General features: G+C 62.7%; 97 protein-coding genes and 2 pseudogenes (2 of these 99 running past the window's edge). 69 read left to right on the top strand and 30 right to left on the bottom strand.

The window, feature by feature from the left end:
• The 3 genes in view from AWB78_RS03730 to AWB78_RS03720 are tightly spaced (at most 25 nt apart) and all read left to right on the top strand, a layout consistent with a single transcriptional unit that may run on beyond the window.
• Positions 1 to 282 carry the 3' end of a hypothetical protein gene (locus AWB78_RS03730; RefSeq protein WP_063958929.1) on the top strand. It extends 1245 nt beyond the left edge of the window, so only the last 282 of its 1527 coding nucleotides appear in the window; its start codon lies beyond the left edge, outside the window; it ends in the stop codon at positions 280 to 282.
• Positions 245 to 1429 (top strand): glycosyltransferase family 4 protein, encoded by a 1185-nt coding sequence (locus AWB78_RS03725; protein ID WP_062602345.1) that lies wholly within the window; start codon positions 245 to 247, stop codon positions 1427 to 1429. The genes AWB78_RS03730 and AWB78_RS03725 overlap by 38 nt, the downstream gene beginning before the upstream one ends.
• Before the next feature lie 25 nt (positions 1430 to 1454).
• Positions 1455 to 2621 (top strand): glycosyltransferase family 4 protein, encoded by a 1167-nt coding sequence (locus AWB78_RS03720; RefSeq protein ID WP_062602343.1) that lies wholly within the window; start codon positions 1455 to 1457, stop codon positions 2619 to 2621.
• A 45-nt stretch (positions 2622 to 2666) separates the two neighbouring features.
• Here the strand turns inward: AWB78_RS03720 and AWB78_RS03715 are convergent, their stop codons facing one another.
• On the bottom strand, positions 2667 to 3584 hold the full coding sequence (locus AWB78_RS03715) for a GDP-mannose 4,6-dehydratase (RefSeq protein ID WP_062602342.1): 918 nt from the start codon (positions 3582 to 3584) through the stop codon (positions 2667 to 2669).
• A 7-nt stretch (positions 3585 to 3591) separates the two neighbouring features.
• On the bottom strand, positions 3592 to 4635 hold the full coding sequence (gmd, locus tag AWB78_RS03710; RefSeq protein WP_062602340.1) for a GDP-mannose 4,6-dehydratase: 1044 nt from the start codon (positions 4633 to 4635) through the stop codon (positions 3592 to 3594).
• Between the two features lie 209 nt (positions 4636 to 4844).
• Here gmd and AWB78_RS03705 point away from each other — a divergent pair, with 209 nt between their 5' ends.
• From AWB78_RS03705 to AWB78_RS03695, 3 genes are read left to right on the top strand one after another with little or no spacing between them, the layout of a single operon-like run.
• Positions 4845 to 7061 carry an NHL repeat-containing protein gene (locus tag AWB78_RS03705; RefSeq protein WP_374729444.1) on the top strand — a complete coding sequence of 739 codons (2217 nt, stop codon included), beginning with the start codon at positions 4845 to 4847 and terminating at the stop codon, positions 7059 to 7061.
• A gap of 28 nt (positions 7062 to 7089) precedes the next feature.
• A complete protein-coding gene (locus AWB78_RS03700; protein WP_374729443.1) occupies positions 7090 to 8577 on the top strand; it encodes an oligosaccharide flippase family protein in 1488 nt (495 codons plus the stop codon).
• Positions 8574 to 11045, top strand: coding sequence for a glycosyltransferase family 4 protein (locus tag AWB78_RS03695; protein WP_062602336.1), 2472 nt, complete (start codon positions 8574 to 8576; stop codon positions 11043 to 11045). Before AWB78_RS03700 ends, AWB78_RS03695 begins: the two co-directional genes overlap by 4 nt.
• Positions 11046 to 11057: 12 nt before the next feature.
• On the opposite strand, the gene AWB78_RS03690 is transcribed toward AWB78_RS03695, so the two are convergent.
• A complete protein-coding gene (locus AWB78_RS03690; protein WP_062602334.1) occupies positions 11058 to 12191 on the bottom strand; it encodes an acyltransferase family protein in 1134 nt (377 codons plus the stop codon).
• Between the two features lie 153 nt (positions 12192 to 12344).
• On the opposite strand from AWB78_RS03690, the gene AWB78_RS47500 reads away from it, so the two are divergent.
• The 4 genes from AWB78_RS47500 to AWB78_RS03675 all read left to right on the top strand — a co-directional run bounded on the left by AWB78_RS47500 (position 12345) and on the right by AWB78_RS03675 (position 15488).
• Complete coding sequence (locus tag AWB78_RS47500; protein ID WP_198399199.1) at positions 12345 to 12497, top strand: hypothetical protein; 153 nt, start codon at positions 12345 to 12347, stop codon at positions 12495 to 12497.
• A 93-nt stretch (positions 12498 to 12590) separates the two neighbouring features.
• Positions 12591 to 13523 carry a UTP--glucose-1-phosphate uridylyltransferase GalU gene (gene galU, locus AWB78_RS03685; RefSeq protein ID WP_062602332.1) on the top strand — a complete coding sequence of 311 codons (933 nt, stop codon included), beginning with the start codon at positions 12591 to 12593 and terminating at the stop codon, positions 13521 to 13523.
• A gap of 159 nt (positions 13524 to 13682) precedes the next feature.
• Positions 13683 to 14336: a septal ring lytic transglycosylase RlpA family protein gene (locus AWB78_RS03680; RefSeq protein ID WP_063958928.1), complete on the top strand. Its 654-nt coding sequence runs from the start codon at positions 13683 to 13685 to the stop codon at positions 14334 to 14336.
• 90 nt (positions 14337 to 14426) lie between these two features.
• Positions 14427 to 15488 carry a phytoene/squalene synthase family protein gene (locus AWB78_RS03675; protein ID WP_062602434.1) on the top strand — a complete coding sequence of 354 codons (1062 nt, stop codon included), beginning with the start codon at positions 14427 to 14429 and terminating at the stop codon, positions 15486 to 15488.
• Here AWB78_RS03675 and AWB78_RS03670 read toward each other — a convergent pair.
• Positions 15466 to 16314, bottom strand: coding sequence for a LysR substrate-binding domain-containing protein (locus tag AWB78_RS03670; protein WP_062602331.1), 849 nt, complete (start codon positions 16312 to 16314; stop codon positions 15466 to 15468). The genes AWB78_RS03675 and AWB78_RS03670 overlap by 23 nt on opposite strands.
• A 105-nt stretch (positions 16315 to 16419) precedes the next feature.
• Between AWB78_RS03670 and AWB78_RS03665 the strand changes: the two genes are divergently transcribed.
• The gene (locus AWB78_RS03665) at positions 16420 to 17289 is read left to right on the top strand and encodes an alpha/beta fold hydrolase (RefSeq protein WP_062602329.1); all 870 of its coding nucleotides are present in this window, start codon (positions 16420 to 16422) and stop codon (positions 17287 to 17289) included.
• Between the two features lie 21 nt (positions 17290 to 17310).
• Here AWB78_RS03665 and AWB78_RS03660 read toward each other — a convergent pair whose 3' ends face one another.
• A complete protein-coding gene (locus AWB78_RS03660; RefSeq protein WP_082883222.1) occupies positions 17311 to 18975 on the bottom strand; it encodes a D-alanyl-D-alanine carboxypeptidase/D-alanyl-D-alanine-endopeptidase in 1665 nt (554 codons plus the stop codon).
• A 304-nt stretch (positions 18976 to 19279) separates the two neighbouring features.
• On the opposite strand from AWB78_RS03660, the gene AWB78_RS03655 reads away from it, so the two are divergent.
• Both AWB78_RS03655 and AWB78_RS03650 read left to right on the top strand, forming a co-directional pair.
• Positions 19280 to 19669, top strand: coding sequence for a hypothetical protein (locus AWB78_RS03655; RefSeq protein WP_062602327.1), 390 nt, complete (start codon positions 19280 to 19282; stop codon positions 19667 to 19669).
• 174 nt (positions 19670 to 19843) lie between these two features.
• Positions 19844 to 20740 (top strand): fructose bisphosphate aldolase, encoded by an 897-nt coding sequence (locus AWB78_RS03650; protein WP_062602431.1) that lies wholly within the window; start codon positions 19844 to 19846, stop codon positions 20738 to 20740.
• 4 nt (positions 20741 to 20744) lie between these two features.
• Here the strand turns inward: AWB78_RS03650 and AWB78_RS03645 are convergent, their stop codons facing one another.
• Complete coding sequence (locus AWB78_RS03645; RefSeq protein ID WP_198399198.1) at positions 20745 to 21983, bottom strand: NAD(P)/FAD-dependent oxidoreductase; 1239 nt, start codon at positions 21981 to 21983, stop codon at positions 20745 to 20747.
• 260 nt (positions 21984 to 22243) lie between these two features.
• Between AWB78_RS03645 and AWB78_RS03640 the strand changes: the two genes are divergently transcribed.
• Positions 22244 to 22555, top strand: a complete 312-nt coding sequence (locus AWB78_RS03640; protein ID WP_062602324.1) for a DUF4148 domain-containing protein — start codon at positions 22244 to 22246, stop codon at positions 22553 to 22555.
• Positions 22556 to 22627: 72 nt separating this feature from the next.
• Here AWB78_RS03640 and AWB78_RS03635 read toward each other — a convergent pair whose 3' ends face one another.
• Positions 22628 to 23569: a LysR family transcriptional regulator gene (locus AWB78_RS03635; RefSeq protein ID WP_062602322.1), complete on the bottom strand. Its 942-nt coding sequence runs from the start codon at positions 23567 to 23569 to the stop codon at positions 22628 to 22630.
• A gap of 111 nt (positions 23570 to 23680) precedes the next feature.
• Here AWB78_RS03635 and AWB78_RS03630 point away from each other — a divergent pair, with 111 nt between their 5' ends.
• The 8 genes from AWB78_RS03630 to AWB78_RS03595 all read left to right on the top strand — a co-directional run bounded on the left by AWB78_RS03630 (position 23681) and on the right by AWB78_RS03595 (position 32031).
• A complete protein-coding gene (locus AWB78_RS03630) occupies positions 23681 to 25192 on the top strand; it encodes a CoA-acylating methylmalonate-semialdehyde dehydrogenase (RefSeq protein WP_062602320.1) in 1512 nt (503 codons plus the stop codon).
• A 194-nt stretch (positions 25193 to 25386) separates the two neighbouring features.
• A complete protein-coding gene (locus tag AWB78_RS03625; protein ID WP_062602318.1) occupies positions 25387 to 26301 on the top strand; it encodes a LysR family transcriptional regulator in 915 nt (304 codons plus the stop codon).
• A 29-nt stretch (positions 26302 to 26330) separates the two neighbouring features.
• Positions 26331 to 27422, top strand: coding sequence for an NAD(P)H-dependent flavin oxidoreductase (locus AWB78_RS03620; RefSeq protein ID WP_062602317.1), 1092 nt, complete (start codon positions 26331 to 26333; stop codon positions 27420 to 27422).
• Positions 27423 to 27538: 116 nt separating this feature from the next.
• Positions 27539 to 28477 (top strand): TauD/TfdA dioxygenase family protein, encoded by a 939-nt coding sequence (locus tag AWB78_RS03615; protein ID WP_062602315.1) that lies wholly within the window; start codon positions 27539 to 27541, stop codon positions 28475 to 28477.
• 68 nt (positions 28478 to 28545) lie between these two features.
• Positions 28546 to 29631 carry an ABC transporter substrate-binding protein gene (locus AWB78_RS03610; protein ID WP_062602313.1) on the top strand — a complete coding sequence of 362 codons (1086 nt, stop codon included), beginning with the start codon at positions 28546 to 28548 and terminating at the stop codon, positions 29629 to 29631.
• A complete protein-coding gene (locus AWB78_RS03605) occupies positions 29632 to 30456 on the top strand; it encodes an ABC transporter permease (protein WP_062602311.1) in 825 nt (274 codons plus the stop codon). It abuts the gene before it with no gap.
• Between the two features lie 10 nt (positions 30457 to 30466).
• Complete coding sequence (locus AWB78_RS03600; RefSeq protein ID WP_062602309.1) at positions 30467 to 31249, top strand: ABC transporter permease; 783 nt, start codon at positions 30467 to 30469, stop codon at positions 31247 to 31249.
• An 11-nt stretch (positions 31250 to 31260) separates the two neighbouring features.
• Positions 31261 to 32031, top strand: a complete 771-nt coding sequence (locus tag AWB78_RS03595) for an ABC transporter ATP-binding protein (protein ID WP_062602307.1) — start codon at positions 31261 to 31263, stop codon at positions 32029 to 32031.
• Here the strand turns inward: AWB78_RS03595 and AWB78_RS03590 are convergent.
• The gene (locus AWB78_RS03590; RefSeq protein WP_062602306.1) at positions 32028 to 32414 is read right to left on the bottom strand and encodes an ester cyclase; all 387 of its coding nucleotides are present in this window, start codon (positions 32412 to 32414) and stop codon (positions 32028 to 32030) included. The two genes, AWB78_RS03595 and AWB78_RS03590, sit on opposite strands and share 4 nt — an antisense overlap.
• A 297-nt stretch (positions 32415 to 32711) precedes the next feature.
• Between AWB78_RS03590 and AWB78_RS03585 the strand changes: the two genes are divergently transcribed.
• From AWB78_RS03585 to AWB78_RS03565, 5 genes are read left to right on the top strand one after another with little or no spacing between them, the layout of a single operon-like run.
• The gene (locus AWB78_RS03585; RefSeq protein WP_062602304.1) at positions 32712 to 34013 is read left to right on the top strand and encodes a gallate dioxygenase; all 1302 of its coding nucleotides are present in this window, start codon (positions 32712 to 32714) and stop codon (positions 34011 to 34013) included.
• Positions 34014 to 34040: 27 nt separating this feature from the next.
• Positions 34041 to 35390: an MFS transporter gene (locus AWB78_RS03580; RefSeq protein ID WP_062602302.1), complete on the top strand. Its 1350-nt coding sequence runs from the start codon at positions 34041 to 34043 to the stop codon at positions 35388 to 35390.
• Positions 35391 to 35405: 15 nt separating this feature from the next.
• Positions 35406 to 36431 carry an amidohydrolase family protein gene (locus AWB78_RS03575; RefSeq protein WP_062602300.1) on the top strand — a complete coding sequence of 342 codons (1026 nt, stop codon included), beginning with the start codon at positions 35406 to 35408 and terminating at the stop codon, positions 36429 to 36431.
• Positions 36432 to 36433: 2 nt separating this feature from the next.
• The gene (gene ligK, locus AWB78_RS03570) at positions 36434 to 37117 is read left to right on the top strand and encodes a 4-carboxy-4-hydroxy-2-oxoadipate aldolase/oxaloacetate decarboxylase (protein WP_062602299.1); all 684 of its coding nucleotides are present in this window, start codon (positions 36434 to 36436) and stop codon (positions 37115 to 37117) included.
• Between the two features lie 8 nt (positions 37118 to 37125).
• A complete protein-coding gene (locus AWB78_RS03565; RefSeq protein WP_096031741.1) occupies positions 37126 to 37815 on the top strand; it encodes a substrate-binding domain-containing protein in 690 nt (229 codons plus the stop codon).
• An 86-nt stretch (positions 37816 to 37901) separates the two neighbouring features.
• Here the strand turns inward: AWB78_RS03565 and AWB78_RS03560 are convergent, their stop codons facing one another.
• Positions 37902 to 39002: an NADH:flavin oxidoreductase/NADH oxidase gene (locus AWB78_RS03560; RefSeq protein WP_062602295.1), complete on the bottom strand. Its 1101-nt coding sequence runs from the start codon at positions 39000 to 39002 to the stop codon at positions 37902 to 37904.
• A 114-nt stretch (positions 39003 to 39116) separates the two neighbouring features.
• Here AWB78_RS03560 and AWB78_RS03555 point away from each other — a divergent pair, with 114 nt between their 5' ends.
• On the top strand, positions 39117 to 40040 hold the full coding sequence (locus AWB78_RS03555) for a LysR family transcriptional regulator (protein ID WP_062602430.1): 924 nt from the start codon (positions 39117 to 39119) through the stop codon (positions 40038 to 40040).
• Here the strand turns inward: AWB78_RS03555 and AWB78_RS03550 are convergent, their stop codons facing one another.
• Positions 40041 to 40961 (bottom strand): dihydrodipicolinate synthase family protein, encoded by a 921-nt coding sequence (locus tag AWB78_RS03550; protein ID WP_062602294.1) that lies wholly within the window; start codon positions 40959 to 40961, stop codon positions 40041 to 40043.
• Positions 40962 to 41193: 232 nt separating this feature from the next.
• On the opposite strand from AWB78_RS03550, the gene AWB78_RS03545 reads away from it, so the two are divergent.
• Positions 41194 to 42195 (top strand): FUSC family protein, encoded by a 1002-nt coding sequence (locus AWB78_RS03545; RefSeq protein WP_062602292.1) that lies wholly within the window; start codon positions 41194 to 41196, stop codon positions 42193 to 42195.
• A gap of 27 nt (positions 42196 to 42222) precedes the next feature.
• Here AWB78_RS03545 and AWB78_RS03540 read toward each other — a convergent pair whose 3' ends face one another.
• Positions 42223 to 43020: a DUF2182 domain-containing protein gene (locus AWB78_RS03540; RefSeq protein WP_063958927.1), complete on the bottom strand. Its 798-nt coding sequence runs from the start codon at positions 43018 to 43020 to the stop codon at positions 42223 to 42225.
• Between the two features lie 99 nt (positions 43021 to 43119).
• Here AWB78_RS03540 and AWB78_RS03535 point away from each other — a divergent pair, with 99 nt between their 5' ends.
• The 6 genes from AWB78_RS03535 (at position 43120) to AWB78_RS03510 (ending at position 51661) form a co-directional block, all read left to right on the top strand.
• Positions 43120 to 44340 carry a hypothetical protein gene (locus AWB78_RS03535; protein ID WP_062602288.1) on the top strand — a complete coding sequence of 407 codons (1221 nt, stop codon included), beginning with the start codon at positions 43120 to 43122 and terminating at the stop codon, positions 44338 to 44340.
• Between the two features lie 34 nt (positions 44341 to 44374).
• A complete protein-coding gene (locus tag AWB78_RS03530; RefSeq protein ID WP_062602428.1) occupies positions 44375 to 45013 on the top strand; it encodes a Vgb family protein in 639 nt (212 codons plus the stop codon).
• A gap of 126 nt (positions 45014 to 45139) precedes the next feature.
• Complete coding sequence (locus AWB78_RS03525) at positions 45140 to 47260, top strand: hybrid sensor histidine kinase/response regulator (protein WP_198399197.1); 2121 nt, start codon at positions 45140 to 45142, stop codon at positions 47258 to 47260.
• A gap of 92 nt (positions 47261 to 47352) precedes the next feature.
• Complete coding sequence (locus AWB78_RS03520) at positions 47353 to 49632, top strand: putative bifunctional diguanylate cyclase/phosphodiesterase (protein ID WP_062602286.1); 2280 nt, start codon at positions 47353 to 47355, stop codon at positions 49630 to 49632.
• A gap of 41 nt (positions 49633 to 49673) precedes the next feature.
• The gene (locus tag AWB78_RS03515; protein ID WP_062602284.1) at positions 49674 to 50330 is read left to right on the top strand and encodes a hypothetical protein; all 657 of its coding nucleotides are present in this window, start codon (positions 49674 to 49676) and stop codon (positions 50328 to 50330) included.
• A gap of 110 nt (positions 50331 to 50440) precedes the next feature.
• Complete coding sequence (locus tag AWB78_RS03510) at positions 50441 to 51661, top strand: MFS transporter (RefSeq protein WP_062602282.1); 1221 nt, start codon at positions 50441 to 50443, stop codon at positions 51659 to 51661.
• Here the strand turns inward: AWB78_RS03510 and AWB78_RS03505 are convergent.
• A complete protein-coding gene (locus AWB78_RS03505) occupies positions 51650 to 52600 on the bottom strand; it encodes a LysR family transcriptional regulator (protein WP_062602280.1) in 951 nt (316 codons plus the stop codon). The genes AWB78_RS03510 and AWB78_RS03505 overlap by 12 nt on opposite strands.
• A gap of 137 nt (positions 52601 to 52737) precedes the next feature.
• On the opposite strand from AWB78_RS03505, the gene AWB78_RS03500 reads away from it, so the two are divergent.
• From AWB78_RS03500 to AWB78_RS03490, 3 genes are read left to right on the top strand one after another with little or no spacing between them, the layout of a single operon-like run.
• On the top strand, positions 52738 to 54051 hold the full coding sequence (locus AWB78_RS03500; protein WP_062602425.1) for an MFS transporter: 1314 nt from the start codon (positions 52738 to 52740) through the stop codon (positions 54049 to 54051).
• Positions 54052 to 54082: 31 nt separating this feature from the next.
• Positions 54083 to 55588, top strand: a complete 1506-nt coding sequence (locus tag AWB78_RS03495; RefSeq protein WP_062602278.1) for a M81 family metallopeptidase — start codon at positions 54083 to 54085, stop codon at positions 55586 to 55588.
• A gap of 54 nt (positions 55589 to 55642) precedes the next feature.
• A complete protein-coding gene (locus AWB78_RS03490) occupies positions 55643 to 56671 on the top strand; it encodes an alpha/beta fold hydrolase (RefSeq protein WP_062602277.1) in 1029 nt (342 codons plus the stop codon).
• A gap of 12 nt (positions 56672 to 56683) precedes the next feature.
• Here AWB78_RS03490 and AWB78_RS03485 read toward each other — a convergent pair whose 3' ends face one another.
• Positions 56684 to 57697 (bottom strand): LacI family DNA-binding transcriptional regulator, encoded by a 1014-nt coding sequence (locus AWB78_RS03485; RefSeq protein WP_062602275.1) that lies wholly within the window; start codon positions 57695 to 57697, stop codon positions 56684 to 56686.
• Between the two features lie 221 nt (positions 57698 to 57918).
• Between AWB78_RS03485 and AWB78_RS03480 the strand changes: the two genes are divergently transcribed.
• The 3 genes from AWB78_RS03480 to AWB78_RS03470 all read left to right on the top strand — a co-directional run bounded on the left by AWB78_RS03480 (position 57919) and on the right by AWB78_RS03470 (position 62196).
• A complete protein-coding gene (locus AWB78_RS03480; RefSeq protein WP_062602272.1) occupies positions 57919 to 59178 on the top strand; it encodes an NAD(P)/FAD-dependent oxidoreductase in 1260 nt (419 codons plus the stop codon).
• The gene (locus AWB78_RS03475) at positions 59175 to 60011 is read left to right on the top strand and encodes a sugar phosphate isomerase/epimerase family protein (RefSeq protein WP_062602271.1); all 837 of its coding nucleotides are present in this window, start codon (positions 59175 to 59177) and stop codon (positions 60009 to 60011) included. The genes AWB78_RS03480 and AWB78_RS03475 overlap by 4 nt, the downstream gene beginning before the upstream one ends.
• Before the next feature lie 214 nt (positions 60012 to 60225).
• Positions 60226 to 62196, top strand: coding sequence for a PhoX family protein (locus AWB78_RS03470; RefSeq protein WP_062602269.1), 1971 nt, complete (start codon positions 60226 to 60228; stop codon positions 62194 to 62196).
• A 53-nt stretch (positions 62197 to 62249) separates the two neighbouring features.
• Here the strand turns inward: AWB78_RS03470 and AWB78_RS03465 are convergent, their stop codons facing one another.
• The 3 genes from AWB78_RS03465 to AWB78_RS03455 all read right to left on the bottom strand — a co-directional run bounded on the left by AWB78_RS03465 (position 62250) and on the right by AWB78_RS03455 (position 65613).
• Positions 62250 to 63731, bottom strand: coding sequence for a SulP family inorganic anion transporter (locus AWB78_RS03465; RefSeq protein ID WP_062602267.1), 1482 nt, complete (start codon positions 63729 to 63731; stop codon positions 62250 to 62252).
• A 305-nt stretch (positions 63732 to 64036) separates the two neighbouring features.
• Positions 64037 to 64240, bottom strand: coding sequence for a hypothetical protein (locus AWB78_RS03460; protein WP_062602265.1), 204 nt, complete (start codon positions 64238 to 64240; stop codon positions 64037 to 64039).
• A gap of 122 nt (positions 64241 to 64362) precedes the next feature.
• Positions 64363 to 65613 carry an MFS transporter gene (locus tag AWB78_RS03455; RefSeq protein ID WP_096031740.1) on the bottom strand — a complete coding sequence of 417 codons (1251 nt, stop codon included), beginning with the start codon at positions 65611 to 65613 and terminating at the stop codon, positions 64363 to 64365.
• 462 nt (positions 65614 to 66075) lie between these two features.
• On the opposite strand from AWB78_RS03455, the gene AWB78_RS03450 reads away from it, so the two are divergent.
• Positions 66076 to 66330, top strand: a complete 255-nt coding sequence (locus AWB78_RS03450; RefSeq protein ID WP_062602261.1) for a hypothetical protein — start codon at positions 66076 to 66078, stop codon at positions 66328 to 66330.
• A 275-nt stretch (positions 66331 to 66605) separates the two neighbouring features.
• Here the strand turns inward: AWB78_RS03450 and AWB78_RS03445 are convergent, their stop codons facing one another.
• From AWB78_RS03445 to AWB78_RS03435, 3 genes are all read right to left on the bottom strand, one after another.
• Positions 66606 to 67190: a hypothetical protein gene (locus AWB78_RS03445; RefSeq protein WP_062602260.1), complete on the bottom strand. Its 585-nt coding sequence runs from the start codon at positions 67188 to 67190 to the stop codon at positions 66606 to 66608.
• Between the two features lie 561 nt (positions 67191 to 67751).
• Positions 67752 to 68066, bottom strand: coding sequence for a cytochrome c (locus AWB78_RS03440; RefSeq protein ID WP_062602258.1), 315 nt, complete (start codon positions 68064 to 68066; stop codon positions 67752 to 67754).
• Positions 68063 to 69316 carry a molybdopterin-dependent oxidoreductase gene (locus tag AWB78_RS03435; RefSeq protein ID WP_062602255.1) on the bottom strand — a complete coding sequence of 418 codons (1254 nt, stop codon included), beginning with the start codon at positions 69314 to 69316 and terminating at the stop codon, positions 68063 to 68065. The genes AWB78_RS03440 and AWB78_RS03435 overlap by 4 nt, the downstream gene beginning before the upstream one ends.
• Positions 69317 to 69801: 485 nt before the next feature.
• Here AWB78_RS03435 and AWB78_RS03430 point away from each other — a divergent pair, with 485 nt between their 5' ends.
• From AWB78_RS03430 to AWB78_RS03385, 10 genes are all read left to right on the top strand, one after another.
• Positions 69802 to 70929 (top strand): YbdK family carboxylate-amine ligase, encoded by a 1128-nt coding sequence (locus tag AWB78_RS03430; protein ID WP_062602253.1) that lies wholly within the window; start codon positions 69802 to 69804, stop codon positions 70927 to 70929.
• A 236-nt stretch (positions 70930 to 71165) separates the two neighbouring features.
• On the top strand, positions 71166 to 71870 hold the full coding sequence (locus tag AWB78_RS03425) for an SDR family oxidoreductase (protein WP_062602251.1): 705 nt from the start codon (positions 71166 to 71168) through the stop codon (positions 71868 to 71870).
• 73 nt (positions 71871 to 71943) lie between these two features.
• Positions 71944 to 72087: a hypothetical protein gene (locus AWB78_RS46255; protein WP_157697402.1), complete on the top strand. Its 144-nt coding sequence runs from the start codon at positions 71944 to 71946 to the stop codon at positions 72085 to 72087.
• Complete coding sequence (locus tag AWB78_RS03415; RefSeq protein ID WP_062602247.1) at positions 72087 to 73556, top strand: PucR family transcriptional regulator; 1470 nt, start codon at positions 72087 to 72089, stop codon at positions 73554 to 73556. The genes AWB78_RS46255 and AWB78_RS03415 overlap by 1 nt, the downstream gene beginning before the upstream one ends.
• 116 nt (positions 73557 to 73672) lie before the next feature.
• Entirely contained in the window at positions 73673 to 75073 is a 1401-nt protein-coding gene (locus AWB78_RS03410) for an amino acid permease (RefSeq protein ID WP_062602245.1), read from the top strand.
• Between the two features lie 107 nt (positions 75074 to 75180).
• Positions 75181 to 76545, top strand: a complete 1365-nt coding sequence (locus AWB78_RS03405; RefSeq protein WP_232477596.1) for an NAD(P)/FAD-dependent oxidoreductase — start codon at positions 75181 to 75183, stop codon at positions 76543 to 76545.
• A gap of 14 nt (positions 76546 to 76559) precedes the next feature.
• Positions 76560 to 76910: a cupin domain-containing protein gene (locus AWB78_RS03400; RefSeq protein WP_062602241.1), complete on the top strand. Its 351-nt coding sequence runs from the start codon at positions 76560 to 76562 to the stop codon at positions 76908 to 76910.
• 67 nt (positions 76911 to 76977) lie between these two features.
• Entirely contained in the window at positions 76978 to 78102 is a 1125-nt protein-coding gene (locus tag AWB78_RS03395; protein ID WP_062602239.1) for a branched-chain amino acid ABC transporter substrate-binding protein, read from the top strand.
• Positions 78103 to 78756: 654 nt separating this feature from the next.
• Positions 78757 to 79911 carry a PLL family lectin gene (locus tag AWB78_RS03390; RefSeq protein WP_062602237.1) on the top strand — a complete coding sequence of 385 codons (1155 nt, stop codon included), beginning with the start codon at positions 78757 to 78759 and terminating at the stop codon, positions 79909 to 79911.
• Positions 79912 to 80156: 245 nt separating this feature from the next.
• Positions 80157 to 82526: a two-partner secretion domain-containing protein gene (locus AWB78_RS03385; RefSeq protein ID WP_082883221.1), complete on the top strand. Its 2370-nt coding sequence runs from the start codon at positions 80157 to 80159 to the stop codon at positions 82524 to 82526.
• Positions 82527 to 82573: 47 nt separating this feature from the next.
• On the opposite strand, the gene AWB78_RS03380 is transcribed toward AWB78_RS03385, so the two are convergent.
• The 3 genes from AWB78_RS03380 to AWB78_RS03370 form a co-directional block, all read right to left on the bottom strand.
• The gene (locus tag AWB78_RS03380; protein WP_096031739.1) at positions 82574 to 83314 is read right to left on the bottom strand and encodes an SDR family oxidoreductase; all 741 of its coding nucleotides are present in this window, start codon (positions 83312 to 83314) and stop codon (positions 82574 to 82576) included.
• A gap of 72 nt (positions 83315 to 83386) precedes the next feature.
• Positions 83387 to 84184 carry an isocitrate lyase/PEP mutase family protein gene (locus tag AWB78_RS03375; protein WP_062602233.1) on the bottom strand — a complete coding sequence of 266 codons (798 nt, stop codon included), beginning with the start codon at positions 84182 to 84184 and terminating at the stop codon, positions 83387 to 83389.
• A gap of 54 nt (positions 84185 to 84238) precedes the next feature.
• On the bottom strand, positions 84239 to 85411 hold the full coding sequence (locus AWB78_RS03370) for an MFS transporter (RefSeq protein WP_062602231.1): 1173 nt from the start codon (positions 85409 to 85411) through the stop codon (positions 84239 to 84241).
• 154 nt (positions 85412 to 85565) lie between these two features.
• Here AWB78_RS03370 and AWB78_RS03365 point away from each other — a divergent pair, with 154 nt between their 5' ends.
• Positions 85566 to 86084, top strand: a complete 519-nt coding sequence (locus AWB78_RS03365; protein WP_062602229.1) for a winged helix-turn-helix transcriptional regulator — start codon at positions 85566 to 85568, stop codon at positions 86082 to 86084.
• 16 nt (positions 86085 to 86100) lie between these two features.
• On the opposite strand, the gene AWB78_RS03360 is transcribed toward AWB78_RS03365, so the two are convergent.
• Positions 86101 to 87003, bottom strand: a complete 903-nt coding sequence (locus AWB78_RS03360) for a LysR family transcriptional regulator (protein WP_332460074.1) — start codon at positions 87001 to 87003, stop codon at positions 86101 to 86103.
• 145 nt (positions 87004 to 87148) lie between these two features.
• Here AWB78_RS03360 and AWB78_RS48150 point away from each other — a divergent pair.
• The 10 genes and pseudogenes from AWB78_RS48150 to AWB78_RS46250 all read left to right on the top strand — a co-directional run bounded on the left by AWB78_RS48150 (position 87149) and on the right by AWB78_RS46250 (position 103519).
• A pseudogene (locus AWB78_RS48150) lies at positions 87149 to 87652 on the top strand (DUF1993 family protein).
• A gap of 492 nt (positions 87653 to 88144) precedes the next feature.
• The gene (zorA, locus tag AWB78_RS03350; protein ID WP_062602225.1) at positions 88145 to 90319 is read left to right on the top strand and encodes an anti-phage ZorAB system protein ZorA; all 2175 of its coding nucleotides are present in this window, start codon (positions 88145 to 88147) and stop codon (positions 90317 to 90319) included.
• Positions 90320 to 90337: 18 nt separating this feature from the next.
• Positions 90338 to 91096 carry a flagellar motor protein MotB gene (locus AWB78_RS03345; RefSeq protein ID WP_062602223.1) on the top strand — a complete coding sequence of 253 codons (759 nt, stop codon included), beginning with the start codon at positions 90338 to 90340 and terminating at the stop codon, positions 91094 to 91096.
• A 77-nt stretch (positions 91097 to 91173) separates the two neighbouring features.
• The gene (locus tag AWB78_RS03340) at positions 91174 to 92766 is read left to right on the top strand and encodes an EH signature domain-containing protein (protein ID WP_157697401.1); all 1593 of its coding nucleotides are present in this window, start codon (positions 91174 to 91176) and stop codon (positions 92764 to 92766) included.
• Positions 92767 to 92776: 10 nt separating this feature from the next.
• Positions 92777 to 96061, top strand: a complete 3285-nt coding sequence (locus AWB78_RS03335; RefSeq protein ID WP_062602220.1) for a DEAD/DEAH box helicase — start codon at positions 92777 to 92779, stop codon at positions 96059 to 96061.
• A gap of 127 nt (positions 96062 to 96188) precedes the next feature.
• On the top strand, positions 96189 to 96521 hold the full coding sequence (locus AWB78_RS03330) for a hypothetical protein (RefSeq protein ID WP_157697400.1): 333 nt from the start codon (positions 96189 to 96191) through the stop codon (positions 96519 to 96521).
• A gap of 124 nt (positions 96522 to 96645) precedes the next feature.
• The gene (locus tag AWB78_RS03325) at positions 96646 to 97926 is read left to right on the top strand and encodes a hypothetical protein (RefSeq protein WP_157697399.1); all 1281 of its coding nucleotides are present in this window, start codon (positions 96646 to 96648) and stop codon (positions 97924 to 97926) included.
• Positions 97923 to 99956: a phospholipase D-like domain-containing protein gene (locus AWB78_RS03320; RefSeq protein ID WP_062602213.1), complete on the top strand. Its 2034-nt coding sequence runs from the start codon at positions 97923 to 97925 to the stop codon at positions 99954 to 99956. The genes AWB78_RS03325 and AWB78_RS03320 overlap by 4 nt, the downstream gene beginning before the upstream one ends.
• Positions 99949 to 103077 (top strand): helicase-related protein, encoded by a 3129-nt coding sequence (locus tag AWB78_RS03315; protein ID WP_062602211.1) that lies wholly within the window; start codon positions 99949 to 99951, stop codon positions 103075 to 103077. The genes AWB78_RS03320 and AWB78_RS03315 overlap by 8 nt, the downstream gene beginning before the upstream one ends.
• 289 nt (positions 103078 to 103366) lie before the next feature.
• Entirely contained in the window at positions 103367 to 103519 is a 153-nt protein-coding gene (locus AWB78_RS46250) for a hypothetical protein (protein ID WP_157697398.1), read from the top strand.
• A gap of 577 nt (positions 103520 to 104096) precedes the next feature.
• Here AWB78_RS46250 and AWB78_RS03310 read toward each other — a convergent pair.
• The 5 genes from AWB78_RS03310 to AWB78_RS03290 form a co-directional block, all read right to left on the bottom strand.
• Positions 104097 to 104993, bottom strand: a complete 897-nt coding sequence (locus AWB78_RS03310) for a DMT family transporter (protein ID WP_062602210.1) — start codon at positions 104991 to 104993, stop codon at positions 104097 to 104099.
• Positions 104994 to 105070: 77 nt separating this feature from the next.
• A complete protein-coding gene (locus AWB78_RS03305; RefSeq protein ID WP_062602208.1) occupies positions 105071 to 105643 on the bottom strand; it encodes a PAS and helix-turn-helix domain-containing protein in 573 nt (190 codons plus the stop codon).
• Positions 105644 to 105710: 67 nt separating this feature from the next.
• Positions 105711 to 106235, bottom strand: coding sequence for a DUF5943 domain-containing protein (locus tag AWB78_RS03300; protein WP_062602206.1), 525 nt, complete (start codon positions 106233 to 106235; stop codon positions 105711 to 105713).
• 25 nt (positions 106236 to 106260) lie between these two features.
• The gene (locus AWB78_RS03295) at positions 106261 to 107232 is read right to left on the bottom strand and encodes a dipeptidase (RefSeq protein ID WP_062602204.1); all 972 of its coding nucleotides are present in this window, start codon (positions 107230 to 107232) and stop codon (positions 106261 to 106263) included.
• A 46-nt stretch (positions 107233 to 107278) separates the two neighbouring features.
• The gene (locus tag AWB78_RS03290; protein WP_062602202.1) at positions 107279 to 108634 is read right to left on the bottom strand and encodes an MFS transporter; all 1356 of its coding nucleotides are present in this window, start codon (positions 108632 to 108634) and stop codon (positions 107279 to 107281) included.
• Positions 108635 to 108736: 102 nt separating this feature from the next.
• On the opposite strand from AWB78_RS03290, the pseudogene AWB78_RS03285 reads away from it, so the two are divergent.
• Positions 108737 to 109096: pseudogene (locus AWB78_RS03285) on the top strand (altronate dehydratase); the annotation flags it as partial.
• Positions 109097 to 109208: 112 nt separating this feature from the next.
• Positions 109209 to 109664: a nuclear transport factor 2 family protein gene (locus tag AWB78_RS03280; RefSeq protein ID WP_232477593.1), complete on the top strand. Its 456-nt coding sequence runs from the start codon at positions 109209 to 109211 to the stop codon at positions 109662 to 109664.
• Between the two features lie 47 nt (positions 109665 to 109711).
• On the opposite strand, the gene AWB78_RS47485 is transcribed toward AWB78_RS03280, so the two are convergent.
• Positions 109712 to 110299, bottom strand: a complete 588-nt coding sequence (locus AWB78_RS47485; RefSeq protein WP_062602422.1) for a cysteine hydrolase family protein — start codon at positions 110297 to 110299, stop codon at positions 109712 to 109714.
• 579 nt (positions 110300 to 110878) lie between these two features.
• Between AWB78_RS47485 and AWB78_RS03270 the strand changes: the two genes are divergently transcribed.
• On the top strand, positions 110879 to 111421 hold the full coding sequence (locus tag AWB78_RS03270; protein WP_062602196.1) for a MarR family winged helix-turn-helix transcriptional regulator: 543 nt from the start codon (positions 110879 to 110881) through the stop codon (positions 111419 to 111421).
• 20 nt (positions 111422 to 111441) lie between these two features.
• On the opposite strand, the gene AWB78_RS03265 is transcribed toward AWB78_RS03270, so the two are convergent.
• The gene (locus tag AWB78_RS03265; protein ID WP_062602194.1) at positions 111442 to 112653 is read right to left on the bottom strand and encodes an IscS subfamily cysteine desulfurase; all 1212 of its coding nucleotides are present in this window, start codon (positions 112651 to 112653) and stop codon (positions 111442 to 111444) included.
• Positions 112654 to 112906: 253 nt separating this feature from the next.
• Here AWB78_RS03265 and AWB78_RS03260 point away from each other — a divergent pair, with 253 nt between their 5' ends.
• The 3 genes in view from AWB78_RS03260 to AWB78_RS03250 are tightly spaced (at most 31 nt apart) and all read left to right on the top strand, a layout consistent with a single transcriptional unit that may run on beyond the window.
• Positions 112907 to 113437, top strand: coding sequence for a flavin reductase family protein (locus tag AWB78_RS03260; RefSeq protein WP_062602192.1), 531 nt, complete (start codon positions 112907 to 112909; stop codon positions 113435 to 113437).
• A gap of 31 nt (positions 113438 to 113468) precedes the next feature.
• Positions 113469 to 114950, top strand: coding sequence for a 4-hydroxyphenylacetate 3-hydroxylase family protein (locus AWB78_RS03255; protein WP_062602190.1), 1482 nt, complete (start codon positions 113469 to 113471; stop codon positions 114948 to 114950).
• A gap of 29 nt (positions 114951 to 114979) precedes the next feature.
• Positions 114980 to 115343 carry the 5' portion of a cupin domain-containing protein gene (locus AWB78_RS03250; RefSeq protein ID WP_062602187.1) on the top strand. 23 nt of this gene lie beyond the right edge of the window, so only the first 364 of its 387 coding nucleotides appear in the window; its start codon is at positions 114980 to 114982; its stop codon lies beyond the right edge, outside the window.

Raw genomic sequence — 115343 nt, 5'->3', positions numbered from 1 at the left:
GGCGTCGCGCTGTTGCTCGTGCGTGCATTGCGCGCCTCGTTCTCGCTACGCGACGACAAATTCGCGCAGGCCGCCCTGAGCCTTGCCTTTTCGATGATCGGCATTCTGCTCTTCGCCAACACGTTCGTGAGCACGGGCGGCTCGCTGCTCTTCACGTCCCTGTTCTCGATCATCGCCGCGCGCCATCACGCGAAGCTCACGCGTCGCCGCAATGCTTTCTTCCTTCACCTTCAAGGGCCAGCCAATGAGAATCGCGATCGTCACGCACGTCGTGCGACATAACGACGGACAAGGGCGCGTCAATTACGAAATCGCGCGCGCGGCGCTCGCCGAAGGGCACGAGGTCACGCTCGTTGCATCGCACGTCGCGCCCGAGTTGCTGGAGCATGCGCGCTTGCGCTGGGTGCGCGTGCTTCCGGGCCGCGCATGGCCGACGCGCCTCGTCAAGCAGCAGGTATTTGCGATCAAGAGCGCGATTTGGCTGCGCACGCATCGCGGCGAATACGACGTGCTGCATGTCAACGGCTTCATCACCTGGTCGCGCGCCGATGTGAACACCGCGCATTTCGTGCATGGCGGCTGGATGAAGAGCCCTTACTATCCGTTCCGCTTGAGCGGCGGCGCGTGGTCCGCCTATCAGGTGGTCTATAGCCGTCTGAACGCATGGCTCGAAGCGTGGGCGTATCGACGCTCGCGCGTGGTCGCGGCGGTGTCGGAGAAAGTGGCGCAGGAGATTCGCGCGGGCGGCATCGATAAGGAGCGTGTCGAAGTCGTTTATAACGGCGTCGATACGAAAGCCTTCAGTCTGGCCAAACCTGATCGTGATGCGTTCAAGCTGAAGAGCGATGCGTTCCTTCTGCTCTTCGTCGGCGATCTACGCACGCCGCGCAAGAATCTGCAGACCGTGCTTCATGCGCTCGTTTCGCTTCCGGCGCATGTGCAACTCGTCGTGGCGGGTTCTCTACCGGGCAGTCCTTATCCGGATAAGGCGCGCGCGTTGGGCATTGCCGATCGCGTGCATTTTCTCGGGCTCGTGAAAGATATGCCGACGCTCATGCGCTCCGTCGATGCGTTCGTCTTTCCGTCGCGCTATGAAGCGATGAGTCTCGCACTGCTCGAAGCGCTCGCGGCCGGCCTGCCCGTGATCACGGCGATTACGGCGGGCGGCGCGGAGATCATCGGTGAAGACTGCGGCATCGTGCTCGACGATCCCGACGACGCGACCGCGCTCGCGCAAGCGATCGGCGAGCTGGTTTCGTCGCCGGAGCGGCGCGCGCGCATGGGAAAGGCGGCGCGCGAACTTGCAGCAGGCTTCAACTGGGCGCGCATGGCGCGGCGCTATCTCGATCTTTATCGCAACTTCTCGCAGCGCGAGCGCAACAACGCGGCTGCGCCTTCGAACGCAGCGTCGGCGCAATCGCGCGCTTGATCACTTTCGAACAGGACGAACGTCTATGAGCACGCAATGCATCAAGTCGCTGCAAATCGGAATGCACTGGTTTCCCGAGCGCGCGGGCGGACTCGACCGCATGTATTACACGCTGGTCGGCGCATTGCCGGCGGTGGGTGTCGAAGTGCGTGGCGTGGTCGCGGGGTCGCCGCGTGTCGCTGCCGATACGGGCGGCGCGATTCGCGGCTTCGGGCCGGCGGCGCAGTCGTTGCCGCGTCGCCTGATGAATGCGCGCAGTGCGTTGCGCGAGACCTTGCGCGACGAGCGGCCCGACGTCGTGTCCTCGCATTTCGCGCTTTATACGTTTCCGGGTCTCGACGTGACGCGCGGCATCGCGCAGGTTTCGCATTTTCAGGGGCCTTGGGCGGATGAGAGTCATGTCGAAGGGTCCGACTCGCTGGGTCAGCGCGCGAAGTTCATGCTGGAGCGGCGCGTGTATGCGCGTTCGTCGCGTTTGATCGTGTTGTCGGAAGCCTTCGGGCAGATATTGAACGCGCGCTACGGCGTGCCGGAGGAGCGCATCCGCGTCGTGCCAGGTTGCGTGGATGTCGCGCAGTTCGATCTGAAGATGACGCGATCCGAAGCGCGCCGACGCCTGCAATTGCCGCTCGGGCGGCCGATCGTGCTCGCGGTGCGCAGGCTCGTCAGGCGCATGGGGCTGGAATCGCTCATCGATGCAATCGAGCGCGTCAAGCAGAAGGTGCCGGACGTGTTGCTGCTCATCGCGGGAAAGGGGCGCCTCGCCGATGAGTTGCAGGCACGCATCGATGCGGCCGGACTCGATGACAATGTGCGTCTGCTCGGCTTCGTGCCCGATGAACAGCTTGCGTCGCTTTATCGCGCGGCGGATGTGAGTATCGTGCCGACTGTGGCCTTGGAGGGGTTCGGCTTGATTACGGTGGAATCGCTTGCTTCGGGAACGCCCGTGCTCGTGACGCCCGTGGGCGGATTGCCCGAGGCGGTGAGAGGATTGTCGCAAAATCTCGTGCTGGAATCGACGGGCGCTGATGCGATCGCGGATGGTCTCATCGCCGCGTTCGACGGCCGGCTCGATTTGCCGGATGAAGCGGCATGCAAGCGCTATGCGTGGGAGAACTTCGATCGTTCCGTGATTGCCAGAAGAGTGGCTGCGGTTTATGAGGAAGCGATTGCGGTGGGGCCGGCGCATTGAACTGAATCCATGGTGCGTTCGGCTGTTGACCGCACCATGAAGTCTTCATTCCGTCACACGAGCACGCATAGCCTCATACATCCACGCGAGCGTTTCCTCGATCGGCGTGCACGGCGCCAGTCCGATCACGTTCCGCAACTTGTGATTCGATCCGACCAGCCGCGCGATCTCATTGCGCCGCATGAATTTCGCATCGGCGATAACATCGATCTGATATCCCGCTATGCGCGCGAGCATCTGCAGCATTTGCCCGAGCGAATGGCCATGTCCCGAGCAGATATTGAATGTCTCGCCTACTGGCGCGGCCTCCAGCAGCCTCGCGTAGACCGCGACGACATCGCGCACATCCGAAAAGTCGCGGCTCATATGGAGATTGCCGAGCGATATGCGCGCTTCACGCCGCGCATGATGCCCGACGATCTTCGGCAAAACATAGTCCTCGCTCTGCCCGACGCCCGTGTAGTTGAAGGGCCGCGCGAAGACGAGCGGCAAGCGATCGAGCCAGAGCCGCGCCGCGTGCTCCATCGCAAGCTTGCTCACAGCATAGTCGTTGGCGGGATGAACGGGCACGTTTTCGTCGATGATCTCGACCGACGCATTCCCATACACGTTCGCCGTGCTGGCAAGCAGAACCGCACGCGGCGTATTGTCGAGTGCCGCGAGTGCTGAAAGCAGATTGCGCGTCCCGACGATATTCACCATATATGTCCTGCCCGGCGCATTGCCGGTGACGTGCGCGGCGCCCGCGAGATGCACGACGACATCCGGGCGCGCATCCGCGACGAAGGACTCGAGCGCGTCGGCGTCGAGCAGATCGACCCGAATGCCGACGGCCTCCGCCACCTCGTCATCGGGCGATGACGTCATAGTGCCCCACACGTCATAGCCCGCTTTCGTCAATTCCGCCGCCATGTGGCGGCCCGTGAAGCCCGAAAGGCCCGTGATGAGTGCGCGTCGTGCCATCGCGCGCTCAGAAGGTCGGCTGAAGTTCGTTGCGCATCAGGTCGGCGTCGACCATCATCCTGCACAGCGTTTCGAGAGTCGTCGTCGGCGCCCAGCCGAGTTTCTCGCGCGCTTTTTCCGCGCTGCCGATAAGAAGTTCGACTTCCGCCGGCCGATAGAACTTCGGGTTCACGCGCACCAGCGTACGGCCCGTCGCGACATCGATGCCGCGCTCGCGCTCGCCTTTGCCCGTCCATTCGAGTTGATAGCCCGCCGCGCTGAACGCCATGTGCACGAAATCGCGCACCGTCTCGGTGCGGTTCGTCGCGAGCACATAGGTATCCGGCTCGCTTGCCTGAAGCATGCGCCACATGCCTTCGACATACTCGGCGGCGAACCCCCAGTCGCGCTTCGCATCGAGATTGCCGAGTTCGAGCAGTTCTTCCTTGCCGAGACGAATCTTCGCGACGGTGTCCGTGATCTTGCGCGTGACGAACTCGCGTCCCCGCAACGGCGATTCGTGATTGAACAGAATGCCGCTGCATCCGAAGATGTTGTACGACTCGCGATAGTTGATCGTCGTCCAGTGCGCGAAGAGCTTCGCGACGCCATAAGGACTGCGCGGATAGAAAGGTGTTTCCTCGCATTGCGGAATCGCTTGCACCTTGCCGAACATTTCGGATGTCGATGCCTGGTAGTAGCGGATCGCCGGATCGATTACGCGGATCGCTTCCAGCAGATTGAGCGCGCCCAGGCCAGTGACGCCGGCGGTGGTCGTCGGCTGATCGAACGATACCCCGACGAAGCTTTGCGCCGCGAGGTTATACAGCTCGCTGGCTTCGGCGGTTTCGAGCAGCCGAAGATTCGAGCCGAGGTCCGTCAGATCGTGCTCGACGAGCCTGAGCTTCGGATGACGGTCGATGCCCAGTTCCGCGATGCGCCAGAAGTTCACCGAGCTCGTGCGCCGATAGGTGCCGACCACTTCATAACCTTTGTCGAGCAATAGCTTGGCGAGATACGCGCCGTCCTGTCCCGATACGCCCGTGATGATCGCTTTGCGTTGAGTGGCCATGAGTTATGCCTCGTCGATGATGTCGTGAACCGATTCTAGGGAAAAGAAAACGGAAAAATATCCGCGCCGATGATGGTCACGCGTCACGCATCAACGATGCGAGCGCTTTAAAAAATCGGGAAATTAATTTTGGTTTTTTTGGTTTTATTTGGCCTCTAACCTCGATGGCTTCGGAACGTGGCTGCTTGATCGGCACTCTGGAGGGAAACTTGCGGCGCATCGTCTCGTTGGGATTGGCTTGCACATGTTGGTGCATCGGCTTCGCGCTGGCTGCGACCAATGTCGAAGCGGCGCCGGTGCGCGTGCTCGACGCGAAATCGTCGTGGATCGGCAATACATCCGGTTTCGGCGATGGCACGTGGACGCAGATCAACATCACAGCCATCGCGGTCGCGCCGGACGGACGCGTCTTCACCAATTCGCCGTGGGACGAGAGCGGCGCGGAAGCCAGCGTGTATCGCGACGGAAAGATGCTCGGCTTCGCGGGCGGCACGCATGGCTGGGGCGGATCGGGCGGCAATGCGGTGGCGGTGAATTCGCATCATGTGTTCATCGCGACCGGCGTCGGCAACGAGAAAGGGCACCTCGTGAAGGAGGGCGTCTGGCCACCTTCGGGCCGGCATTGGATAGGCGTTTCGCGACGCGATATCGACGATGTGAAGCGTCCCGCTCCGTTCGATGGCGGCGTCGCGAAACAAGCGCTGGCAGGCGATAAAGATCCGCGCGCGATGCTCGCCCGCAGCTTCCTGACGATCGACGATGCGCCCGGCGACGCGCCTCAGGAAATCGGCGGGCTGGCCGCAAGCGATTCGCTGTTGTACGTGGCGAACACGGCACAGGACCGCATCGAGCGCTACGGCGCGCAATCGATGGAAAAGCAGGCGCAATGGAGCGCGCCGCAGCCGGGACGCATCGCGCTCGCATCGGACGGGTCGTTGTGGGCGATCGTCGAGAGTCACGGCGACAATCCGCGCATCGCGCATTACAGCGCTTCGGGCAGGCTTCTTGACGATGCGCCGCGTCTCCAGGAGAACAGCGTCGCGGCGGATATCGCGCTGGACCAACAAGGACGCTTGTTGATCGCCGATAACGGACCGCGCCAGCAAGTGCTCTTCTTCACCAAGGAAGGCAGCGCATATCGCGAATCGGGCGCGTTGGGCGAGCGCGGCGGCATCTTCTCGGGCATTGCCGGCAAGCCCGGGCCTAAGCGCTTCAACGGACTGACGGGCGTCGGCGTGGATGCGGTCGGCAACGTATATGTGTCGACGAATGGCATTGGCGTTCATGATGGTCCGATCGGCGCGGGACTCGGCGCAACACTCGAAAGCTATTCGCCGGGCGGCGCGTTGCGCTGGCAGATGCAGGGTTTGCTGTTCGTCGATGGCGCGTGGATGGATCCGGGCAGGCCCGACAGCGTTTATACGGGCAACAAGCGCTTCGAACTGGACTTGTCGAAACCCGCGGGGCAGGAGTGGACATACGCCGGGTTTCTGTCGGGGCGCTTCAAGTATCCGGACGATCCTGTCTTCCACGCCGATCAGTGGCCCGGCCTCCCGATAGCACGCAGGCTCGAAGGCCGAACGTTCCTGTACTTGACAGACATGTACGCGGATCACCTGAAGATCTATCGCTTCGACGAAAAGCGCGACGGCGAACTCGCGATTCCATCGGGCGTTATCGCGGGGCGGCCGGTTCCCGTTCAGAACATACCGAATCGGCCCGAAGGCGGCGAATGGATGTGGCGCGATCTGAATGGTGACGGTCGCTTCGATGCCCGCGAGTTCACGCGCAATCCGGGCACGGCGCTCGTTACCGGCGGCTGGGGATGGTGGGTCGATACAAAAGGCGATATCTGGCGCACGAGCGATGTGAAGGGTATTCATCGCTTGCGCTACGGCGGCATCGACAAGCAAGGCAATCCCACTTACGACTACGCGAACCTGCAGACGTATGCGATTCCGGCGCCCTTCACGGAATTGCGGCGTGCCGTGTACGACGCGGAATCGGACACGATGTATGTGACGGGCTACACATCCGATGCGCCTTATGACCGCCGCTACTGGAAGGAAGTCGGGCGTCGATTGGTGCGCTACGACCATTGGTCGAGCGATCCGCGCATACGCTATTCGATCGATCTTCCCTGGGACACGCAGGCAAAGCCTCTTTCGACGGTCATCGGCGTAACGATGGAAGGGCAATACGTATTCGCGGTCGAGCCGGTCGGCGACGTGCACGTCTATGACAAGGATTCGGGCAAGGAAGTCGGCGTGATCGAGCCGGGTCCGGAAGTGGGGCGCGCATCGGGCTGGGTGGATGTGCCCAATGGTGTGAGCGCGCATCGGCGCAGCAATGGCGAATACCTCGTGTTCGTCGAAGAAGACGCGCGCGGCAAGGTGATGATGTACCGCTGGACACCGAAGTCCTGAGTGTGCGAGGAGAGTCGTGGAAAAAGACATGGTCAGAAACGTGGCGATCAACTTCATCGGGTTGATTCTGCCGACATTCGTATCGCTTGCGACCGTGCCGGCGTATATCCGGCTCGTGGGCGTGGAGCGTTATGGCGTGATCAGTCTCGTGTGGACGCTCATCGGCTATTTCAGCATTCTCGATCTCGGCATGAGCATGGCCGCGCAACATCAGATCGCGAAGGCACACGCGGCGGGCGATGCCGATCGACGCGCGCGCGTGTTCTGGAGCGCCGTGTGGCTCAACTTCGCGACCGGCGTGATCGGAGGCCTCTCGATCTACTTCGGCGCGTTTCTCTATACGGCGTATGTCGCGCATTCGGCGCCTGCATTGCAGCATGAGGTTTATCGCGCGTTGCCCTGGCTCGCGCTCGCGATTCCGATTGCAAACGTGTCCTGGGTCTTCGCGGGCGCGATCAACGCGATGGAGCGCTTCGGCGTTTATAACGCGAATCAGACCGTCGGCACGTTTCTCTTTCAGTTGTTGCCGTTGGGCGCGGCATGCTTTATCGCGCCGAATCTGCAGACGGTGATCGCGGCGGCCGTTGTCGCGCGTCTGCTCGCTGCGCTCTTGCTCGCAAGAGCGAGCTTCAGACTGCTCGGCATTCGCCGCGTGGATTGGCCGCAACGCCGCGTAGCGGGCGGACTGTTCCGCTTCGGCGGATGGATGCTCGTATCGTCGATCACGACGATGCTCACCGATTCCCTCGATCGCGTTCTGCTCGGCGCGCATCTCGGCGCACGCTTCGTCACGTATTACACGGTGCCCCAGAATCTCGTCACGCGCCTGAACATGTTCCCCAACGCCATGGTGCGCACACTTTTCCCGCGTCTTTCTGCTATTGAACGCGGCGATGCTCACAGCATGGTCGCGACATCACTCCAGTTCCTGAACGGCGTATTCACGCCGCTTGCGCTCTTTGCCATGCTCGCGCTCGAACCGTTCCTGCATGTATGGATCGGGTCCGATCTCGCGGTTGCGAGCGCACCCGTGGGACGCATTCTCGTCATCGCGGTGTGGCTCGTCGGCCAGGCGAGCGTCACGCGCATCCTGATTCAATCGCAGATCGATCCGGCGACGGCCGCGCGTGCGGGGCTTTGTCAGTTGCCGTTCTTCGTCGCGCTGCTCTGGTACGGCATCGAGAGATTCGGTCCTGTGGGCGCCGCGAGCGTCGTCGCATTGCGCTCGCTGGTCGACTATACGGTGTTGCTATGGATGTCACGCGTTCGCGCAAAGCCGATCGCCCTGGACATGCTCGCGCATCTCGCGTTTCTGATTGCGGGCCTCGTGCTCGCTTATCTGATCGACGCGGTGAATCACCCGGTTCAGACGATCGCGGCAGCGCTGTTGCTTGCGCTCGCCAACGTGGAATGGTCGCTGCTGACGCGTCCCGCAGTGCGCGCGCTGGCGTCGGCTCTCACGCAAAAGTTCATCGAACGCATTCAATCACATCTGAAGGCGAGGAGTGACGCATGACATTGGAATTCGAAGACGCGTTCATCGGACGCGCAAAAAACCGTCACTTTCTGCGCGATGACGCGCCCGCAACGACGCCCGCGACAGACCGCGAGCGCGGCACGTCGGTCGATGACGACATGCCGCGCGTCGCGATCGTGCACGACTGGCTCGTCACCTACGCGGGCGCCGAGCGTGTGCTGGAGCAGATCATCACGTGCTTTCCGGATGCGGATATCTTCAGCGTCGTCGATTTTCTGGAAGATCGCTCGTTCCTGCACGGCAAGCGCGCGGCAACCTCGTTCATCCAGAACCTGCCCTTCGCGAAGAAGCGCTATCGCGCATATCTTCCGCTGATGCCGCTCGCCATCGAGCAACTCGACCTCTCTGGCTATGACCTCGTGATCTCCAGCAGTCATGCGGTGGCCAAGGGCGTGCTCACCGGACCCGATCAGGTTCACGTGAGCTATGTACATTCGCCGATACGCTATGCGTGGGACTTGCAGCATCAATATCTTCAGCAATCGAATCTGACGGCGGGCGCAAAGTCGCTTTTTGCGCGGCTCATTCTGCATTACATGCGCAACTGGGATATCCGAACGTCCAATTCGGTGAATCATTTCATCGCCAATTCGGAGTTCATTGCGCGGCGCATTCACAAGGTGTATCGGCGGTCTTCGAAGGTGATCTTTCCGCCGGTCGATGTGGCTTCGTTCGAGCCATGCGCGGACAAGGAGGATTTCTATCTCACCGCATCGCGCATGGTGCCGTACAAGAAGATCGATCTGATCGTCAAAGCATTCGCGCGCATGCCGGAGCGCAAGCTGGTCGTGATCGGCGATGGTCCCGAGATGGCGAAGATTCGCGCCAGGGCGACGCCTAATGTCGAGATCATGGGTTATCAACCGTTCTCCGTGTTGCATGACCGGATGCGCCGCGCAAAAGCGTTCGTGTTTGCCGCGGAGGAAGACTTCGGCATATCGGTCGTGGAAGCGCAGGCGTGCGGCACACCCGTGATCGCGTTCGGCAAGGGGGGCGCGCTCGAAACGGTGCGCGATGTATCGAGCCTGCAACCCACCGGCATGTTCTTTCCGACGCAGACGCCCGAAGCGATCGTTGATGTCGTCGATGCATTCGAGACCGGCGTGTTCACGTTCACGCCCGCCGATTGCCGCGCGAACGCCGAGCGATTTTCGAATGCGCGCTTTCGCGAGGAATTGCGCGCGCATGTGGCGCGCATCGCGCCGCAGTTCGTCTTGCCGCCCTTGCCTGACGAAGAAAAGCCGCTTGCACCGGTCAAGGACGAACCGCAAAGCGACCTGCGCGTGCTCGCGGTCGATCAGAGCGGCGCACTGGGCGGCGCGGAGTTGTCGATGCTCGAAGTCGTGAAGAACATGCGCGGCGACGTGCAGACCGTGCTCTTCGACGATGGTCCGTTTCGTATCGCGCTCGAAGCGGTCGGCGTGAAAGTCGACGTGCTGGATGGCAAATCGCTCGGCGATCTGCGCAAGGACGGCAAGGCGCGTCCCGGCGCGGGCATGCTTCGCGGCGTGCTCAGGCTCTTGCGCGGCACGCTCGAAAAGTCGCGCAACGCCGACGTCATTTACGTCAATACGCAGCGCGCCATGGTGATCGGCGCGATCGCGGGGCTGATCTCACGCAGGCCTGTCGTATGGCATTTGCGCGATATCGTCAGCGAGGAGCATTTCGGCCGCACGCAGCTTGCCATCATCAAGTGGTGCACGAAACTGATGCTGGAGCATGTGATCGCCAATTCGACGGCATCGGCGGCGGCGGTGACCGCGCTTACGCGTTTGCGCGAAGAGCGGCTCGACGTGGTGTTCAACGGCATATCGGCGGAGCCTTTCGCGAATCTGGAATCGGTCGGGCAACATGAACTGCGCGCGCGCTTCGGCTTGCCGCAAGATGCGTTTCTCGTCGGATGCTTCAGCCGGCTCGCGCGATGGAAGGGCCAGCACGTGCTGCTCGAAGCGCTGCGTGAGTGTCCTGACATGCATGCGGTCCTCGTAGGCGCCGCGTTATTCGGCGAGAACGATTACGAAGCCGAGCTGCGGGCCTTCGTCCTCGAACACGATCTCGCGGATCGCGTGCATTTCCTCGGCTTTCAGGACGATATCGCCGCGTGCATGAAGGCGGTCGATATCGTCACGCATACGTCGATCATGCCGGAGCCGTTCGGCCGCGTGATCATCGAAGGCATGCTGTCGAAGCGGCCAGTGGTCGCGTCGCGCGCGGGCGGCGTGATGGATATTGTCGAGGATGGCGAGAACGGCATTCTTTGCTCGCCGGGCGATGCCGCCGAGCTCGCGCGCGTACTCGAAAGGCTGAAGGGCAATGCGCCGTTGCGGGAGCGGCTCGTCGAGCAGGGTTATGTCAATGCGACGAGCCGCTTCGGGACGCAACGATATGTCGAAAGCGTCGAAAAGATCCTGACCGATGTGGCGCAAAGAGCGCGCAAGCGCGGATGAGGGCCGGCGCGCTCAGCGCCGCGTGCGCTTGAGCGCGGCGGACCACATCATCGCGGGCCGCTCCACGAGGAAGTAGAAAACGAAGGCGACGCCGACCGCAACGGCGGTAAAGGCAATCGAAGCCCATATCTGAGTCTGCAACGCCGAGCGAAAGAACACGGACGCAAGCAGCACGAATACCGGCAGATGCACGACATAGAGCGAGAAGCTGAATTCGCCCAGCCACGACAGGCCACGCACCGCCAATGTATCGCGCCAGGGTTTGTCGAGCGCCGAGAAGAGATACACGGCGAATGCGATGGCCCAAAGCTGAAACGCCGCATATTGCGCGAGACTGAACGCGGCACATCCCGCCAGCGCGATCATTGACGCGGCGATACCCATGCGAGGCCACGCACGCGTGCCGAGCGCTTTTGCTTCGGCGATCCATGCGCCGATCGTCCAGGCAAACCAGTAAGACGTGAACACGATTATCTGATGCCGCTCCAACAGCAGCGCGGACGCGATGTTCACGAGGCCCACGAAGATCAGCACATCACGCATGCCGATCCGCCGCCGCAACGCAATCAGTAACGGATAGACGAGATAGAACTGCATTTCGATGGAGAGCGTCCAGAGCGCGCCGTTGGAACCGAACGTCTTGCCCGCGATGCCTTGCAAGGAAAGCAGGTTGACGGCGAACGCGTGGACATCGAACGGATTGATCTTCCGGCTGACGGGCAGGAAGGTCGTGCTGAGGGAATCGAGCGCCAGCGTCAATAACAACGCGGCCAGCAGCACCGGATAGATGCGTGCAAACCTGCGTAGCAGGAAATTGCCGCTATCGAGCGGCGCCGATGGATTCGCGATCAACTTCCGCGCCATCGCGCGATGAATGCAATAGCCGCTGATGACGAAGAATATCGGCACGCCCGCCGAGCCCCATGCTATCGGGAAGGTCAGATAGCTGATGACGGTATTCGCATCCATCGCGGGCGACATGCGATGAAACTGGTGCATGCCGATCCACGTCACCTGGCGGCAATGAAAATAGGCGACGAGCAGCGCGGCGATACCGCGCCATGCGTTGATTGCCACATCTTTGTCATCGAGCATTGCACTCGATTCACGCGCGGTGGATGCCGCGAATACGGAAGAATCGCTCATCGGAAAGCAAGGCCCGCGAGATAGGATCAGCGCATCTTAGAGCAGGCATTTTTCCGGTGCACAACTAAAAAATTCGCGTTCGCTCCGCAGATTATTTATCGATTTTTTTCTGATACGTTTGATTCTCGTCTAAACGCCGAATGGATGTCGATCATGGATATGCATGCAATCGCCGGCATGGCGGTGTTGCTGGTTCTCGTGGCTGCGTCGGCTTATCGCGACGCATTGCGAAACGACCCGTTGAGTCCGTTTCGCGAGCTCGGTTCGAATCGCATTTCCGCGCCCCAGATGGAAGAAGCGGAATAACACTAAAGCGATCGATCAAACCGGCCGGCAGTGCCGGATTTCATCAAGGCGGGGGCCACTTCAATTACCGGTTTCGATCTGGAGGGAGCAGTCATGCTTAAGGTGACCAAGGCGGTGTTTCCAGTCGCGGGTCTCGGCACACGCTTTTTACCGGCGACCAAAGCCAGCCCGAAGGAAATGCTGCCCGTGGTCGACAAGCCGCTCATTCAATACGCGGTGGAAGAGGCCATTGCGGCCGGCATGACGGAGATGATCTTCGTCACGGGCCGCGGCAAGCGCGCGATCGAGGATCATTTCGACAAGTCGTACGAGCTGGAAGCGGAGCTCGAAGCGCGCAACAAGGCCGTGTTGCTCGATGCGGTGCGCAGCATCAAGCCCGCGAATGTCGATTGCTTTTACGTGCGCCAGCCCGAAGCGCTCGGCCTGGGTCATGCTGTACTGTGCGCGGAGCGTCTCGTCGGCGGCGAGCCATTCGCGGTCATTCTCGCGGATGACTTGCTGCACGGCGCGCAGCCCGTGATGAAGCAGCTCATCGAAGTCTTCGATCATTACCATAGCTCGGTGATCGGCGTGGAGCGCATCGCGCGTGAAGACAGTGCATCGTATGGCGTGATCGAAGGGCGCGAGTGGGAAGAGGACGTCATCAAGATGTCGGGCATCGTCGAGAAGCCGCAGCCCGCGCTCGCGCCCTTGAATCTCGGCGTGGTCGGGCGTTATGTGCTGATGCCGAGCATCTTCGAGCACTTGCGCAACACGAAGCCCAACGTAGGCGGTGAGATTCAACTGACCGATGCAATCGGCTCGCTTCTCGCGGTCGAGCAGATTCTCGGTTATCGCTATTACGGCACGCGTTTCGACTGCGGCAGCAAGCTTGGCTATCTGAAGGCGACGGTGCAGTTCGCGCTGCGTCATCCCGAAGTGCGCGAGGACTTCGAAGAGTATTTGCGCGCGGAAGTATGGGCGCTCATGCCGGAACTGATCGGGGCGAACAATTCCGAGCACGAGGCAATGTCGAATGCGATGTAAGCGAGGACGACCGTAAGGACATGAAGGGCGCGCCGTAAGCTGAGACCTTCTTCTGTAAAGATGGGTCATATCTTCGGCGCATGCGTCAACTTTGAGACGAAGTGAACGTTTTGAGCGAGCCGATCGCGATGCATCGGCACTTCATGGAGAAGCTCGCTCATGCAGGACAACCGAATCATCATGCAGTGGCGCGCGGTCGGGCTGGCGGCCGTCGCCGCTTCCGGTGCGTGCGCGGCATTGAGCGCGTGCGCGGGACACGCGGGCGCGCAGCCGGTACACAAAACCGAAGCGGAGCCGTCAGAGGCAACGGACGCGTCGGCGGTAGTGGCCGAAGGCGCGCGTGTCGCGGATGCGATGAACGGTCGCGAGAACAACTCGCTGGAGAGCGAGCCGCTCGACTATCGCAGCGCCACCACGAACGTCGCGGCGGAAATCGGCCGGGCGTCGTATTACAGCAGCAAGTTCCAGGGGCACCGCACTGCCAGCGGCGAGCGCTACGACATGCGGACGATGACGGCGGCGCATCGCACGTTGCCGTTCGGATCGTACGTGCGCGTCAGCAATCTCGCGAGGACGAGGTCCGTCATCGTGCGCGTCAACGATCGCGGTCCGTTCGTGAAGGGCCGTGTGATCGACCTGTCGTTCGCCGCGGCGACGGAGCTCGGTCTGCAACACGCGGGCAGCGCGGACGTGATTCTCGAACCGCTCGGCCGCGCCTTCGCGCAAGCCGAGAAGCCGAAAACACCCGAGCGCATGATGCTGCGCATCGCGCCTCATCCACGGCACCACAAGAAGCACGCGCATCATCGGTAAGCGCGCGGCGAAAGCCGCGATTTCACGCGGACGGATACAATGCGGCGGCGCGCGATCATCGCGCTTCTCGCCGAAGCTATCCGATCCAACATGAACAATTCGCCCCGGGCCTTTCTTCTTGGTCCGCTTCTCAAGAGCGTGTCGCGGTCGTTCTATCTCACGCTGCGCATTCTGCCGACGGCGATGCGCGATCCCATCGGGCTCGCTTATCTGCTCGCGCGCGCGGCGGATACCATCGCGGATACCTCGCTGATCTCGCCGCAACGCCGTCTCGAACTGCTGCTTTCGCTGCGCGCGCAAGTCAATGGCGCACCCGATGAAGGCGCGCTCGCGCGCATCGCGGATGAAGTCGCGGGTCAGCAGGCGCAGCCCGACGAACGCGTGTTGCTCGAACGCCTGGGCGCGGCGCTCGCGATCCTGCCGCAACTCGGCGCGCAGGATCAGGCCGCGGTTCGCGACATCGTCACGACGCTCAGCACCGGCATGGAGTTCGACTTACGCACGTTCCCCGATGAAACGTCGGGCCACGTCGTCGCGTTGCGGGAATTCAGCGAGCTGGACCGTTATACGTATCTCGTCGCGGGCTGCGTCGGCGAGTTCTGGACGAAGATGACTTACGCGCATATGCCCGGCACATTGAAGGCCGCGCCCGCAACGATGCTCGCGCTCGGCGTGCGCTTCGGCAAGGCGCTGCAGATGACGAACGTGCTGCGCGATTGCGCGCGCGATCTGCGCATCGGCCGATGCTATCTGCCTGAAACGATGCTCGCGCGTCATGGCCTCACACCGCAGGATCTCTTGCAGCCGGCGGAGTCGGCGCGCGCGCGTCCCGTGCTCTTCGAACTGCTGCGCACCTCGCTTGCGCTGTTTCAGGACGCGGTCGATTACACGCTCGCGATTCCATCGACGGCAATCCGTCTGCGCCTCGCATGCCTGTGGCCGATCATGATCGGCCTCGATACGCTCGTGCTGCTCGCGCGTAACGACGCATGGCTCGATCCGGGCAAGATATCGAAGATCCGGCGCAACGACGTGTATCGCATCATGGCGGCATCGTTGCCGATGGTCGCCTCGAACACCATGCTGCGAGCGTGGACGTCGCGTCGCATGCGCGCGATCGAGGCGCAACTCAGCGCCGCAACTCCGCGATGATGCGCTCGGCGAGAAAGTCGCAAGGCGGGCGTTTCGACGCCGCGCTGCGCGCCAGCACGACTTCGAGCGTGCCGATGTCGGGCAAGCCTTGCGCCGGCCCGAGCAGCGTGAAATGCGCGGGCACCGCGCACTTCGCGAGCGGCGTGACCGCGAGACCCGCTTCGGCCATGGTCAAGAGACCGAGCAGGCTCGGGCTTTCATACGAGGTCCGATAGCCGATGCGCGCGCGCTCGAGGCTGCGGATCGCGTTCTCGCGCGCGACGCTGCCGGGCAGAAACACGGCGATCGGCAAGGGCCGCTCCTTCCATATTTCCGTGCCGGGCGCGGCGGCCCAGACCATCGGCTCGTGGCGCAGGAACTCGCCGGAGAGGCCTTTCACGCGCGTCGCGCAGACGAGATCGACGGTGCCGTCCTTCACCATCGGCGCGAGCGCGAGGCTCGGCAGGCCGACCACCTGAATCTCGACCTTCGGATACGTCGCCGAGAATTTCTTGAGGATCGGCGGAAAGAGCGACGACGCGTAATCGTCCGGCACGCCGATCACCACGCGCCCGGTCACGTCCGGCCGCACGACGGCGGCCCACGCCTCGTCGCGCAGCGCGATCATGCGGCGCGCGTAGGTCAGCAGCACCTCGCCGTCCTGCGTGGGCACCACGTTGCGCGGCTTGCGCACGAACAGTTCCTTGCCCAGCGCGGTTTCCAGCGTCTTGATCTGCATGCTCACGGCCGATTGCGAACGATGCACGAGCTCTGCCGCGCGGCTGATATTGCCGGTATCCGCGACGGCGATGATCATCGACAGGACATCAAGATCGAGTGCTTTCATGGTCGAACGACCGTTTGCTATCAGAAATTCTGAACGATTCTATCAAAATTATGCGTTTTTCTTTTGCTTCGACGCGGCGCATAGTCGCATCAAAGGAGCGAATCCATGAACGCGCGAACCGATCTTTCCGTCCTCACCGCTGTGCAAGGCTTGCCTGAACCGTCGTTCGCAACGACGGCGTCGGGAATTTCCGTGCCGTATATCGAGTGCGGCGAGGGCGAGCCGCTCGTCTTCGTGCATGGGTCGCTGTGCGATTACCGCTACTGGAACGCGCAGATTCTGCCGCTCGCGAAGCAGTTCCGCTGCATCGCGCCGAGCCTCTCGCACTACTGGCCCGCCGTCGATGCCTTCGTGCGCGGCGAGTTCGGCTGGGAAGCGCATGTCGCGGAAATGGCCGAGTTCATCGAATCGCTGGATCTCGCGCCGGTGCATCTCGTCGGGCATTCGCGCGGCGGCTGCATCGCGTTTCATCTGGCGCGCGAGTATCCGCGGCTCGTGAAGACGCTCACGCTCGCCGATCCGGGCGGCCCGCTGCAAACCACGCCGCAGGCCGTGCCCGCGACGCTGCCGCCCGCGACCAACGCGCTGCGCACGCGCGTCGCGGAACTGATCGAGCAGGGCGAGTTCGACAAGGGTCTGGAAATGTTCGTCGATTCGGTGAGCATGCCGGGTTTCTGGAAGAAGAGCACGGACAGCTTCCGCCGCATGGCGCTCGACAACGCGCTCACGCTGCCGAAGCAGTTCCGCGATCCGTTACCCGCGTACACGCGCGAAGCGGCGCGCGACATCAAGTGCCGCACGCTGCTCATCGACGGGCAAAAGAGCCCGCGCATGTTCCGCAACAACGTCGAGAAGCTCGAAGAGTGGATCGAGTTCGCGGAGCGGCAGACGATCGCCGGCGCATCGCACGGGATGAATGCGGCGAGCCCCGGCGCGTTCAATCGCGCCGTGCAGGCGTTTGCCGGGGCGTGGTGAGCGCGGGCCGACGAAAGCGGCTTACTGCAGCTTCCAGATGATCGCGGAGATCGTGCCCTGGTCGTTGAACACGTCGACGATCTGCGGCACATTGGTGATCGGCACATTGTTCACGACGAGCGCGAACGCGAGCCGCCGGCCGCTCTTCGCATCGACATAGCCCGCTAGCGCCTGTCCCTTCAGCGTGAGCTGCGGCTGACCGTTCGGGCCATTCGTGCCCGCCGCATAGGTGCCCGTCTTCGCGTAGACCTTGCCTTTCGCGCCCGCGAGCGTCGGATCGCTTTCGAAGGCGGTCGTGCTCGCGAGCGAGCCGTCGATACCCAGGAATGGCAGCGAATCCCGATACGCCGGGAAGGTCGGGCGGCTGTTCATCGCGCGCAGCATCGCGATGACCGCCACCGGCGTCGCCGTGGTCTCGCCGCCGCCGCTGCCGTCGATGAAATGTGTCTGGCTCATCGGCACGTTGAAGGGCGAGTTCGACAGCGTGGCATTTTCCGCCGCCAGCGCCCCGTTCATCGTGGTCGAGCCGTTGCTCGCGAGGCCGAACAGCACCAGGCTCGTGTCCGCCCCGATGTTGTAGCTGACCTTCAGGATCCACTTCGAATACTCGCTGAACACCTGCGACGTGAGCTGCGCGACGCGCGTATCGGCGGAATAGGTGTTCTTCGCGGGCAGCAGTTGCACCGGATTGTTTGCGACGGCGGGCGCGGTGACCGTCACGCCCGCGCGCGCCAACGCCTCGATGAACACCGTGCGCGCATAGTTCGACGGCTGCGTGATGCGGAACGTCTGGACCAGCGGGAAGCTGGGCACGATCGGCGGCACGAAATCCGCGGGAATGTTTCCGCTCAGCAGCCCAGTGCAATTGAGCGCGCCGAAGCACGTGGGGAATTCCGGGGTGAGCTTGATGGTGTCGGCGGTGCCGGCGGCGCCGGTCGTCAGCGTGGACCGCACGGTGAACGCGGAGGACATCGGCCGGTAGCTCACCGGCGTCGACGAACCCGCGCCGCCTTGTCCGATGAGCACATCGACCACATCGTCGTTCACGAAGACCGGCCGCACGAAGAACTCGTCGCGGAAGTTGAAGGGCTCGAAAAGGCGGTCGTCGATCACGACGTCGCCGCTTATCTTCTTTATGCCCTTCGACGCCACCTCGGCCGCGAGCCCGTTGTAGCCCGCGAGCGGATCGGGCGCGGTGATCTGCGCGTTGCCGAGATTGTTCGCTTCGTTGTGGTCGAAGTTCGTCCAGGCGAGCGTGCCGTCGGAGTTGGTGCGTCCGCCCATCGAGAGATCGCCGTTCGCGACGAGCACGAGATTGCCGTTGAGCGTGCCGCTCGCATCGACCGCGCCCGTGCGATACACCGGCGTCTGGAACTGATGCGTGGCACCGTACTGATCGAGCAGCGCGCCGAGCGAAAAGAGCTTGCGCACCGAGCCGACATAGAGCTGCGCATTCGAATTCATGTCGTAGACGACATCGCCCGAATTCACGTCGACGACGCGCAATGCCCACGTCGAGCCCTGATACATGGGCTTTTGCATCACCTGCGTGATTTCGTCGGGCACGGAAGTATTGTTTGAATCCGACGAACCGCCGCATGCGGCGATGGATGTCATCAGCGCGACGAGCGCGCACGGAATGACGAGAGCGGCAAGGCGTGCCGGACTTCCTGAAAGCGGGTTCATGACGCGGCTCCGATAAAGGCACATCGCGCTCCGCATGGAGCGAACATCCATACGTCGGGACAGCTTCACAGCGCAGACAGGAAATGTCGGCGGCCGCGTGCTTTTCAAAAGCCGCAGGTGAGTGAATTAAATACCGTGGACGAGCCGTGTCAAGCAAGGACTATCGCGAATCGAGTGCTTTAGGCAAGCGCTTTTTGTACGATTTCTCGCGCGTCTTTCTTGCGCTTGTTGTGGCGGGACAACGCCGATTCGCTGCGGCACGGGCTAACATCATTGGCACCTCAGCGCGAAGAAGAGGGCCTCTGTGAACACAAGCCACGACGATCTCGACGCATGGAAACGCCAGCGCACCCTTGAGCTGGCGTTCGAGCTGGCCGATAGCGGCCGCTATGAGGATTTCACCGATATCGCCTATGCGCTGCTATTCGAGCGCGGCATGGCGACCGCGCAAGCGCTCATCGACGACCCCGAGATGCGCCGCGTGCTCAACCAGCGCTGCGGCGATGCGCATGAGAAGCTCGCGCCTCCTCCACGAGAGACGGAGATCGTCGAAGCCGTGATCGAAACATCGAACGATCATGCGGAAATGCCGCAGGCCGCCGCATTCGAACGCGCGCCATCGTTTATGCGCCGCGCGTTGAACATGGTCTGGCGCTCCGGAAATGCGGGGGATCTCAACTCCGCCGCTTCGTGAGTTTTTCCATGCCGGGCCGTGCGCCAGCGCACGATAACGCCCCATTTGCGCGCAAATGGCGGATTTGCACGACTTGAGCGCCCATCAAAACCATTACACTTGCAGAAGCTGAACCATAAGCCCGGGCCGTGCAGGCACACAGTCCGGTGTTTGAACTTCGAGGAGGAAATGTTCGTGGCTAACGAAAAGATGCTCGCGCAAATGGCTGAGAAGAATGGTTTCATCGCTGCTCTGGATCAGAGCGGCGGATCGACGCCCGGCGCGCTGCGGCAATATGGAATTCCGGACGACGCCTATAACGGCGACGCCGAAATGTTCAAGCTGATGCATGAAATGCGCGTGCGTATCATGACCGCGCCTTCGTTCACGGGCGATAAGGTGATCGGCGCGATTCTGTTCGAGCGCACGATGGACGGCGAAGCAGAAGGCAAGCCGGTTCCCACCTTCCTTTGGGAAGATCGCGGCGTCGTGCCGTTCCTGAAGGTCGACAAGGGTCTCGAAGCCGAAGCGGACGGCGTGCAGATCATGAAGCCGATTCCCGGCCTCGACGATCTTCTCGCGCGCGCCGTGAAGCTCGGCGTGTTCGGCACGAAGATGCGCTCGGTGATCCAGAAGGCCGACGAGAAGGGCATCGCCGCGGTGGCGAAGCAGCAGTTCGAAGTGGGCGCGCAGATCATCAAGCATGGACTCGTGCCGATTCTCGAACCCGAAGTCTCGATCAAGAGCCCGGACAAGAAGGGCGCGGAAAAGATTCTCCGCGACGAACTGCTGAAGGGCCTCGACGCGCTGCCGGAATCGAGCAACGTGATGATCAAGCTGACCATCCCCGACGAGCCGGATTTCTATCGTCCGCTGATCGAGCATCCGCGTGTCGTGCGTGTCGTCGCGCTGTCGGGCGGCTATACGCGCGCCGACGCGTGCAAGAAGCTCGCGCAGAACCACGGCATGATCGCGAGCTTCTCGCGTGCGCTCATCAACGAGCTGAAGAAGCCGATGAGCGAAAGCGAGTTCGACAAGACGCTCGAAGAGTCGATCAACGAAATCTACGACGCGTCCGTCGAAAAGGTCTGATCCTTTATCGCTTGTCCGTGCGTTCTGTAGGCGGCGGTGTCTGCACGACGGGCGCCGCCGCCCGGAAGATGTCCTCGCGCACGCCGGTCTTCGGCGGATAGATTCGGTCCGCGTTGATCGTGCGCTTCGTCGCCTTCGCCGTCTCGCCCTGAGAGACGAGCTTCCTGTCCCATCCCTCCGTGTACACCGCGCCCCACGGCCCGAGATCGCAGATGGTCGTGTACCAGTCGATCGAAAGCGGCAGCATCTCGATGCCGTATAGATCGCAGACGGCGTTGTTGCCCGCGTAACGTCCCATCGGCCGGCCATGCTGGCACGACATCACCGATGGCCGCGTGCCGTCGATCAGAATACGCGCGCAATCGCCCGCCGCGAACACGCCCGGCACGCCTTCCGCACGCAGGAAGGCATCGACCGGCACGCGCCCGAGCGGATCGAGCGTGACCGGCAATTGCCCCGCGAGCGCGTTCGCGTGCATGCCGCCGCACCAGACGACCGTCGCCGCCTCGATGCGCTCGCTCGTGGCGCCATCGGTGAGCGTCACGCTCTGGCCGTCGAGCGATTCGAGCGACACGCCCGGCCGCATCTCGACATCGAGCGTCTTCAATGCGCCTTCGATGACGGGCTGCGCGCCGCCCATCGATTGCGCGATCGTCGCCGAGCGGTCGGCGAGCACGACGCGCACCTTGCCGCGATCGCTGTTCGCGACGATTTCGGCGAGCCGCGCGGGCAGTTCCGCCGCGAGCTCGACGCCCGTCAGCCCTGCGCCGACGACGACCGCCGTGTAGCGGCCCGGCGAGTCGGGCAGCGCGGGCAAGGTGAGCAGATGCGCCTGCAGCTTGCACGCGCCCGCGTAGGTATCGACATCGAACGAAAAGCGGTCTAGGCCGGGAATGGGCGGCCGCACGAGCACGCTGCCCGCAGCGAGGATCAGCCGATCGTAATCGAGCGCTTCGGGCACACCTTCGCGTTCGATCGTCACGCGCCGGTTCGTGCTGTCGATGTCCGTCGCCTTCGCCTGGATCAGCCGCACGCCTGCGGGGCCGAGCACGGTGTCGAGCTGCACGAGTGTCGGATCGAGCGGCTGCTCATAGTTGCGCACCCGCACGCTATGAAAAAGCGCGGGATTGACGACCGCGACCTCGGTCTCATCGCTGCGATGAAGTTCATCCAGCTTGCGCGCCGCCGAAAGCGCGCTCCACAGACCGGCGAAGCCCGCGCCGATCACCAGGATTCGTTTCAAGGTCATTCCCATGAATGAACGATCGTTCGTTTCACCCATGCTGAAAACAAAGGTGCTTGCGCTTTGGTTATAGCCGATACGTTCAATTTCGGGTCTGTCCGTTCGTCATTGGATTAGTCGGGTTTTCGCCAAAAGTGATTTCGTGTTTTAGGTATTTACCCTAAGAAGAGCGCTACTTAAACTCTCTTCAACGGTCGCGAACGAGCAAGAACAGGCAGCGTAAGCGACAACTCGATAACTTCAGTACGGAGGAAATAATCATGAACAAGCTCATTGGTATTGCAGCGGTCGCCCTTGCTTTTGCCGCTCCGGTCGCATCGTTCGCGCAATCGAATCAACCCCTGACGCGCGAGCAAGTACGCGCCGAAATCGTTCAACTGGAAAAGGCCGGTTATAACCCCGGCATGGTGAGCGACTCGAAGTATCCCGCTGACATTCAGGCGGCTGAAGCGCGCATCGCCGCGCAGAACGGCACCGCGCAAAGCGCATACGGCGGCGCGGCGGCAGGTTCATCGCAATCGGGCGCGCGCTCGGTTCAAGCCGATGTGGTCCCGACGTATGCGCATCACTAAGCAGCAAGGGGGTACGAGACGCGCCCGCGTGAAAGCGGGCGCGTTTTGTTTTTATGCCTTCTGCCGTGCAAGCTAGAGCGGAAACCCGCCTGCAAAAGCCTCGCGCAAATATCCGATGAATAGCGCGACCGCACGCGGCACATGCGGCGCATAAGGCCGCACCACGAAAAGCTGATCCGCGAATGCGCCGACGGGACGCCACTCAGGCAAGAGCACGACGAGCTTGCCCGCCTGCACGGCGGCCTGCGCGGTGAAATCCGGCAGCAGCGCGATGCCGATATCGTCGAGCGCGGCATCGCGCAGAACCTCGCTGTTATTCGCTGAAAAAGGCCCGCTCACGGCCAGCGTATGAGGGCCGGTCGAACTCTTGCGGCCGCCTTTTCGCTCGAACGACCAGATGCTCGACGCCTGCGGCCGCGGATAGACGAGGCAATCGTGCGTGGCGAGATCGTTCGGCGTCGCGGGCGTGCCGCGCCGCTTCAGATACGCGCGCGTCGCGACGATCACCGAATGCGTATCGCACAGCTTCCAGGCGACATGCGTGTCCGGCACCTGCGCGCTGTGCCGCACCGCGAGATCGAAACCTTCGGTCGCGATGGAGCTCAATCTGTCCGATGCTTCCAGCTGCACGCGCACGTCCGGATGCGCGTGCAGAAACCCCGACATTCTCGGCACGAGCTGCTGCCGCGAAAAGGCCATCGGCGCGGTCACGCGGATCAGGCCGCGCGCGACGCCCGCCGTCTCCTTCACGCTCAGGAAACTCGATGCGATGCGCTCGTACTGCTCGCGCGTATCGTCGACGAGTCGGCGGCCCGCTTCGGTAAAACGCACGCTGCGCGTCGTGCGCGTGACGAGCGGCACGCCCGCCGCGCGCTCCAGTTCGGCGATGCGCTGGCTCATCGCGGCTTTCGAGACGTTCAGACGCGCCGCCGCCGCCGTGTAGCTGCCCTGTTCCGCGAGCACGGTGAGCCAGTGCAAATGGGTCCAGAGACCTTCGATCTTTTGCTCGTCCATCAGCTGATTGTTTGCCGATATAAACAATGAGTTCAATCATAGCGTCTTTGCACGGGACGCGATGCTTCCTACACTGTGTCCATCGACAAATCATTCAGTGAAGGAGACGAGATGCAAGCGTTCAACGATACGGCCGACGTGGTTCACTACATTCACGGCGAGCGCACGCATGGCTCGGCCACGCGCACGCAGCCGGTGTTCAATCCCGCAACGGGCGAACGTCCGCGCAAGCTCGTGCTGGGTGAAGCCGCCGATGTCGATGCAGCTGTCGCGAGCGCGAAAGCCGCGTTCCCGGCCTGGCGCGACATGCCGCCGATCCGCCGCGCGCGCGTCATGCTGAAGTTCCTCGAACTGATGAACAAGCACCGCGACGAACTCGCCGCGATCATCACCGCCGAGCACGGCAAGGTGTTTTCGGATGCGCAGGGCGAAGTGTCGCGCGGCATCGACGTGATCGAATTCGCGTGCGGCATTCCGCAACTGCTGAAGGGCGATTACACGGAGCAGGTTTCGACGGGCATGGACAACTGGACGACGCGCCAGCCGCTCGGCATCGTCGCGGGCATCACGCCGTTCAACTTCCCGTGCATGGTGCCGTGCTGGATGTTCCCGGTCGCGATCGCGGCGGGCAACGCGTTCATCCTGAAGCCGAGCGAGCGCGATCCGTCGGCGTCGCTGTTCATGGCCGATCTGCTGAAGCAGGCCGGTTTGCCCGATGGCATCTTCAACGTCGTGCAGGGCGACAAAGTCGTCGTCGATGCGCTGCTCACGCATCCGCAAGTGCGGGCGATCAGCTTCGTCGGTTCGACGCCGATCGCGAACTACATCTATGAAACGGGCGCAAAGCACGGCAAGCGCGTGCAGGCCCTCGGCGGCGCAAAGAATCACATGGTCGTGATGCCCGATGCCGATCTCGATCAGGCCGTCGATGCGCTGATCGGCGCGGGCTACGGTTCGGCGGGCGAGCGCTGCATGGCGATCTCGGTCGCGGTGCTGGTGGGCGATGTCGCCGACAAGATCGTGCCGCGTCTCGCCGAGCGCGCGCAGCAGCTCAAGATCAAGAACGGCATGGAAGACGACGCGGAAATGGGCCCGATCGTCACGCGTCAGGCTTTGGAGCGCATCGAAGGCTATATCGCGTTGGGTGTCGAAGAAGGCGCGAAGCTCGTCGTCGATGGACGCGGCTACAAGGTGCCGGGCCACGAAGACGGCTTCTTCACGGGCGGCACGCTGTTCGATCACGTCACGCCGGAAATGCGCATCTACAAGGAAGAAATCTTCGGGCCGGTGCTCGCGTGCGTGCGCGTGAAGGACTTCAGCGAAGCGGTCGATCTGATCAACGAGCACGAGTTCGGCAACGGCGTTGCATGCTATACGCGCGATGGCCACGTCGCGCGCGAATTCGGCCGACGCATCGAAGTGGGCATGGTGGGCATCAACGTGCCGATTCCGGTGCCGATGGCATGGCACGGCTTCGGCGGCTGGAAGCGCAGCCTCTTCGGCGACATGCACGCATACGGCGAGGAAGGCGTGCGTTTCTATACGAAGCAGAAGTCGATCATGCAGCGCTGGCCCGAAAGCACCGAGAAGGGCGCGGAGTTCGCGATGCCGACGGCGAAGTAAGGCTGCGATCGCTGCTTGTGCACTGAGCGTATGAATATCGCCCGCTTTTTCCTGAATGGAAGAAGCGGGCGATTCGTTTTGGGCGGTTCATCGCGATCCGTTCCCGCGCGTCACAACTCAAATGAAATGGTGTCGGTTGACCGCGCCACTGCAAGCGGCGAAGATTCACCGACAATGACGCCAGGTCATCCGACATGCAGCGGCAATTCGACGATCTTCTTCTCGGCAGCATCGAACTATTCTGCCTCGCGGCGGAGCTCGGCAGCTTCACGCTCGCGGCCACCGCGGCGAGCGTGACGCCCGCCGCGGTGAGCCGTTCCGTCGCGCGGCTCGAAAAGCGCCTCGACGTGCGGCTCTTCGTGCGCACGACGCGCCAGATTCGCCTGACCGATGCGGGCCGCCGCTACTTCGAGCAATGCCGCGACGCGCTCAATCGTCTTGCCGAAGCGGAGCGCGAAGCCACCGGCCAGCAGACCAGCCCGAAGGGCGTGCTGCGCATCAGCATGCCGACGCCTTACGGCCACTATCGCGTGCTGCCGCTGCTTGCGGAGTTTCGCACGCGCTATCCCGATGTGACGGTCGAAGCGCATCTGAGCAACCGCAATATCGATTTCGCCGATGAAGGCTTCGACCTCGCGATACGCGGACGCGCGCCGCGCGATTCCGGTCTCATCGCGCGCAAGCTCGAAGATGCGGAACTCGTCGTGGTGGCATCGCCAGCTTATCTGAAGCGCAAGGGTACGCCGAAGACCATCGAAGACATGCTCGCGCACGAATGCATTCAGTTCGATATGCCGAGCACCGGGCGTCCCGTGCCGTGGCTATTCATGCAGAACGGCGAGCCCGTCGACATGACGACGCAAGGCGGCTACGGAACCTCCGGCGATGCGCTCGCGGGCATTCCGCTCGCGCTCAATGGCGCGGGCCTCTTTCAAATCTATCGCTTCACCGTCGAAGACCATTTGCGCGCGGGCACGCTCACCGAAGTGCTGCGCGATTTCGGTGGATGCAGCAGGCCGTTCATCCTGCTGTATCCGCATGCAAGGCATTTGTCGTCGCGCGTGCGGGCTTTCGTCGACTTCATCGTCGAGAAGCTCGTCACGCGTTGAACCATGCAACGTTTAAAGGACTCAACGCCATGAGCAAGAACGCATTGACATCGCTACTGGGCATCGACACGCCCATCATTCAGGCGCCGATGGCAGGCGTGAGCACGCCCGCGCTCGCGGCAGCCGTATCGAATGCGGGCGGGCTCGGCTCGCTCGGCGTCGGCGCGATGAACGCGGAAGGCGCGCGCAAGGTGATCCGCGAAACGCGCGAGCTCACCGACAAGCCGTTCAACATCAACGTGTTCTGTCATGCGCCCGCGACCGCGAATGGCGCCGTGGAGAAGGCATGGACGGACTGGCTCTCGCCCGTGTTCGCGCAGTACGGCGCGACGCCGCCCGAAAAGCTGAGCGAGATCTATACGAGCTTCGTCGTCGATGAAGCGATGCTCGAGGTGTTCGTCGAAGAGAAGCCGGCTATCGTGAGTTTTCATTTCGGCTTGCCGTCGAAGGAATATATCGATGCGTTGCGCGGCGCGGGCATCAAACTGATTGCATCTGCAACGAATGTGCGTGAAGCGGAGCAAGTGGCTACGGCGGGCATGGATGCGATCGTCGCGCAAGGAATCGAAGCGGGCGGGCATCGCGGTATCTTCGACACCGAAGCCGATGACGACAACCTCGGCACCTTCGCGCTCACGCGTCTTCTCGCGAGCAGGTTCGACGTGCCCGTGATCGCGGCGGGCGGCATCATGGATGGCGCGGGCATCGCGGCGGCGCTTGCATTGGGCGCGCAGGCCGCGCAGCTCGGCACCGCGTTCGTGCCGTGCACGGAGACATCGATCGATGCGGGATACCGTCGCGCTATTCTGAGCGATGCCTCCAGCCGCACGACGTTCACATCGGCGATCTCGGGCCGCAAGGCGCGCAGCCTCGTCAACAGGTTCACGGAACTGGGACGCAATGCGCAAGCGCCTGAGATTCCCGCGTATCCCATCACCTACGATGCCGGCAAGTCGCTGCATGCGGCCGCGAAGGCAAAGGGCGAGTTCGGCTACGGCGCGCAATGGGCCGGACAGGCAGCCGCGCTCGTGCGTGAGTTGCCCGCAGCCGAATTGATGGCGCGTCTGCAAGCGGAACTGCGGGAAAGCATCGCCAGCCTGCAGCAATATGCATCGCGCTGATCGCTGTAAAGCATAGTCGAAACGCTTCGTTGGTCGAACGTCCTGTCGATGCTTCAATGTTTCCGTCGCATTGCATGCGGCCTGCATCCGACAAACGCATACCAACGGAGTTTTCGATGTCCGATATCCCCACGCTCGCCGCCGAATCCACGCTTCAGCCTGTCGCATCGAATGAGCCGTTCCAGGTGCGCCCGATAGGCGGGCGCATCGGCGCGGAAGTGCGCGGCGTGACGCTTTCCGCCGATCTCGACGATGCCGCGATCGACGCGATCAACAAGGCGCTGCTCGAACGCAAGGTGCTGTTTTTCCGCGGCCAGTCGCATCTCGACGACGCCGCGCAGGAAGCATTCGCCGCGCGTTTCGGCGAGACCGTCGCGCATCCCACTGTGCCGGCGCTTTCGAGCGGCAGCCGTCTGCTAGAACTCGATTCGAAGCATGGCACGCGCGCGAACTCCTGGCACACGGATGTCACTTTCGTCGATGCGTACCCGAAGATTTCGATCCTGCGCGGCGTCGTGATCCCGCCCGCCGGCGGCGATACCGTGTGGGCCAATACCGCCGCCGCCTATGCGAACCTGCCGCAAGCACTGCGCGATCTCGCCGACACGCTCTGGGCGCTGCATTCGAACGCTTACGACTATGCGGCGACACGCAACGTGCCCGACACCGCAACCGAGCGCGAGTATCGCAAGCAGTTCACCTCCACGCTCTATGAAACGGAGCATCCGGTCGTGCGCGTGCATCCTGAAACCGGCGAGCGCACGCTCGTGCTCGGCCACTTCGTGCAGCGCTTCATCGGCCTTTCGCAGCGCGATTCGGATCGTTTGATCGAGCTCTTCCACGACCATGTGACGCGCCTCGAAAACACCGTGCGCTGGCGCTGGACGCAAGGCGACGTCGCGATCTGGGACAACCGCGCGACGCAGCACTACGCCGTGGCCGATTACGGCGACGCGCATCGCGTGGTGCGCCGCGCGACCGTTCACGGCGATGTGCCCGTGGGCATCGACGGGCGCACGAGCCGCATCGTCAGCCAGGAAACGCGCGCGTCCTGAAGCGCTTTTTATCGCACGCACTGGCGATGAAGCGTCATCGCCAGCGATCCACTCTTCTTCATTGCACGATGACACTACGATTCAAGCTCCTCGTCGGCGCGGCGGCGCTCGTTGCCGCGCTCATCGGTCCGGCGCATGCCGCCGATCCTTCGGTCGTGCGCATCGGCGTCGCGCAACAGGGCAGCGGCGATCCGCCTGTTTTCGGCGGCTCGCCTGCGGCGACCGCGCTATTGCAGCATCGTGTCGAAGATGCGTTGCAGTCTGAGCACGTCAAGGTCGAATGGATTTTCTTCAAGGGCGCGGGGCCTGCGGTGAACGAGGCGCTCGCGAACAAGCAGGTCGACTTCGCGTATCAGGGCGACCTCCCTTCGGTGCTCGGCCGCGCGAATGGCCTGAAGACGCATTTGCTGCTGGCGTCGAATGTGCGCACGGGCGTGTATCTCGCCGTGCCGCCCGATTCCGATATCAAGAGCGTGAAGGATCTGAAGGGCAAGCGCGTCGGCATTTTTCGCGGCACGAATCTGCAGCTCGTCGCCGATAACGTGCTCAAGCAAAACGGCCTCACCGAACGCGATCTGCGCGTGATCAATCTCGATACCGCCGCCGCGCAAGCCGCGCTCGCATCCAAAGGCGTCGATGCGGTGTTTCTCGACTACTCGCTCTTCAAGCTGCAACGCCAGGGACTTGCGAAGATCGTCTATGCATCGCGCGACGATGGCTTGCAGCTCACGCGACAGGCGCATCTGCTCGTGCTCGAAGATTTCGAACGCGCGCATCCGGACACGGTGCAGACGGTCGTAACAGCGGTCGTTCAGGCGGCGCAATGGTCTTCCGACGAAGCCAATCGCAATGCGCTGTTCGCGTTGTGGGCGAAGAGCGGCGTGCCGACTGAATCGTGGGCGTCCGAATATGCGAACCAGCCGTTGAAGGACCGCATGTCGCCGCTCATCGATCCGTTTCTCGTCGCGCGTTATCAATCCGTCGCCGATGATGCGTTGCGCCTGAACCTGATTCGTCAGCCCGTCAGCGTGAACGGCTGGTTCGAGCCGAAGTATTTGAATCAGGCGTTGAAGTCGCTGAAGCTCGAAGCGTACTGGCCGCGCTTCGATGCATCGGGCAAGCCCGTCGCTCAAAGTCTTGCGGAGAATCGGTAAATGGCCAATGCCCTGACTCGTGTTTTCCTGCCTGCGGATCGCACACGCAAGCCCTTATCGAACGATACGCTGCGCATCATCGGCTGGACTGCGTTGCCGTGGATCGTGCCTTGCGTGTGCGCGCTGCTGTGGCTTCCGGGTTCGCGTTATGGCTGGATCTCGGCGCAAGTGCTGCCGCCGCCCGCGCTCGTGTTCGAAACGCTCGGCGCGCTCGTAAAGAACGGCGAGTTGTGGATGAATCTGTCCGCGAGCATGACGCGCGCGGCGGTCGGGTTCGGTGGCGGCGTGGCGCTCGGCATCGTGCTGGGCGGTTTGCTCGGCCTGTCGCGCACGCTGGAGGCTTATGTTCTGCCGAGCTTCAACGCGATCGTGCAGGTGCCCGTGCTCGGCTGGTTGCCGTTCCTGATGATCGTCGTCGGGATCGGCGAGCCGTTGAAGTATCTGCTCATCGGGCATGCCGCGCTCGTTCCCGTCACGCTCTCGACGTTGCAAGGCTTTCGCGGCACGCCGCGCGCATTGCAGGAAGTGGCGTCGGTGTATCGCTATACGCGCTGGCAAGTCATTACGCGCGTGACCTTGCCTTCGGCGATTCCGGTCATCGGTACGGGTGTGCGGCTCGCGTTCACGAAGGCGTGGCTGACGCTCGTCGTCGTCGAACTGGTCGCGTCGTCGGAAGGGCTCGGTTATCTGATCGTGTATGGACGTCAGCTCTTTCAGCTCGATCTCGTGCTGGCTGCGGTGCTGATCGTCGGCGCGATCGGTTATGCCGCGGATCGTCTGCTCAATGCATTCGAGCGCAAGCTGCAGCGCGGCCGGACCCACTGAGGAGCACATCATGTCGACACTGGATTGGGAAGCGGGCACCGTCAAGGGATCGTGGCGCGGCCTCGTGCTGCCGATCGCCGCGCTCGCCGTGTGGTGGTTCGTATCGCGCGGCGCGCAAGTGGGGCACGGCGTGATGGTTTCGCCTGCGCAAGTCTGGGATACAGCCGTGGCGCAGGTTCGAAGCGGGGCGCTCGTGCGCGCGTTGTCGGCTTCGCTTGGGCGTGAGTTGACGGGCTTTGCGATAGGCACGACGCTCGGCCTCGTGCTCGGCGCATTGCTCGGCGTATCGCGGCTTGCGAATCGCGCGATTGCACCGAGCTTCAATACGTTCAAGCAAGTGTCGCTCTTCGCATGGATACCGCTGATATCCGTGTGGTTCGGATTGGGCGATGTCGCGAAGGTCGTGTTCCTGTCGCTCGCCGCGCTGGTGCCTGTCGTGATGCATACGAGCGACGGCATTCGCGCGGTGCCGCCGAACTGGCTCGACGTGGCGCGGGCGTATCGCTATGGCAAGTTGCAGACTTTGGCGCATATCGTGTTGCCCGCCGCGTTGCCTTCGATCTTCACGGGCGTTTATCTCGCGCTCATCTATTCGTGGCTCGCGACGCTGGGTGCGGAATATCTGCTCGTCGCGGGCAGCGGGATAGGCAATACGCTCGTCGATGGCAGCGAGCAATTTCGAATGGATCTCGTCGTGTTCGGCGTGATCGTGGTCGGTTTGACCGGGTGGGCGTTGAATGCGTTTGCGCGAGGCGTGCAGCGGCGCTGGTTCGATGCATCGCGCATAGCTTGAGGAGAATCCAGATGACGACGGTAATCGAGCAAGACAGTGGTTTGACGCTGCGGCATGTTGGCAAGCGGTTCAATGGCGACGATGCGTCGCCGGTTCTCGATCGCATCGATCTTTCGATTGCGACGGGGGAGTTCGTGAGCATCGTCGGGGCGAGCGGTTGCGGGAAGTCGACGTTGCTGCGGCTCATCGCGGGACTCGACGGCGATCATGATGGCGAGATCGAGTTCGGCGGCGAGCGCGTCGTGACGACGGACTTGTCGCGCGGGATCGTGTTTCAGGATCATCGGCTGTTTCCGTGGCTGAATGTGGAGCAGAACGTGGCCGTTGCATTGCGCAATGCACCGCTATCGAAAGCGGAGAAGGCGCGTGCGGTGGCGGAGCATGTCGCGCTCGTCGGGCTGAACGGTTATGAGCGGCATTATCCGCATCAGTTGTCGGGTGGCATGGCGCAGCGTGTCGCGATTGCGCGAGGGCTCGTGAACCGGCCGCGTCTCTTGTTGCTCGACGAACCGCTCGGCGCGCTCGATGCGCTCACGCGCGCGCGTTTGCAGGTCGAATTGCAGCGGATATGGGAGCACGAACGGATCACGATGGTGCTCGTCACGCATGATGTGGAAGAGGCGGTGCTGCTTTCGGACCGGATCGTGGTGATGCAGGCGCGGCCGGGCAGGATCGGGGAGGTGATCGAAGTGGGGCTGCCGAGGCCGCGGAAGCTGGGTGATCGCGGCGTCGGCAAGTTGCGCGACGATATCGTGGGGACGTTCTTTACGGAAGTGAGCTAGATCTGCCCTTCGATCGCCGCCTTATCGATCACCGACCACACATTCTCGATCCGCCCGTCGCGAAACGCATAGAACACGTTCTCGCAAAACACGACACGTTTCCCGTCGACGTGCAAACCCATGAAGTCCGCCTTCGGCGTGCAGTCGAACCGAAGGCGGCACGCCACGTGCGGCGGCTCGGCAATCAGCAGTTGAATATCGAAGACGAGATCGGGGATTTCCCGGAAGTCTTTCCTCAGCATCTCGCGATAATCATCGACGGTCAGCGCCCGGCCGTTATAGCGCAGCGCATCATGAACGAACATGCCGAGACGCGGCCAGTCTTGCGCGTTCAGGCAGGCGATGTAGCCGCGATAGATATCCGTAAGCTCGGCTCCGTTCATATCGATAGCTCCGGTTCTGGACCCTGTATCGCGCATGGTCTCACGGCTCGGACCGGCCATCTTGCGTCCTGCTTCACGCGCCATCAGTTTTATTTATCGGCGTGACCATCACGCGAGCGCGGCGCACCGCTCGCTCCGCCGCGCCCCAGCGGCCTTTCCCCATGCCGGAACCCCATCCAGACAGGCAAACCTCTGGTTAACACGTAGCACCCGCCACGCGCCATTCCTCGCTACCCTTCGGCTTCAGTTTCCCTAAAGCAAGCCCGCTCGGCCACGCATTCTGAAGGAGTAGCGCACATGGCACGGATCATCGGAGGCATTGCCGCCTCGCACACACCGACCATCGGTTTCGCGTTCGACAAGAACAAGCGCGACGATCCCGTCTGGGCGCCGATCTTCGAGAACTTCGCGCCGGTCGCGAACTGGCTCGCGGAGAAGCGGCCCGATGTCATCGTCACGATCTATAACGACCACGTCACGTCGTTCTTTTTCGATCACTATTCGGCGTTCGCGCTCGGCGTGGGCCCGGAATGGCGCGTCGCGGACGAAGGCGGCGGCGCGCGCGATCTGCCGCCGATCAAAGGTCATCCTGCGCTCGCCGCGCATATCGGCACGTCGCTCATGACCGACGAGTTCGATATGTCGTTCTTCCAGAACAAGCCGCTCGATCACGGCTGCTTCTCGCCGCTTTCGATGCTGTGCCCGCACAAGCCCGAATGGCCGGTCAAGCTCGTGCCGCTGCAAATGGGCGTGCTGCAATTGCCCGTGCCGAGCGCTCGGCGCTTCTACAAGCTCGGCCAGGCGCTGCGCCGTGCAATCGAAAGTTATCCGGAAGATATCAAGGTCGCGATTCTCGCAACGGGCGGTCTCTCGCATCAGGTGCATGGCGAGCGCTCGGGCTTCAACAACACGGAATGGGATGCGCGTTTCCTCGATCTCTTCGAGCGCGATCCCGAGCAACTCGCGGATATGACCATCGCGGAATACGCGGCGCTCGGCGGCTATGAAGGCGCCGAAGTGATCATGTGGCTCACGATGCGCGGCGCGTTGTCGTCGAATGTCGTGTGCAAGCATCGCAGCTATTACCTGCCGTCGATGGCCGGCATCGCGACGGCGATCTATGAAGGCGAGGACAGTGTGACGAAGCCCGCGATCGTCGAGCGTCATCGTCAGAAGATGGCCGTGCAACTGACCGATGTCGAGAAGCTCGAAGGCACCTATCCGTTCTCGATCGAAACGGCGGTCCGCGCATATCGCATCAACGATTATCTGCATCGCATGGTCGAGCCGGAGCATCGCGAGGCGTTCAGGCGCGACGAGGAAGCGAGCTTCGAAGCGGCAGGCCTCAGCGAGCAGGAACGCGACCTCATTCGCCGACGCGACTGGCGCGGCCTGCTTCATTACGGCGTGATCTTCTTCATGCTCGAAAAGCTCGGCGCGGTGACGGGCATATCGAACCTGCATATCTATGCCGCGATGCGTGGCGAAACGCTCGAAGAATTCCAGAAGACGCGCAATGCGCCCGGCGCGCTGTACTCGGTCGCGGGCAAGGGCGCGGGCAAGCTCGACTGGGACAAGGCGGAAAAGGGCAAGCAATAAAGGCCAACAAAGGAGACGGAGACAAACATGAACAGCGGTAAAACGATCGACATCAAGGGCTTCATCGACGAACGGCCCATTTCCGCATACCAGTGGCTGCTGGTGGCGCTGTGCTTTCTGATCGTGATGGCGGACGGCATGGACGTCGCGATCATGGGCTTCGTCGCGCCTTCGATCATCGCGGACTGGCATATCTCGCGGCCCGCGTTCGGGCTCGTGATGAGCGCGGCGCCCATCGGTCTCGTGATCGGTGCATTGGCGGCGGGTCCGGCATCGGATCGCATCGGACGCAAGTGGGTGTTGATCACCTCCGTGTTCCTCTTCGGCGTGTTCACGATCGCGACCGCGTTCACGAACTCGCCGTCGAGCATGGCGATTCTGCGCGTATTGACGGGCATCGGCCTCGGCGCCGCGATGCCCAACACGACGACGCTGCTCTCCGAATACGCGCCGCAACGCAAGCGCGCATTGCTCATCACGATCATGTTCACGGGCTTCAATCTCGGCTCGGCGTTGATCGGCTTCCTCGCGGGATGGCTGATTCCCGTGCATGGCTGGCGCTCGGTGCTGATCTTCGGCGGCGCGCTGCCGCTCGCATTGATTCCGCTGCAGATCTGGCTGCTGCCCGAATCGGCGCGTCTGCTCGCCGTGCGGGGCGCGACATCGCAGCGCATCGGCAAGGTGCTCGGCCGCGTGTGCGGCGCGCGCTTCGACGGCAGCGAAACCTTCGTGTCGAACGAACCGCCGCTGCCGACGAAGAAGCCCATCGGCGTGCTGTTTTCGCAGGGCTATGGCCTGATGACCGCCGCGCTGTGGGCCACGTATTTCATGGGCCTGCTCGTGATCTATCTGCTGACCGGCTGGCTGCCGACGTTGATGAAGGACGCGGGCCTCACCGTCTCGGCGGCCGCCAACGTCACGGCGATGTTCCAGATCGGCGGCACGATCGGCGCGATCATCGTCGGATGGATCATGGACAAGGCACGGCCCGCGCCGGTCATCAGCGCGGCGTATCTCGGCGGCGCGGTGTGCGTGCTCGGGCTTGCGTGGATCGGCGCGCTGTCGTCGTCGCTCGCGGTGCTCGTGTTCGCGGCGGGCTTCTGCATGAGCGGCGCGCAAACGGGCCTCAACGCCTTCGCGCCGGGACGTTATCCGACGGTTGCGCGTGCAACCGGTGTGAGCTGGATGCTCGGCATGGGCCGCTTCGGCAGCATCTTCGGCTCCGCATTCGGCGGCGCGCTGCTCGGCCTCGGCTGGGAGTTCGGCGCGATTCTCGCGATGCTCGCCGTGCCCGCGACGCTCGCGGCCATCGCGATTCTCGTCGCGCAACGCACGCATGCCGACGAAGCGCACGCACAAACGACTGCAGCACACTAGTACCTGGAGTAAAGGATGATCATCGACATTCACGGCCACTACACCACCGCGCCGAAAGCGCTGGAAGCGTGGCGCAACCGGCAGATCGCCGGCATCACGAATCCTTCGGAGATGCCGGCGGCATCGGAGCTGCATATCAGCGACGACGAACTGCGCGAATCGATCGAAAGCAATCAGCTTCGTTTGATGCGCGAACGCGGTCTCGATCTCACCGTGTTCAGCCCGCGCGCGAGCTTCATGGCGCATCACATCGGCGACTTCGAAGTGTCGAGCACGTGGGCCGCGATCTGCAACGAGCTGTGCTATCGCGTGAGCCAGTTGTTCCCGGATAGCTTCGTGCCCGTGGCGATGCTGCCGCAAAGTGCGGGCGTCGATGTATCGACGTGCATTCCCGAGCTCGTGAAGTGCGTCGAGCAATACGGCAATGTCGCGATCAACCTGAACCCGGATCCATCCGGCGGGCACTGGACGAGCCCGCCGCTCTCGGACCGCTACTGGTATCCGGTCTACGAGAAGATGGTCGAGTACGACATCCCCGCGATGATTCATGTGAGCACGAGCTGCAACGCGTGTTTTCATACGACGGGCGCGCATTACCTGAATGCGGACACGACCGCGTTCATGCAGTGCCTCACGTCCGATCTGTTCCGCGATTTCCCGACGCTCAAGTTCGTGATTCCGCATGGCGGCGGCGCGGTGCCGTATCACTGGGGACGGTTCCGCGGTCTCGCGCAGGAGCTGAAAAAGCCCTTGCTGAAGGATCATTTGCTCAACAACGTGTTCTTCGATACCTGCGTGTATCACCAGCCGGGCATCGACCTGCTGACGCGCGTGATTCCCGTCGACAACATTTTGTTTGCAAGCGAAATGATCGGCGCGGTGCGTGGCATCGATCCTGAAACGGGACACTATTTCGACGATACGAAGCGCTATGTCGAGGCCGCGCACATCGAGCCCGAAGCGCGCTACAAGATTTACGAAGGCAACGCGCGCCGCGTGTATCCGCGACTGGATGCGGCGCTCAAAGCGAAGGGGCGTTGAACATGTACGAACTTGGCGTGGTGTATCGCAACATCGATCGCGCGAACGCGGATGCCGCCGACAAGCTCGGCGCGCTCGGCTCGGCGACCGTGCACGAAGCAATGGGCCGTGTCGGCCTGATGAAGACCTACATGCGGCCGATCTACGTCGGCGCGCAGGCGAGCGGCACGGCCGTGACGGTGCTTCTGCAACCGGGCGACAACTGGATGCTGCATGTGGCTGCCGAACAGATCAGGCCGGGCGATGTCGTCGTGGCGGCATGCACGACGGAGAACACCGATGGCTTCTTCGGCGATCTGCTCGCGACGAGCTTCAAGGCGCGCGGCGCGCGTGCGCTGATCATCGATGGCGGCGTGCGCGATGTGCGCGTGCTGACGGAGATGAACTTTCCCGTGTGGAGCAAGGCGATCTCCGCGAAAGGCACGGTGAAAGCGACGCTCGGCTCGGTGAACATTCCGGTCGTGTGCGCAGGCGCGATGGTCACGCCCGGCGATGTGATCGTCGCGGATGACGACGGCGTCGTCGTGGTTCCCGGCGCATCGGCGCAGCAAGTGCTCGACAAGGCTATCGCGCGCGAGGCGTTCGAAGAAGAGAAGCGCGCGAAGCTCGCGAGCGGCGTGCTCGGCCTCGACATGTACAAGATGCGGGAGCCGCTGGAAAAAGCGGGTCTGCGCTATATCGACTGATGGCTGACATGACGATGACACTCACCGGCATCTCGTCGATGGCGACGCGCCAGGTGCTCGACGATCTCGCCGCTGCGTTCGAAGCGAAATCGGGGCAGCGTGTCGCGATCGAATCGGTGGGCGGCGTCGCGGCGGCAAAGCGTATCGAGGCAGGCGAGGCGTTCGATATCGTCGTGCTGGCATCCGATGCGGTCGAACGTCTCGCAGCTTCGGGACGTATCGATGCGACGAGCCGCGTGCGCATCGCGCGCTCGGGTATCGCGGTCGCGGTTGCTTCCGGCGCGCCGCATCCTTCCATCGGCGATGAAACTGCCGTGCGCGACGCGGTGCTGGCGGCGCGCAGCATCGGCTATTCGACGGGGCCGAGCGGCGTCTATCTGACGCATCTGTTCGAGCGTTGGGGCATTGCGGAACGCATCGCGTCGCGCATCGTGCAGGCGCAGCCGGGCGTCGCGGTGGGCACGCTCATCGCGCGGGGCGAACTCGAACTGGGCTTTCAGCAGATGAGTGAAATGACCGGCGTGGCGGGCATCGACGTGCTCGGCATGTTGCCGCCGGAGATTCAGACGTTGACGGTGTTCGAGGGCGCGGTATGCGCAAACGCCAACGCGCCGCAACTCGCTCGCGCGTTCCTTGCGTTTCTGGCTTCACGCGATGCCGAGAGCACAAAAGTACAGCATGGCATGGAGCCCTGCTGACCGAGATAGTTGCAAGTGCAATAAACAAGGCGCGCAGCGGCTGAACTAGCCACTGCGCGCCTTTTCACATCACGAGCACCCCACGCTCATTCCGCCACGGCGTAGCGTTCGAGCCAATGCGCATACGGCGCGGGCAAGGCCCACGAAGGCCGCTCGACCTTCAACTGCTTCGCTGCCTGATACGGCCAATGCGGATTCGAAAGATGCGCGCGGCCGATCATCACGAGGTCGAGCTGACCTGATTCGACAGCGTGTTCCGCGTTGGGCGGCGAATCGAAACCCCATGCCGATGCAACGGGAATCTCCGCTTCACGCCGCACGCGTTCCGCTATCGGGCCGAGAAACGCCGGACCCCACGGAATGCGCGCAGCAGGCGTGGAAAAGCCGACGCTCACGCTCATCAGATCGAGGCCTTTGCGGCGCAAGGTCTTCGTCAGTTCGATCGACTCCTTCAGCGTGGCTTCATCGCGGCCATCGTATTCGATGACGCCGAAACGCGCCGTCAACGGCAGGTTCTGCGGCCACACTTCGCGCACCGCATCGAAGGTCTCGACGAGGAAGCGGCTGCGCCCCGCGAGATCGCCGCCGTATTCGTCATCGCGCTGGTTCGCATCGACGGAGAAGAAGCTCTGCGCGAGATAGCCGTGCGCGAAGTGCAGTTCGAGCCATTCGAAGCCCGCTTCACGTGCACGGCGCGCGGCCGCCGCGAAGTCCGCCTTCACGCGCTCGATGTCGTCCAGGCTCATCGCCTTCGGCACTTTCGGCAGGCCCGCGCCGAACGCGACGGCCGAAGGCGCGAGCGTGTCCCAGCCGCGCGCATCGTCGGGGGAGATGTGATCGTCGCCTTCCCACGGACGGTTCGCGCTCGCCTTGCGGCCCGCATGCGCGATCTGGATGCCGGGCACCGCGCCCGCCGCCTTGATCGCCTCGGCAACGCGCTTCATGCCTTCGATGTGCGCGTCGTCCCAGAGGCCCGTGCAGCCCGGCGTGATGCGGCCTTCCGGCGACACGCCCGTCGCCTCGACGATCACGAGGCCCGCGCCGCCGCGCGCCAGGCTCGCATAATGACTGAGGTGCCAGTCGTTGACGAAGCCGTCGATGGCGCTGTACTGGCACATCGGCGGAATGGCGATGCGATTGCGCAGCGTGACGTCCTTCAGTTTGAACGGAGCGAAGAGTGCTGACATCTGAGATTCTCTGGTTCGGATGACCGAAGTCGAATTGAATTGAGGTCTCGAGGATAAACGGTCAGTGTCATAATGAAAACTATCCGCAGATTATCGAATCAATAAATTTTCGTGATACTCAATCCGCAATGGCTGCGCACCTTTCTTGCGCTCGTCGATCTCGGCAACTTCACGCGCGCCGCTGAAAGGCTCGATCTGACGCAGGCCGCCGTGAGCCAGCATCTCCGCCATCTCGAAGACGAGCTGGGGCTGCTCGTGGTTCGCCGCCCGCGTGGCATCGAACTCACGCCGGCGGGCAGGGCGCTCATCGACTACTGCGATGAAATGGAGCTGGCGGGCAAACGTCTCGCATCGCGCCTGTCCGACAGCGAGGACGAAGCGGGCGAGATCGGCCTCATCACGCGGGGCAGCATCGGGCTCGTGCTGTTTCCGCTATTGCTCGATCTGCAGCAGCAGCGCCCCGAATGGACGATGCGCCATCGTTTCGCGCCGGATGCCGAAGTGCTCGAAGCCGTGCTGGAGAGCCGTTACGATCTGGGCATCGTGGCATTGAAGCCCGACGATCCGCGTCTTGCAGCGACCAAGTTCATCGAGGAGCCGCTCGAACTCGTCGTGCCCGCGAACGTGGAGGTGCATGAGTGGAGCGATCTCGAACGGCTCGGCTTCATCGACTATCCGGAAGGGCATGCCACGGCGATTCGCCTGTTGAGCCGGCGCTTTCCGGGCAATCCGGGCGTCGGCAGCCTGCGGCGGCAAGGCTACAGCAACCAGATCAGCCTCATTCTGGAGTTCGTCGCGCGCGGGCTCGGCTTTACCGTGATACCGCGATATGCGCGCATCGCGTTCGGCAAGCCGGAAGCGATCGCCGTCGTGGAGTGCGGCGCGCCGGTGCACGATACGATGTGGCTCATTCGCCGCGCCGAATGGCCGCTGCCCGCGCGATGCGCGCGGGCCGTGCAGTATTTGCGGGAACGCGTGGGCGTTCCCGCGATGAAGGCGGAGCCGAAGAAGAAGCGTTCGACCGCAACGCGCCGTTGATCAGTGTCCCCAGCGCAGCACGAGCGGATCGAGCCTGCGCGCGACTTTCATCAGCCCTTCGCGCACGGCGGGATGCATCGGCGCGAGCGGATGACGCACCGCATCCGAGCGAATCACGCCGCCTTCCTTCATCAGGGTCTTGCACGCGGCGAGACCGCATTGCCGGTTCTCGTAGTTGATGAGCGGAAGCCATTGCTGATACAGCTCCGCGGCCTTTTCCGTATCGCCCGCGAAGTAGGCATCGACGATCTTGCGAATGCCGTCCGGATAGCCGCCGCCCGTCATCGCGCCGGTCGCGCCCGCGTCGAAGTCGGGCATCAATGTGATGGCTTCCTCGCCGTCCCACGGACCGACGATCGCATCGCCGCCGAGCTCGATCAGTTCGCGCAGCTTCGACGCGGCCTGCGCCGTTTCGATCTTGAAGTACGACACGTGCTCGATATCGCGCGAGAGCTTCGCGAGAAACGATGCGGAGAGCGGCGTGCCCGCGACGGGCGCGTCCTGGATCATGATCGGGATGTCGATCGCATTGGACACTTCGCGATAGAACTCGTGAATGCCGCGCTCGCCGACGCGAATGGTCGCGCCGTGATACGGCGGCATGATCATGACCATCGCCGCGCCCGCGTCCTGCGCGGCACGGCTGCGCTCGGCGCAGACACGCGAGCTGAAATGCGTCGTCGTGACGATGACGGGCACGCGGCCCGCCACGTGTTCGAGCACGGTGCGTTGAACGGTATCGCGCTCCGCGTCCGATAGCGCGAACTGCTCGGAGAAGTTCGCGAGTATGCATACGCCGTGCGAGCCGGCATCGATCATGAAGTCGATCGCGCGCTTCTGGCCTTCGAGATCGAGCCGGCCCTGGTCGTCGAAGATGGTCGGCGCGACGGGAAATACGCCGCGATAAGTCGGTGCAGCCATCGAAGTGTGTCTCCTGTGATTGTTCTGGACGCGGAACGAGCCTGCGTGAGTCGTCCCGGCTTGCGCTGCATTGCCACGCAAAGCAGTCTCGCAAACTGTGCGATAGCCGTCTATTGAATTCCGCTGATGGGGTGATTACCAGCGGTTATTACGCTGCAATGAAAACGACGCCCTTTAGAAGACGCCGAAAACCATCCTACACTTCATGCGGACTCACACCGGGAATCCGCGCATGCCCGCCGACGCGCCGCAGCAATTTCGTCTCGCCAGCGAGATCAGGATCTGGCCGCTCGTGCACGCAGCCGCCGCGCTGTTGCCGTTCGTCGCGCTCGCCCTGGCGACGGGCAACGCGCTGTGGATGAAGGCGTCGCTGCTCGCGATCGCGACCGTCATCGCGGAAGACAAGCTCGCGCTCAGACCGTTGGGCGTCGCCGCGCACGGGCTTGCGATCATCGCGGGCACGTATCTGATGCTGCTCGCCGAGCTGGTGCCGGCGTTCTTCGTCATCTCATGCATGATGCTCGCGGCGGGCGTGATCCTGCTTGCAGCGCGCGGCAACAAGTTGCGCGCGCTCGGCAACTGGACCTTCATTCCGGTGCTCATTCTCGCGAACGAGCTTCACGGCGGGCGCACCGTCGATGCGTTGATGCGCGCGGCGCCGGCGTGGCTGCCTTATCTGATCGTCGCGCTCGTGCCCGCCGTGCTGTCGGCCTATATACGATCGCGCGGCAAGCCCGCGACGCGCTGGTCCAATCTCGATGACTTCGGCTCGCGCGAGCCCTTCGGCGAAGATCTCACCGCGATGCTCGCGGGCGTCGGCATTGCGGCGGTGATGGTCGTCTACTGGCGCATGGAGAACGCGCAATGGGTGATCTGGGGCGCGGCCAGCATCGTGACGGGCGCGGTGGATACGGCGCGCGCGAAGCTTACGAACCGTGCGATCGGCGTGATGGCCGGTGTGCCGATCGGCGTCGCGCTCGGGCGCTTCGTGGTGCCGCATTCGAGCATGGCCGTCACGCTCGCGACGCTCGCCGTGTTTCTCACGCTCGTCGCGTTTCAGCGTTATATCGTCGCGTATTTCTTTCGCTGCCTGTTCGTGGCGCTCGCCATCATGCTCGCGAATCAGTCCGCCGCCGATGCCTTCGAACGGCTCACGCATGTGCTCGCGGGCGGCGTCATCGGCATGGTTTGCGTGCTGGGTGTGCATGCCGTGGCGAGCCGTCTGTCGCGATGAAGACGCGGCGGGAGCAGTGCGCGCGCGTTATCGAACCATTGCCGCTGCGACGATCGCCATGCAGCCGAGCAGCACGAGCACGATGCCGATCACCCGCCCCACGTGCATGCCGGAAGGAAGCAGACGTTCGGCGGTGATCGCGAGCGTGACGAGCGCCATCGTGTGCGGCTCCATCACGCCGAAGACGAGCAGCGCGGCGGTCAGGCCCGCGCAGCACGCGATGCAATGCAGTCCGTGACACATGCCGTCGCGCCATGCGGCGATGTGCGGCTCCGCGACGCTGCGACAGCATGCCAGCAGATGCCCATGCCAGTTCGAACGCTGATAAGCGCCCGCCAACAACAGGACACCGCCACTCGCTAACGGAACGCAACGCGCGATCGAAGCCGCGCGCATCGTGACTTCGGTGAATAGCGTACCGAGCGCGAAGACCGCGATGCCGAGCGCCGTCCACACACCGAAGTAGGCCGTCGCCATGATCAGCGAACGACGCGTGACGCGCGTCGATCCCGCGCGTTCGAGCATCGCGCGATATCGCCATAGAAACGGCGCGAACGAAGGCAGCATCATCGCGGTCATCATCGCGATCCACATGCCGATGAACGATGCGGCCGCGCGCAGCCACGTGCGGCCGCACATCGGCGTGAAGGTGGGCGAAAGCATCCAGCCGCCGGGCATCGGGATTTCATTCATCGATGACATCGACCTGTGCAGCGCATAAGTAATGGCCACGCTCGCCATGAAAACGAGAGCGGCGGCGAAGAAGAAGCGGCGGCGCGTAACATGCGCGGCCTCTTTTTCGATGATGGCGGTCAGCGCGTTCATGCTCTCGCTCCTTTGCATTGGTCCGGCGCGCGTCGGGTACGGTGTTAGATTAGTCGCGGACATCCATCGCAAAGGAGTGACAAGTGTGTCGGGATTCGCATGGATTCGCTGATCACGGCGGCGGCGCGCGCGCTCGCGGCGGGTGATCCGCTCGGCGCGCTGAACCGCATCGCGCTGCGCGACGACGCGAGTGCGCTCGCGTTGCGCGGCATCGCGATGGCGCAGCTCGGCGACTTCGCGCGGGCGCGTGCGCTCCTCAAAAGCGCGGCGCGCGCGTTCGGCGCGAAGGAGGCGCTGGCGCGCTCGCGCTGCATCGTCGCGGAAGCGGAGATCGCGCTGGCATCGCGCGATCTCACGTGGCCCGCGAAGGCGCTCGATCACGCGCGCGCGATTCTCGAAGCGCACGGCGACCGCGTGAACGCCGCGCATGCGCGCTATCTGGAAGTGCGTCGCGCGCTTCTCATCGGACGGATCGACGATGCCGCGCGCATGCTCGCCGCGCTGGAACCGGAAGCGCTTCCGGCCGCGTCGCGGACGGCGCATGAGCTGATCGCCGCGGGCATCGCGATGCGGCGTCTTCAGACGAAAGCGGCACGCACCGCGCTCGATCGCGCAACCGATGCCGCGCGGCACGCGGGCATTCCGGCGCTGGCCGCCGAAGTGGACAGCGCGTGGCGCATCCTGCGCGCGCCCGCCGCGCGTGTCATCGCGCAGGGAGAAGAGCGGCTGTTGCTGCTCGACGAAGTGGAGACGCTGTTCGCTTCGAATGCGTTCGTCGTCGATGCGTGCCGTCTGTGCGTGCGCGAAAACGGCACGTCGATGTCGCTCTCGACGCGCCCCGTGCTCTTCACGCTCGCGCGTCTGCTGGCCGAGGCATGGCCCGGCGATGTGCCGCGCGATGCGCTGATCCTGCGCGCGTTTCGCATCCGGGAAGCCGACGAGACGCATCGCGCGCGGCTGCGCGTCGAGATGGGCAGGCTGCGCACGATGCTGCGCGGCCACGCGGACATCGACGCGACGCCGCGCGGCTTCGCGCTGAAGCCGCGTCATGCACGCGACGTGGCCGTGCTCGCGCCGCCCGTCGAGGACGCATACGCGCCGCTGCTCGCGTTTCTCGCCGATGGCGAATCGTGGTCGAGCTCGGCGCTCGCGATCGCGCTCGGCGCGAGCCAGCGCACGGTGCAGCGCTCGCTCGACGCGCTCGCCGCGAGCGGCAAGGTCCAGTCGTTCGGACGCGGCCGTGCGCGCCGCTGGACCACACCGCCGATGCCGGGATTCACGACGGCCTTGTTACTCCCCGTCGAGCTCGCGAGTGACTAGCATGAAAGCACGATCACATCAGGAGGACGGCGACATGAAACGCGCAAAGGCGGAAATCATCCGCGAATACGGACCTTTTGCGGACATCGAAGGCGTGCACGGCGTCACGTGGGACGGCGAGCGCGTATGGTTCGCCGCCGGCGACACGCTCAACGCCTTCGATCCGGAGAGCGGCGAGAAAGAGCGCTCGCTGAATGTCGCCGCGCACGCGGGCACGGCTTTCGACGGCGAGCATCTGTTTCAGATCGCCGAGGACCGCATTCAGAAGATCGATCCGAAGACGGGCCGCGTGCTATCGACGATTCCGGCGCCCGGCGGCGGCGCGGACTCGGGTCTCGCGTGGGCCGAGGGCACGCTGTGGGTCGGGCAATACAACGAGCGCAAGATTCATCAGGTCGATCCGCGCGATGGCGCGATCTTGCGCACCATCGAGTCGAACCGCTTCGTCACGGGCGTGACGTGGACCGACGGCGAGCTGTGGCATGCCACGTGGGAAGGCGACGAGAGCGAGCTGCGGCACATCGATCCGCAATCGGGCGAGGTCATCGAGCGGCTGGAGATGCCGGAAGGCGTGGGCGTGTCGGGGCTCGAATCGGACGGTCGCGAGCGCTTCTTCTGCGGCGGCGGACGCACGGGCAAGGTGCGGGCCGTGCGCAAGCCCAAGCACGTTTGATTCCGGCAGCGTCCAGCTTTCGTCCGCCCGCGCGGCGCACGATGCATCCACGCGACGCCGCATTAGCCTTTATGCTGTCGAATCCGCCAGGCGCGGCACGATTATTTCGACACGTAAAGGCAGGCTTTGACCTCGAATATCTCCGACCATCGTCAACTCGATTCATGGATTGGCGAGACGGCACGCGCCATCCGCGATTTCGACTGGCGCGCCACGCCGCTCGGCGCCATCGACGAATGGCCGCAAGTGCTGCGCTCGGTCGTGCAGGTGATGCTGCGCAACGCGTTGCCGATGGCGGTGCTGTGGGGCGAGGAAGGCACGCTGCTCTATAACGACGCCTACGCGAGCTTTTCCGGCGGGCGTCATCCGCACATTCTCGGCCTGCCGATCGAAGATGCATGGCCGGAAGCGGCCGCGTTCAACCGCAACGTGGTGGATACGGGCTTACGCGGCGAATCCCTGTCGTATCACGACATCAGCTTCGTGCTGCCGCGCGACGGACGCGATGCAGACGTGTGGCTCGATCTGCATTACAGCCCGGTCGCGTCGAATGAAGGCGTGCCGGTCGGCGTGCTCGCGATCGTCGTCGAAACGACCGGGCGCGTGCTGCTCGAACGCACGCGCGCCGAAGCCGAAGCGGCGTTTCGCGAAGCCAACGAACGGCTGCAGCTCGCGCTCAATTCGGGCGCGGTGCTCGGCACGTTCGTGTGGGAGATCGCGGACGATCGCGTGAAGGGCGACGAACGCTTCGCGCGGACGTTTTCGTTTTCGCTCGATCAGGTCGCGGCCGGCGTGCCGATCGCGGCCGCGTTCGCGGTCATTCATCCGGAGGACCGCGAGCGCATCGTGTCGCTCATCGCGCGGACCGTGCGCGACAACGAGCCGTATCGCGCGGAATATCGCATCCGTTCGGCCGATTCCGGCTGGAGATGGATTCTCGCCACCGGACGATGCGAATACGACGAAGCCGCCCGGCCGATGCGCTTCACGGGCGTGATCATCGACATCCATGATCGCAAGATCGCGGAGGAGAGCCTCAAGGAACTGACGCGCGGCCTCGAGGACAAGATCTCGGAAGCGGTGGCCGCGCGCATCGCCGTGGAAGCGCAGTTGCGTCAAAGCCTGAAGATGGAAGCGCTCGGCGCGATGACGGGCGGCGTCGCGCATGATTTCAACAACACGCTGCAGGCGATCAGCGGCAATCTGCAATTGCTGCAGTATCTTCCGCCGAACGACAGCCGCGTGCCCGAGCGCGTGCAGGCCGCGATGGAAGCCGTGCAGCGCGGCGCGAAGCTCGCTTCGCAATTGCTGTCGTTCGCGCGGCGGCAGCCGCAATCGCCGGTCGTGATCAATCCGCGGCGTCTGTTCGATGAAATGCACGAGCTTTTGCAGCACGCGGTCGGGCCATCGGTGCTCATCGGCGCGTTGCTGGCCGAACGCGCGTGGAACTTCTGCGCGGACCGCAATCAGCTGGAGAACGCGCTGCTCAATCTCGCGATCAATGCGCGCGACGCGATGTGCGGCGACGGCAAGCTCACGCTCGCCTGCTCGAACGAAGTGCTGGACGCGGCGGCGTGCGAGGGCAAGGACCTGCCTCCGGGCGAATACGTGAGGCTGTCCGCATCGGATACGGGCGCGGGCATGGGGCCCGAAGTGCTCGAGCGCGCGTTCGAGCCGTTCTACACGACGAAGCCCGAAGGCCACGGCACCGGCCTCGGTTTGTCGATGGTGTTCGGCTTCGTCAAGCAGACGGGCGGGCATATCGCGGTGTCGAGCACGGTCGGCGTGGGCACGACGGTGGAGATGTTCTTCCCGCGCAGCTTCGAAGACGAAACCGCGCAGCCCGCCTGCGATGCGCCGACGGAACATGCGGGCGGCGCGACCGTGCTCGTCGTCGAGGATGACGCGGCGGTGCTGACATCGACCGTTGCGATGCTCGAAGCGATGCATTACACGGTGCTGCGCGCAGCGAACGGCGATGCCGCGATGAGCGTGCTCGAAAGCGGCGTGAACGTGGACGTGATTCTGACGGACGTCGTGATGCCCGGAAGGGTGAAGTGCGCCGATCTCGCGGAATGGGCGTTTTCGCAGCCACGTCCGGTGCCGGTGATTTACGCGTCGGGTTATACGCGCGACATCATTTCGCACGACGGCGTGTTGCGGCCGAACGTGACGTTGCTGGCCAAGCCTTATCGGGCGGAGGCGCTGGCGAAGGAGATCGCGGGGGCGTTGAAAGGCGCGGGGTAGGCGCGCGTTGCAAAATCTACCGCCTTGCTAAAGACTTCCGCCCTCCCGCCGATAAACACCCAACGAACATTTAGCGCAACAGGGTAGCAGCGGTGCAGAGCAGAGCGACCGATTTTCTCGGGACCATCGGCGAGAGTGTCGCCAGAAACTTGCCGTACATCGATTACGCCCGCCGTTTCGATGGACTCGGCCTCGCTCCGCTCGGCGTGCTCATCGCGGCCTGCGGCACCTTCTTCATGCCGCTTCCATGGAACGTGCTGCTTGCGGCGCTCGTGTTCGCCGCGACGCTCGTCATGCATCGGATGCGGGAAGCGAAACGCAAGATCTTCGTGGCGCGTCAGGTCGCGCATGGGCTGCTGTCCATCGCCGAGGATTGCCTCACGCTTCTCTCGCTCGAAGGCCGGATCATGTGCATCTCCGATGTCGGCCTGCGCCTCATCGGATCGGAACGCGCGGACGATGTCGTCGGCATCGACTGGCTCGCCCTGTGGGACGGCCCCGATGGACGCGAGGCTTTCGAGCGCGCGCAACGCGGCGAATCGACGTCGTTCTCCGGCGCGTGCCGCACGATGACCGGCGCGCTGAAATGGTGGACGTCCACGCTCGCGCCCGTCTACGGCGAGCACGGCAAGATCACTGCCGTGCTGTGCAAGTCCCGCGATATCACCGCGGAAGTGAAGCTCATCGACGAATTGCGCGGCAACGCGCGCGTGCAGAAGGATATGGAAGATCATGTCGATGCCGTCTTCTGGACCGCGACGCACGATTTCCGCGAGCTCCTGCACGTAAGCTCGGCCTTCGAGCGCATGTGGGAAATGCCGGTGTCCACGCTCGAAGCCGATCAGACCGCATGGTCGCAACGCGTGCATCCCGACGATCTGCCCGCATTGCGCGACGAGATGCGCACCGCCGTGAACACGGGCGCGGCGACGCAGAGCTATTTCCGCCTGTGCCTGCCGCATGACCGCACGCGCTGGGTGCGCGCGGATATCTATCCGGTGACCGAGGATGGTGCGGTGTCGCGCGTCGTGAGCGTATGCGTCGATGCCACCGACGAACGCCAGCGTCTCCAGGAGCTGCATCGGCTCGCGAACACCGACAGCCTCACGGGCCTGAGCAACCGCAACGCGATGATGGATGCGCTCGTGAAGCGCTGCGAATCGGATGCGCCCTTCGCCTATCTCTTCGTGGATATCGATCGCTTCAAGTCCATCAACGATACGGCGGGCCATATCGCCGGCGACGCGGTGCTGCGCACGATCGCCAAGCGCATTCACGAGACGCTGCCCGATGGCGCCGTGGCCGCGCGGCCGGGCGGCGATGAGTTCACGGTGATCCTGCCCGGCACGTTCGAACAGGAAAGCATCGCGCGTGCATGCCGCAAGCTCTCGCTCGCGTGTCATCGTCCGATCGAGACCGATTGCAAGAGCGTGACGATGACATGCTCGATCGGCGTCGCGCTCTATCCGGAGCATGGGCGCACGCCCGAAGCGCTTTTCATCAGCGCCGACATGGCGATGTACGCCGCCAAGCGCGCGGGGCGCAACACGTTCCGCGTGTTCGGCGATCGCGAGAAGGACGATCTCGCGCGCGCGCATCTCGAAGCGGAACTGCATGGCGCGATCCGCGAAAATCAGTTCGTGCTGCACTATCAGCCGCAATATCGCGTCGATTCGGGCGCGCTCGTCGGCGTCGAGGCGTTGCTGCGCTGGAATCATCCGCAACTCGGCCTGCTCGGTCCCGGCGCGTTCGTGTCGGTGCTGGAAGAGAGCGCGCTGATCGTCGAGGCGGGGCATTGGGTCATCCGCGAGGCCGTGCTGGCGGCGTCGCAACTGGCGCTCGCGCTGCCCGCCGCGTGCTCGGTGGCGCTCAACGTGTCGCCGAAGCAGTTCCGCGATCCGCGCCTCGTGTCCGTGCTGAGACACGCGATCAGGCGTGGCGGCATCGATTCGAACCGCATCACGCTGGAGATCACGGAGTCCGCGCTGATCGATAACGTCGACGATGCGCAGGACGTGCTGTCGAACGTCCGCGCGATGGGCGTGCGCATCGCCATCGACGATTTCGGCACGGGCTATTCGAGTCTCAGCTATCTCGCGCGCTTTCGGCCTGACGTGCTGAAGCTCGACAAATCGTTCGTCGATAACATCGCGACCGATGTGATGGTGCGCACGGTGGTCGAAGGCGTGATCGATCTCGCGCACAAGCTCGGCGTGATGGTGGTCGCGGAAGGCGTCGAGACGCAGGAGCAGCTCGACACGCTGCGCGACGTGCGATGCGACAAGGTGCAGGGCTTTCTGCTGGGCCGTCCGGTGCCGCTCGAAAGTCTGATGGAACAGGCCGAAGCGAACGAAGCCGCGACGGCGCAGTGAGCCACGCGGCGTTATCATCGCGCTCATCACGGAGAGAAGCGATGAAGACATCTTCGGTACGCGTTTCGTTCGCCGCGATCGGCTTCGCGATCTGCACGCTCGCATTCGGCCAGGACGCGCCGCCGTGCGCGGGTGCGGTCACGGGCGCGGGCAAGCCGGTTTATGTGACCGACTTCACGCCCGTGAGCCAGCAGGGCGGTTCCTCGCATTTCCCCGGCTCGCGCCTGCGGGCCGCGCGCAATTCCATGAAGATTCACGAGAACGCATCGGCGCTGGCGGATGGCATCGTCAAGGCGTTGAATGCGAAGGGCATCGCCGCGTGTCATGTGACAGCGCAAGCGGCACAGGCGGCGCGGCCCGCGTCGGGCTGGCTCGTGACCGGCGAGTTCGATGAAACGCTGTCGACAGGATTCGGCTCCGCATTGCCGTCGACGGGTTCATCGGACAAGACACCCAACACGCACGTCACCGTGCAGCTCGCGGATCTCGCGGCGAGCCCCGGCGCGCCGACCACGCAGATCGACACGAGCGGCGAGCTAAAAGGGCAGAAGTCCGCGGCCGCGCCCAAGCCGTACGGCGCGGCGGCGCGCTTCGTCATCAATCAGACCGAATCGATCACGTCGCTCGACGATCTGGCCGCGAAGATCGCCGATCAGATCGCCGCCGAAAAGGCGAAGCTCGACGGCGGCGCGCAGTAGCGCGAGGAAACCGGCGTCATCCCACGCGAATCACAGCGCAAGATCTGGAGTGCGGCCGCACGCCATCCCCGCGACGATGGACCATCCCCATCCGTCACGGAGAAACTCCGATGCGTTTCCCGGCTTCCTTCCAACGTCTCGCCTGGTCGAACCTGCTCGCGCAATCGGCGGAGCAGATCGGCCTCGCCGCCGCGCCGCTCGCCGCCGTGTTCGCGCTCGGCGCGTCCGCCGTCGATATCGGTCTGCTGCAAAGCGCGCAGACGCTGCCGTTCCTGTTGCTGTCGATGCCGCTCGGTGTGATCGCGGACCGCCGCTCGCGCCGCACGCTGATGGCCGTGGCCGAATGCGCCCGCGCGCTCGCGATGCTCGGCGTGCTGCTGCTCGTGCTCTCGCATGCACTGACCTTGCCGCTGCTCGCGCTGCTGGGTTTTCTCGGCGCGACGGGCACGGTCGCCTATAACGTGGCCGCGCCCGCGCTGGTTCCGGCGCTGGTCGGCCGCGCCGCGCTGCCAGCCGCGAACGGGCGCATCGAGCTGGCGCGCAGCGTCGCGTATTCGGCGGGGCCGGCGCTCGGCGGGCTGATCGTCGGATGGATCGGCGCGGGATGGGCGTATGGCTGCGCGGCGGGATTGTCGGCATCGGCGGCGATGCTGCTTGCCGGATTGCGCGAGCCGTCGCGCCCGCCCGCCGCCGCGCGCCACTTTCTGACGGAGCTTCGCGAAGGCGCGCGCTTCGTCGCCCGCGATGCACTCCTGCGCCCGATGCTCGCCACCGCCGTGTTCTTCAACCTCGGCTTCTTCACGCTGCAGTCGGTCTACGTGCCTTATGCCGTTGAGCGGCTGGGCCTGAGCGCGTCGGCGGTCGGCGTGACGCTCGGCGCGTACGGCGTCGGCATGGTGTGCGGCGCGCTGGCGGCGCCCGCCGTCGCGCGGCGCATCGCGTTCGGCCGCATGCTGCTCGTCGGGCCGTTTTGCGGGCTCGCTGCATCGCTCGCAATGGTCGCGACGCTCGCGGCGCCGTCGTTCTGGCTCGCGGCATCGAGCTTCTTCCTGCTGGGCGCGGGACCGATCCTGTGGACCGTCGGCTCGACGACGCTGCGCCAGGCCATCACACCCGCGAACATGATGGGCCGCGTGTCGGCGCTCAACAGCACGGCGACCTACGGCGCGCGTCCGCTGGGCGCGCTGCTCGGCGCGGCGATCAGCGCGCGCTTCGGCATGGGGCCGTGTCTCGTCGCGGCGGCGGCGGGGTTCGTCGTGCAGGCGTGGATCATCGCGGCATCGCCCGCTGCGCGTCTCGCGGATGTGCCGGACAGCGCCTTATCGGCGTGATCGGCGGCGTTTGGTGGCGACGGGCGCGGGCTGCGCGAACATCGGCATCCGATTGAGAATCCAGTCGAGCAATTCCTGCGGTCCCGCCGCGAGCGGCCGTCCGGTTTTCACGAGCAGCTTCGCCTGCGCGCTTTCGAAGAGCGGATGCGCGATCGGGATCGTCGTGAGCTCGCCGCTCGCCAGCTCCCGATACGCCGCGAACTCGCCGATCAGCGTCATGAAATTTTCCGCCGCGACGAAGCGCTTCAACGCGCCGAGCGAATTCGTCGTGAGCGTCGGACGGATGGCGAAGTTGTCGGTCGTCTCCAGCATCTTCACGACATGGCCGATGCCGAACGTCGGCGGCATCAGCGCCAGCGGAAAGGCGAGCAGATCGCGGATATGCGCGACGCCGCCGCGCCGCGCCAGCGGATGATCGCGCCGCGCGAGCAGCACGACCGGCTGCGGCGAGCTCGCGCGAATCTCGATGCGCTCGTGCGGCGGCGGGTTATACGCGAGCCCGATATGCGCGCGGCTTTGCGCGACTTCTTCCAGCAGATCGTCGACGGCGAGCATCTGCACGTCGATTTCGAGGCGCGGAAAGCGCGCGCAGAACGGCGCGAGCACGTCGTCGACGAGCGTATCGACATAGCCCTCGCTCACCGCGAGGCGAATCTGCCCTTGCTGCAGGCCCTTGAGCGCGTGCAACTGGTCTTCGAGCTTCTCCTGCTGCGAGCGATAGCCGCGCCAGAATTCGAGCAGATGAAACGCCGCTTCGGTGGGCCGCACGCCGCGCGGCTCGCGCTCGAAGAGCGTCGTGTCGAGCTCGTCTTCCAGCAGCTTGATCTGCCGCGCGATGACGGACGGCGATGTATTCAGATGATCCGCCGCGCCGCGAATCGTGCCGTGCGACAGCACTTCATGAAAGTAACGCAGGCGTTGCTGGTTGATCTCGCGCATGGTGGTCGTCCGTATCGAAAGGAGGGTGTTGCTCACAGAGCAACGATACGTGAACTTAGTTGCTCTTGCTCGCACGGTCGCACGCGCTCAACATGGCCTCACCCGGAAAGACGGGCGAGACAAACAAGGAGACGCGCATGTCGACGATTCAGACCCTGCGAGGCGGCGATGCCGTTTCGGCGCTCTACAGCAGAATCAACTGGCGGCTGATGCCGCTGCTCATCGTGTGCTACATGTTCGCGTATCTGGACCGCGTGAACGTGGGCTTCGCGAAACTTCAGATGCAAAGCGATCTCGGCTTTTCCGACGCGGCGTACGGCGTCGGCGCCGGGATTTTCTTCATCGGCTATGTGCTGTTCGAATTGCCGAGCAACCTGATGCTGCCGAAGATCGGCGCGCGCATCACGTTCAGCCGCATTCTCGTGCTGTGGGGCATCACGTCGGCGTGCATGCTCTTCGTGCGCAACGTGCCCGCGTTCTACGCGATGCGTTTCCTGCTCGGCGTGTTCGAAGCAGGCTTCGCGCCGGGCATGATCTATTACCTCTCGTGCTGGTACGGGCCGAAGCGCATGGCGCGCGCGATCGCGCTCGTGTTCGTCGCGGGGCCGCTCGGCGGTGTCGTCGGCGGGCCGCTTTCGGCGTGGCTGATTTCGTCGCTCGCGGGTGTCGGCGGTCTGGCGGGATGGCAATGGATGTTCCTCGTCGAAGGCCTGCCGTGCATCGCGCTGGGTGTGCTCGTGTGGCGCGTGCTCGCGAACCGTCCCGCCGATGCGAAGTGGCTCACGCAGGACGAACAACGTCTCGTCGAAGCGGAAGTGGGCGCGCATGGCGGCGCATCGCATCGCATCGAATCGTTCAGGGAGATCGCGAAGAATCCGCGCATCTATCTGCTGGCGCTCGCGTACTTCTGCATCATCTTCCCGATCTATGCGATCAGCTTCTGGCTGCCGACGCTGCTGAAAGAGCAGGGCGTGAACGACACGATCCGCCTCGGCTGGTATGTCGCGATTCCGTATGTCGCCGCCGCGATCGCGATGTACGCCGCGGGCCGCCGCTCCGACAAGGTCGGCGAGCGCCGCTATCACAGCGCGCTGCCGGCGCTCGCAAGCGCGGCGCTGCTGGCGATGACGCCGTATGCATCCGGCAATCTCGTCGCGACGCTCGCGCTGCTCACGCTCGCCACCGCCTGCATGTGGATGGCCTACACGGTTTTCTGGGCGATTCCGTCCGAAACGATATCCGGCCCGGCCGCGGCGGGCGGCATCGCGCTCATCAACACGATCGGCCTGTCGGGCGGCTTCTGGGGCCCGGCGGTGATCGGCTGGGTGAAGTCCGCGACCGGCAGCGCGAACGGCGGGCTGCTCGTGATGGCGTGCATGGCGGCGCTTTCATGCGTGCTGATCCTCACGAACAAACGCACGGTTGCGGCGGCCAAGGCACGCACGGCCTGAACATCAATCGACCATCGAAAGGACAAGGATCATGAAGATCTTGATCGCAGGATTCCAGCACGAAACGAACACGTTCGCGCCGACGAAGGCGAGCTACCAGAGCTTCATTCAGGGCGAAGGCTTCCCGCCGATGGCGCACGGCGATGAGGTCCTCGAGCTGCGCGACGTGAACGTGCCGATCGGCGGCTTCATTCAATGGGCCGAGGCGCAAGGGCATGAATTGATTCCGGTGATCTGGGCGGGAGCGAGCGCATCGGCGCATGTGACGGAAGATGCGTACGAGCGCATCGCGGGCGCGATCGTCGATCATGTGCGCAAAGGCGGCTTCGATGCGATCTATCTCGATCTGCACGGCGCGATGGTCACCGAGCATCTCGACGATGGCGAAGGCGAGCTGCTGGCACGCGTGCGCAACATCGTCGGCAATGACATGCCGCTCGTCGTCTCGCTCGATCTGCACGCGAACGTGACGGCGCGCATGGTCGAACTCGCCGATGCGCTCGTTGCGTATCGTACATATCCGCACGTCGATATGGCCGAGACCGGATTGCGCGCCGCGCATCTGCTTGCGCGGCGTATCGAACATGGCAGGCCGTTCAAACGCGCGATGCGCCGCGTGCCCTTCCTGATTCCGGTGAACGGCATGTGTACGCTCGTCGAGCCCGCGCGCGGCATGTACGGCATGCTCGAATCGCTCGAAAAGGATGGGCTGTCGCTGTCGTTCGCGCCGGGCTTTCCGGCATCGGACTTCGATGAATGCGGGCCGGTCTTCTGGGGCTATGCGCTCGATCAGGAAGCGGCGGACCAAGCCGTCGATGCGCTCTGGTCGGCACTCGTCGATGAAGAAGCGCGCTGGGACGTGCCGTTCCTGTCTCCCGACGAAGCTGCGCGCGAAGCCATCGACGCGAGCCGCGACGCGACGAAGCCCGTGATCATCGCGGACACGCAGGACAATCCGGGCGTCGGCGGCGATTCGAACACGATGGGCATGGTCCGCGCGCTCTTGCGCAACGGCGCACGCGATGCGGCCGTCGGCGTGATCTGGGACGAGCACGCGGCGCGGGCGGCGCATCGCGCGGGCGTCGGCGCGCGCATCAGGCTCGCGCTCGGCGGCGGCTCGAACGTGCCGGGCGATTCGCCGCTTGAAGGCGAGTTCGAAGTCGAGTATCTGTCGGACGGACGTTTTCGCTTCGACGGCCCGATGCTCAACGGCATGACCGGCGAGCTGGGACCGACCGCGTGTTTGCGCATCGACGGCGTGCGTATCGCGGTGAGCAGCATCAAGATGCAGGTGTTCGACCGCAATCTCTTTCGCGTCGCGGGCATCGAACCGGAGCGCATGAAGATTCTGGTGAACAAGAGCTCGGTGCATTTTCGCGCGGACTTCGAGCCGATCGCGGAACGCATACTCGTCGCGAAAGCGCCCGGCCCGATGGCCGCCGATCCGGCCGATCTGCCGTGGCGCAATCTCGATGCGCGCATGCGCGTGCGCCCGATGGGGCCGACGCTTTCGGCGTTGCGCGCATCGGCTGCGTGAGGGTTTCGAGTTCTTTTCCGCTCATTGACAACATCGAAAAAGGAGAATGCCAACATGCCGGATGATCAGATCAGCGCGTGGCGCCGCCGCTTTCTCGGCACGGCGATCGCGAGTGTCGGCGTCATGCAACTCGGCCTGAGCGATATGGTCCGCGCTCAAACCGCCTCGCGGTCGTCTTCGTCCGCGGGCTTCGCCGATATCCGCCAGATCGACGCGGGCGCACTCAATATCGGCTATGCGGAAGCGGGACCGGCGGATGGTCCCGTCGTGATTCTGCTGCACGGCTGGCCCTACGACATCTACAGCTTCGCCGACGTCACGCCTATGCTCACGGCGCAGGGTTATCGCGTGATCGTGCCGTATCTGCGCGGCTACGGCACGACGCGCTTCCTCTCCGCCGACACGCCGCGCAACGGTCAGCAGGCGGTGGTCGCGGTGGATATCGTCGCGCTGATGGACGCGCTCAAGATCCGGCAGGCCACGTTCGGCGCGTTCGACTGGGGTGCGCGCACCGCGAACATCATCGCGGCGCTGTGGCCGGAGCGCGTGAAGTCGATGGTGTCGGTAAGCGGTTATCTGATCGGCAGCCAGCAGGCGAATCGCGCGCCGCTGCCGCCGAAGGCGGAGTTCGCGTGGTGGTATCAGTTCTATTTCGCGACGGAGCGCGGGCAGGCCGGCTACGAAGCGAACCGCCACGATTTCAACAAGCTCATCTGGCAACTGGCATCGCCGAAATGGAACTTCGATGACGCCACATATGAACGTTCCGCGAAATCCTTCGAGAATCCGGATCACGTCGCGGTCGTGATTCACAACTATCGCTGGCGGCTGGGGCTCGTGAAGGGCGAAGCGCAATACGACGCGCTCGAACAACGTCTCGCGACCGCGCCGACCATCGGCGTGCCGACCATCACGATGGAAGGCGATGCCAACGGCGCGCCGCATCCCGATCCCGCCGCGTATGCGAAGAAGTTCACCGGCAAGTACAAGCATCGGAATGTGGCGGGCGGCATCGGGCATAACTTGCCGCAGGAGGCGCCGAAGGCCTTCGCCGATGCGGTGATCGAAGCGGACCGCATGTAGGCGCGAAGCGGGTTAGAGCGAATACTTGCTGTAGGTTCGTATCGGCAGAATGGCCTGCGCCTGAGCGCGGCGCGCTTCGCATGCCGCGCTCAGATGCTCGACCGTCGTATCGATGAGCAGCGTCATGTCCTGCGTCAACAGATAGTCGATGACTTCCGAGCGCAGCAGCGGCTCGGTGATGCGGTTGACTTCGTGCGTGACGTAAAGCGTGCGCCCCACGAGGCCGTGTTCGCGCAGCGCGGCGGCGAGCCCTTCGTTGCCGCCCGCGACGTTGTAGATGCCCGCGAGCTCGCCATGCGTGTCGAGAAAGCGCTTCGTCGCCTCGAAGGTCGCCGCGCCCGAGTCCGCGCCCTTGATCACTTCGACGAGGTTCACGTTCGGAAAGCGTTGCCGCAACAGCGAGCGAAAGCCGATCTCGCGATCCTCGTGGCACGTGTACGAGAAGGTCGCGACCACCACCGCGACGGCGGGCGCGGCCTGCGCCTGAAGGTGCCGCCCGATCAGAAATGCCGCCGACTGTCCCGCCGCGCGATTGTTCACGCCGACGTAGGCATGGCGCGCGTCGGCGTCGACGTCGGTGATCATCGTCACGACGGCTTTTCCCGCGGCCATGCATTCGCGCAGCGCGGATGCCGTCGCATCCGTGTTCACGCATGTAATGCCGATGCCGTGCGCATGCTTCGCTTCCTCGCGGATCGTCGCGGCGACGTCCGCTTCCGACATGCCCACGCAGCGCACGACCTTCACGCGCACGCCTTCACGTTCATAGGCGGATGCGCAGCGCGTGAATTCGTCGGTGTATGCGTCGCCTGCCTGCACGATCAGACTGAACTCGCGCGTTTCGCTCCCGCTTCCCGGTGACGTCGACATAGCGGGCGCGCGGCCGCTCAACTGCTCCAGCGCCGCCGCGACCGCGCTTCTGGTGCGCGGATGCACGCCGGGCCGGTCGTTGAGCGCACGATCGATCGTTGCGCGGCTCAGTTGCGTCGCTTCCATGAGCTGCTTGAGTGTCGGCTTGCCTTTCATCGTGTGTCTCGTCGGCGTGCTTGTTTATGGGGATGATGACTCATTTTGAGGCGATCCAGTTCGTCGATGGCGCCGGATTCACCGGTATAAACCCTCTATTGCTCAAAATGAGGCAAAACAGGCTTTGACGCGTGCTCAATTAGAGACTGAAATACACGTCAGGATGATCCATGCGGCGCATCCGATCATCACGCCAATCCAAACTTCAGCCGAGGGCAACGATGTCCGAACGTCAAACCACCAAAACGTCGATGGTCATCATCGGCGCGGGGCAGTGCGGCGCGCGCACCGCGCATGCGCTGCGCGAGAACGGATGGAGCGGCGGCATCGTGCTGCTCGGCGATGAAGGCATCGCGCCGTACGAACGGCCGCCGCTGTCGAAGGCGGTGTTGCTCGGGCAAAAGAGTGTCGAGGAATGCGGCGTCTTCAAGGACGCTTTCTTCGATGAGCAAGGAATCGACTTGCGTGTCGATGCACCCGTCGCGCGCATCGATCGCGTTGCGAAGGACGTGGTGCTGCGCAACGGCCGCGCGATCGCTTACGAGCGCCTGCTGATCGCGACGGGCGCCGCGCCGCGCAAGCTCGATCTGCCCGGCGCGACATTGCAGGGCATACACATGTTGCGCAACGTGCCGGACGCGCTCTCCATCGCGGGCGAGTTGGGCGCGGGCAAGCGCATCGTCGTGATCGGCGCGGGATTCATCGGGCTCGAAGTCGCGGCGACGGCCATCGCGCGGGGTTGTGCCGTGTGCGTGCTCGAAGCCGCGCCGCGCGCATTGATGCGCGCGGTGCCCGAAGCGGTGGCGCACGCCGTGATCGAACGGCATGCGCGCATGGGCGTCGATGTGCGGTTCGATGTGAGGATCGAGCGCATCGAGGGAACATCGCGCGTGGAAGGCGTGACGCTCGCGGACGGCGCGTTCATCGCATGCGATGCGGTGATCGCGGGCATTGGCGTCGTGCCGCGCACGGGGCTGGCGCAGGCGGCGGGGCTCGCTATCGACAACGGCATCGCCGTCGATGAAACGCTGCGCACGAGCGATCCGCATATCTACGCGGCAGGCGATGTGTGCTCGTTCCCGCATCCGTTGTTCAATCGGCGCATCCGGCTCGAATGCTGGCGCAACGCGGAAGATCAGGCGCGCACGGCGGCGCGCAACATGCTCGGCCATGCGGAAACGTTCGACGCGGTGCCGTGGTTCTGGTCCGATCAGTACGACACGACGATACAGATCGCAGGCATGCCCGCGCAAGGCGCGACGACCGTCGTGCGCGATGTGGGCGATGATGCGTGTGTTTATTTCGCGCTGGATGGCGAGGGCGTGCTCGTCGGCGCAAGCGGCATCGGGCAGGCCGGGCAGATTGCGCGCGACGTGCGGATCGCGCAGGAACTGATCGCCCGGCGCGCGCGTGTTGAAGCTGACGTGCTCGCGGATCGATCCGTCAAGCTGCGCTCGCTCTTGACGGTGGCGATGCAATGAGCCAACGACTGTTGATCTTTCAATCGCTCTGGGCGATGGAGCGCCGTCATACCGATGGCCGCGAGCGCACGCTCGAAGAAAACGTCCGCATGATCGCTGAAGCGGGCTTCGACGGCGTGAGCACGCACTACACGAAACGTGAGGACGTGAAGCGGCTCGCGCAACTGCGCGCGGAATATGGCCTGTCGGCGGAAGGGCAGTGCTTTCCACGCACGGTCGATGATCTCGAGCCCGTGCTCGAGAACGCGGTGGAGTTCGGCGTGCATCACATCGACGTGCAGCCCGATGTGAGACCCCGCACGGTGCGCGAATGCATCGGCTTGCTCGAAGGATGGCAGCGGCTCGCGGAAGAAGCGCGCGTGCCGATGTATATCGAAACGCATCGCGACCGCATGACGACGGATCTGCTGTTCACGCTCGATCTGCTCGATGCGTTTCCGAATCTCAGGCTGCTCGCGGATCTTTCGCATTACCTCGTCGGGCGCGAGTTCGCGTGGCCGGTGTCGGAGGAGAATCACGCGCTGATTCATCGCATTCTCGATCATTCGTGGGCGTTTCATGGGCGCGTCGCGAGCCGCGAGCAGGTGCAGATCGAAATCTCGTTCGAGCCGCATCGCATGTGGGTGGATCTGTTTCTCGACTGGTGGCAATACGGCTTTGCGTCGTGGCGCAAGCGCGCCGGGCCGGACGAGACGCTCGCGTTCACCTGCGAGCTGGGGCCGAAGCCTTACGCGATCATCGGACGCGATGGAAACGACACGACGGACCGATGGGCCGAGTCATTGATGATGCGGGAGTGGATCAGAGACCTGTGGGAGGCAGGTCAGCCGTAACAGTCACGTCTTCCTGTCCAGCGCAGCGCCACCGCGCGCTGCGCGCGCTTCTCCTCTTTCAGGCCATAAACAATCGAATTACACGCGCCTGTCAAACGTATTTCACATTCATTTCCTACAGTAGCGCGTCAACCGGCACGTCAGGCCGCAACGGCCCGAGGCGGGGACTTCGTTCGCCGGTACACAACCCACAATCAAGGACGCGAAACTACACATGGCGCAGCCACTCGACCTCTCCCGCCGCAAGGCCCTCAAGATTCTCGCCGGCGCACCGATGCTGCCGCTCGGCGGCGCGGCCACTGCTTCCTTGCTCACCGCATGCGGCGGCAGCGACAGCAACGCGGCGACGCCCACCGCCACGACGAAGGCTGCCTTCACCACGGCCGCGTTCGGCAGCATGGCCGCGCCCACGCTCGCCGATCCGAACGCGATGGCCAAGACCACCGTCGCCTCGACGATGACCGCGAGCTTCAGCGACGGCAGCAGCCGCACGTACAAGCTCGCGTATCAGCCGTTCTTCATGACGGGCGATACCGTGACGAACACGACGGGCGGCACGATCGTCGCGGGCGGCTACTTCGACATCGATAATCAGCCGATCGTCGACCGCTCGGCATCGGGCAAGGAGCGTCAGTTCTTCTCGGACTGCCCGGACGGCACGTCGCTCATCAAGATCGACAACGCGACCGTGAAGGGCGTGAAAGGCAACGCGGTGTTCGCCGTGGTGCAGTTCGAATACACGTCGCGCGACCAGACCGATGCCGACATGTACGGCCGTCTGCCTTCGCCGATCGCCGTGCTCACGCTCGACCAGGACCCGGCGACGGGCAAGCTCACGCTCGTGAGCTACGCGAACGTCGATACGTCGAAGGCGAACGGCCTCTGGATCACGTGCGGCGCGAGCCTGTCGCCGTGGAATACGCACCTGTCGAGCGAAGAGTACGAACCGGATGCGGCGACGCTCGCGACGAACTCGCAATTCAAGGCCTACAGCAAGAACCTCTATGGCGACGAAACGAAGGCGCGTGCCTATCACTATGGCCATCTGCCGGAAGTGACGGTGCATCCGGACGGCACCGGCACGATCAAGAAGCACTACTGCCTCGGCCGCATCTCGCACGAGCTGATTCAGGTGATGCCCGACAAGCGCACCGTGCTGATGGGCGACGACGCAACCAACGGCGGCCTCTTCATGTTCATCGCGGACAAGGAAGCCGATCTCTCGGCGGGCACGCTCTATGTGGCGAAGTGGACGCAGACGTCATCGGCGGGCGCGGGCTCCGCGACGCTCACGTGGCTCAACCTGGGCCACGCGACGAGCGATGAAATCGAGAATCTCGCCAACACGCTGACGATCGCCGACATCATGGATATCGTCACGGACGAGAAGAATCCGCCGACCGATCCTTCGTACACGCGCATTCACTACAGCGGCAAGTTCAACTGGATTCGCATCAAGCCGGGCATGGAAAAGGCGGCCGCATTCCTCGAGACGCATCGCTATGCCGCACTGAAGGGCGCGAGCATGGGCTTCACGAAGCTCGAAGGCACGACCGTCAACGCGAAGGACAAGGTGCTCTATTCGGCGATGTCGCAGATCGTTTCGTCGATGGTCAAGGGCAACGCGCATTCGACGGACATCGCGCTCGACAAGGCCATCACCTCCGGCGCCGTGTATGCGCTGAACATGAAGGCAGGCCAGCGCGATATCGCGGGCGCCGCGATCGACAGCGAATGGGTGCCCGTGGATATGGCCGCGCCCGCCGCGCTCGTCGGCGAAGATCTCGCCGCGGCGGATGCGCTCGGCAATACCGCGAATCCCGAACGCGTCGCGAATCCGGACAACATCAAGTTCTCGGAGAAGCTGCGCACGCTCTTCATCGGCGAGGACAGCGGCATGCACGTCAACAACTTCCTGTGGGCGTACAACGTCGATACGAAGTCGCTGTCGCGCATTCTGTCGGCACCGTCGGGCGCGGAATCGACGGGCCTGCATGCCGTCGACGAGATCAACGGCTGGACGTACATCATGAGCAACTTCCAGCACGCGGGCGACTGGAGCAGCAGCCTGCACGCGAAAGTGCAGTCGACACTCGATCCGCTCGTGCGCGCGAACTACAAGGATCGCTTCGGCGCGTCGGTCGGTTATCTGACCGCCGATCCGACGTCGATCAAACTGGGCTGATGCACCTCACACGGAGTGCGGGCGAGCGCACTCCGTGTCTTTCAGGACGTGCCTCAATGCGTCGGCTCGAAGTGCGTCGCGGACGTCTTGTCGTGCGTCGCGTACTTCTCGATCATCGTGGCGCTCGCGCGATTCAGGCCGCTCACATCGACCGCGATGCCGTTGCGCCGGAACTTGTGCACGATGCGATCGAGCGCGTCGATCGCCGTGATGTCCCAGAAGTGCGCGTGCGATAGATCGAGCCGCACCGAGCGCACGTCGTCCTTGAAATCGAACTCGGAAACGAGCGCTTCCGATGACGCGAAGAACACCTGCCCGCGTACCACATAGCGGCGCTCGCCCGCGGCTTCATCGAGCGTGGATTCCACCGCGAGCACGCGGCGCACCTTCGACGTAAAGAAGAGCGCCGAGAGCAGCACGCCGACGCCCACGCCGATCGCGAGATTGCCCGTCGCCACGACGACGATCACCGTCGCGAGCATCACGACCGACGAGCTCTTCGGATGCGTGCGCAGATTCGCGATGGATTTCCAGCTGAACGTGCTGATCGACACGAAGATCATCACGGCGACGAGCGCGGCCATCGGAATCTGCTTGACCCACGGCCCGAGGAACACGACGAGCACGAGCAGGAACGCACCGGCCACGAAGGTCGAAAGACGCTGGCGTCCGCCCGACTTCATGTTGATGACCGTCTGGCCGATCATCGCGCAGCCCGGCATGCCGCCGAGAAAGCCCGCGACGATATTCGCGCAGCCCTGGCCGCGGCATTCGCGATTCTTGTCGCTCGGGGTATCGGTGTAATCGTCGACGATGGCGGCGGTCATCAGCGATTCCAGCAAGCCGACGATCGCGATCGCCACCGAATACGGAAAGATGATGCGCAGCGTGTCGAGCGAGAAGGGCACGTGCGGGAATGCGAATTCGGGCAGACGATCGGGGAACGAGCCCATGTCGCCGACGGTGCGCAGCTCGAGATGCAGCGCCATCGAGATGATCGTCAGCACGACGATGCAGACGAGCGGCGACGGCACCGCCTTCGTCACGCGCGGCAGCAGATAGATGATCGCGAGGCCGCCCGCGACCATCGCGAGCACGTACCACGGCTGGGCGTGCAATTGCGGCAACTGCGCGAGAAAGATGAGGATCGCGAGCGCATTCACGAAGCCCGTGATGACCGAGCGCGACACGAAACGCATGAGCGCGCCGAGCCTCGCGTATCCCGCGCCGATCTGCAGCAGGCCCGCGAGCATGCCCGCCGCGAGCACGTACTCGGCGCCGTGCGCTTTCACGAGCGACGACAGCAGCAGCGCGACCGCGCCCGTCGCCGCCGAGATCATGCCGGGACGCCCGCCCGCGATCGCGGATACCACCGCGATGCTGAACGCGGCATAGAGCCCGACTTTCGGATCGACGCCCGCGATGATGGAAAACGCCAGCGCCTCGGGAATGAGCGCGAGCGCGACGACGATGCCGGCGAGCACATCGGCGCGCACGTTCGAGAACCACTCTTCGCGCAGTGTGTGTGTCTTCATGGATAAGGTGCCGTTGATTCGATTGCTGGAAAGACCGGACGCGTGGAATCTCGCGGTTCGCCGAACGAGGCGGCGATTCATGCGCGGGAAAATCGGATGCGGCGTCGCGGCGCATCGCAAGGGCGAAACGCGGGCGACGCGCCATAGGTCCGCGAACCCCTGTCGGTCAGATGTGTGTGACGAAGGAGTGTCGCGGCGCGCTACATAGGTGTCTTTGCGTGGGCTGGAAAAAGAAACGCCGCGAGCACAGGTCGCGGCGTCGGTATTTTACCCGATTGAAAGCGCGCAGGCGCGCTGCGGGCGAATCAGCAGCGCTGCTCGCAATCGATATATTCGAAGCCCGCTGCGATCGCGAAGCGGATCGCCTCTTCCACATCGGCGAACTCGCCCGGCAATCTCACGGAGCGCTCCATCCCGTTCAAATGGTGGATTCGCGCCGTCGCCGCAAACCTGTTGCCCTGCCGGACCGCTGCCGGCGTGACCATCATGTCCCTGTAGCTGAAGACCATTTCTCTCTCTGTCGGATGTTGTCGGCCCGAACGGTCGTCCGGCTACCCATGGTTCAGGTTATCGGCATCGGTCAACGTTTCTTTACCGCGCTCGCTTGAATGCGCCCCATGATCCGGGGAAATCAGCGATCCGGTTTGATGCGACGGAAGAGGAAGAGCAGCGAAAGATCGTAGGCAATTTTGAGCGCGCCGCACGCGACGAGCGGAGCGCCGAGCCAGCCGAGGCCCAGCAGCGCACCCGATAGCGTGGGCGCGAGGGCGGCGGCCAGGCTTCGCGGAACCGCGGTAAAACTCGCGGCGGCGGGACGCTCGCCCGGCGTGACGACCGACATGACGTAGGCGCTGCGCGTGGGTACGTCCATCTGCGAGAGCGCGCTGCGCACGAGAAGCAACGCCAGGGTCAGCACGAGCGACGACGAAAATGCTGCCGCAATGAGGCAAATGCTCGAGGGAATATGCGTGTACACCATGGTGTTGAGCAGGCCGATGCGACGTGACAAGGGTGCCGCGACAAGCTGCGAACCCGCGCTGAGCAGGCCGGCCCAGAAGAAGAACCGACCCGCTGCGCCGAGCGACAGTCCAAACCGCTGAATCAGCCACAAGGTCAGCAGCGAGTTGACGAGCAGTCCGCCGGCAAAGGCGTCGACGCTGAACAGCAACGCAAGGCGCGTGACGATTCCGCGCGATGGCCCGAGCGGTATGCGTGGCGCGTCGCCGCTGGACTGCCGTGCCGGCATGTGCCGGTAGAGCAGCCAGATGATCGATCCCGACATCGCGTAGACGATGAACATGAGGCGCATCGCCGTGAGGGGTGAGGCAGCGTGGTGTGCGGCAAGCCAGTCCGGCACGCCGGCGGCCAGCGCCCCGAGTGCGGCGGACAACGCGCCGACGAGGCTATAGCGCGCGAATAGCGTGGTCCGGGCGTCGCCGGTTGCGGACTCGGCCAGGCTCGCATGTTCGAGCGGGAGAAAGAGGCTGACATCGCCCGAACTCGGATTCAGCGTGCCGACGAACGCAACGATGAGCAGCGGCCACAGCGATGACAGGCCGGCAAACGCGAAGCCCGTGGCCATCATCAGCGCGGCCGCGAAGCGCAACTGGACGCGCGAAGCAAAGCGATTGCCTGCGACGCCCACCAGGATCGTCGCGAAGGCGGAGCCGAACAACGTCGTCGTGCTGATCAGACCGACAGCCAGTTGCCCAAAGCCGAGCGCCAGTAAATACCCTGGCAGCAACACGGCGATAAAGCCGTCGCACATGCCACGCAGCCCACGGGCTGTCAGCAGGATCAGCGCGCCGGGATGGACGCCTTCGGGAAGAAGCAAGGCGGTAAGGCGCGAGCCGCCCGCTCCGTGAGTCATGCGTCTAGGCATGCGCAGCATCCTTGCACCGTGCCTATGCCGTAATGGAATCGTTCCTGATCTTCCGCGAAGCGCTGCGATAGCCACATCGAATTCGCGGACAGGGGCGCCGCTTGCGCCGCGTGCAGAACCTCCCGACGCGCTGCGTGGCTATTTCATTTCCAGCACGGCTCGATCGTTTTAAGTGTGCACCAATCTTTTTTCGTGCGCTTGCCTGTCGAGTTGGCTGCATTCCCTGGGCGTATGTGGCGCCCGGAACGTCCCTGCGCATCGTTCATTGCATCGCGCGGCATCGACATCCCTCTGCGAAGAAGCCGTTTGACTGACGCCGGTCTTTCCAACACGGTCCCCCCGCCTGATTTGCGACGCTCGATTCGCGCGAGCAGCGAGACATCCGACTGCGATAAAGGCATGGATCGAGCGCCATGCAGCAGCACGGTCACGCTTTGCTTCGACTAGCCAAGGAGGTTTTCCATGTTCAATAAACTGCTTTTTGTGGCGGCATTCGTGGCCACGCTCTCGGTAAGTGCGGCGCAAGCTCAGGATGCGACGAGCAACCCGTCCGCATCTCAGACTTACGGCAGTGCCGCTCCTTCCGGCGACACGTCCGGCTACGGGGGCGCGGCCGGTAAGTCCGCTTCCGGCGCGATGACGAAAGCAAGCGCGGCACCGCAGCAAGTCTGCGTCGGCCCTGCGTCGTATTGCGACATCTATAAGGGTGGCCAGTAAGTCGTTCGCGCTTTGAAACCAGCGGTCTCCTTCGCGGGGACCGCGATGATCCCGACTAGCCTTCTTATCGGCGCTGTGTGCAATTGGAAAGCGCTGGAATGCGCGTCGGTGACTAGCGCATTCCTTTTTCAATTCCACTGACAGACGCGATCGCTGATATCGCCAGTGCTGTGCGATGCCGACGTGAATAAGCGGAAGTTATCGAATTCGACGGTCGGCATCGCAGGGAAATCGCCGGTTCGACGAGACCTCATCCGGGTCTCGACCAACCTCGATTAACGGAAGCCGAAGACCGAGACCTTCTTCCCCTCGAAGCTCTCTTGCACACCTTGCTGGCAATTCGGTGGACACTTTACGCTGCCGTCCGCGCTGGCGCCTGCCACGGTGACCGCCCTATAGACAACGGATTCGACGAGCGTCCCGTCCGACGCGACGACGATGTTCAGATCGGTCTCGACACCAGCCGGCACGGATCCCCCGGCGGTATAGATGATCTTCATCGTACCCGTGCAATCGTGGTGCACCGTATAGGCACCCATCTGGTTCGGATTGAAGGTAGTCTGCCCACCCTTCGGCAGCCCGCCGATAACCCCGAAGTCGGTGCGCGTGAAATGGCCGACACCGTCGAATGTCACCAGGGCGACGTCATCGAGAATCGATGGGGAAGCGTACGGATGTACCTGACCATCATCGCCTATCAATCCGAGAATCACGCCGTGGCCGATAAACCCAAACGCTCCTCTCAGCGTCTCGTTTGAACAATGGCCGCCGTCATGGCCGCCGTCGGCATGGGCCGCACCACTGAGCGAGAGTAGGACAACGGCTGCTGCCGAAGCAATGCTTGAATGCTTGATCTTCACGGTCGTCTCCTTGCCAGCGAATCGGGTGCTCGGGATGACGGCGCAGAGGAATACTGCCGGCCTGGCTTCAGCACACGATTCAAAGTGAACGAGAAAAATGCCGCAGTGAATCCCGGCTGCCGCCGTATGCGGAGAAAGCAATGAGAGAACGAGGGGCCGTCATAGTGGCCGGGCGTTCTGGCGTATCGAGGCGGGGAGCCGAGGTGCGGGGCAAGTAATAAATGGCGAAACGCTTCACCAAGCAGTTAGTTTCGCTCGGTGTTGGCGGACACGCGCAGAAGGTGTGCACGAAAGTCCGCGCAAGTGTGACTTCGTGAGTCAGCCATGCTTTAAGGGCGCATGGCAAAAAATAGTGTAATGCACGATCTTCGGAAGTGCCAAAGATTTCGGGAAAGTCACGTCGATGTCGGGCATCGCATGGTGTGAATGGCGATCTCACCGCGTGGCGAGTACCGGATTGATGCGTCGAAGGTCTCGACAAAATATTGGCAATGACGAAGCTTGCACTCTGTAACCATCGGTTGATTGGCTGTCCGGAGCATCATGTTAAATAGCTATCCGTCAAGAGCCGGAAGCATCGCGCGACGGCTTGCCGTAGTGTTGGTCCAGATAGTTCACGATCTCCTCGGCATCGTCCTTTGAAATCGGCGCACCGAACGCATTGATCATCTTATTGACGGACGTGCGCCAGCCTTTCCTGTCGAGGAACGGCGAGTTCATCTGGATATAGTCGAGGCTGTGACAGCCCGCGCACAGCATCGTCTTTTCCTTGCCCGGTCCGTCCTTGAGCGCCACGGTCGATTCCTGCGCCGCCGCGCCTTCGAAGACCAGGAGCAAGGCCGAAGTCGCGATAACCGCCTGTGAGAGCGTGCTCATACCACCTCCACATAGACGCGCTGGATGACGTTGTGGTGATAGCCGGCGGGATTATGAATCAACCGTTCGGGCTGTGTCTCTCCGAGGCGATTGGCGGCGCGCGCCATGACGACGATCGAGCCGCGCTCGCGAGGCGGCACGACGAAGCTGAACTCGCGCCACGAGAAGCGGCCCATATCTCGGCCGAGACGCGCTGCCTGCCAGCTTGCCCCCATGTCGGTCGATACATCGACGCCCGCAATGCCCGAGCCTCCATCCCAGGCCATGCCGCGCACCTGAATCGGTGTGTTGCGTGGAAGCTGCTGGCCGCTTCGGAGCGATGTGATCAGCGAGTTCACGACGATCGTGGTGATCGGCTCGGTCGCGCCCGACGCCTGCGATGCGAAGGTCGGCGTCTTGAACATGCCGCGTGGCAGACGGTATGCCGTGCTCATCCAGAAGTTCGTCTCCGGCTTCGATATCACGCTGATGCTCGACAATTGCTTGACCCAGTATGTCGCTGTCCATCCCGGCACGACGAGACGCGCAGGGAACCCGTTCCAGTGTGGTAACGGCGCGCCGTTCATCTCGAACGCGACGAGCGTGTTGTCGTCGAGAGCGATCGACATCGGCAACGATTTGACGAAAACGGGCGTCTTGTCGAGCACGGGACGATCGGCGGCGCCGAAGGCCACTTCGAGCGCGTCGCTCGTCATGCCCGCACGGGCGAGGATGTCGCGCAACCGGACGCCGCGCCAGACCGCATTGCCCATAGCGCCGACGCCCCACTGAACGCCGGCGACATGCGGATCGAACAGGCCGCGACGATTGCCTGCGCACTGGCATACCGCTGTGATCTCCGCGTGATCGAAGTCGCGTTTCAGTTGCTCCAGCGAGAGTTCGAAAGGACGCTGAGCACTCTCGCCTCCCACGCTCAGTCGCCAGTCAGAGGCTTTGACGGTGCCGATCCCCGCGAGATGCCAGCGAACGAAGAACGCGGCATTCGACGTGAACGGCGTGCGGAGGTAGTCGATAGGTGTTTCGAAGTTCGGAGGGCGGTAGGTCTTCTTGATGAGCGGGACCTTTCCCGACAGTGCGTATAGACGCTGCTCATCGAGCGTGCCTTCGGAAAGCTCCGTGAATCCGAGTGCAGCCGAACTGCCCACCTGGCCCGCAACGACCCGAAGCGGTCGAAGCAGGGAAAGCGCGCCCGCGCCGGCGGCACAGGCCAGGATCCTCCGGCGTAGTTCTTTGCTCACCGACGCGTCCATGGCTGTCTCCGAAGAAACGCGTGATCGGAAGGTCGGCGCGTCTGGACCTCGATGCGCGTCGGCAGGCGCAAGCGCGCAGAACAGGTCGGGACTGCAGCGCTTCCCGGCCGCCGAAAAACGAACGCACCATGCGATACACGGCGTCCAGCGCCGGGCGTGGCGCGGTGAAATAGATCGAGTGTTTCACCGATTCCCGATCCGCGCGCGTGAGTGAATCCTAGAGCAGACCCGGCCGCTAACGCTATCGAAAGAACACCTGATCCAGCGGCGTTCCGCGTCATTCCTGCGACATCGTGATCCGACAAGGGCGCTGAGGCCGCAGCTTCTCAGGTAAGCAGGTAGTGCATGCACGGACTTTGTGCAAGGGGTGTATCGATCATTCTTCGGCGACAGCAGCGCAAAGCAACCTGCTCTTCCTCGCAAGCCAACATGCGTAGAATGGCTACGCTGCTCTTGTTCTTCATCTTCGTTCAACGGGACATCTCATGCTGCAGCCATTCGCGTCTTCAGATTCGTTCACGATTGGCGTCGAACTCGAGGTTCAGGTCGTTAATACGCATGACTACAATCTGACGAAGGCAACAACGGAACTACTGAACCGGGTAAAAGAAGCAAGCTTCGCGGGGGCGATCAATCCGGAGACGACCGAGGGGATGATCGAGTTGTCCACTGGCGTCTGCAAAAGCTTCGATCAGGCGAGAAGCGAGTTGCAGGTTCTGCGCGACACGCTGGTACGGGCTGCTGACTTTCTGAATGTCGGCGTCTGCGGGGGAGGGACGAACTTCTTCCAGAACTGGTTCGACCAGCGTTCCGACGGACGCGAACGCTCTGAATACCTGATGGGGCTGTACGGGGCCCTTTATCAGCAATTCACGATCTTTGGCCAGCACGTACATGTAGGCTGTCCCGACGCTGACTCGGCGCTCGTTCTACTGCATTCGCTTTCGCGTTATGTGCCGCACTTCATAGCCTTGGCCGCCTCTTCTCCTTTTGTGCAAGGAAGCGATACGCAGTTTCAGTGCGCCCGGCTCAATTCGGTCGCACCGTTCCCCTTGGCCGGACAGGCTCCTTTTGTAACGAGATGGTCCGACTTCGAGGAATACTTCAATCGCATGACGAACACGGGCCTCGTCAAAAGTCTAAAAGACTTCTACTGGGACATTCGTCCAAGTCCCGGTTACGGCACCATCGAAGTTCGCGTCATGGATACGCCGCTGCGCGTTGAATGGGCAGCCGCGATCGCGGCTTATATCCAGGCGCTTGCGCGCTATCTGCTGGTGGACAGGCCCGCGCGACTTAGCGAGCGGGATTACGAAGTCTATCGAACGAACCGGTTCATGGCATGTCGCTTCGGTCTGGACGGAACGTGCGTGAACCCGGAGACCGGGCAGCGCGGTTCGATTCGAAGTGAGATTGTCGCCACGCTCGACGCGATCGAAGGTCATGCGCAAGTTCTGGGCGCAGAGGAAGGCCTCGATATCATCAGGCGCAGTTTGACCTCCGGTCTGAGCGATGCTGACTGGTTACGCCGCGTCTACGGTACGCATGACTCGTTGCATGAAGTGGTCCGGCAGCAATGTCAGATCTGGCGGGGAGCGCAGATGCCTGGTTGAGCGCTCGGAAGAGGCGATGACCGATCAGCAGTCTGCACAGCGGGTAAGGTACTGGTCAATCCGGCTGCACGCGTGCGCGGACAGGTCGAGGCACTGCCGGCGCATGTGTCGCTGTTCGAGACCAGCGCGCGGTCCAGGCAAGCGAGTACGCACAGGAAGTAAATGCTACGCTTCCTGTCGCGTCTGCATTCGTACACATGCAGTCACCATTCCACCTCGCTCCAGGAGCTTCCATTATGGCAATACAAAAAGTGGCTGTTATCGTGGCCGCCGGCAGCGGCATGGGCGCTGCGGCCGCCCGTCGGCTGGCGTCGGACGGCTATCAGGTTGCAATCCTGTCCTCTTCCGGAAAGGGCGAAGCACTGGCCAACGAACTGGGCGGTGTCGGCGTAACCGGATCGAACCAGTCGAGCGCGGACCTGGAGCGCCTGGTGGCGCTGACGATGGAGCGCTGGGGGCGCATCGATGTGCTCGTCAACGGCGGCGGTCATGGTCCCCGTGCGCCGGTGCTTGAGATCTCCGACGACGACTGGCACAAAGGCATGGACACGTACCTGATGAACGTGATCCGCCCGACGCGAATCGTGGCGCCTGTCATGCAAAAGCAGGGCGGCGGGGTCATCGTGAACATCTCCACCGCCTGGGCGTTCGAGCCGAGCGCAATGTTCCCGACGTCGACAGTGTTCCGCGCGGGTCTTGCCGCTTATACCAAGCTGTTCGCCACCGAACAGGCCGCATTCAATATCCGGATGAACAACATTCTGCCGGGCTGGATCGACAGCCTGCCGGCCACCGATGAGCGCCGCGACAGCGTCCCGCTGAAGCGGTATGGCAAGGTCGAGGAAATCGCCGCGACCGTCGCGTTCCTCGCATCGGACGGGGCTGCTTACATCACCGGTCAGAACATCCGCGTGGACGGGGGCGTTACCCGGTCGATCTGATGACGGCCGGAGCGCCGCCATCGGCAATCGAGCAGGTATTGCGAACGGCGCTGCGGCGCGTTCGCTGCTCACGATGCTCGGTCTTGCCACCATTGTTATCGACGGCGGGCGCCGGATGCCGGTTGACCGCATGACACAGCGCACGCCTTCGAGGATCGGCGAGATTCTCGAAGGCGTTCACATTCATCCCCGCTATCTACCCACCAAGCGCATCTGATGATCACCGTGCAGGCGTTGCTCGATACCAGGTCTCTGAAACTGACGGTCCTTGGTGGCTCGTCCGGACTGGCGCGGACAATCAACTGGGCCCATGCCGTCGACCTTCCCGATCCCTGGAGATGGATTTCCGCCGGCAATCTTGTCATGACTACGGGTGCAGGCCTGCCGCGCAGCGCGTCGGATCAGGTTATCTGGCTCGAGAAACTGGCTCATAGCAACGCAAGCGCATTAGTCGTCGCACGCCAGGCCGATGCGCCGGAACTGTCACGCGCGATGCTGGAGGCGGCGGACCGTCTCATGTTCCCCATACTCGCAGCGAGCTTCGAGCTCGAATTCGTGCAGTTGTCGAGGCATGTGATCGAAAGTGTGCTGCAAGCCCAGCGCGACCGTTTCAGAGCCAGCGAACAACTGTTCGAGACTTATGCAACCGCACTGCGCGACATGCCGGACATGGCCGGACGACTGACCATTCTTTCCGATCGGCTGCGACTCGGCCTGACAATCGAAGATGCCGGCAGCGGCTCGATCATCGTTTCCTCGCGCGCCTTGCCCTATTCCGACGAGACTCACCCGGTTTTCGTGGAACGCGTCGCTATCGGCGGACGTGCGAGGGCGAATCTCGTCATTCGCCGCCGCGACGCGGAAGCCTTGCAAGATCCGCTGCTCGTGCGCTCGCTTCTCGGTCTGCTCGAGATCGAGTTGGAACGCATGATGATCGACCGCGACAATCTTCGAAAAGAAGGCGCGGCGCTGATGCGCAGCCTGTTGCGCGGTGAGGCCGAGTTTTCCTTTCGTCCGATCCTGGAGCGGCGCGGGCTCACGGGCACACTCGTCGTGCTCGCGGTCTCTCCAGGAAAGCAAGGGTCGTGGAGCGTAGCGGAGATCCACCATGCGCCGGCTTTGCACGCGCGCGCACCGTTGCTGCTGGAGGATGACGTGCTGCTCGCGCTGGCTCAGGATCACGCCGACGCGATCGAATGCCTGCGGTTCGATCTGGGCAAGGGCACCGTGGTCGGCATAAGCGGGCCCGTCACGGAGGCAGCCGGCTTTCGCGAAAGCGTGCGACAGGCTCGCCTCGCGCTGGCACAGGCACGAGAAGTCGGCACGGATGTCGTGCGCTACGGAGAACTCGAAACCGGCTACATCACGATGCCGAGGTCACTCGCCGAGGCGAGCGCGCTGGTTGGACGCTATCTCGGTCCCATGATCGAGTACGACCGCGTGCATGGCACCGCGCTGCTCACGACGCTCATGACGTTTCTCGGGAACGACGGCAACTGGAAATCCACCGCCTTCGATCTGGCTATCCATCGTCAAACCCTTGTTTATCGGCTGAAACATATCGAACAGCTGTGTGGCGTCAAACCGACGACAACCGACGGCATCACCCGGCTGTGGCTGGCCGTTCAGGCGGGAAAGGCCGCCAATCTATTGGCTGACGATCTATCGAAATCGTCAGATGAATAGTCATACATTTGTATAAAGGCGTTTCTTCGGGACGACATTTTGCGCATAGCCTGGCCCGCGCGCATTGCTTTTAATGGAGGTCACAAAAGACACATTCGTTTCCAGGAGACAAACCCATGCCTATCCAGACGGAGCTCGATCCGCGGCTGAAACATGCGCTCAAAACCCGGCATATCAGCATGCTGGCTCTCGGAGGCGTGATCGGCGCTGGCTTATTCGTAGGCTCTAGCGCGGTCATCGCATCGACCGGCCCGGGCGCGTTCATCACCTATGCCATCACAGGGCTGATCGTCGCGCTGATCATGCGCATGTTGGGCGAAATGGTTGCGGCTCAACCCATGAAGGGTTCATTCGTCGATTATGCGCGCCTCGCGTACGGCGATGTCGCCGGCTACGCGATGGGCTGGCTTTACTGGTATTTCTGGGTGATCGTGGTCGGGTTCGAGGCCGTCGTAGGCGGGCAGACTATCCACGCATGGTTTCCCGCCATTCCCGTCTGGATCATCTCGCTAGGGCTGATGGTCATGATGACGGGGCTCAATCTCTTGTCCGTCAAATCATTCGGAGAAGCGGAATACTGGTTCGCGGGCGTCAAGATCGTAGCCATTGCCGCTTTTCTGATCATAGCGGGCGCGTACGTCTTCCATCTCTGGCCGGGATCGACAGCAACGTTCTCCAACCTGACCGCGCACGGCGGCTTCTTTCCCAAAGGCGTGGGGACGCTATTCACGAGCGTCGTGGTCGTGATCTTCTCAATGACCGGGGTGGAAGTAGCCACGATTGCCGCTGCAGAATCGGAGCATCCCGAACGCAACGTTCGCCGTGCAGTCAACACGGTGATGGCCCGCATTCTGGTCTTCTTCGTTCTTTCAGCGTTGTTCATTGTCGTGGCTCAGCCGTGGACGGACATCGTGCCGGGCAAATCCCCCTTCGTGGCGACGCTCGAGAAAATCGGCATCCCCGGCGCCGCAACCGTATTGACCGCCGTCATCCTCGTGGCCGTGCTGTCCGTGCTCAACGCCGGGCTTTATACATCGTCGCGTCTGCTTCTGGTCCTCAGTTCGAACAACGAGGCGCCGAAGTGGCTGGGACGTGTCAATAGCCGTGGCGTGCCCGCCCGAGGCGTCATCGCTTCGACGCTGGTCGGATACGGTTGTGTGGTGATCGCAGCGCTCTGGCCCGACACGGTCTTCCTGTTCCTGATCAACTCATCCGGCGCGGTGTTTCTGTTCGTCTATCTGATGATCTGCCTGTCGCAACTCAAGCTGAGAGGCGAATGGGAACGTCGGGGCTTGCTGAAGCTCCGGATGTGGGGTCATCCGTGGCTGCCGCTCCTCGTGACCGTGACGATCGTGGCCGTGCTGGTGAGCATGGCGCTCGATCCGAAGAGCCAGATCAGCCTTCTGCAAAGTGTCATCGCGCTGATCGTCATTCTGGCCTCCTACCCGGTGTTCTGCGTCAAGAGCAAGCGCAAGCAACTGCGGACCGCGACACCATCGTCGGAATCGGCGAGTTGAACGTTCGCCTCGGACCCGCGCGGTAATCGTCGCAACGGTAAGCGACCCTGAATCGAATGAACAAGAACCTGGATTGGTAGGAGAGACGGATGCCATCCGCACATGAATTGACGCAGCTTCCCAACCGCCCGCTGTGGCATGAGCACGCGCGCGCGCGGGACACGCTGGACCGGGAAGAGCAGGCCGATGTCGTCATCGTCGGCGCAGGTTATACAGGGCTCTGGACTGCGTACTATCTGCTGAAGGCGCAGCCATCGTTGAACGTCGTCCTGCTGGAGCGGGAAGCGGTCGGCTTCGGCGCTTCGGGCCGCAACGGCGGATGGGCGTCGGCGATATTTCCAATCGCGCTCGAACGCGTGGCGCACATGTATTCGCACGCGGCGGCATTGCATTTGCAGGCGGCGATGAACGATACCGTGAACGAAATCGGGCGCGTGCTCGATCTCGAAGGCATCGATGCCGATTATGCAAAGCAAGGCTTTCTTTCCCTTGCACGCAGCCAGCCCCAGTTCGATCGAATTCAGGCCTCGGTCGATGCGTCGATCCGCTTTGGATTGCCGGATCAATGGCGCGCGCTCGATGCGAAGGAAGCGTCGACGCGCATCGGCGCCGAGCATGTGCTGGGAGGCCTCTACACCGAGCACTGCGCGCTGATCCATCCCGGCAAGCTCGTGCGTGGACTGGCAGCGGTCGTAGAGTCAATGGGCGCGCGAATCTTCGAGAAGACGGCCGCGCTACGCATCGCGCCCGGACAAGTGTGCACGGCGCAGGGCGGCGTCAAGGCAAGAACGGTGGTGCGCGCAACCGAGGCTTTTTCCTGCCAACTGCCGGAGAACAGCCGCTCGGTCATTCCGCTTTATTCGCTGGTACTGGCGACCGAGCCACTGCCGCAGGACCTTCGCCAGCGGCTGAGGCTCGATCATCGCCTGGCCTTCAATGACATGCGCCATCTGAGGGTGTACGGACAGGTCACAGCCGAAGGCCGGCTGGTGTTTGGCGGTCGCGGCGCTCCATACCGCTTCGGCTCCAGAATGTCGGCCGAGGATGATCTGGTCGACAAGGTGCACGCCAACATTCACGCCGCAATGCTCGAGTTCTTCCCCGATCTGGCCGATGCCCGCATCACGCATCGCTGGGGCGGCGCGCTGGGGGTATCGCGGGACTGGTGCCCGACCGTGAGTATGGACAAGGACGCGCGCATTGCCTGGGCGGGCAACTACGTCGGCGATGGAGTCGCAACGAGCAATCTGGCAGGCCGAATCCTGCGCAACCTGATTCTGGATCGCGAAGACGAGATCAATCGGTTGCCTGTGGTGAATCATCGCTCGCCGGCCTGGGAGCCGGAGCCGTTCCGCTGGATTGGCGTGAATGGCGGTCTCACAGCGGCGGGATTCAGTGATTTTGAAGAGCGTTTGACTAACCGACCATCGCGTACAGCACGAGTTCTCGAGAAGCTGACGGGTGCTCATTGAAAAAGGAGTGGTACATGGCGAAGTTCACCATCGTCAAAGGCGCCGATATTGCTTCGGCTCGACTCGCCGCAGCCGGCCAGCGAGCCGGGGCCGATAGCGGCGATCCCCAGATTGCTATCAAGTCTCTTGCGCCCGAGGCGGTTGGCAATCTGGGTATATGGGAATGTCAGCCCGGAGGCTGGCCAGTGATAAACCGCCCCGATACCGAATTCACATACATCATTTCGGGCCGTGCCAGGCTCACCGACGACTCGACGGGCGACGTGACCGAGATCGTCGGTGGGGACCTCGTCATCTTGCCGCCGGGGTGGACGGGGCGCTGGGATATCCTCGAGCCCGTTCGCAAGATCTACGCTATTTACTGAACCGAAGCACGCCGTCGTTGATACGGCAAGTTATCCATAACATCGACCTATTATTCGGAGACAGAGCATGCGCACATTCATTACTCGTGGGGCGATAGCCTGCACTGCGGTCACGCTGACGCTGCCGGCAATGGCGCAGGAAGTTGTCGCGATCGGACACTCGGCGCCGCTGACGGGGCCTCAGGCGGCAAACGGCAAGGACAATGAAAATGGCGCTCGAATGGCTGTCGACGAACTGAATAGGCAAGGGGTGCTCGTAGCAGGCAAGAAGGTAACATTCAAGCTGGAGTCGCAAGATGATCAGGCCGACCCGAAGACCGGCGTTCAGATTGCGCAGATTCTCGTTGACCGCAACGTCGTCGCTGTCTTGGGGCCGTACAACTCGGGCGTAGCTATTCCTGCGTCTCGGGTCTACAACAATGCAGGGATTCCGCTCCTGCCAGTCGCCTCAAACCCGGCGATTACAAAGCAGGGCTTCAAGAACATTTTTCGGATCGGCGCCAGTGACGCCCAGCTTGGCGGGACGATGGGGGACTTCGCGGCGAAGGAGTTGAAGGCCAAAACGGTAGCAATCATCGACGACCGATCTGCCTATGGCCAGGGGATCGCGGAACAGTTTGAAGAATCGGCCAAGGCAAACGGGCTGGAAGTTATCGACAAGCAATTCACCAACGGCCAGGCAACCGATTTCCTCGGCATCCTCACGACGCTCAAAGCCAAAAACCCGGATGCCATTTTCTTCGGCGGCTACGCGTCTCAGGCTGCGCCGATGGTTAAGCAGATGCGGCAGCGCGGTCTGAAAGCAAAGTTACTTGGAGGCGACGCCATCTGTACCGCCGACATGGGAAAGGTGGCAGGCGAGGCGGCGTCGATTGTCTACTGTTCTCAAGGCGGGACCGCGCTGGACCAGACTGAAGAAGGCAGAGCATTCATCAAGAAGTACAAGGATACTTATCACACTGATATGCAAGTCTATGCAGTCAACTATTACGACGGAGTCAAAATGCTGGCCGACGTCATGACGAAAGCGGCGACGACGACTGACAAAAGCAAGCTGATCGCACAACTCGCGAAAGAACAATACAAGGGGATAGCCGGCACGTACTCCTTCGATGCCGAAGGGAACCTGAAGGGTGCGCCGACAACCGTGTATGTCATTCGAAACGGCCTGCCCGTTCCTTATGTCAGGTAAGCGGCGACTTCACGAAGAACTGGAGTCGACGGCTTTGTCGAGTATCTGCGCGGCGGAGACTTCTCCCGGTCTCCCACGCCGCGATATGACCGCGTGCATCACGTAACCAGGGTCGAGTGTCGAATATCCGCTGGCCGTTGAAACACGGCCGGCGCCGTGTTGGGAGCGTATGGATGTTGCATGAGGGAGCACGAATCACGTAGGCAGTTAAATCTGTGGGATTCTTTACGGACGTTCATCATATTTCGGACTGTTATTTAGTTACACATCAAATGCTCGAACACCGTCACGAAAGCTTCGCATTGCGGTCTGATCGATAGCCTTGAAGTTCACCGTAAACGATCTATTGTTTGAGACACCGGCGATAAAACCATCAGTGGACCTGAGGGATGGCGTCCGACCATCGCCTTTCATCCATCCGACGATGACCTGATTCCAACGAGACGACGCGGTATCGAACGCCTATTCGCGGCAAAAAAATAGCGCACGTTCGATAGAAATCTTCCCGGCGAATCGACCACTTCCCCTGGTTGGAAGGTACGACTGCGCGCGCTCGCGACAGAACGCCGCCGGTACTTCTTCGACATCCGCAGTAACGAGAAAAGACTACGCGGGGATCTGATTTCCAAATGGCCTCTGGCCAGAGGAGGGCTCATGCATACGACGAGGAATGTGACACGGCGCGACGTTCTGGAAACGATGGGCAAGGCGACGCTGCTTGGTGTGGGCGGGCTGGCAGCATTGGGCGCCATGACGCCCGTCGTCGCTCAGGTGGGGCGCCAGAAGTCGGCCGTCTCGAGCGTTTCGTGGGGCCCGAACCGCCTCGACATTTTTGCTCTCGGGAACGATAACCAGATGTATCACAAGGCCTGGAATGGGAACTTCTGGGCTCCTTCGCCGACCGGCTGGGAAGGATTGGGAGGCGTGTTCAGCAGTCAGCCCTGCGCGGTTTCATGGTCTCCGAACAGGCTCGATATCTTCGGCCTCGGCACGGACAACCAGATGTATCACAAGGCCTGGGCAGGGGGCTGGTTTCCGTCTCCGGGCGGCTGGGAAGGGCTGGGCGGACGATTCAACAGCCCGCCGGCGGCCGTTTCATGGGGCAGCAACCGTCTCGACATTTTCGGTCTCGGCACGGATAACGGGATGTATCACAAGGCGTGGGCCGGTGGCTGGTTTCCATCACCCACGGGCTGGGAATACCTCGGTGGCGTTTTCGCCAGCCCGCCCGCAGTGGTCTCGTGGGGTTTCAATCGCCTCGATATCTTCGGGCTCGGCACGGACAACCAGATGTACCACAAGGCCTGGGACGGCTCGTGGCATCCGGCGGGGCTAGGATGGGAGGCGCTGGGAGGCGTGTTCTCGAGTCCCCCGGCCGTTGTTTCGTGGGCGCCGAATCGTCTCGACATATTCGGACTGGGCACCGACAACCAGATGTATCACAAGGCCTGGGCAGGGGCATGGTTTCCGTCTCCGGGGGGATGGGAACCACTGGGAGGCGTATTCAACAGCATGCCCGCGGTCGAGTCCTGGGCGCCCAACCGGCTGGACATCTTCGGGATCGGCACCAACAACCAGATGTATCACAAGGCTTGGGCCGGTGCATGGTTCCCGTCCCAAACCGGTTGGGAAGGACTGGGTGGTGGGTTCACAAGTCCGCCGTCGGTGACTTCGTGGGGCAACAATCGTCTCGACATCTTCGGCCTTGGCACGGACAACCAGATGTACCACAAGGCTTGGGCTGGCGGATGGTTCCCGGGACCGACGAGCTGGGAAGGTCTTGGAGGGAATTTCAATAGCCGCTTCTAGAAGGCCCGTTTGAACGCGCCGAAGGACAGGCGGTCTTCGGCGCGTTCAAGTTTCGACTTTGTCCTTGGTCGACGCCGCTCGATCGATTAGTTCGCGATTGCGGTCGAGTAGTGCTCAGGGGAGCTAATGATATTTAGGGGTGCAATGTTGCAGGCGATAAAGCCTATGCTCTTCACGCCACTTCTGAACGGGGGACTGGATGCCCGACCGGATCGCAAGCGGTTGTCAGGGCATAGGAGGGAAACATGCAACGCTTGACGCGGTGGTCATGGATTCGCACCCTACAGCAATTCAGCTTTCCGATGCGTCCGTTCGTACTTGGCCTGGCGTCCGCATATGCCATCGCGGGATGGGGCGCTCCGCCGCTGCCGAGCGGGGGGCGGTTCGTCGCGGGCAACGGCGCCATAACGACCGGCAGCCAGTCGGTCACGATCAATCAGACGTCGACGCGCGGCGTCATCGACTGGCGCAGCTTTTCGATCGGGTCGTCACGCACGGTCATCTTTGAGAATGGCAGCGGCGCGACGCTCAATCGGGTGACGGGCGGCGATCCGTCCGCGATTTTGGGGCAGATGCGCGCGAGCGGCAGTGTATATCTCATCAATCCGCAAGGCGTGCTCGTGGCCCCCAATGGCGTGGTCGCGACGGGCGGGCGCTTCGTGGCATCGGCACTGAACATCGATCCGAATGCCTTCATGCAAGGCGGGCCGCTTACGTTTTCAGGCGGTGGCAATGGCGTGGTGATCAATCTCGGCAAGATCGGTTCGAGCGGCGGCGACGTGTTGCTCGTGTCGCGCAAGGCGGTGATCAACGCCGGCAGCATCGACGCGCCGAAGGGGACGGTTGAACTGGCGACGGGCAATCAGGTGCTGTTGCAGGACGCGTCCGGTGGCCAGCAGATTTTCGTGCAGGCGGGAAGCGGCGGCACGGTGATAAACGCGGGCACGATCGGGGCGGCGCAAGTCAGCCTGCAAGCGGCCGATGGCAACGTGTATGCCCTCGCGGGCAACAGCGCTGCGATCCGCGCGACCGGCACTGCGACGCGCGATGGCCATGTCTGGCTCGTCGCGGACAAGGGCGAAGTCCATGCGAACGGCACGATCATCGCGAAGAATGCGGACGGTAGCGGTGGCGCCGTCGACACGCGCGCAACGACGCTCGACGCCGGGGGTGCGACGGTGCTTGCGGGCCATTGGACCTTGAGCGCACCGACCTTCACCATCGACGCGAACGGCGCCAATGCAATCTCGCGCAGCCTGGGCAAGGGCACATCCGTGGACGTCGCGACCACGGGCGCGAACAGCGATATCACGGTGAGCGGCAACATCCAGTGGCAAGGCGGCGCATCGCTTGCGCTGAATTCCGCGCATAGCGTGTTCGTCGTCTCTGGCGCGGCCATCCGCAACACCGGCAGCGGCAACCTCACCGTTCGCGCCGATGCAACCGGCATCGATAACGGTGGCGGCATCGGCAATCGAGGCACGATCGACTGGTCGAGGAGCAGCGGCATCGTCAGTCTGCTCTACGACATGAACGCCAGTTATTCGGCTGGAACGCTGCTCGCCAATCGATGCTGGACCGCCGCGCCCTTCAGCGGCCACATCACGCAGATCACGGCGTACAAGCTCGTGAACAACGTGGCGGACCTCGGGAAGGTGTCGCAGGATCTGAAGGGCAACTACGCCCTCGGCAAGGACATCGACGTGAAGACGGCGGCGGGCACGTCGTTCAGCCTCATCGCCCCGACCGACGCGGCGCCGTTCGGCGGACAGTTCGATGGCTTCGGCCATGTCGTCAGCAACCTGAACATCCAGGTGCCGGATCAATCGTATGCGCCGTATGCCGGGCTGTTCGGTGTCATTGGAACGACCGGCGTCGTACGGAACCTCGGGGTTGCAAACGCCGCGGTGGAGGGCGGTATTGGCGGCAGTTACGGCGCGCTCGCCGGTCGAAACGATGGCGTCGTCGCCTATGCATGGTCGACCGGTGGAGTAGGATCGGGCGTGCCATTCGGCGGCGCCGTGGGCGGCGGTCTCGTCGGGTGGAACAAAGGCACCGTCGAACGGTCGTGGAGCGGCGCATCGGTCGGCGGCAATGGCTCCTATGGCGGCCTCGTCGAAAACAACGAAGGCCGGATCGTGCAGTCCTACGCGACCGGCCCGATCAACGTCGGCGGCTCGCATACGAGCGGCGGCGGACTGGTCGCCAGGAACACCGGGTTGATTCAACAATCCTATGGCACGGGTCGTGTCGGCTCCCTGATCGGAGACGGCGCACTCGTCGAATTGAACGACAACACAGGCATCATCGAAGAGTCGTTTGCCGTGGGGTGGTCGAGTGATCGACCGACGCCCGATACCAACGGGGCCATCGCCACGCTGAACTCGGGGACGATCCGCAACGATGTGTACTGGAACAAGGAAACGACGAATCACCTGAACGCGGTGCATATCAACGACGGCGGTACGGCGCCGCCCGCGACGAACGGACTGACCACGGCGCAGATGAGCAATCCGGCGAGCTTCGTGTCGTGGAGCTTCGGGCCTTCAGGCGTCTGGGCGATGCCGGCGGGCGCGACGCATCCCGTGTTGCAGTGGCAACTGACGGCGCACTGAGATATCTTTGCTGCGGATCGGGCCGGCCCTCGACCGGCCCGCAACGTTCAGGCGTTGGCGCCGCCATCGACCGTCAGCGTCGCGCCGGTGATGTAGCCGGCGTTGGCGCTCGCAAGAAAGACCACGGCTTGAGCGATGTCCTCGCCCTTTCCGTAATCGCCGGTGGCCGTCAGCGATTTCAACGTCGCCGCGAACGGACCTTCGACAGGGTTCATGTCCGTGTCGATGGAGCCGGGCTGCACCAGGTTCGCCGTAATCCCGTGCGGGCCGAGTTCCCGCGCCAGGCCTTGAGTGAGTGCAACGAGCGCGGACTTGGAGGCGGAGTAGACACCGAGCATCGACGCGGGAACGCGGTCGGCAAAATAGCTGCCGATGGAAATGATGCGTCCATTCGCTTTGAGATGAGGGATCGCCGCCTTTGCCGCGAGAATGGGCGCTCGCACATTCACGTTGAGCGTCGCGTCGATGTCTTCGATGGATATTTCCTTCACATTGCCCATCCGCAGAATGCCGGCGTTGTTGACGAGAATATCGAGGCCGCCCAGCGCTTCGACCGTCTCTTGCACGGATGCGTGAATGGCCGATGCATCGGCGCTATCGGCCTGAATCGCGATGCCGCGACGGCCCTCGGCCTCGATCGCCTTCACAACGTCCGCAGCCTGCTCTGAAGACTTTTCATACGTGATGGCGACATCCGCGCCGGCAGCCGCCAAAGCCTTGGCGATCGAAGCTCCGATACCGCGACTCGCTCCGGTGACCAGAGCGCGTTTTCCACTAAGCGTCATGATGCTCTCCATTGTGTGTTGATCGTTACAATAATGAGCGGCTCGCAACTTGCCCGCTGCTTGCCGCTCGGTACGTCAGGCGAAAAGATGCTGAATCTCGGCGTACGGCAACGGCCGGTCATCGAGTGCCTCGGAACGGCCATGCGCGAGAAACGCCTCTGCCATTGCCTTCGCCTTGCCGAGCACGACCTGCGAGATGCCGCTGCCCGCACTGAGCCGGCGCACCCCTAGTTTTCCGAGGGTCGCTGCATCGGCCAGGCCCGGGAGCGCCATGACGTTCAGAGGCCGCCGGATTGCACCGGCAATCGTCTGGATGTCGGACGGCTGCACGAGCGCCGGAAGGAAAAGACCATCCGCGCCCGCCGACGCATACAGATCGCCGCGAGTGATCGCCTCTTGCGGCTGCTTTGCTTTCTCGACGAGGTTGGCAAGAAAGACATCGCTGCGCGCGTTGACGAAGAGATCAAGGCTGGCTCTCGCGACGGCATTCCTGATCGCCTCGATCTTTGCGGCGAGAAGCGACGCCGCGTCGGGTCCGTCTTCGATATTGATGCCGGCAATGCCCAGATCCACGAGTCGCATCACATGGTCCGCGACGGTTTGGGGATCGTCGGCGTAGCCGTTTTCGACGTCGACGGACAAGGGCACTTCGAGCACGCGGACGATGCGTCGAACCGAGGCGATGACTTCATCGAACGGAAGCATGCGCCCGTCGGGATAACCCAGCGCCCACGCAAAGCCTGCGCTCGTCGTGGCGATCGCGGATGCGCCTTGTGCCTCGATGAGACGCGCGCTGCCGGCGTCCCAGGCATTCGGCAAACGAAGCGGTGTCGAATGGTCGTGTAACTGCCGGAACGTGCTCGCTTTGGAGATGACTGTTTCCTCGAATGTCGAATGAATGGGCGCTGCGAAGTGCGATGGCCGGACTCAGGCCGCCATCGCGCCTTTTGATACCGCGAACGATGCGATGCGCCGCGTGGCAAGCCCGGACACCAGGATCGCGATCACGACGGGAATCGCGGAGAGATAGCCCAGGTTGTGGCTGCCGGTAAGCGGGATCACGGCGGCGCCGAACGTGCCGGCGATGGACACGCCCACATAAGTCGCTGACGTGTTGAGGCCGACCAGCACCGCGGTCATCGGCGGATTCAGGCTTGCGAGGCGGAACTGTTGCGGCACGAGGACGCCCCACGCACATGCACCCCATATCGTCACAGCGATTGCGGCACTCCAAAGATGGGCGCTTGTGATCGGCATGGTGAAGATGACGACCGCGACGATAGCCAGTTTGATGATGACGACCCTGTGGGAACCGATCCGGTCGAGAATGCGCCCCGTCAGCAGGTTCGAGAACGTCCCGGCCAGGCCCCACAGCACCAGTAGCCCGCCCAGCACCGTTGGGCTGCGACCGGTCGCACGATCGAACACGACGGAGAAGTAGCTGAAGATGATGAAGGTGCCGATCTGAGCCAGCACCGTCGTCGCGAGCGTCAGTCCGACGCGCGCATCGGTCAGCGGCGACAGACGTGCGCGCAGCGAGATGGCCGGCGGCAGCGGCACCTCGGGCATGAACGCGAGGATGCCGAAGAATGCCGCTGCGCCGAGCGCGGCGACGAGCACCAGCGTCCAGTGCCAGCCCGCGAGGCCGCCGATGACGGCACCGATGGGCGAGCCGAGCGCGGTAGCGGTGGTCAGGCCTGCCACGATGATCGACAACGCGTATCCACGTCGCTCCGGGGGCACGAGTGCCGCGGCCGTGCCGCTGGCCGTCGGCGAAAACATCGCGGCGCCGAGGCCCGCCAGAGCACGCGTAGCCAGAGCGACGCCAAGGTTCGGCGCCACGATGGTGCCGAGGTTGGCAATCACAAAGAGGCCGATGCCGCTCAAAAGCAGGCGCTTACGTCCGACGTTCGCAGCAAGCGCGGCGATGGTCGGACCCAGCAGCGCATAGCTCAGTGCATAGACGCTGATCAACTGACCCGCTGCACCAATGCTCACGCCAAACGAATGGGCAATTTCAGGCAGGATGCCTGCGAAGACAAAACTATCGGTCCCCAGCGCGAACATACCGAGTGCAAGAGTGAGTAGTCGTCGATCCATTTCAACTTCTCCCGAAGGATAGAGATTGCGAATTGCGTTGCGTGACGAAACTATAGGGGAGCCGACTGGATCGCACTATCGACCGAAACCGGGAAGCTGTTCCCCGTAAAATGGTTAAGTTGCGTCATGAAACTCGAGTTAGGATGTGCCTATCATGTACAGAAAACGTTTCGACGAAATGGATTGCTCGATCGCTCGCGCCCTCGACGAGGTGGGCGAGTGGTGGACGCTGCTGATCGTGCGCGAGTGCACGCAGGGCAGCAGGCGTTTCGACGAGTTCCAGAGCGGGCTGGGTATCGCCCGAAATGTTCTGACGGCACGGCTCGAGCGGTTGATCGAGCTGGACATTCTCGAACGCTTCCCGGTTGCGGAACGCGCGAATACGTTCGGTTACCGGCTGACCTCGAAAGGAGCGGACTTGTACCCGGTGCTGGTCGCGCTCATGCAGTGGGGAGACAGATGGCTGAGGCCGAATGGCAAGCCGCCTATCGCACTGGTCGAACATGCGAGCGGAACGCCCGTCGAGACCTTGGAGGTTCGCGGGGCGGGTGGGCATGCGCTGGGCTATCGGGACGTTCGCTTCGCTGCCGGTCCCGGCGCGACGAAGAAAACGCGAAAGGTCATCGAAAACCGCAATGACCGGGTGCTCGGCGATCCGGGCGAGGAATCGTGAGCTTGACGACCGAAGATTAACGTTTCTTTTGCTTGCCGAAGCGGGACAGAGATTCCCTGAGTCTCGGCGCCGCGAAGTCGATGAAATGCCGCAGTTTGATGGCCATCAGGTTTCGGGACACATGAACCAGATGCACGGGCACAGGGTCGATCTCGAACTGCGGCAGGAGTATTTCGAGCTGTCCGCTGCGGAGTGCTTCGTCGGCGTCGTGCTCGAACACGTAGGTGATGCCCGCGCCGTCCGCCGCGGCGCTTACGGCGGCGTCGGGCGACGTGACTTCGAGCCGGGGCTTCACTTCCAGCACATAGACCTTTCGAGTCGACGGAAGCCGGAAGCGCCAGGGCGACAGGTACGGGCTATTGAAGACAACGCACGCATACTTCACGAGTTCGTCGGGTTCGCGCGGAGGCGTGCTCCTGGCGAGGAAGGCCGGACTCGCGCACACGATCGGCCGCAACGAGCCGATGCGCGTGGCGATCATATTGCTGTCCGGCAGCTCGCCGATGCGCACGGCGAGATCGGCGTGCGAGTCGATGAGGTCGATGTTGCGGTCGGAGAGAAGGAGCCGAACCGTAATGTCCGGATACTGCGCGAGGAAGCGGTTGATGACCGGTAGCACATGCAGGCGGCCAAGTTGCACGGGCGCGGTGACGACCAGTTCGCCTCGTGCGGTCGCGAATTCGCCCGTGGCTTCGTGCTCCTGTTCACGCACGAGTTCGAGGATGCGCCGCGCTGCCGCGACGTACGACATGCCTGCGTCGGTCAACGTGAGCTTGCGGGTGGTTCGTATGAGCAGCCGGGTTCCGAGCAGCGCTTCAAGATCGGCGACCTTGCGGGTAAGCGTGCTGACCGGTGTTTTCAGTTTGCGAGCCGCCGCCGACAGGCTGCCCCCGTCCACCGCGGTCACCAGCATTTCCATGGCTTCTAGTCGGTCCACCGCGCGTGCTCACGTGGAATTGGTCGCCGTATTGTAGGGGAAGTGGTCCGCGAAGGCTTGATGTCATCTCTCGTCCTGTCATGCGGCAGCGCGGCTGTGCGTAAGCATCTGACTCTGGAGATCCGCAATGTATGCACGGGCTATCGCGCAATGCGTGGAAGCAGTCAGAACGATGGAGAAGTATCTCGACAAGGCTGAGCGCTTCGCGAGCGCGAAGAAGTTCGATGTCGCGGTCCTGCTATCTACGCGCCTCGCCCCGGACACGGGCGGATTGCTTTATCAGATACAAGGCGCTTTCGACTATCTCAAGGGAGGCGCCGTGTGGCTCTCGGGGCAGCAGCCTCCGCAGCACGAAGATAACTAGCGAACGATCGAAGAAAGCGCGTGTGCGCATCCGCAAGGCGATCGACTTCGTCGAGAGCGTGGCGGCGGAGCGATACACCACGCGGCCACTCAGGTCGTGAAAGTGTCGTGGGTGCGGGGCAAATTGACTGGAAAAAACTATCTGCCGCAAATCGTGATTCCGAACGTGTACTTCCATGTCGCCATGGACTATGCGATTTTGCGTATCAGCGGAGTCGACGTCGGGGAGAGGGACTTCATCGGTCCGGTCAATGCCTTCAACGCTTGAGTGGCCGAACGGCACGAGTCGTTGCTGAAGAGGGCGAACCGGGAAAGCCAGTGCTTCATTTTTCGTTACATCACGTTACAATCTGAAACATCTCGTGTATAGTACGTAGCGTTGCGTTTGGAGACCTATATGCTCACAAAAAGAATATCGGTTAGCTATCGTGTATCGACGCGCTTCAAGGAATTGCTCGAAGCTGCCGCTAAACATGAAAACCGGAGCCAGACAAACTTGCTCGAGACGTTGCTTTTCGATTTCTGTCGAGCGCACAAGATAGAAACAAACACTGAGAGACTAAAAGCGTGAATCACTTCAACTAGCCGTCGTCTTCCTGACGTCGGGTCCGCGCGTTCCCTTGCGCTTGCGCGCCGCGCTTACTCATCGGTCGAACTGTTGTGCCAACCGGGATGGTGTCATCACGTATGGTGTCATCACGTCCAGGCGTTCGTGCATACAGACTCGCTTTGACTTCGTTATTTTCAGATTCATGCGCTCATGAGCATTGCTTCTGTTTCGTTATCCTTTGTACTTCACGTGTTTGTTCTATCGGCACTTGGCTTCGCGCTTGCGTGCTTCATCGGGCAATTCATCCTCCCCTTCCTTCGTGTGCGGCGCGAATTCGGCCGCGCCGCGCGCGTACTGAAAGCCCTGAAGGGCGCCGGCGAGCGCATTGATGCGGACCGCATCGGTGAGGAGGTCATGAAGGGGACCGGGTTCGGGCACTGCTGGGACGAATACCGCGACACGCTTCACGCTCAGAAGCGCGTCGATGCGGCGGGCATGACGGAAACAGGCCGTTGGCGCGCGACAGCGACCGCGAGCACATTCTTTACCGAGCAGGCTCTGATCGACGCACCGCTGCGCACGGAATTCTACAAGCATCTGCCCGGTATCTTGACGGGCATCGGGATCATCGGCACGTTCTCAGGGCTGATTCTCGGCCTGAACGGCTTCAAGATCACCGACGATCCGCAGGTGGTGCGCAGCAGCCTCGAATCACTGGTGTCGAGCGTGGGCGGTGCGTTTTCGCTTTCGGGGCTGGCCATTGCCCTCGCCATGGTGGTGACCACCATCGAGAAGGCCATGGTCAACAAGCTCTACACATTGCTCGATAGACTCTGCTGCGATATCGACGGCCTCTTTGAATCCGGCGCGGGCGAGGAGTATCTGCAGCGACTCGTCGAGGCATCCGAAACATCGGCCACGCAGGCGATGCAGATGAAAGAATCGCTCGTTACCGACCTGAAGCAGGTTCTGAGCGAACTGACGCAGCAGCAGATCGCGGCCATCACCCATACCAGTACCGCACTCGGACAGTCGATTACCACGAGCCTTACCGAGGGCCTCGCCGAACCGCTTGCGCGCATTTCGAACGCAGTGCAGTCCGTTGGCGACAGTCAGGGCGAAGCGGTGAACCGGCTGCTTACCGACGTGTTGTCGAGTTTTACCGCGCAAATGGAGAACATGTTTGGTTCGCAACTGCGCGGCATGAACGACATGCTGCTCAAAACAGCCAATACCATCGAAACGGCATCGCACGGTTTCCAGGCGCTCGCCAGTCAGATCCAGCAGGCCGGCGCAGGTGCCGCCGATGCAATGGCCAAGCGTGTCGAAGAAGCGCTGGAGCATATGCAGGCACGGCAATCCGAGAGCAACGAACAGATGCGTGCGTTCGTCGATCAGCTGAAGGAAAATGTCGCGCGCGGTCAGGCGGAATCGACCGATCTGACCAAGGAGATGATGCGTCAGTTGAGCGAAAGCGCGTCGTCGCTCGTGAAGGGTCTTCAGGAGCAGAGTCACGCGAGCCACGCAGAAGCGGCCGCGCGTCAGACCGAGGCCAGCGAGCAGATGCGCGCCTGGATCGAAGAGGCGCGCGCCAGCATGGTGAAGGGCCAGAGCGAAGCGGCAGAAGCCTCGACGCGCGTGATCGGCCAGTTCGGGGACCAGGCAGGCGAATTGATCGAGTCGCTGAGGCAGCAGAGCGCTTCGGCGCAGGAAGAACATGGACAGCGTCAGGCGCAGCTCGCGGCGCAGATCGCCGGCCTGCTCGACGAACAGACCGGCCAGATCGCGAAGGTGACCGAGGCGGTCAATCGCGGCAGCGTGGCGATGCTCGATGCGGTGAACAAGCTCAACACCGCGACCCACGGCAACATCGAACGCATGGGGCAGGGCGCCGAACGTTTGCACGACGCGTCCGCACGCCTCGCCGACAACCTTCGTTCCATGGAGGCTGCGAGCGACAGCGTGAACGGCACGACCGAGCGTCTCAATCAGGCGGCAGCCTCCCTGACGAGCTCGCTCGGCAGCGTGCAACAGGTGCTCGCCGATCAGCGCACCGTGCGCGATTCGCTCGCGGGTATGCTCACCGAACTGCGGGCCGTAGTGGAGACCGCCTCCCGGGAGGCGTCGGTGAAGCGCGATCTGGTTGCGTCGATGGATCATGCGAGCAAGTCGATGCGCGAGGCACAGGGCGTGACCCGCCAGCATCTTGACGACCTCGTCGAAGACATGAGCAAGGTTCACGGCGAGTTCGCCGAGCAGATCAGGCGGACCTTGCGCGAGGGTAACAGTGCGTTCCACACCGAGCTTGCGCAAGCGACCGGGATTCTGAAGGGAGCCATCTCCGATCTGGGCGACGTCTTCGACCGATTGCCGGCCGCCGTCTGACGAGAGGCGGACTAAGAAATGCTGGGCATTCAAACACCCGCGCGGCGGCGCAACCGTGATGAAGGCGAGAAACCGTTCTGGATATCGTTCTCCGATCTGATGACGGCGCTGATGGTGCTGTTCCTCGTTGCGCTGAGCGTCGCCTTGCTGGCGGTGACGAAGCACGTGTCGGAGGCGGAGCGTGAAGAGAAAGAGCGCTCCGAGCAGATCAGTGCGCTGATGAAGGAAGTGGAGCGCGTTGCGAACCAGTTCGAGGGGGTGCGCGTGATCGGCACGACGATCGACTTTGGACCGCGCGGCCGGTTCGAGCGCGAAGGGCAGAACATGCTTTCCGCGCCGCAGCGCGAACTGCTGCGCGACTTCACACCGCGTCTTCTTGATCAGTTGCGTACGACCGACGCCGGCAGGAACTGGTTCAAGCGCGCGACCGTTGAAGGCTACGCAAGCCGAAGCGGAAAATATCTGTTCAACCTGAATCTGAGTCTCGAGCGCAGCGAGCGCGTGCTGTGCGAACTGCTGCGCGATCCGGGACATGACGAGCCGATGCTGTCGTTTGCGGATCGCAAGTTGGTGGCGACACGTTTCTTCGTCGGCGGCGCGTCTTTCAACTCGTTGCGCGCGACGGCAGACGACAGCCGACGCATCGAATTCAAACTCGAATTCAAGTCACGCCAGGAGCGCAAGGACGAAGCCGCTCATGTGTCGCCCGAAAACGATGACGTCGCGCTCGAACAAGCGCTCGACCCGAAAGAACGATGCCCGCTGATCGACCGCTGACACCCATCGGAAGGAAGGTGCTGGAGGCCATGCTGCACGAGCGTGCCGGCGCGTGGGGCCAAACGCGCGACATGGCTATGGCGCTGCGCGACATTCGCAAAGCCTTCGGCGACCGCAGCGATGCGCCATCGCTCGATCAATTGAAGATCGCGCTGCGGGCATTCTTTGCCAGGCGCACCGATCTGAGTCCGACCCAGGTCAAGTACGTCTGCTACGGTGTGACGGTGCCGCACGACGATACGGAGGATGGCGTACGGATCATCGACGACCGTGCGCTCTTTCAGGCATTAATGAAGGTGCTGGGCGATTACGAAACGCAGGAAGGGCGCTTTCGCCAGTGCTACCAGGGGCTGCTGCAAGGCTACTTCGGCTTTCGGCGCGATCCCGGCGAGAAGTCTCAGGCGCATCAGAACTGGATCAATCTGCGGCGCTACCTGAGCGAACGCTTGCCGGCGATGCATGCGAAAGCCACATCGCGCGAGTTCGTGCCGGACTGGCTCGGCACGCTCAACGAGCACAAGAATCTGCTCACGGACAATCCCTGCGGACGCTATGCCGACATGTTCGAGGCGGGCAAAACGGATGAACTGCGGGCGCTGTTCGGTGGACTGGGCATCGAGTCGAACTCGTGGATATGGGACGAAGTAGTGATGGCCTATGTCCGCTCGGTTTGCGAGCGAGGGGACGCCGAGTTCTACGACGCCTTGCGCTGTGTGCTGCCGTTCCTGAACGGCAGGGCGGATATCAAGCTGCCGCAGTTGCTCGCCGTGCGCGCGACCGCGATGATCGTGAAGCGTTATGCGCAGTGCCGGAGCCGACCGGAACACGACGGCCTGCGCGATACCTGTGTGGCGCTGATCGGGAATCCGTGGCTCGATCCTACTGCCTGGCACGCCCGCGTCGGCTACGAACCGGCGCGCGAGATGGTCGAGGGATGGCTGAAGCGCCGTCTGATCAAGGACTTCTTCGAGGTGCTGGCGAAGGATGGGGCTGCGGACTTGCGGCGGCTTCACTACTGGCTCAAGTGGGAGCCTCAGATTTCGGATATGTGGTTCGTGCTCGGCGCGGACGCGCGAAACAACCGGACGGCGGCATTTAGCAATGTGCGGAAGCGCATGGGCAATAGGGAGCGCGTGCTCGAAAAATCCACCGCCGACAACAACGCGTTCATCATGCGGATAGGCCCGCTCATCGTAATCGAATTTGGTCTGACCGGAAACGCATGCTTCTTCTTCTCAAATACGACTGTTCCGGTCACGTTGAGCGCACGTGCTTTTGATTTGAGCGACTTGAAGAATACCGATCGTATGCTGGAGAAGCATTCGCATCATTCAGGTTGGGAAGATCGATTCGATTCCGTGCTCAGCCGGCTTCTTGATGAGAGGTCCGCGAATGGGCACCCGCCCGAAGCATCCATTGCAAGCGGTCAGTCTCGCCCCTCGTCGTCGCAGAGAATCGCTACCCCTCGCGTCGCTCGACCCGACGGTTGGGAGATTCAGGAGTTGCTGCGAAAGTGCGCGAAGCACGGCATCTCCTACGAAGACAACCGCCCCAAGCGAGGAGCCTTGTGGGTTCTTCTGAGTGACCCGAAACGCAGCCCGCGCATTGCCGAGGAACTCGTCGAGATGGGTTTCAAATACAAGGAAGGCAGCGGCTTCTGGATCAAGTGAGGGAACCTCCATGCTGGCAAAGCTATTCGGCCGCAACAAGACGGCAACGGTAACGCACGAGGCGCCTGCTGCGCCGTTGATCATCGACGAAGACGGCTTTCGCTATGCCTCGCCCGCACCGCTCGCGAGGCAATGGCTCGCTGCACCGTACGACTATCCCGATCACGCGGAACTTGGCGCGCATCTCGCGCAGGTCGCACAAGAAGGACTGGGCCTCGCGGTCGGATCGGGATTTCTGCTGTCATGGGAGGATGTCTACAGCATCCTCGCGCACCCCGAGCTGGACGCGTTTCGCGCGCCGTTGCGTTTTCCGCCGGACACGCCGTTGCGACCACGGCTCGTCAGCACGGGCGCGCTCGGTGACGCAAATTTCTCCCTGCGCATCGATGAATGGGTGGACGCACAGGGACGTGGCGCGCGTCCTGCCCCGAAGCTCATCGGGAAGACGCTGCGCACGGTCTCGTCGGAAGCATTGCTGCCCGCGCCGTTAAGCGAGATGCTCGATTTGCTCGCGCGTTTTCATACCACGCTGGCGAGCGAGCGCACACTTTCCTTCAAGGAGCACATCTATGGCCGCGTGCGTGCGTTGGCCGCGCAGAGCGGCTGCCCAGTGTCGGATTATGTCGCGAGCACGGTCGTGCTGGCACCGGAGCATCTGAAACTCGACGTCGAGCGCCGTGGCGAAGGCAACGCGGTTGTCCTCGAAATCGTGCCGAAATTCGATGGCTCGCCTGATAAATGGCTGACCCAATTTGACCGTCTGCCGCTGCAGGATCGTTACGAGGTGCCGGAAGGGTCCGCGCTCGTGCGCGTCGTGCCCACACCTGAAGTGAAGGCGGTGCTCGGCGAGATCAAACGAGAGATGCCTGGCCGGCGTGTAGCGGGGCCGCGCGCGCAGGCTTTCGTGCGCAATCCGTTCGCCACGCTGGGAGAAAGCGCCAGGGTAGTCCTCGATGCCAGCGTGTTCGAGGCGACTTGCGAAGCGGCGGGCATCGTCTTCGAGTCGTTCACGCCGCAGGTGGAACGCAGCGAGCGCGGGCGGATCGAGCGCGTCGCGTTGCTCGTGCAGCCGATTTCCGCGGGGGGGCAGAGCGCCACCGTGGCCTGGATCACCTCGCCCGACGACCTTTCCGCTTTCACCGATCGCCTGTCGCGCGCCCTCGACGACGGCTCGCAATGCGTGACATGGCGCGAGCATGAACTGGAGATCGTCGGTGACACCAAAGAACACTTGCAGATGCTCTCCGGCTGGTTGCGCGAATGGAAGAGCCCCGCGCTCTGGACCGCATCCGAAGTCCTCGACCTCAGCCACTATTCGGAGCGCATCCATGAGATTGGCGAGGAACCTCCGTTTGCCGTGCCGGTCATTGCGCTGAACCGCGAGCAGGGCGGCTGGTTCGAAGGAAACGTCACGATCGGTTTGCGTGTGGACGATCCGGCGAACGGCGGGACACGCTACATCCCGTTTCAATTCGGCGAGATTCCTTCGCTTCAGGAATCGGTGAACGCGGCGCGGGCTGCCGGCGCGGATCGCGTGGTGCTGCCTGGACTCGTTCAACCCGTTCCGATAGCCGACGCACAAAGCGCCCTCGATGCACTGGCGAAAGCGTGCGCTGAAGTGCAACGTGACGAGTTCCAGGGCGGCGGCGCGAAGTCGGTCGCAAAGAAGCGCCTCATCATCAAGCGCAATTTCGAGGACATCGATTACAGCGAGGCGCGTGCCGACGCGCTGCAGATGCCGCCCGAACGCATGCCGTCCATTCCCGGCGCGCTCAGGCAGGAGGTCGTGCTCAAGCCGCATCAGAAAGTGGGTGTCGCGTGGTTGCAGCATTTGTGGGAACTGTCGCCGGCGGCGTGCCGGGGCACGGTGCTTGCCGACGACATGGGCCTGGGAAAAACCTTGCAATTGCTCACGTTCATTGCGTCATGCTTTGAGCGCGAGCCGCAACTGGAGCCGGCTCTGATCGTCGCGCCGGTTGCGTTGCTCGAGAACTGGCGCAGCGAGTTGAATCGCTTCTTCGCGCCCGATGCGTTGCCGTTGTTGCTGCTCTACGGCGAAACGCTGAAGACGTTGCGCGCCAGCCGAGAGGAAATCGATGAGAGCCTCGCGTCGCAAGGCGTAACGCGCCTGTTGAAGCGAGACTGGATTGGCGGCGCGCGGCTCGTGCTGACCACTTACGAAACGATGCGTGACCTGGAATTCGCGCTGGCGCGTCAGTCGTGGTCGATCATGGTGTGCGACGAGGCGCAGAAGATCAAGAATCCTGCGGCGCTCGTGACCCGTTCTGCGAAGAAACAGAAGGTGCGCTTTCGCATTGCATGTACGGGCACGCCAGTAGAGAACACGCTCGCGGACTTGTGGTGTCTCTTCGACTTCGTGCAGCCCGGCTTGCTCGGCGCGCTGAATCAGTTTTCACGTGCGTACCGCCGGCCGATCGAGGCGAAAACGGAGGAGCAGCAGGCGAAGGTCGAGGAGTTGCGCGGCGTCATCCAGCCGCAGATCCTGCATCGGAAGAAGAGCGATGTCGCGAAGGACTTGCCGGTGCCGGTCGAGGATGTTTTGTGCAAGCAGTTGCCGATGTCGCCGTATCAGCAGCGGCACTACGAAGCCGCGCTCGCGACACTGCGTGAACAACGCCAGACCAACCCGTCGGCCCAATTGCTGGCGCTCCTGGCGATCCGCAAGATTTGCACGGACCCGCACGGTTTCGCGGAACCCGCCGTGCGCGACATACCAATCAGGCGGCTCGTGGACGAGTCGCCCAAAATGGGCTGGCTCGCGAACACGCTGAAAGCGCTCGCCGCTGACAAGGCGGGCGGTCACAAAGTCATCGTGTTCTGCGAGTTCAGGGAGTTGCAACTGGTCCTCCAGCGCGTCGTCGCTGCGTTGTTCGGCTTCGCGCCGAGCATCGTGAACGGGAATACATCCGCAGACCCGAGCGCCGTCGGCAATCGCCAGCAACTGATCGACGCGTTCCAGGCCACCGCCGGCTTCAACGTCGTCATCCTCTCTCCGCTGGCAGTCGGCTTCGGCGTGAATATTCAGGCGGCCAATCACGTGATTCACTTCACCCGGACCTGGAATCCCGCGAAGGAAGATCAGGCGACGGCGCGGGCGTATCGAATCGGGCAGACGCGAACCGTCACACTCTACTATCCCGGCGTCGTAAGCGATGCCTTTCCGAGCTTCGATGTTCGCCTCGATGCGCTGCTGCAACGTAAGCGCGCTCTGGCATCCGACATGTTGAACGGTTGCAGCGATCTGACGGTCGCCGATTTCGCGGACTTCGGGTGAGGCCGGGAGAAACCTCGAATGCTTCGACGCAGCCGGACCTGAGATATCCGAGGCAACGCGAATCAACGGTCCTTACAATGCGTTGCCAACTATGGCATTCGAAAGACAGAAGGCACAGGGAGAGCATATGAAACAACTTCGCACGCTTGTAGGGCAAGCACGTTTCGAATACGAGGGCACACTGGCGACGGGCTATAGGATTGTCATGGGCGGGAGCCTGACTCCGGATACGGTGAAACCGGAAACGCTCGAGCGCATGATGGAGCATTTCGGCCGCGAGCAGGAACCGGTTCTCGTTGGGGCCTCGCGCGACAAGCCGCCCGCGGGTTCGCTCGGCGCATGGCTGATCGAGAACCGCGATCGTCGACGGCAGGTTGCATCGTATCTGGCCGCCATTCTCGTCGAGGACGGGCACGTGCAGATGTCAGGCGGCCGGCTGCTTTTTCCGCATCGTCGCTGAAGCCTGGCCGTATCAAGTACAAAAGAAATTGCGTATGCCGCCGATAAAGAGAGCAAGCGGGCTTATCGGCAATGAACGAATGCATGCCGGGTACATCGATCAATACTTGCAAACGAGCTGCAGCATGACCGAAGTCGATCGCGGCGGCGCCGTGGACAGCAACTCCGACCTGCCTTATTTCACGGACACCGATCCGGCGTTGAGCCGGTCGTCGGGAGGACGTGATCCGCTCGGACTGCTGCCGGTATGGAGCGCGTTCGGCAGACGGCTGGTGCCGCATATCGCGTCGCCAGTCTGGCAGATCAATGGCATCAAGGCCGTCGTACTCATTCAATGGCTCGCGAACGAGGAAGCGCTCCAGCCTTTGCTCGCAGGCCGAGATGCGCCGCGCAATTTCTTCCGGCTGATGGAAGGTTTGATCGAATACTGGCTCTATAGCAACGAGCTGCGTTTGTGCTTTGGCCGTCACGCGCTTGGTACCAACAAACACGATTTTCGCGTGACGATCAAGACGGGCAAGACGGTGGCCAACGGCCTGTACCAGTACTATCGTGGCACGTGCCGTCGAGCGGGTCTCGTGGATGACGACTGGAAAGTCGCACCCGACCTCGTGGCGCAGTTGAAGCGCTGCTGGACGGCGAAGGCTACCGACGAGCTGATCAAAACGCTGACCGGGCCGCTCGCATCAGCGAATGTTCCGCTCGTGCCCGAAGCGCATCTGAAGGGAACACAGGTGTCGAAGGCGCTTGAGAAGCTTTTCGCCGGTGACACGCTGCGCACGCTGTTGCAGTCGAGCTTGTTCGGCACGGAGAGCCAACGCGCGCTGCTCAATGATTTTCGAACGATCAGGAACGCGGCGGCAGAGAACGCTTCGGACTTCCACGCGCTATTCAGCGCACTCGGCTCTGACGAACTCAATCAGGACCTCGACTATGTGCGCCGCTGCGAGCCGTTCCTTCTGGTGATGCAGGACGTGTTCGACTTGTTGCGCGGATCGCCAGGCAAGAAGATCGGAGCGATTGCGCAAGATCTGGACGGCGACTTCGATGTCATGCGCGAGCGCGCGACTGCTTTCCTGCCGCTCGGCGCCGTGCTGTTGGCGCCGCGCATGAAACAAATGCAGACGCTTGCTGCTCGTCTCGCGTCCGATGAGGGCGCCGGACGAAGCGCCCCCTTGATCGCATTCGTGCGCGAGCTGGTGGACTATCACAAGCGCTGCATGACCGAGCGCGCGCGCGAGCCGCTCGTGCTGATCGAAGGTGATGTGATCGTCTTGCCCGTCGCTGGCGATCGTGACCCCAGAAGCGCGAAAAAGCGCTTGTCGGCAGGTACGCCCTGGATGAACGACTACTATCTCAATGCGGCGTCGAGTCTGTACAGCCAGGCCTTCGGAGCAGCCGCATGAGTAACGCTTCCGCCCGCATCGACCGCGTGATGCGGGCCACGCTGGAGAACATCCGCGATCGCTTTGACGCTGATCAGACGCGCTACGTGTTGTTCACGACGTTCAACTTTGCGTCGCAGTTTTTCGAAGCCAATGTATTGCCGCTGCTTCTCGGCGATAGTGTCGATGAGCTCAACGGAGCATCCGAGACGCGCTACGCGATCAACGAGGATCTGAAGCAGCTTCGTTGCCTCGTCGTTTGCGATCGCTCGACGGGTCCTGAGCCCAAAGGCGACCTTCGCTACGGACTGTTGCCGGTGGGATTGCCCGCGGGCCGCTTTCATCCCAAGCTCATGCTGATGGCCGGCACGCTGAAAGGCACAGGCCAGCGAGGCATGTGGCTCTCGGTAGGCAGCGGCAACCTGACGCTGTCGGGCTGGGCGATCAATCGCGAAGTGATCGGCCGGACCATTGTCGCGCGACAGCACGCGTCGGCGTTGCGCCCGCTGATCGCCTGGCTCGCCGTGCAGGCGCAAAGGCAGGTTGCCGTGTCGGGACCCGATGCGGTGGAAGGCAAGGAGGAAGGCGAGATCCGCGAGATTCTCGACTACTTGCATCACGCGCTGGGCGACGCCGGTCAGTTCGCGTCCGACACGCCGGACATGCCCGCTCTGCATCTGTCCTTGCCGGTCGAGGGACGGGCATCACGCGCGATGATCGATGATCTGAGAGGCGATCGTCGATGGCGCATGGCGAGAGTCGTGTCGCCGTACTGGAGCGGCGTGGATCGTATCGTCGCGAGACTCGGCGTGGAGCAGTGTGTCTTTACGCCTTCCGTCGATGTCGAAGGAAAGTACCGCTTTCCCGTCGAAACGCTCGCGCCTCCGGGGAGTTTCGCGCGATCGTTCGAGCGCTTCGCCACGGAGCGCGAGCGATATACGCACGCCAAGGCGCTGATGCTTGAGGACGACGACGCGCGCGTACTGTGCATCGGATCGGCCAACTTCACGCTGGCCGCCATGCTCGCAGATCGCGGCCAGACGTTGATCAACGTCGAAGCCATGCTTCGCTATTCTCTGGCGCAGCATGCAGATCCTTGGCATGGCGCCTTCGAAAGCCTCGGCGAGACCGATCTCACATCCTCCGGCGAACGGGACGAAGAAGACAGCGCGCCGCCACTTCCGCCGTTCGAGGCCATCGTGACATGCGACTGGAGGACAAGGCAGTTCCACGCCCAACTGACGGTGACGAGCGACGAGCCGGTCCGCGATATCGTGCTTCGCGTCGATGGCTTCACGCACCTGTTCGCCACGGCGACGCGCGGGCAGACGCAGGTGGCGTCGCTCGGTCCGTTTTCCGGACTTCATCCCGTGCGTTCGTTCCATGTGTCCTATGTCCACGCGAATGAGGTCAATGCCACGTTTCGCGGGCTCGTCACGCAACTGCGTGCATTCGACGACGAATTGGGTTATCAGGCGCGTCCACGTCTGAAGAAAGTGCTGGAACTGCTTCGCAAGCTGAATCCCGCTCTGCCAGAGAGCAGGATACGTGAGCGCGCCGCGCTCGGCGCGGAGGGCGGCGATGGCGAAGAGGAATCTGCGGAGCCGACCTTCGATTTCTTTGGCCTGTTCCAGGCCACATGGAAGATGCTCGAGTACTACGGCACACCTGACAGCGCAGGAAACTGGCGCAACCCGTTCGAGTCGCTCGCGCCTTACGGAGCGACGACGCTTTATCGCGCGATCACGCTGCAGGCGGCTGAGACGCACGAAGAGAAGATCGGCCGCTACATTCAACTCGTGGAACTGCGCGACGTGGTCGAACGACTGGAAGCGATCGGTCGGCACAGACTCGACGACGATACGCGCCTTGGCATCAACACTGAAATCGACAATCTGACGGCCATCATGACTGAACTGCTTGGCAACTCGTCTTCCTTCAGGTCGATGTTCGGCGACGTCACAGCCGAGCGCAGCCAGGCGTTTCTCGAGTGGTTCCATGATGAGATGAGAAGCACAGCCGAACTTGCGACAGGTACCACGCATGAGTAATGACCGGAATCTCGTTCCGAAGCAGTTGACCGCGGACATCGTTCGCTCCTATATCGATTTCGACGGGCACGACATGACGCAGCCGGGCGTCGTCAGCCCGCAGGCGAGAATCCAGAGCGAAGGCGTGGCCGGTCTCTGGCATCTGCTGGTGACAAAGGGTTTCGCTTATCTGGGAGATGAGGTCGGCATGGGAAAGACGCGTCAGGCGATGGGCGTCATCGCAACGCAATTTCTTGCGCGGCCGGATTCGCGCATCGTCATCGTCTGCTCGAGCGCGACCATGCAACGGCAGTGGGAGAGCGAGTGGTCCGAGTTCCTGCGCACCTGTTACCGCCTTCTCGACAACCGGCTGATCGACACCGATGCGCGGCAAATCGAAAGACTGCATGTGCACGACAATTTGCGCGATTTCGTCGGGGCGTTGCGGGTCGGCGATGCACGAATCCATCTCCTGCGCTATTCGTCGTTCAGCAGGCCGCTCACGTTGCATGGCGACCATCCGCAGTCTCTTCTCGATGAGTATGCCGAAGTGATCGGCGGGGACAATGCCGACGCGCTGACCGATGCCGAGCTGGACATCGGGCGAGATTTTCCGTCGAAACCGAATGCCTCGCGGGACGAGATCAAGGACTGGAAACAGAAGGCGACGCACAGGCTCGCTCATGCGTACAGTCTTCGTATCGGAAAGCTGCTAACGGAGGGTGCGGCCAATTGCGAAGCTCTCCAGCCAAAGCCGAACCGGCCGGTCGATCTCGTCATCTTTGACGAATCGCAGTATCTGCGTCACGTTGACAATCAGCAGAACACGCACATCGCCGCAATCTTCCGGCACAACACGAACCACTGGCTGTTCATGAGCGCCACGCCATTACATTCCCGGCTCGGCGACATCAAGAGCCTCGACACGTATCTTTGCCGCAGGACGACGGTTCTCGAAGCCGATGGCAGCAAGCGGCCGGTCAATATTCCCGTGGATTGCAGTGCGTGCGACCAGCATGGATGCACTCGCGCGACGATGCAACTCGACCCGAAGAGCGGTACGGCGGTCGAGGTCGTGGATCTGCTCGACAAGATCATGATTCGCCGGACGCGTACTTATGCGGACCTGTCGGGTAATCACTACGGCAAGGTTCAGTATCGCAAATACGAGCGGATTGCTTATTCTGGCAATGATGACGCGTTCCTCTCGATGACGATGGCGCTCGTCCAGAAGCGGCTCGCCGCCGTGTTGTCGGGCAGGAACAACAGGTTTCGGCAGGGCGAGTGCGCGTCGTTCGAGTCGCTTTCGGCGTCCGTGCGGCGCCTGACCGCGAAGAGAAAGCCGAAGAAGGAGGGCGCGGCACCGGAACCCGAATTCGAGCCGGTGAAGGACGCGCCGAAAGTAAAGAACGCCGGACCCGGCGACGAAGCGAATGCCGCGCCGGATCGTACGGAAATCGACAAACTGGCCGCCAGTTTTGCGAGTGCGATGACCGGTTCCTGCATGGCGGGAGGCGCGCGCCAAGGCGTGACGTTGCCGCATGCAAAACTCAACCGCGCGGCCGAAGCGCTCTTCGCCCGCAGCCTTGTCGATGCCAGCAACGACAAGACGCTCGTCTTCGTACGCCGTATCGACTCGGTGGAGGAACTGCGCGATCTGATGCACGCGCGGTTTCAAGACGCCGTCGATCGGCGTATCGGCGAATGGCGCTCGCTGCTCGACAATGGACACATGTCCCTGCGCGGTGAGTTATGGGAGGCCGATTCATTCTGGGGCAGCCGCGGAGACGATCACACCAGCCCGCTCGCGACAGGCGAAGACGACGCCCCGGTCGCAACACCGGACGACGAAGACGCGGGCGAGGAGCGGCGCCAACCGGAGGCGCGGGCGCCGCATGAAACGCCGAATCTGCCTTATTTCGAAGCGCTTAAACGCGCGTCAGGGGCTGACGAGGGGCATGGCAAGCTCGTGTCGTTCTGGTCGCGTTTGCTCAGCGCGAAAGATCCGTCGCAGAATCCGCTGCGGGCCTTTCTGCTCAAGCGTCCCGATGATCTCGACGACGGCGCGCGCGCCATCACTGCCAGATACTGGACCGACAACGCTCGGCGCTGGGACCGGTTTCTCGCCGCGGTGCTCGGCGAGGCGCGCGTGAATGAGTTGCTAGCAAGCCCTGCGTACGGATGGCTCTTCGCCGATACGAAAGAGTTGTCCACCGACGCGTGGAAGCTCGCCGCGCTGCAACTGTGTCTGCTTCAATCCATGCGTCAGACCGATTTCATCGTCGATCTATACATCCTGCATACGCATGTTCTGAAGACCCGCGACGATGCGACCGAGCTTGCCGACAAGCTGATATGGCTGCTCGAGCATGGCGACGATCCGTCAGTGCATGGATTGGCGGCATACATCGGCAACTGGAAAGAGAAGTTTCGCCGCTGGATCGAGCACTTCGACCTGATAGTGGACAAAGCGATTCGCGCGGGCGTGGCGTCGGACTGGAAAGTCATTTGCCGCGAACGTGTGCATGCCGTGTTCAGGCTCATGTCGCCGGTTGTCGGACGCTCGGGTCGCTTGAAGCATGGCAATGCGGTGGCGCAATTCAACCTTCCGGTTCATCCGAACGTCCTCATCTGTACCGACGTGCTCAAGGAAGGCGTCAACCTGCATCTGTTTTGCGACGAGGTGATGCATTATGGCGTCGCCTGGACGTCGGGCGATCTCGAACAGCGCACCGGGCGCATCGACCGTCTCGGCAGCCTGATTGGAAGGCGCATCGCCCGATACGCGCAAGGACAACGGACGGCCGACGATTTTCCTCGTCTGAACGTATCGTTTCCGTATCTGGAGGGCACGCTCGACCGGTATCAGGTCGAGCGGGTCATCAGGGACAAGATCGCCAGCGACTTGCGTATGGACCTTGGCAAGCGCAAGGAGGAGATCGGCGAGCTGGATGTGGGTAAGCTGGGCGTGGACGACTCCGTGCTTATCGCCGTGGCGACGCAGGCCACACGAACCCAGGGCGATGCGGTGTTCTTTCCAGAAAGTGCCAGATTTGTCCGGATTGCGGAGGCGGCTTCGTCTCATGTGCGGGGCATCGAAATCCGACACAAGCGGCCGAATTGGTCGGACGCATCCACGTAAAGTGTGGATGGGAGCGCCGTCGTCCCGTTGTCTGAACTCGACTGCGTGCGCGTACGCCGCATAGGCCACGGCCGGCCAAACCTTTGCGCTATGTCACAGCGTCGCTGCAAGCGGATCAGGTGTGGCTCACGGAAGCGTTTCTGGTGCCGATGTCGGACGATGTGGGTGAATCGCCTGCCGCGCTGATCGCCGATGCGCCACCGTCTGCCGTGCCTGGCGTGCATGGCATGCACGAGCCGGGCTTCGTCTTTTTGATGCTTCCTTCAACACACTCGTTTGCGAGGTCGATGTGCCGTTTGCGCTTGCGGCGGCGTCGGGCGCGGACGGTAACGTTCTGCTCGAGTCGACGGGCGACGAGTTCTGGTTGTCGCGCTCGGCGGTGTGCGAGAAGGAAGCGCTCGTTTCCCAGCCCGATGGCCGGGATTTGCCGCAATGGCTTTAGGGACACAACCGAAAGCGGCGCTGGGGTATCTGCCGGAGATCACCGCGTTATCTGGTTCGCGTTGATGGTCCGCAAGGCCAATGGCGCTGAATGGAGCCTGCTCACAAGGCTGTCCCGCGCTGGTGTCGTTGAGCGCGCAACGGGCTGCCCGGCGGATCGAAGATGCTCTGGGAGTTGGCCGCGAGTCCTAATTCAAAGGGGTAGAAGCCCAGCTCGACGATGCCCGCACTCAATCGGTTTCCGCACAGTTTCGGCGCTTGGGAAGGCAGGTTCTCTGACGAGTGCAGCGTCTTTACATGGCAGGACCGATATCGCTTTATAGCGGCGTATCACAAGCCGGGCATGGGACGGGTCGCGCGGCGCATTGCTGGAGGCCTGGCGGTGCGTTCTGGACAAGATTCAGGCGCTTTCCAACTTTCAGAGGAAGGGCTGTCGCGATGCCTTCGTCGAAGCGATTGGCCTGGTTGATACGACGAGCGAGTGAGTTGCTTCCGCGAAGCTCTCGTAACAGCCATCGCCCACTTCTCGAATGCGCCCGTCGAATGCCGGTTCCAATGCTGGATACGACGATGGCCCCCTATCCCGCAGCGCGTCGAAACGTGCGTTGACGACCAACGTGCAGAACCATTACGCTCGCGATGATCAGTACCAGTGCCGCGAACTCCAATAACCCGAATTCTTCCCCGACGGCCCAGCCGATCAACAGCGCGACGGCCGGAGCCATGTAGGTCGCGGCCGATGACGCAACTGCACCGAATTCGTCCAGCAGGTAGTAATACAGAAAGAAGGAAACACCAGTACCGAGAATGCCGCCGCCGACAATGAGACCGGTCGCCGCGAGGGGATCATCGAGGATGTGCGTGACGCCGCCGAAATCCGTCACCGCTGCGAGCACCAGCACCGCGAGCCCCATTTGCCAGGTTGCCAGCGCCAGCGGAGGCAGCTTCAACGGAGTCAGAAACACACGCACGTAGACATAGGAGAGCCCGAGCACGAGCGAGCTCGTGATGAGCCAGAACACACCGGACAACTCAATCGCGCCGTTGGCGCCTTCCCATGGCCGGGCGATCAGCGTGATGCCGAAGAACCCCAGCAGAACGCCGAACGTCATCATGCTGTTCAGCTTCTCGTTCCGAAGGAAGAACGCAGAGAAGATCGCGGTGAACAGCGTGGCCGCATTACCCAGCACGGCAGCGATACCGGACGGAAGGAGCGCCGTGCCTTTGGTGATGGCGAAATAATAGAACGCCGTCGCAATGAACCCCATCACGATGAAGTGGTGAAGATGGCGTATCTGCCGAACGTGGATGACCTTTCTTCGCCAGGCGACCAGTGCCAGCGGAAGGAAGCCGAATAACACGCGCAGAAAGGCGATCTGCATCGGGCTGATCCACGATGACGCCCACTTCATATAGATGAAATTGGATCCCCAGAAGAGACCGAGCAGTACGAACGCGAGGCGCGCAAGCTTCATGACAATGACTTCTCGATGAACATCGTGATAAGCGCATCTCGTGTCCCGTCCGATGTCGCGAACAGGCTAGCCACGGTTCACGCGAGCAGCCGGGCGATGAGATCGGGTGTCGTCCGCACTTCATATTTTCGCAGCAGGCTCGCGCGATGGATGTCGACCGTGCGCGGGCTGATGTTCAGTTCCTTGCCGATCTCCTTGCTCGTCAGGCCGTGCACGAGAAACGCGGCGACGTCGCGCTCGCGCTCGGTCAATGTGCTCGCGACGTCAGTCTGCTTCCCGTCCTCGGAGAGATCGGTAAAAGTCCAGATAGCCAGTTCGAAAGGCCGCTTCGGGTTATAGCCGAAGCCGCACACCGTGACCCAGAAATGACTGCCGTCGATGCGGCGCATGATGCGGTCATCGCTGAAGACCGCGCGCTTCGCGATCAGCGGTGCGAGTCGCCGGCCGGTCGTCGCGAAGTCTTTCTGCTGCGGATAGAGCTTGGAAAACGACTGATCGACGATATCGCTGCGTTCCGCCCTGAACAGATCCAGCGCTCGCGCATTGCAGTCCACCATGATGCGCTCGCGGGCCACGATAACCGCGACGGGCAGATGCCTGAAGAGATCCTCATAGTCCAGACTGGGCATCGTGTCGGTCATGTTCGGCATGTTCCATCGCGTTTGACAGCGTTTGTGGTACTCGGCTCCTATGTAAGTGTAGCGCGCGTGCGAACGGTCACCCGACGTGAAAGACGCAGCAATCGTGACCTTCGCCCGCGCATTGCGCTTCGGCCGAATGCGCGCGCGGACCTCTGCTCGCGCTGGCGGGCGCCGTGTCGTTGACCCAGTCCATCGCACCGGCGAACCAGCCTGCGAACATGTAGCATAGCTTTCCGTGCTTGCCGGGTTGCGCGAGCACGAAGGACGAGTGACGCAATTGAATGCGCGCAGTCGACGTCGCCGGATCGGCCTCGACGATGCTGAACACGCCCCAGCCGCGCTGCGACAGACGCTTCAGGTAATGCTCGAACACCGCCGTGCCGCTAATGCCGTGCTTCTCCGCTTCCTTGTCGCACCAGTGATACGCGGACTTGTAGCCGGCCTTATAAAGAATCTCGGCATACGCTTCCCGACCGAGCGCTTCCTCGACGGCAACATGATTGTTGGTGAAGAAATGACGCGGCACGTACAGCATCGGCAGCGCATCGGTGGTCCAGACGCCGGTTTGCGGATCGACGTCGATAGGCAATTGAGGCTGCATGGCGGTCTCGATCTCTCCGTTCGATTCAGCCGTTCCAGACTTCGCCGAACACGCGCAGCCAGTTTTCGCCCATCACCTTTTTGATGCGCGACTCGCTCCAGCCCGCGCGCTCCATCGCGGCCGTCAGATTCGGGAATTCGCCGATCGTCCGAATACCTTCTGGATTGACGACCTTGCCGAAATCCGTCAGGCGACGATAGCGGCCCTTGTCGTGCGTGATCCAGTCGAAGAACTCGGTGCTATAACCTTGCGTGAAGTCCGTGCCAATGCCTACCTTGTCTTCGCCGATCACATCGATCACATATTCGATTGCTTCGAGATAATCGTCGACGGTCGCATCCGCGCCGCGCCGCAGAAACGGCATGAACATCGTCACGCCGACGAAGCCGTTTGCTTCGGCGATCTCGCGCAGTTGATCGTCCGTCTTGTTGCGCGGATGCTCCTTCAAACCGGAAGGGCAGCAATGCGAGTACGTGACGGGCTTCTTCGAGCAGGCGATCGCATCGGAAGAAGTCTTCGCGCCCACATGCGATAGATCCACCATGATGCCCACGCGATTCATCTCCTGAATCACTTCGCGGCCGTATCCGGACAATCCGCCGTCCGGTTCATAAGAGCCGGTGCCGACGAGATTCTGCGTGTTATAGCAAAGCTGCACCACGTTCACGCCGAGTTCCTTGAATACTTCGATATAGCCGAGGTTGTCCTCGAACGCATACGAATTCTGGAAGCCGAAGATGATGCCGGTCTTGTTCTCTTTCTTCGCGCGCAGGATGTCGTCGGTCGTGCGCACCAGTGTGAGAATTTCGCTGTATTCGCGGATCTGCTGCTTCATTTCCGCGATGTTGTCGATGGTCTTCTGAAAGTCGTCCCACACGGAGACCGTGCAGTTGACGGCGGTGACGCCGCCCTTGCGCATGTCTTCGAACACGGAGCGCTCGAACTTCGAGATGTTCAGGCCGTCGATGATGATGCTCGAATCGTGGAGGCTACTCATTGCTTGTCCGTTCGGTTTCGCAGGAATAAGGGAGGGCGTGACGCGTTCAAATGGTTCGTTCGAAGCTGCGCTTGGCCGGCGCGGCATCGCTCTCGGTCGCGGGGCCGGCTTCTTCGAGCGCCGTCTTCGACGTTTCAGGCAGCGCGAGACCGCCGATCATCGCGAAGATCGACACGGCGATCAGATAATACGCAGGGGACAGATTCGTGCCGGTGGCCGAGATCAACCATGTCGCGACGAGCGGCGCGGTGCCGCCGAAGATCGTGTAGGCGAGGTTGTAGGTGATCGCGGACGCGGTGTAGCGCGTCTTCGTTGCGAATACTTCCGACATGAGCGGTGCGGTCACCACGCCCGAGAGCACGGCGCCGATGGCGAGGAGCGCGACGCCGAACAGCGACGGCGACAAGGCACCCGATCCACCCAGCGAGAACGCTGGATAAACCGACGCGATGATGAAGATGCAGGTGCTTGCGATCGTCGCGCGGCGGCCCACCAGATCGGAGAAAAGGCCTGCGAGCGGGCACAAGGCCGCTGCGAAGCAAAGTGCGAGCACGGTCACGAGGAGCGAGGTGCTGCGCGACAGATGCCCGGCGATTTGAAGATAGGTCGCGAAATACGTCGTGAACGTGTAGAAGGAGAGCGCCGTCACCGATACGAACGCGCCAAGCTTCAGGATGTTCCACGACTGCGAATGCAGCGTTTCCAGCAAGGGCGCGTGCGCGACTTCGTGCTTGCCTTCGAGCGCCTGAAACGCGGGCGTTTCATTCAGATTGACGCGCAGATACACGCCGATGAGACCGACCGGCGCCGCGACGAGGAACGGAACGCGCCAGCCCCAGTCCACCATCGCTTGCGCCGACAGCGACGATTCGAGCAGATACGCAACGACGGCCGCGCAAGCGAACGACGAGAAGGTCGACACCGGAACGAAGCTGCCGAAGAACGCACGGCGGCGGCGCGGCGCATGTTCCATCACATAAGCGCAGGCCCCCGCGTATTCGCCCCCTGCGGAAAACCCTTGCACACAGCGAATGATCGTGAGCAGCAGCGGTGCCCAATAGCCGATGCTCGCGTAGGTCGGGAGAAGGCCGATCAACGTCGTCGAACCGGCCATCAGGAGGATGGTGAAAGCGAGCGTTCGCTTGCGCCCGATCCGGTCGCCGACGATGCCGAAGAAGAGTCCGCCGAGCGGACGGAATGCGAACGCGACCGCGAATACCGCGAAGGTTTTCAGAAGCCCGACAGTGGGATCGCCACTCGGAAAGAACTCCCGCGTCAGAATGGTTGCGAGAAATCCGTACGCGGCGAAATCGAACCATTCGACAAAATTGCCGATGGAAGCCGCCGCGATGACGCGCCGTAACGTCCTGGTGTCGACTTCCTGAGTGCCCTGACGTGACATTGTTCCTCTCCTCTGAAGTTCCGGTTCCTTCCGGTATCGAAACGAGAGTAGAGGCTCAAATTACGTAGGTCCATACGTGTCAATTACCTAGGTAATCGGTGCGTGACGCAGCCCGGCCTCGTTTTCATGGATACGCCCGGTTATGACCCGGTCTCCGCGACGGGCCAGATCGCGGGCGGCGCGAACCTGGTTTGCTTCACAACGGGGCGCGGATCGTGCTTCGGATCGGTTCCCGCGCCGACGATGAAGCTCGCGAGCAATACGCCGATGTACGCGCGCATGGCCGCGGACATGGACATCAACTGTGGACCGGTCATCGACGGCGAAGCGACGCTGGAGGAAATGGGGCAGGCGATCTTCGAGCAGATCGTCCGGCATGCATCGGGCGAGCCGACGAAGAGCGAAGCGCTCGGCGTCGGCGCGAACGAGTTCGTTCGGTCGGCACGGCGACCGGCAGGCTGACGATGCGATCCACCGTGCCGTCCTCCGCGAAGCGCACGGCGCTCCAGCCTTCGCCGAGCTGGCTCGCCGATGGACATCCCGAGATCAAACCCGTGTTCGGAAAAGGAGCGCAATGATGGCCGCAGTCGATCAGGCGAAATACGCCGCACTGATTCGCCGCTACTTCGATGCCTGCAACGAAGCCGACTACGACAAGCTGGTTTCCTGCTTCACGCCCGATGCGGTGCATTACTTTCCCTCGGGTCTGCCGGACATTCCGTGGCGCAGCGCGGACACGATCGCACGCAAGTGGCAATGGTGCGTCGAGAACCTGGGCTCGCAATGGACCATCGAAAAGATTCTCGTGAGCCACGACAGCCACGAGGCCGTGATCGAGTGGACGCACTGGAAGTCGAAAGCGGGCACCGCGCTGCGTGGAGACCAATGGTATGTCTTCGATGAAGCATCGGGCCTGATCCGCGAGATTCGCGCGTACTACGCTTCTCCCGCGCAAAAGGATGTCGAGATCAACGAACTCGTCGATTTCGATTACGAAGGACGCGGTTATCACCTGGCGCCGAAAGCATGATGCGTCATATCGTGTTGTTCAAACGGCGCGCGGACGTCATCGAACCGCTAGGCAAGCAACAGCAAGGCATCCGCGAGCGACAGCACGGTCGTACGCGAATCGAATGCGGTGGAGAACAAATGTTCATGCACCACCTGATCCGGGTCGTAACAACAATCCTTGACCGTGTACAGGCGGAAGTCCGCATCGCTCGCATACGCGACCGACGACAGCACGACACCGGTCGACGCAATGCCGACCATGATCAGCGAATCGACGCCTCGTGCCGAGAGTCGCGCCTCGAGATCGGTGCCGAAGAACACGCTGGCTCGGTGCGCGACGATGAGCGGTTCATCGGCCGTTTGGCCCAGTTCCGGCGCGATCCGGTCCTCGACGAAGAGACCAAGCCGTTTGATTCCCTGCCCATTCTTGTTCAATGGGCTGACTTCCGGATAGCCCGGACTGAACCGCAGATTGGCGAAATAGACGCAGACGCCTTTGCTCCGCGCTGCGTCGCATAGTGTGCGCGTGTTGGCGATCAAGTCCGGCGCGACCGATGGAAAGAGACCGAGAATGTCGGTCTGATAATGCATGACGATGAGCGCGGTTTTCGCCGGCGTGATTGGCGGAATCTGCAACGCGCCGTGCGACACCAGTTCCGCCGGTGTGAGCCACGGATAATTCAGCGTGTCCTGCAAGGACCGAAGCCTGACCGAGCCCGGATCGTCGATCGTATCCATGCGCTCGATAGCGATATGCAACCCGACGATTCTGTCGGACCCGTCGCCCATGCGCGCGATGCGCCACCGATATTCGCCTCTTCCGAACCGCAGCGAGCCGTTGTCCTTCTGTCGCATCGCGACGAGCCACGGCATCGTGCAGATGCCATCCGCATCCACTTCCGGCGCGGCACACACGTAATAAGTGCGGCAGCGATCGAACCGCTCGCCGAAGTCCGCGACCAGCGTTTTGGCGATCGCCGCGGCGCCGGTCACGCTGCGCGGAAAATCGATTGCATCGGTCGCGATGTCGAACGTCAGTTCGGCATCGGCGGCGAAGCAGTCGAAGATCAGATCGGGCTGGTTCTGATCCTTCGCGCGGATATAACATTCCAGCAGCGACCGGACAGAAGAGGTCGATATTGCAGGATTCATGGCTAAAATCTCCTATTCCAAGCTTTGCCGTATAATTATTTTTAAAAGGTAACTACATTAGCATCCAGGAGTTTGAGTGTCATGCCGAAGCAGATCGACGAATCCGCTCTGACGATAACCAATCCAGCGTGTCTCGTCGACGGGACGGACACGGAATTCCGCCATCTGATCAACGGTCTCCTGCCATTCGCGGCCCGGCTTCTGTCCGTGCGCGACGGCTTCGGGACGCTCATCGGCCTGACCGGTATCCAGTATTCGCTGCTCGTCTCCGTCGCGCATCTTTCGCACGGCGAGTCGGTGACGGTGAACCGGCTCGCGGACCATCTGCATCTGAGCGGCGCGTTCGTCACGATCGAAACCGGCAAGCTCAAGAAGCTCGGCTTCATCGACAAGCGCTCGGACCCCGACGACAAGCGCAAGATGCGCCTCACCGTGACATCGAACGGGACGAAGCTGCTCCGCGAACTCGCCGCGACGCAGCAGCGCATCAACAACGTGCTGTTCGAAGGCGTGACGAAGACCGAGTTCAAGGCGCTGTGCTCGGTCGTCGACCGGCTCGTCGCCAATGGCGATCGCGCAACACTCGATCTCTCGCATCTGATCGCACGGCAGGATAAGTCGTGAGCGCCACGCGGGCTGCATGCTCAATGCTCGGCCCACTGGATCGTGTTCAGGTCGATGCCTTCCAGATGCATATCCCACAGCGGGCTCAGCGCGCGTAACCTTGTCACGGTCTCCTGCACCTGGCGGATCACGTCATCGACTTCCTCTTCGGTCGTGAAGCGGCCGAGCGTGAAGCGGATCGAGCTATGCGCCAGTTCATCGCTGCGGCCGAGCGCGCGCAACACGTATGACGGTTCCAGCGACGCCGACGTGCACGCCGACCCCGACGACACCGCGACACCCTTGATGCCCATGATGAGCGATTCGCCTTCGACGAAATTGAAGCTGACGTTCAGGTTGTGCGCGATGCGCTGCGTCAGGTCGCCGTTGACATAGACCTCGTCCAACTGCAGAAGCCCTGCGAGCAGCCGGTCGCGCAACGCACCGACCCGCCGGCTTTCACCGTCCATCTCTTCCTGCGCGAGCCGAAACGCTTCGCCCATTCCGACGATCTGATGCGTCGGCAGCGTGCCCGATCGCATGCCGCGTTCGTGACCGCCGCCGTGCATCTGCGCTTCGATGCGCACGCGCGGCCTGCGCCGCACATACAGCGCACCGATGCCTTTCGGGCCATAGACCTTGTGCGCGGTGACCGTCAGCAGATCGACGTTGAGCGCGCCGACATCGATGGCGATCTTGCCCGCCGCCTGCACCGCGTCGCAATGAAACAGGATGCCCTTTTCGCGGCACATCGCGCCGATGTCGGCGATCGGCTGTATCACGCCGGTCTCGTTGTTGACCATCATGACGGACACGAGAACCGTATCCGCGCGTAGCGCCGCGCGCACCGCGGCGACATCGAGCAATCCGTCGTGCCCAACGTCGAGATACGTGACGTCGAACCCTTGCCGTTCCAGTTCGCGGCACGTATCCAGCACCGCCTTGTGCTCGGTCTTCACCGTCACGATGTGACGGCCCCGCGCCTTATAGAAGTTCGCCGCGCCCTTGATCGCGAGATTGTTGCCTTCGGTCGCGCCCGACGTCCAGACGATTTCGCGCGGGTCCGCATGCAGCAGAGCGGCGACATGGCGGCGCGCGGTTTCCACCGCTTCTTCCGCTTCCCAGCCATAAGCGTGGCTGCGCGATGCCGGATTGCCGAAGCGCTCGTAAAGGTACGGAAGCATTTTGTCGACCACGCGCGGATCGACGGGCGTCGTCGCGCTGTAGTCCATGTAGATGGGGCGTGAGGTCATCGGTCGTGCTCCAGTGCAGGGCCATCTTCAGGAAGTTGGCCGAAGTGTAGCCCGGCCCCTTGCTTCCTCTGGTCAACACCCATTCGTCGAGTAGGGTTGTCTTTCATACAAAGCTTTTTTGCCGAGGGTAAACGATAGCTTGAACGACGCGATCCGTTGGCATTTAATGAAAGCTAAGAAACAAAGCTAAATAACAAGGCTTTGTGTGGTTTTACGAAAGCGTCGCCGGCGGCGCGGCGCGAAGGAGAGCGAGATGAAAGACAGCATCGTACGGGCGAGCATCGATCCGGAAGTGCAGCGTCAGTTCCGGTCAGCGTTGGCCATGTTCGCGACGGGTGTCGCGGTCATCACGGCGCCGAGGCGCGAAGGAGCGCCGATCGGCATGACGGTCGCGTCGTTCAATTCGGTGTCGCTCGATCCGCCGCTGATTCTGTTTTCGGTGGACCGCCGAAGCCTGAGCCTCGCCGATCTGTGCGTGGCCGGCAGCTATGCGGTCAACGTGCTCGAAGAGTCGCAGCAGGACATGTCGAACCGCTTCGCGAAGGCCAACGGCGACAAATGGGGCTGGCGCGACGCGGCAAACGACTCGTGCGACGAACCGGTCCTGCTTCCCGACACCCTCGCGACTTTCGAATGCGAGCCCTATGCGCAATACGACGGCGGCGACCACGTGATCTTCGTCGGCCGCGTGACGCGTCATCAGACGCGCTCGCAAGGACGTCCGCTCATTTTCTTCGGCGGCCGCTATCACACGCTCAACGGCGTACACGCAGCGTCGGCCTGAAACGGCGGACGAACTCATCCAGGAGAACACCATGATCAAGAACGGCACTCAACACATTGCGTCATTGCGCGACGGACGTCAGGTTTATCTCGACGGCAAGGCGGTCGGCGACGTCACCGCGCACCCTGCATTCCGCAATTCCATTCGCAGCTACGCGAGCCTTTACGACTATCAGGCGCGCCCGGAAAACGTCGAGAAGATGACGTTCGTTTCACCGGATTCGGGCAATCGCGTGAGCCGCATCTGGGAACTGCCGACATCCTACGAGCAACTGGTCGAGCGGCGTTCCGCGCTCGAAGCGTGGACGGAACTGCACTTCGGTTTCATGGGCCGCTCGCCGGATCACGTCGCGTCGTGCATCTCGGGCATGGTCATGGGCATCGACCTCTTCGAGCAGTACGACCCGGCCCGCGCCGGCGCGCTGCGCGACTACTACAAGTACGCCCGCGACAACGATCTCTTCCTGACCTACGTGATCGTCAATCCGCAGGCGAATCAGTCGAAGTCGGCGCACGAGCAGGAAGACAAGTATCTCGCCGTGGGCATCGTCGATCAGGATGCGGAAGGCATCACGGTGCGCGGCGCGAAGATGCTCGCGACGAGCGGCATCATGGCGAACGAAGTCTTCTGCAGTTGCATTCAGCCGCTGCGCGAAGGCGACGAGATGTACGCGCTGTCGTTCGCGATTCCGATGAACGCGAAGGGCATGAAGGTGATGTCGCGCAAGTCGTACGAAGAGCACGCGCAGTCGGTGTTCGACAACCCGCTGTCGAGCCGCTACGACGAGAACGATGCAGTGCTCTATTTCGACGACGTGAAGGTGCCGTGGGAGCGGATCTTCGTCGCGGGCGATGTCTCCATGTGCGCGAAGCAGTTCCATGCGACGCCCGCGCACGTCTACCAGAACTATCAGTGCCAGGTGCGCCTGATGACGAAGCTGCGCTTTCTCGTCGGCCTCGGTCTCAAGATTTCGGAGGTCAACGGCACGAATGCGTTTCCGCAAGTGCGCGAGACGCTGGGCCAGCTCGCGTCGGAAGCATCGATGGTCGAGGCCTATGTGTACGGCATGGAAGCGAAGGGCAGCATCGTCAACGGTTACTACGTGCCCGATCGCAACATGCTCTACAGCTCGCAGGTGCTCACGCAGCAGCTCTATTCGAAGATCCTCACCACGCTGCGCGAACTCGCGGGCGGCGGAATGATCATGCTGCCGTCGAGCGTGCACGACTTCGAGAATCCCGATCTCGCACGCATCATCGAGAAGACGCAGAAGTCGCCGGTCTGCAGCGCCGAAGAACGCGTGAAGTTCTTCAAGCTCGCGTGGGACGCCGTCGGCTCGGAGTTCGCATCGCGTCATAACCAATACGAGTTGTTCTATGCGGGCGCGTCGTTCGTGACCAAGGGTCATGCGTATCGCAGCTATGACTGGCGCCGCGCCACGGGTCTCGTCGACAACATGCTGTCCAGCTATTCGCTCGATGCCGAACTGGCGAAGACGCGCCAGGCCGCCTGAATCCAGACTTTCCCAAAGGAGAAACACACATGGCTATCAACAAACTTCACGACGAGTTCCACGGACTCGACATGGCCGACGGCTGGCAACTGCCGGAAGGTTATGCGCCCGGTTCCGGCGCACAGGAGCTGATCCTCTCCGGCGCGCTCGATACCGACAACAAGCGCGGCAGCCGCACGCGTCTTCTGCGCCTGCCCGCGGGGATGTACACGACGAAGCCGTTCGTCCACGACTATTGGGAGGAAGTGTTTCTCGTCGAAGGCGATCTCACGGTCGGCAACGACGATAAAGGCGAGGGCGGCAAGCCATTCGAAGGCTACACGTATGCGGTGCGTCCGCCGGGCGCGTGGCATGGGCCGTTCAAGTCGCACGGCGGCTGCGTGCTCCTCGAAG

It is taken from the genome of Caballeronia calidae, from assembly GCF_900044055.2.
In the GTDB taxonomy this organism is placed as follows: Bacteria; Pseudomonadota; Gammaproteobacteria; order Burkholderiales; family Burkholderiaceae; genus Caballeronia; species Caballeronia calidae.
Note: the sequence above shows the minus strand (reverse complement) of the source record. Positions and strands in the feature narration are given on the sequence as shown.

Coding starts and splice junctions, on each gene's coding strand:
- AWB78_RS03680 (WP_063958928.1), top strand. CDS start 13,683: ATGCAGGACAACCGAATCATCATGCAGTGGCGCGCGGTCGGGCTGGCG.
- AWB78_RS03575 (WP_062602300.1), top strand. CDS start 35,406: ATGATCATCGACATTCACGGCCACTACACCACCGCGCCGAAAGCGCTG.
- AWB78_RS03640 (WP_062602324.1), top strand. CDS start 22,244: ATGAACAAGCTCATTGGTATTGCAGCGGTCGCCCTTGCTTTTGCCGCT.
- AWB78_RS03345 (WP_062602223.1), top strand. CDS start 90,338: ATGCTGGGCATTCAAACACCCGCGCGGCGGCGCAACCGTGATGAAGGC.
- AWB78_RS03605 (WP_062602311.1), top strand. CDS start 29,632: ATGGCCAATGCCCTGACTCGTGTTTTCCTGCCTGCGGATCGCACACGC.
- AWB78_RS03675 (WP_062602434.1), top strand. CDS start 14,427: ATGAACAATTCGCCCCGGGCCTTTCTTCTTGGTCCGCTTCTCAAGAGC.
- AWB78_RS03700 (WP_374729443.1), top strand. CDS start 7,090: ATGGTCAGAAACGTGGCGATCAACTTCATCGGGTTGATTCTGCCGACA.
- galU (WP_062602332.1), top strand. CDS start 12,591: ATGCTTAAGGTGACCAAGGCGGTGTTTCCAGTCGCGGGTCTCGGCACA.
- AWB78_RS03490 (WP_062602277.1), top strand. CDS start 55,643: ATGCCGGATGATCAGATCAGCGCGTGGCGCCGCCGCTTTCTCGGCACG.
- AWB78_RS03340 (WP_157697401.1), top strand. CDS start 91,174: ATGGCGCTGCGCGACATTCGCAAAGCCTTCGGCGACCGCAGCGATGCG.
- zorA (WP_062602225.1), top strand. CDS start 88,145: ATGAGCATTGCTTCTGTTTCGTTATCCTTTGTACTTCACGTGTTTGTT.
- AWB78_RS03260 (WP_062602192.1), top strand. CDS start 112,907: ATGAAAGACAGCATCGTACGGGCGAGCATCGATCCGGAAGTGCAGCGT.
- AWB78_RS03395 (WP_062602239.1), top strand. CDS start 76,978: ATGCGCACATTCATTACTCGTGGGGCGATAGCCTGCACTGCGGTCACG.
- AWB78_RS03360 (WP_332460074.1), bottom strand. CDS start 87,003: ATGGAAATGCTGGTGACCGCGGTGGACGGGGGCAGCCTGTCGGCGGCG.
- AWB78_RS03505 (WP_062602280.1), bottom strand. CDS start 52,600: ATGCGCGAGATCAACCAGCAACGCCTGCGTTACTTTCATGAAGTGCTG.
- AWB78_RS03300 (WP_062602206.1), bottom strand. CDS start 106,235: ATGCAGCCTCAATTGCCTATCGACGTCGATCCGCAAACCGGCGTCTGG.
- AWB78_RS03695 (WP_062602336.1), top strand. CDS start 8,574: ATGACATTGGAATTCGAAGACGCGTTCATCGGACGCGCAAAAAACCGT.
- AWB78_RS03550 (WP_062602294.1), bottom strand. CDS start 40,961: ATGGCTGCACCGACTTATCGCGGCGTATTTCCCGTCGCGCCGACCATC.
- AWB78_RS03400 (WP_062602241.1), top strand. CDS start 76,560: ATGGCGAAGTTCACCATCGTCAAAGGCGCCGATATTGCTTCGGCTCGA.
- AWB78_RS03270 (WP_062602196.1), top strand. CDS start 110,879: ATGCCGAAGCAGATCGACGAATCCGCTCTGACGATAACCAATCCAGCG.
- AWB78_RS03390 (WP_062602237.1), top strand. CDS start 78,757: ATGCATACGACGAGGAATGTGACACGGCGCGACGTTCTGGAAACGATG.
- AWB78_RS03415 (WP_062602247.1), top strand. CDS start 72,087: ATGATCACCGTGCAGGCGTTGCTCGATACCAGGTCTCTGAAACTGACG.
- AWB78_RS03440 (WP_062602258.1), bottom strand. CDS start 68,066: ATGAGCACGCTCTCACAGGCGGTTATCGCGACTTCGGCCTTGCTCCTG.
- AWB78_RS03485 (WP_062602275.1), bottom strand. CDS start 57,697: ATGAAAGGCAAGCCGACACTCAAGCAGCTCATGGAAGCGACGCAACTG.
- AWB78_RS03635 (WP_062602322.1), bottom strand. CDS start 23,569: ATGGACGAGCAAAAGATCGAAGGTCTCTGGACCCATTTGCACTGGCTC.
- AWB78_RS03475 (WP_062602271.1), top strand. CDS start 59,175: ATGAGCCAACGACTGTTGATCTTTCAATCGCTCTGGGCGATGGAGCGC.
- AWB78_RS03295 (WP_062602204.1), bottom strand. CDS start 107,232: ATGAGTAGCCTCCACGATTCGAGCATCATCATCGACGGCCTGAACATC.
- AWB78_RS03430 (WP_062602253.1), top strand. CDS start 69,802: ATGCTGCAGCCATTCGCGTCTTCAGATTCGTTCACGATTGGCGTCGAA.
- AWB78_RS03540 (WP_063958927.1), bottom strand. CDS start 43,020: ATGAACGCGCTGACCGCCATCATCGAAAAAGAGGCCGCGCATGTTACG.
- AWB78_RS03280 (WP_232477593.1), top strand. CDS start 109,209: ATGATGGCCGCAGTCGATCAGGCGAAATACGCCGCACTGATTCGCCGC.
- AWB78_RS03455 (WP_096031740.1), bottom strand. CDS start 65,613: ATGCCTAGACGCATGACTCACGGAGCGGGCGGCTCGCGCCTTACCGCC.
- AWB78_RS03265 (WP_062602194.1), bottom strand. CDS start 112,653: ATGACCTCACGCCCCATCTACATGGACTACAGCGCGACGACGCCCGTC.
- AWB78_RS03625 (WP_062602318.1), top strand. CDS start 25,387: ATGCAGCGGCAATTCGACGATCTTCTTCTCGGCAGCATCGAACTATTC.
- AWB78_RS03325 (WP_157697399.1), top strand. CDS start 96,646: ATGACCGAAGTCGATCGCGGCGGCGCCGTGGACAGCAACTCCGACCTG.
- AWB78_RS03545 (WP_062602292.1), top strand. CDS start 41,194: ATGCCCGCCGACGCGCCGCAGCAATTTCGTCTCGCCAGCGAGATCAGG.
- AWB78_RS03435 (WP_062602255.1), bottom strand. CDS start 69,316: ATGGACGCGTCGGTGAGCAAAGAACTACGCCGGAGGATCCTGGCCTGT.
- AWB78_RS03335 (WP_062602220.1), top strand. CDS start 92,777: ATGCTGGCAAAGCTATTCGGCCGCAACAAGACGGCAACGGTAACGCAC.
- AWB78_RS03510 (WP_062602282.1), top strand. CDS start 50,441: ATGCGTTTCCCGGCTTCCTTCCAACGTCTCGCCTGGTCGAACCTGCTC.
- AWB78_RS03365 (WP_062602229.1), top strand. CDS start 85,566: ATGTACAGAAAACGTTTCGACGAAATGGATTGCTCGATCGCTCGCGCC.
- AWB78_RS03480 (WP_062602272.1), top strand. CDS start 57,919: ATGTCCGAACGTCAAACCACCAAAACGTCGATGGTCATCATCGGCGCG.
- AWB78_RS03410 (WP_062602245.1), top strand. CDS start 73,673: ATGCCTATCCAGACGGAGCTCGATCCGCGGCTGAAACATGCGCTCAAA.
- AWB78_RS03515 (WP_062602284.1), top strand. CDS start 49,674: ATGAAGACATCTTCGGTACGCGTTTCGTTCGCCGCGATCGGCTTCGCG.
- AWB78_RS03305 (WP_062602208.1), bottom strand. CDS start 105,643: ATGCCGAACATGACCGACACGATGCCCAGTCTGGACTATGAGGATCTC.
- AWB78_RS03560 (WP_062602295.1), bottom strand. CDS start 39,002: ATGTCAGCACTCTTCGCTCCGTTCAAACTGAAGGACGTCACGCTGCGC.
- AWB78_RS03580 (WP_062602302.1), top strand. CDS start 34,041: ATGAACAGCGGTAAAACGATCGACATCAAGGGCTTCATCGACGAACGG.
- AWB78_RS03500 (WP_062602425.1), top strand. CDS start 52,738: ATGTCGACGATTCAGACCCTGCGAGGCGGCGATGCCGTTTCGGCGCTC.
- AWB78_RS03530 (WP_062602428.1), top strand. CDS start 44,375: ATGAAACGCGCAAAGGCGGAAATCATCCGCGAATACGGACCTTTTGCG.
- AWB78_RS03615 (WP_062602315.1), top strand. CDS start 27,539: ATGTCCGATATCCCCACGCTCGCCGCCGAATCCACGCTTCAGCCTGTC.
- AWB78_RS47500 (WP_198399199.1), top strand. CDS start 12,345: ATGGATATGCATGCAATCGCCGGCATGGCGGTGTTGCTGGTTCTCGTG.
- ligK (WP_062602299.1), top strand. CDS start 36,434: ATGTACGAACTTGGCGTGGTGTATCGCAACATCGATCGCGCGAACGCG.
- AWB78_RS03385 (WP_082883221.1), top strand. CDS start 80,157: ATGCAACGCTTGACGCGGTGGTCATGGATTCGCACCCTACAGCAATTC.
- AWB78_RS03460 (WP_062602265.1), bottom strand. CDS start 64,240: ATGGTCTTCAGCTACAGGGACATGATGGTCACGCCGGCAGCGGTCCGG.
- AWB78_RS03320 (WP_062602213.1), top strand. CDS start 97,923: ATGAGTAACGCTTCCGCCCGCATCGACCGCGTGATGCGGGCCACGCTG.
- AWB78_RS03425 (WP_062602251.1), top strand. CDS start 71,166: ATGGCAATACAAAAAGTGGCTGTTATCGTGGCCGCCGGCAGCGGCATG.
- AWB78_RS03495 (WP_062602278.1), top strand. CDS start 54,083: ATGAAGATCTTGATCGCAGGATTCCAGCACGAAACGAACACGTTCGCG.
- AWB78_RS03255 (WP_062602190.1), top strand. CDS start 113,469: ATGATCAAGAACGGCACTCAACACATTGCGTCATTGCGCGACGGACGT.
- AWB78_RS03630 (WP_062602320.1), top strand. CDS start 23,681: ATGCAAGCGTTCAACGATACGGCCGACGTGGTTCACTACATTCACGGC.
- AWB78_RS03595 (WP_062602307.1), top strand. CDS start 31,261: ATGACGACGGTAATCGAGCAAGACAGTGGTTTGACGCTGCGGCATGTT.
- AWB78_RS46255 (WP_157697402.1), top strand. CDS start 71,944: ATGCTCGGTCTTGCCACCATTGTTATCGACGGCGGGCGCCGGATGCCG.
- AWB78_RS03670 (WP_062602331.1), bottom strand. CDS start 16,314: ATGAAAGCACTCGATCTTGATGTCCTGTCGATGATCATCGCCGTCGCG.
- AWB78_RS03720 (WP_062602343.1), top strand. CDS start 1,455: ATGAGCACGCAATGCATCAAGTCGCTGCAAATCGGAATGCACTGGTTT.
- AWB78_RS03470 (WP_062602269.1), top strand. CDS start 60,226: ATGGCGCAGCCACTCGACCTCTCCCGCCGCAAGGCCCTCAAGATTCTC.
- AWB78_RS03620 (WP_062602317.1), top strand. CDS start 26,331: ATGAGCAAGAACGCATTGACATCGCTACTGGGCATCGACACGCCCATC.
- AWB78_RS03725 (WP_062602345.1), top strand. CDS start 245: ATGAGAATCGCGATCGTCACGCACGTCGTGCGACATAACGACGGACAA.
- AWB78_RS03465 (WP_062602267.1), bottom strand. CDS start 63,731: ATGAAGACACACACACTGCGCGAAGAGTGGTTCTCGAACGTGCGCGCC.
- AWB78_RS03290 (WP_062602202.1), bottom strand. CDS start 108,634: ATGTCACGTCAGGGCACTCAGGAAGTCGACACCAGGACGTTACGGCGC.
- AWB78_RS03660 (WP_082883222.1), bottom strand. CDS start 18,975: ATGAACCCGCTTTCAGGAAGTCCGGCACGCCTTGCCGCTCTCGTCATT.
- AWB78_RS03315 (WP_062602211.1), top strand. CDS start 99,949: ATGAGTAATGACCGGAATCTCGTTCCGAAGCAGTTGACCGCGGACATC.
- AWB78_RS03590 (WP_062602306.1), bottom strand. CDS start 32,414: ATGAACGGAGCCGAGCTTACGGATATCTATCGCGGCTACATCGCCTGC.
- AWB78_RS03610 (WP_062602313.1), top strand. CDS start 28,546: ATGACACTACGATTCAAGCTCCTCGTCGGCGCGGCGGCGCTCGTTGCC.
- AWB78_RS03565 (WP_096031741.1), top strand. CDS start 37,126: ATGACGATGACACTCACCGGCATCTCGTCGATGGCGACGCGCCAGGTG.
- AWB78_RS03600 (WP_062602309.1), top strand. CDS start 30,467: ATGTCGACACTGGATTGGGAAGCGGGCACCGTCAAGGGATCGTGGCGC.
- AWB78_RS03370 (WP_062602231.1), bottom strand. CDS start 85,411: ATGGATCGACGACTACTCACTCTTGCACTCGGTATGTTCGCGCTGGGG.
- AWB78_RS03665 (WP_062602329.1), top strand. CDS start 16,420: ATGAACGCGCGAACCGATCTTTCCGTCCTCACCGCTGTGCAAGGCTTG.
- gmd (WP_062602340.1), bottom strand. CDS start 4,635: ATGGCCACTCAACGCAAAGCGATCATCACGGGCGTATCGGGACAGGAC.
- AWB78_RS03330 (WP_157697400.1), top strand. CDS start 96,189: ATGAAACAACTTCGCACGCTTGTAGGGCAAGCACGTTTCGAATACGAG.
- AWB78_RS03715 (WP_062602342.1), bottom strand. CDS start 3,584: ATGGCACGACGCGCACTCATCACGGGCCTTTCGGGCTTCACGGGCCGC.
- AWB78_RS03310 (WP_062602210.1), bottom strand. CDS start 104,993: ATGAAGCTTGCGCGCCTCGCGTTCGTACTGCTCGGTCTCTTCTGGGGA.
- AWB78_RS03450 (WP_062602261.1), top strand. CDS start 66,076: ATGTTCAATAAACTGCTTTTTGTGGCGGCATTCGTGGCCACGCTCTCG.
- AWB78_RS03535 (WP_062602288.1), top strand. CDS start 43,120: ATGGATTCGCTGATCACGGCGGCGGCGCGCGCGCTCGCGGCGGGTGAT.
- AWB78_RS03690 (WP_062602334.1), bottom strand. CDS start 12,191: ATGAGCGATTCTTCCGTATTCGCGGCATCCACCGCGCGTGAATCGAGT.
- AWB78_RS03585 (WP_062602304.1), top strand. CDS start 32,712: ATGGCACGGATCATCGGAGGCATTGCCGCCTCGCACACACCGACCATC.